95 protein-coding genes, 1 tRNA gene, 1 other RNA gene and 6 pseudogenes (2 of these 103 only partly in view) are annotated in these 115,343 nt (G+C 72.3%); 66 read left to right on the forward strand and 37 right to left on the reverse strand.

All coding sequences use genetic code 11. The features are described from left to right. Positions 1 to 2,223: the start of an SCO7613 C-terminal domain-containing membrane protein gene (locus J7462_RS24915; protein WP_219467289.1), read on the reverse strand. Its footprint begins 2,670 nt before the window's first position; only the first 2,223 of its 4,893 coding nucleotides appear in the window; its start codon is at positions 2,221 to 2,223; the stop codon falls past the left edge of the window. A gap of 155 nt (positions 2,224 to 2,378) precedes the next feature. Next, positions 2,379 to 3,806, reverse strand: coding sequence for a UDP-glucose/GDP-mannose dehydrogenase family protein (locus tag J7462_RS24920; RefSeq protein WP_208568510.1), 1,428 nt, complete (start codon positions 3,804 to 3,806; stop codon positions 2,379 to 2,381). A gap of 247 nt (positions 3,807 to 4,053) precedes the next feature. Here J7462_RS24920 and J7462_RS24925 point away from each other — a divergent pair, with 247 nt between their 5' ends. Then, the gene (locus tag J7462_RS24925; protein ID WP_219467291.1) at positions 4,054 to 5,217 is read left to right on the forward strand and encodes an acyl-CoA dehydrogenase family protein; all 1,164 of its coding nucleotides are present in this window, start codon (positions 4,054 to 4,056) and stop codon (positions 5,215 to 5,217) included. Between the two features lie 118 nt (positions 5,218 to 5,335). Here the strand turns inward: J7462_RS24925 and J7462_RS24930 are convergent, their stop codons facing one another. Together J7462_RS24930 and J7462_RS24935 are read right to left on the reverse strand one after the other, a co-directional pair. Continuing rightward, on the reverse strand, positions 5,336 to 6,487 hold the full coding sequence (locus J7462_RS24930) for a helix-turn-helix domain-containing protein (protein ID WP_308291019.1): 1,152 nt from the start codon (positions 6,485 to 6,487) through the stop codon (positions 5,336 to 5,338). After that, positions 6,484 to 6,636 carry a hypothetical protein gene (locus tag J7462_RS24935; protein ID WP_208570977.1) on the reverse strand — a complete coding sequence of 51 codons (153 nt, stop codon included), beginning with the start codon at positions 6,634 to 6,636 and terminating at the stop codon, positions 6,484 to 6,486. Before J7462_RS24935 ends, J7462_RS24930 begins: the two co-directional genes overlap by 4 nt. 219 nt (positions 6,637 to 6,855) lie before the next feature. On the opposite strand from J7462_RS24935, the gene J7462_RS24940 reads away from it, so the two are divergent. Further along, positions 6,856 to 7,647: a GntR family transcriptional regulator gene (locus tag J7462_RS24940; protein WP_219467293.1), complete on the forward strand. Its 792-nt coding sequence runs from the start codon at positions 6,856 to 6,858 to the stop codon at positions 7,645 to 7,647. A 72-nt stretch (positions 7,648 to 7,719) separates the two neighbouring features. Here the strand turns inward: J7462_RS24940 and J7462_RS24945 are convergent, their stop codons facing one another. After that, positions 7,720 to 8,394, reverse strand: a complete 675-nt coding sequence (locus J7462_RS24945) for a hypothetical protein (RefSeq protein WP_208570975.1) — start codon at positions 8,392 to 8,394, stop codon at positions 7,720 to 7,722. Between the two features lie 23 nt (positions 8,395 to 8,417). Here J7462_RS24945 and J7462_RS24950 point away from each other — a divergent pair, with 23 nt between their 5' ends. Then, entirely contained in the window at positions 8,418 to 8,933 is a 516-nt protein-coding gene (locus J7462_RS24950) for an acyl-CoA thioesterase (protein ID WP_091248315.1), read from the forward strand. A 537-nt stretch (positions 8,934 to 9,470) separates the two neighbouring features. Then, positions 9,471 to 11,561 carry an acetoacetate--CoA ligase gene (locus tag J7462_RS24955; protein ID WP_219467296.1) on the forward strand — a complete coding sequence of 697 codons (2,091 nt, stop codon included), beginning with the start codon at positions 9,471 to 9,473 and terminating at the stop codon, positions 11,559 to 11,561. Positions 11,562 to 11,924: 363 nt separating this feature from the next. Here the strand turns inward: J7462_RS24955 and J7462_RS24960 are convergent, their stop codons facing one another. Next, complete coding sequence (locus J7462_RS24960; protein ID WP_219467299.1) at positions 11,925 to 12,614, reverse strand: TIGR03089 family protein; 690 nt, start codon at positions 12,612 to 12,614, stop codon at positions 11,925 to 11,927. 151 nt (positions 12,615 to 12,765) lie between these two features. On the opposite strand from J7462_RS24960, the gene J7462_RS24965 reads away from it, so the two are divergent. Continuing rightward, entirely contained in the window at positions 12,766 to 13,911 is a 1,146-nt protein-coding gene (locus J7462_RS24965) for a glycosyltransferase family 1 protein (RefSeq protein WP_219467335.1), read from the forward strand. Positions 13,912 to 13,974: 63 nt separating this feature from the next. After that, on the forward strand, positions 13,975 to 15,066 hold the full coding sequence (locus J7462_RS24970; RefSeq protein ID WP_219467337.1) for a mannose-1-phosphate guanylyltransferase: 1,092 nt from the start codon (positions 13,975 to 13,977) through the stop codon (positions 15,064 to 15,066). Positions 15,067 to 15,220: 154 nt separating this feature from the next. Here J7462_RS24970 and J7462_RS24975 read toward each other — a convergent pair whose 3' ends face one another. Beyond that, the gene (locus J7462_RS24975) at positions 15,221 to 15,787 is read right to left on the reverse strand and encodes an NUDIX domain-containing protein (RefSeq protein ID WP_308291129.1); all 567 of its coding nucleotides are present in this window, start codon (positions 15,785 to 15,787) and stop codon (positions 15,221 to 15,223) included. Positions 15,788 to 16,018: 231 nt separating this feature from the next. Here J7462_RS24975 and J7462_RS24980 point away from each other — a divergent pair, with 231 nt between their 5' ends. Together J7462_RS24980 and J7462_RS24985 are read left to right on the forward strand one after the other, a co-directional pair. Further along, entirely contained in the window at positions 16,019 to 17,056 is a 1,038-nt protein-coding gene (locus tag J7462_RS24980; RefSeq protein ID WP_219467340.1) for a DUF4185 domain-containing protein, read from the forward strand. 276 nt (positions 17,057 to 17,332) lie between these two features. Further along, a complete protein-coding gene (locus J7462_RS24985; protein ID WP_219467342.1) occupies positions 17,333 to 18,334 on the forward strand; it encodes a helix-turn-helix transcriptional regulator in 1,002 nt (333 codons plus the stop codon). Between the two features lie 7 nt (positions 18,335 to 18,341). On the opposite strand, the gene J7462_RS24990 is transcribed toward J7462_RS24985, so the two are convergent. Together J7462_RS24990 and cofD are read right to left on the reverse strand one after the other, a co-directional pair. Next, positions 18,342 to 19,505: a coenzyme F420-0:L-glutamate ligase gene (locus tag J7462_RS24990; protein ID WP_219467344.1), complete on the reverse strand. Its 1,164-nt coding sequence runs from the start codon at positions 19,503 to 19,505 to the stop codon at positions 18,342 to 18,344. Then, positions 19,502 to 20,449: a 2-phospho-L-lactate transferase gene (cofD, locus tag J7462_RS24995; protein ID WP_219467346.1), complete on the reverse strand. Its 948-nt coding sequence runs from the start codon at positions 20,447 to 20,449 to the stop codon at positions 19,502 to 19,504. Before cofD ends, J7462_RS24990 begins: the two co-directional genes overlap by 4 nt. A gap of 98 nt (positions 20,450 to 20,547) precedes the next feature. Between cofD and J7462_RS25000 the strand changes: the two genes are divergently transcribed. The 6 genes from J7462_RS25000 (at position 20,548) to J7462_RS25025 (ending at position 27,262) form a co-directional block, all read left to right on the forward strand. Further along, positions 20,548 to 21,453, forward strand: a complete 906-nt coding sequence (locus J7462_RS25000) for a hypothetical protein (protein ID WP_219467348.1) — start codon at positions 20,548 to 20,550, stop codon at positions 21,451 to 21,453. Positions 21,454 to 21,654: 201 nt separating this feature from the next. Next, positions 21,655 to 24,177, forward strand: a complete 2,523-nt coding sequence (locus tag J7462_RS25005) for a bifunctional FO biosynthesis protein CofGH (protein WP_219467350.1) — start codon at positions 21,655 to 21,657, stop codon at positions 24,175 to 24,177. Between the two features lie 126 nt (positions 24,178 to 24,303). Next, entirely contained in the window at positions 24,304 to 24,582 is a 279-nt protein-coding gene (locus tag J7462_RS25010) for a hypothetical protein (RefSeq protein ID WP_208570296.1), read from the forward strand. A 179-nt stretch (positions 24,583 to 24,761) separates the two neighbouring features. After that, positions 24,762 to 26,159 (forward strand): DUF4331 domain-containing protein, encoded by a 1,398-nt coding sequence (locus J7462_RS25015; protein ID WP_208570297.1) that lies wholly within the window; start codon positions 24,762 to 24,764, stop codon positions 26,157 to 26,159. A gap of 76 nt (positions 26,160 to 26,235) precedes the next feature. Beyond that, complete coding sequence (locus tag J7462_RS25020; protein WP_219470688.1) at positions 26,236 to 26,529, forward strand: phospholipase; 294 nt, start codon at positions 26,236 to 26,238, stop codon at positions 26,527 to 26,529. Between the two features lie 475 nt (positions 26,530 to 27,004). Then, entirely contained in the window at positions 27,005 to 27,262 is a 258-nt protein-coding gene (locus J7462_RS25025) for a WhiB family transcriptional regulator (protein WP_007455784.1), read from the forward strand. Between the two features lie 460 nt (positions 27,263 to 27,722). Here the strand turns inward: J7462_RS25025 and J7462_RS25030 are convergent, their stop codons facing one another. Further along, on the reverse strand, positions 27,723 to 28,172 hold the full coding sequence (locus J7462_RS25030; RefSeq protein WP_208570298.1) for a metallopeptidase family protein: 450 nt from the start codon (positions 28,170 to 28,172) through the stop codon (positions 27,723 to 27,725). Positions 28,173 to 28,325: 153 nt separating this feature from the next. Here J7462_RS25030 and J7462_RS33025 point away from each other — a divergent pair. After that, positions 28,326 to 28,696, forward strand: a pseudogene (locus tag J7462_RS33025) (DUF3499 domain-containing protein). 235 nt (positions 28,697 to 28,931) lie between these two features. On the opposite strand, the gene J7462_RS25040 reads toward J7462_RS33025, so the two are convergent. Together J7462_RS25040 and J7462_RS25045 are read right to left on the reverse strand one after the other, a co-directional pair. Next, positions 28,932 to 30,308 carry an FAD-binding oxidoreductase gene (locus J7462_RS25040; RefSeq protein ID WP_219467352.1) on the reverse strand — a complete coding sequence of 459 codons (1,377 nt, stop codon included), beginning with the start codon at positions 30,306 to 30,308 and terminating at the stop codon, positions 28,932 to 28,934. 198 nt (positions 30,309 to 30,506) lie between these two features. Then, complete coding sequence (locus tag J7462_RS25045; RefSeq protein WP_219467353.1) at positions 30,507 to 31,853, reverse strand: aspartate aminotransferase family protein; 1,347 nt, start codon at positions 31,851 to 31,853, stop codon at positions 30,507 to 30,509. A 603-nt stretch (positions 31,854 to 32,456) separates the two neighbouring features. Between J7462_RS25045 and J7462_RS25050 the strand changes: the two genes are divergently transcribed. Genes J7462_RS25050 through J7462_RS25060 form a run of 3 tightly spaced genes read left to right on the forward strand, consistent with a single transcriptional unit; the run spans position 32,457 to position 33,588 of the window. Next, positions 32,457 to 33,224, forward strand: coding sequence for a helix-turn-helix transcriptional regulator (locus tag J7462_RS25050; RefSeq protein WP_308291020.1), 768 nt, complete (start codon positions 32,457 to 32,459; stop codon positions 33,222 to 33,224). Continuing rightward, positions 33,215 to 33,397 carry a DUF397 domain-containing protein gene (locus J7462_RS25055; protein ID WP_219467357.1) on the forward strand — a complete coding sequence of 61 codons (183 nt, stop codon included), beginning with the start codon at positions 33,215 to 33,217 and terminating at the stop codon, positions 33,395 to 33,397. Before J7462_RS25050 ends, J7462_RS25055 begins: the two co-directional genes overlap by 10 nt. A gap of 11 nt (positions 33,398 to 33,408) precedes the next feature. Then, positions 33,409 to 33,588: a DUF397 domain-containing protein gene (locus tag J7462_RS25060; protein ID WP_219467360.1), complete on the forward strand. Its 180-nt coding sequence runs from the start codon at positions 33,409 to 33,411 to the stop codon at positions 33,586 to 33,588. 30 nt (positions 33,589 to 33,618) lie between these two features. Here the strand turns inward: J7462_RS25060 and J7462_RS25065 are convergent, their stop codons facing one another. Then, positions 33,619 to 34,131 carry an Lrp/AsnC family transcriptional regulator gene (locus J7462_RS25065; protein ID WP_219467362.1) on the reverse strand — a complete coding sequence of 171 codons (513 nt, stop codon included), beginning with the start codon at positions 34,129 to 34,131 and terminating at the stop codon, positions 33,619 to 33,621. 207 nt (positions 34,132 to 34,338) lie between these two features. Here J7462_RS25065 and J7462_RS25070 point away from each other — a divergent pair, with 207 nt between their 5' ends. The 9 genes and pseudogenes from J7462_RS25070 (at position 34,339) to J7462_RS25110 (ending at position 41,205) form a co-directional block, all read left to right on the forward strand. Next, a complete protein-coding gene (locus J7462_RS25070) occupies positions 34,339 to 35,523 on the forward strand; it encodes a spermidine/putrescine ABC transporter substrate-binding protein (RefSeq protein ID WP_219467364.1) in 1,185 nt (394 codons plus the stop codon). A gap of 5 nt (positions 35,524 to 35,528) precedes the next feature. Then, on the forward strand, positions 35,529 to 36,680 hold the full coding sequence (locus tag J7462_RS25075) for an ABC transporter ATP-binding protein (RefSeq protein WP_219470692.1): 1,152 nt from the start codon (positions 35,529 to 35,531) through the stop codon (positions 36,678 to 36,680). Between the two features lie 5 nt (positions 36,681 to 36,685). Continuing rightward, positions 36,686 to 37,588, forward strand: coding sequence for an ABC transporter permease (locus tag J7462_RS25080; protein WP_219470694.1), 903 nt, complete (start codon positions 36,686 to 36,688; stop codon positions 37,586 to 37,588). Between the two features lie 174 nt (positions 37,589 to 37,762). Beyond that, complete coding sequence (locus tag J7462_RS25085) at positions 37,763 to 38,695, forward strand: ABC transporter permease (protein ID WP_308291021.1); 933 nt, start codon at positions 37,763 to 37,765, stop codon at positions 38,693 to 38,695. Continuing rightward, positions 38,692 to 38,895, forward strand: a complete 204-nt coding sequence (locus J7462_RS25090) for a hypothetical protein (protein ID WP_219470902.1) — start codon at positions 38,692 to 38,694, stop codon at positions 38,893 to 38,895. The genes J7462_RS25085 and J7462_RS25090 overlap by 4 nt, the downstream gene beginning before the upstream one ends. Then, the gene (locus J7462_RS25095) at positions 38,895 to 40,097 is read left to right on the forward strand and encodes a saccharopine dehydrogenase family protein (protein WP_219467367.1); all 1,203 of its coding nucleotides are present in this window, start codon (positions 38,895 to 38,897) and stop codon (positions 40,095 to 40,097) included. Before J7462_RS25090 ends, J7462_RS25095 begins: the two co-directional genes overlap by 1 nt. Then, a pseudogene (locus tag J7462_RS25100) lies at positions 40,094 to 40,219 on the forward strand (agmatinase); the annotation flags it as partial. The gene J7462_RS25095 and the pseudogene J7462_RS25100, both read left to right, overlap by 4 nt. 23 nt (positions 40,220 to 40,242) lie before the next feature. Beyond that, the gene (locus J7462_RS25105) at positions 40,243 to 40,371 is read left to right on the forward strand and encodes a hypothetical protein (RefSeq protein ID WP_255597893.1); all 129 of its coding nucleotides are present in this window, start codon (positions 40,243 to 40,245) and stop codon (positions 40,369 to 40,371) included. Between the two features lie 105 nt (positions 40,372 to 40,476). Beyond that, entirely contained in the window at positions 40,477 to 41,205 is a 729-nt protein-coding gene (locus tag J7462_RS25110; protein ID WP_255597894.1) for a hypothetical protein, read from the forward strand. A 13-nt stretch (positions 41,206 to 41,218) separates the two neighbouring features. Here the strand turns inward: J7462_RS25110 and gabT are convergent, their stop codons facing one another. Together gabT and J7462_RS25120 are read right to left on the reverse strand one after the other, a co-directional pair. Continuing rightward, entirely contained in the window at positions 41,219 to 42,490 is a 1,272-nt protein-coding gene (gene gabT / locus J7462_RS25115; RefSeq protein ID WP_219467374.1) for a 4-aminobutyrate--2-oxoglutarate transaminase, read from the reverse strand. A gap of 5 nt (positions 42,491 to 42,495) precedes the next feature. Beyond that, the gene (locus tag J7462_RS25120) at positions 42,496 to 43,932 is read right to left on the reverse strand and encodes a gamma-aminobutyraldehyde dehydrogenase (protein ID WP_219467378.1); all 1,437 of its coding nucleotides are present in this window, start codon (positions 43,930 to 43,932) and stop codon (positions 42,496 to 42,498) included. 143 nt (positions 43,933 to 44,075) lie between these two features. On the opposite strand from J7462_RS25120, the gene J7462_RS25125 reads away from it, so the two are divergent. Further along, complete coding sequence (locus J7462_RS25125; protein WP_219467380.1) at positions 44,076 to 45,515, forward strand: aldehyde dehydrogenase family protein; 1,440 nt, start codon at positions 44,076 to 44,078, stop codon at positions 45,513 to 45,515. 16 nt (positions 45,516 to 45,531) lie between these two features. On the opposite strand, the gene J7462_RS25130 is transcribed toward J7462_RS25125, so the two are convergent. Then, complete coding sequence (locus J7462_RS25130) at positions 45,532 to 46,755, reverse strand: SUKH-3 domain-containing protein (protein WP_219467383.1); 1,224 nt, start codon at positions 46,753 to 46,755, stop codon at positions 45,532 to 45,534. 74 nt (positions 46,756 to 46,829) lie between these two features. Between J7462_RS25130 and J7462_RS25135 the strand changes: the two genes are divergently transcribed. The 12 genes and pseudogenes from J7462_RS25135 to ahcY all read left to right on the forward strand — a co-directional run bounded on the left by J7462_RS25135 (position 46,830) and on the right by ahcY (position 61,812). Beyond that, positions 46,830 to 47,261 (forward strand): YbaB/EbfC family nucleoid-associated protein, encoded by a 432-nt coding sequence (locus tag J7462_RS25135; RefSeq protein WP_308291022.1) that lies wholly within the window; start codon positions 46,830 to 46,832, stop codon positions 47,259 to 47,261. Continuing rightward, positions 47,254 to 47,598 (forward strand): hypothetical protein, encoded by a 345-nt coding sequence (locus J7462_RS25140; protein ID WP_219467389.1) that lies wholly within the window; start codon positions 47,254 to 47,256, stop codon positions 47,596 to 47,598. Before J7462_RS25135 ends, J7462_RS25140 begins: the two co-directional genes overlap by 8 nt. 15 nt (positions 47,599 to 47,613) lie before the next feature. Next, entirely contained in the window at positions 47,614 to 51,642 is a 4,029-nt protein-coding gene (locus J7462_RS25145) for a toxin glutamine deamidase domain-containing protein (protein WP_219467392.1), read from the forward strand. Then, complete coding sequence (locus J7462_RS25150) at positions 51,614 to 51,904, forward strand: hypothetical protein (RefSeq protein ID WP_219467394.1); 291 nt, start codon at positions 51,614 to 51,616, stop codon at positions 51,902 to 51,904. Before J7462_RS25145 ends, J7462_RS25150 begins: the two co-directional genes overlap by 29 nt. Positions 51,905 to 52,287: 383 nt before the next feature. After that, positions 52,288 to 52,932, forward strand: a pseudogene (nfi, locus tag J7462_RS25155) (deoxyribonuclease V); the annotation flags it as partial. A 289-nt stretch (positions 52,933 to 53,221) separates the two neighbouring features. Continuing rightward, positions 53,222 to 54,679 (forward strand): hypothetical protein, encoded by a 1,458-nt coding sequence (locus J7462_RS25160; RefSeq protein WP_219467395.1) that lies wholly within the window; start codon positions 53,222 to 53,224, stop codon positions 54,677 to 54,679. Positions 54,680 to 54,748: 69 nt separating this feature from the next. After that, on the forward strand, positions 54,749 to 56,131 hold the full coding sequence (locus J7462_RS25165) for a phosphomannomutase/phosphoglucomutase (RefSeq protein WP_208570322.1): 1,383 nt from the start codon (positions 54,749 to 54,751) through the stop codon (positions 56,129 to 56,131). Positions 56,132 to 56,194: 63 nt separating this feature from the next. Then, entirely contained in the window at positions 56,195 to 56,380 is a 186-nt protein-coding gene (locus tag J7462_RS25170) for a Trm112 family protein (RefSeq protein WP_088642951.1), read from the forward strand. Further along, on the forward strand, positions 56,377 to 57,573 hold the full coding sequence (locus J7462_RS25175) for an SIS domain-containing protein (RefSeq protein ID WP_208570323.1): 1,197 nt from the start codon (positions 56,377 to 56,379) through the stop codon (positions 57,571 to 57,573). The genes J7462_RS25170 and J7462_RS25175 overlap by 4 nt, the downstream gene beginning before the upstream one ends. A gap of 91 nt (positions 57,574 to 57,664) precedes the next feature. Beyond that, positions 57,665 to 58,672, forward strand: coding sequence for a cation diffusion facilitator family transporter (locus J7462_RS25180; RefSeq protein WP_219467397.1), 1,008 nt, complete (start codon positions 57,665 to 57,667; stop codon positions 58,670 to 58,672). A 2-nt stretch (positions 58,673 to 58,674) separates the two neighbouring features. After that, the gene (manA, locus tag J7462_RS25185) at positions 58,675 to 60,015 is read left to right on the forward strand and encodes a mannose-6-phosphate isomerase, class I (RefSeq protein WP_219467399.1); all 1,341 of its coding nucleotides are present in this window, start codon (positions 58,675 to 58,677) and stop codon (positions 60,013 to 60,015) included. A gap of 309 nt (positions 60,016 to 60,324) precedes the next feature. Continuing rightward, positions 60,325 to 61,812, forward strand: coding sequence for an adenosylhomocysteinase (gene ahcY, locus J7462_RS25190; RefSeq protein WP_219467402.1), 1,488 nt, complete (start codon positions 60,325 to 60,327; stop codon positions 61,810 to 61,812). 104 nt (positions 61,813 to 61,916) lie between these two features. Here the strand turns inward: ahcY and J7462_RS25195 are convergent, their stop codons facing one another. Then, positions 61,917 to 62,087, reverse strand: coding sequence for a hypothetical protein (locus J7462_RS25195; RefSeq protein WP_219467404.1), 171 nt, complete (start codon positions 62,085 to 62,087; stop codon positions 61,917 to 61,919). A 300-nt stretch (positions 62,088 to 62,387) separates the two neighbouring features. Here J7462_RS25195 and efeU point away from each other — a divergent pair, with 300 nt between their 5' ends. The 3 genes from efeU to efeB are packed head-to-tail and all read left to right on the forward strand — an operon-like array spanning position 62,388 to position 65,794. Then, positions 62,388 to 63,284 carry an iron uptake transporter permease EfeU gene (gene efeU / locus J7462_RS25200; protein ID WP_255597896.1) on the forward strand — a complete coding sequence of 299 codons (897 nt, stop codon included), beginning with the start codon at positions 62,388 to 62,390 and terminating at the stop codon, positions 63,282 to 63,284. 25 nt (positions 63,285 to 63,309) lie between these two features. Then, a complete protein-coding gene (gene efeO / locus J7462_RS25205) occupies positions 63,310 to 64,443 on the forward strand; it encodes an iron uptake system protein EfeO (RefSeq protein ID WP_219467407.1) in 1,134 nt (377 codons plus the stop codon). A 49-nt stretch (positions 64,444 to 64,492) separates the two neighbouring features. Beyond that, positions 64,493 to 65,794 carry an iron uptake transporter deferrochelatase/peroxidase subunit gene (gene efeB, locus J7462_RS25210; RefSeq protein ID WP_219467409.1) on the forward strand — a complete coding sequence of 434 codons (1,302 nt, stop codon included), beginning with the start codon at positions 64,493 to 64,495 and terminating at the stop codon, positions 65,792 to 65,794. A 531-nt stretch (positions 65,795 to 66,325) separates the two neighbouring features. Here the strand turns inward: efeB and J7462_RS33440 are convergent. Continuing rightward, a pseudogene (locus tag J7462_RS33440) lies at positions 66,326 to 66,844 on the reverse strand (RDD family protein); the annotation flags it as partial. Between the two features lie 26 nt (positions 66,845 to 66,870). On the opposite strand from J7462_RS33440, the gene J7462_RS25220 reads away from it, so the two are divergent. After that, positions 66,871 to 67,920 (forward strand): stage II sporulation protein M, encoded by a 1,050-nt coding sequence (locus tag J7462_RS25220; protein ID WP_219467411.1) that lies wholly within the window; start codon positions 66,871 to 66,873, stop codon positions 67,918 to 67,920. Positions 67,921 to 67,936: 16 nt separating this feature from the next. Here J7462_RS25220 and J7462_RS25225 read toward each other — a convergent pair whose 3' ends face one another. Genes J7462_RS25225 through J7462_RS25245 form a run of 5 tightly spaced genes read right to left on the reverse strand, consistent with a single transcriptional unit; the run spans position 67,937 to position 73,089 of the window. Further along, positions 67,937 to 69,247 carry a DUF58 domain-containing protein gene (locus tag J7462_RS25225; RefSeq protein ID WP_219467413.1) on the reverse strand — a complete coding sequence of 437 codons (1,311 nt, stop codon included), beginning with the start codon at positions 69,245 to 69,247 and terminating at the stop codon, positions 67,937 to 67,939. Then, positions 69,244 to 70,233 carry a MoxR family ATPase gene (locus tag J7462_RS25230; protein WP_219467415.1) on the reverse strand — a complete coding sequence of 330 codons (990 nt, stop codon included), beginning with the start codon at positions 70,231 to 70,233 and terminating at the stop codon, positions 69,244 to 69,246. Before J7462_RS25230 ends, J7462_RS25225 begins: the two co-directional genes overlap by 4 nt. After that, positions 70,230 to 71,645, reverse strand: a complete 1,416-nt coding sequence (locus J7462_RS25235) for a DUF4350 domain-containing protein (protein ID WP_255597897.1) — start codon at positions 71,643 to 71,645, stop codon at positions 70,230 to 70,232. The genes J7462_RS25230 and J7462_RS25235 overlap by 4 nt, the downstream gene beginning before the upstream one ends. Then, a complete protein-coding gene (locus J7462_RS25240; protein ID WP_219467417.1) occupies positions 71,642 to 72,247 on the reverse strand; it encodes a DUF4129 domain-containing protein in 606 nt (201 codons plus the stop codon). Before J7462_RS25240 ends, J7462_RS25235 begins: the two co-directional genes overlap by 4 nt. Then, the gene (locus J7462_RS25245; protein ID WP_208570334.1) at positions 72,244 to 73,089 is read right to left on the reverse strand and encodes a hypothetical protein; all 846 of its coding nucleotides are present in this window, start codon (positions 73,087 to 73,089) and stop codon (positions 72,244 to 72,246) included. Before J7462_RS25245 ends, J7462_RS25240 begins: the two co-directional genes overlap by 4 nt. A gap of 213 nt (positions 73,090 to 73,302) precedes the next feature. Here J7462_RS25245 and mtrA point away from each other — a divergent pair, with 213 nt between their 5' ends. From mtrA to hpf, 5 genes and pseudogenes are all read left to right on the forward strand, one after another. Continuing rightward, positions 73,303 to 73,992 carry an MtrAB system response regulator MtrA gene (gene mtrA, locus J7462_RS25250; RefSeq protein ID WP_208570335.1) on the forward strand — a complete coding sequence of 230 codons (690 nt, stop codon included), beginning with the start codon at positions 73,303 to 73,305 and terminating at the stop codon, positions 73,990 to 73,992. A gap of 13 nt (positions 73,993 to 74,005) precedes the next feature. Next, complete coding sequence (gene mtrB, locus J7462_RS25255) at positions 74,006 to 75,763, forward strand: MtrAB system histidine kinase MtrB (RefSeq protein ID WP_219467419.1); 1,758 nt, start codon at positions 74,006 to 74,008, stop codon at positions 75,761 to 75,763. 26 nt (positions 75,764 to 75,789) lie between these two features. Continuing rightward, positions 75,790 to 77,613: an LpqB family beta-propeller domain-containing protein gene (locus tag J7462_RS25260; RefSeq protein WP_219470699.1), complete on the forward strand. Its 1,824-nt coding sequence runs from the start codon at positions 75,790 to 75,792 to the stop codon at positions 77,611 to 77,613. Positions 77,614 to 77,620: 7 nt separating this feature from the next. After that, positions 77,621 to 78,327, forward strand: a pseudogene (locus J7462_RS25265) (ComF family protein). Positions 78,328 to 78,576: 249 nt separating this feature from the next. After that, on the forward strand, positions 78,577 to 79,203 hold the full coding sequence (gene hpf, locus J7462_RS25270) for a ribosome hibernation-promoting factor, HPF/YfiA family (RefSeq protein ID WP_208570338.1): 627 nt from the start codon (positions 78,577 to 78,579) through the stop codon (positions 79,201 to 79,203). 93 nt (positions 79,204 to 79,296) lie between these two features. On the opposite strand, the gene J7462_RS25275 is transcribed toward hpf, so the two are convergent. Further along, positions 79,297 to 80,448 (reverse strand): GNAT family N-acetyltransferase, encoded by a 1,152-nt coding sequence (locus J7462_RS25275; RefSeq protein WP_219467422.1) that lies wholly within the window; start codon positions 80,446 to 80,448, stop codon positions 79,297 to 79,299. A 104-nt stretch (positions 80,449 to 80,552) separates the two neighbouring features. After that, entirely contained in the window at positions 80,553 to 81,707 is a 1,155-nt protein-coding gene (locus J7462_RS25280) for a GNAT family N-acetyltransferase (RefSeq protein WP_219467461.1), read from the reverse strand. 170 nt (positions 81,708 to 81,877) lie between these two features. Between J7462_RS25280 and secA the strand changes: the two genes are divergently transcribed. Then, entirely contained in the window at positions 81,878 to 84,805 is a 2,928-nt protein-coding gene (gene secA, locus J7462_RS25285; RefSeq protein ID WP_219467464.1) for a preprotein translocase subunit SecA, read from the forward strand. A gap of 309 nt (positions 84,806 to 85,114) precedes the next feature. Here secA and J7462_RS25290 read toward each other — a convergent pair whose 3' ends face one another. Beyond that, positions 85,115 to 85,696, reverse strand: a complete 582-nt coding sequence (locus J7462_RS25290; protein ID WP_219467466.1) for an Rv3235 family protein — start codon at positions 85,694 to 85,696, stop codon at positions 85,115 to 85,117. 102 nt (positions 85,697 to 85,798) lie between these two features. After that, complete coding sequence (locus tag J7462_RS25295; protein WP_067306191.1) at positions 85,799 to 86,026, reverse strand: helix-turn-helix domain-containing protein; 228 nt, start codon at positions 86,024 to 86,026, stop codon at positions 85,799 to 85,801. Between the two features lie 243 nt (positions 86,027 to 86,269). Between J7462_RS25295 and J7462_RS25300 the strand changes: the two genes are divergently transcribed. Further along, on the forward strand, positions 86,270 to 86,782 hold the full coding sequence (locus tag J7462_RS25300; RefSeq protein WP_208570343.1) for a hypothetical protein: 513 nt from the start codon (positions 86,270 to 86,272) through the stop codon (positions 86,780 to 86,782). Positions 86,783 to 86,788: 6 nt separating this feature from the next. On the opposite strand, the gene J7462_RS25305 is transcribed toward J7462_RS25300, so the two are convergent. Beyond that, positions 86,789 to 87,790, reverse strand: a complete 1,002-nt coding sequence (locus J7462_RS25305) for a hypothetical protein (RefSeq protein ID WP_219467468.1) — start codon at positions 87,788 to 87,790, stop codon at positions 86,789 to 86,791. A 500-nt stretch (positions 87,791 to 88,290) separates the two neighbouring features. Between J7462_RS25305 and pruA the strand changes: the two genes are divergently transcribed. The 8 genes and pseudogenes from pruA to J7462_RS25345 all read left to right on the forward strand — a co-directional run bounded on the left by pruA (position 88,291) and on the right by J7462_RS25345 (position 95,943). Continuing rightward, positions 88,291 to 89,919, forward strand: coding sequence for an L-glutamate gamma-semialdehyde dehydrogenase (gene pruA / locus J7462_RS25310; protein WP_219467470.1), 1,629 nt, complete (start codon positions 88,291 to 88,293; stop codon positions 89,917 to 89,919). A gap of 259 nt (positions 89,920 to 90,178) precedes the next feature. Next, entirely contained in the window at positions 90,179 to 90,694 is a 516-nt protein-coding gene (locus J7462_RS25315) for a PadR family transcriptional regulator (protein ID WP_145918036.1), read from the forward strand. Between the two features lie 64 nt (positions 90,695 to 90,758). Then, positions 90,759 to 91,880 (forward strand): peptide chain release factor 2, encoded by a 1,122-nt coding sequence (gene prfB, locus J7462_RS25320; RefSeq protein WP_204927319.1) that lies wholly within the window; start codon positions 90,759 to 90,761, stop codon positions 91,878 to 91,880. Positions 91,881 to 91,998: 118 nt separating this feature from the next. Continuing rightward, complete coding sequence (gene ftsE, locus J7462_RS25325; protein WP_030331491.1) at positions 91,999 to 92,679, forward strand: cell division ATP-binding protein FtsE; 681 nt, start codon at positions 91,999 to 92,001, stop codon at positions 92,677 to 92,679. Between the two features lie 70 nt (positions 92,680 to 92,749). After that, positions 92,750 to 93,625, forward strand: coding sequence for a permease-like cell division protein FtsX (gene ftsX, locus J7462_RS25330; protein WP_208570347.1), 876 nt, complete (start codon positions 92,750 to 92,752; stop codon positions 93,623 to 93,625). A gap of 135 nt (positions 93,626 to 93,760) precedes the next feature. Further along, positions 93,761 to 94,240 (forward strand): SsrA-binding protein SmpB, encoded by a 480-nt coding sequence (gene smpB, locus J7462_RS25335; protein WP_208570348.1) that lies wholly within the window; start codon positions 93,761 to 93,763, stop codon positions 94,238 to 94,240. Between the two features lie 104 nt (positions 94,241 to 94,344). Then, positions 94,345 to 94,720: a transfer-messenger RNA gene (ssrA, locus tag J7462_RS25340) on the forward strand. A 264-nt stretch (positions 94,721 to 94,984) separates the two neighbouring features. Continuing rightward, a pseudogene (locus J7462_RS25345) lies at positions 94,985 to 95,943 on the forward strand (hypothetical protein). A gap of 176 nt (positions 95,944 to 96,119) precedes the next feature. Here J7462_RS25345 and mdlC read toward each other — a convergent pair. Together mdlC and J7462_RS25355 are read right to left on the reverse strand one after the other, a co-directional pair. Next, the gene (gene mdlC / locus J7462_RS25350) at positions 96,120 to 97,715 is read right to left on the reverse strand and encodes a benzoylformate decarboxylase (protein WP_219467473.1); all 1,596 of its coding nucleotides are present in this window, start codon (positions 97,713 to 97,715) and stop codon (positions 96,120 to 96,122) included. 295 nt (positions 97,716 to 98,010) lie between these two features. Beyond that, on the reverse strand, positions 98,011 to 98,814 hold the full coding sequence (locus tag J7462_RS25355) for an S-methyl-5'-thioadenosine phosphorylase (RefSeq protein ID WP_208569671.1): 804 nt from the start codon (positions 98,812 to 98,814) through the stop codon (positions 98,011 to 98,013). A 150-nt stretch (positions 98,815 to 98,964) separates the two neighbouring features. Between J7462_RS25355 and J7462_RS25360 the strand changes: the two genes are divergently transcribed. Beyond that, positions 98,965 to 99,555, forward strand: a complete 591-nt coding sequence (locus J7462_RS25360) for a YqgE/AlgH family protein (RefSeq protein WP_208569670.1) — start codon at positions 98,965 to 98,967, stop codon at positions 99,553 to 99,555. Between the two features lie 108 nt (positions 99,556 to 99,663). Then, positions 99,664 to 99,736: transfer RNA gene (locus J7462_RS25365), tRNA-Ala, on the forward strand. A gap of 180 nt (positions 99,737 to 99,916) precedes the next feature. Here J7462_RS25365 and J7462_RS25370 read toward each other — a convergent pair. Beyond that, the gene (locus tag J7462_RS25370; protein ID WP_219467475.1) at positions 99,917 to 100,819 is read right to left on the reverse strand and encodes a universal stress protein; all 903 of its coding nucleotides are present in this window, start codon (positions 100,817 to 100,819) and stop codon (positions 99,917 to 99,919) included. A gap of 255 nt (positions 100,820 to 101,074) precedes the next feature. Here J7462_RS25370 and ygiD point away from each other — a divergent pair, with 255 nt between their 5' ends. Together ygiD and J7462_RS25380 are read left to right on the forward strand one after the other, a co-directional pair. Further along, complete coding sequence (ygiD, locus tag J7462_RS25375; RefSeq protein ID WP_308291024.1) at positions 101,075 to 101,956, forward strand: 4,5-DOPA dioxygenase extradiol; 882 nt, start codon at positions 101,075 to 101,077, stop codon at positions 101,954 to 101,956. Between the two features lie 142 nt (positions 101,957 to 102,098). Next, positions 102,099 to 102,299 carry a DUF397 domain-containing protein gene (locus J7462_RS25380; protein ID WP_219467478.1) on the forward strand — a complete coding sequence of 67 codons (201 nt, stop codon included), beginning with the start codon at positions 102,099 to 102,101 and terminating at the stop codon, positions 102,297 to 102,299. Positions 102,300 to 102,445: 146 nt separating this feature from the next. On the opposite strand, the gene J7462_RS25385 is transcribed toward J7462_RS25380, so the two are convergent. The 5 genes from J7462_RS25385 to J7462_RS25405 all read right to left on the reverse strand — a co-directional run bounded on the left by J7462_RS25385 (position 102,446) and on the right by J7462_RS25405 (position 111,414). Further along, positions 102,446 to 103,153 carry an EcsC family protein gene (locus J7462_RS25385; protein WP_219467480.1) on the reverse strand — a complete coding sequence of 236 codons (708 nt, stop codon included), beginning with the start codon at positions 103,151 to 103,153 and terminating at the stop codon, positions 102,446 to 102,448. Between the two features lie 218 nt (positions 103,154 to 103,371). Then, positions 103,372 to 107,466 (reverse strand): Ig-like domain-containing protein, encoded by a 4,095-nt coding sequence (locus J7462_RS25390; RefSeq protein WP_219467485.1) that lies wholly within the window; start codon positions 107,464 to 107,466, stop codon positions 103,372 to 103,374. A gap of 244 nt (positions 107,467 to 107,710) precedes the next feature. Continuing rightward, positions 107,711 to 108,484, reverse strand: a complete 774-nt coding sequence (locus J7462_RS25395; RefSeq protein WP_308291131.1) for a hypothetical protein — start codon at positions 108,482 to 108,484, stop codon at positions 107,711 to 107,713. Positions 108,485 to 108,486: 2 nt separating this feature from the next. Continuing rightward, a complete protein-coding gene (locus J7462_RS25400; RefSeq protein WP_255597899.1) occupies positions 108,487 to 108,810 on the reverse strand; it encodes a sigma factor in 324 nt (107 codons plus the stop codon). A gap of 174 nt (positions 108,811 to 108,984) precedes the next feature. Further along, entirely contained in the window at positions 108,985 to 111,414 is a 2,430-nt protein-coding gene (locus J7462_RS25405; protein WP_308291025.1) for a DUF4153 domain-containing protein, read from the reverse strand. A 137-nt stretch (positions 111,415 to 111,551) separates the two neighbouring features. On the opposite strand from J7462_RS25405, the gene J7462_RS25410 reads away from it, so the two are divergent. Beyond that, a complete protein-coding gene (locus J7462_RS25410) occupies positions 111,552 to 112,505 on the forward strand; it encodes a lytic polysaccharide monooxygenase (protein ID WP_219467491.1) in 954 nt (317 codons plus the stop codon). Positions 112,506 to 112,699: 194 nt separating this feature from the next. Here the strand turns inward: J7462_RS25410 and J7462_RS25415 are convergent, their stop codons facing one another. After that, on the reverse strand, positions 112,700 to 113,689 hold the full coding sequence (locus J7462_RS25415; RefSeq protein ID WP_219467494.1) for an aldo/keto reductase: 990 nt from the start codon (positions 113,687 to 113,689) through the stop codon (positions 112,700 to 112,702). A 92-nt stretch (positions 113,690 to 113,781) separates the two neighbouring features. Here J7462_RS25415 and J7462_RS25420 point away from each other — a divergent pair, with 92 nt between their 5' ends. Both J7462_RS25420 and J7462_RS25425 read left to right on the forward strand, forming a co-directional pair. After that, positions 113,782 to 115,278: a magnesium chelatase gene (locus tag J7462_RS25420; RefSeq protein WP_208569658.1), complete on the forward strand. Its 1,497-nt coding sequence runs from the start codon at positions 113,782 to 113,784 to the stop codon at positions 115,276 to 115,278. 2 nt (positions 115,279 to 115,280) lie between these two features. Then, positions 115,281 to 115,343 carry the beginning of a VWA domain-containing protein gene (locus J7462_RS25425; RefSeq protein ID WP_219467496.1) on the forward strand. 1,887 nt of this gene lie beyond the right edge of the window, so 63 of the gene's 1,950 nt are visible here — the first part of the coding sequence; the start codon lies at positions 115,281 to 115,283; its stop codon lies off the right edge, out of view.

Raw genomic sequence — 115,343 nt, forward strand, 5'->3', positions numbered from 1 at the left:
CCCGATCACCGCCAACGCGCCCAGCCCGGTGCCGACGGCGTGCGGCAGGCTCAGGTGCCGCTGCGACACCTGCATCATCGCCGCGTAGCCGAGGGTGACGCAGACGGCCAGGAAGCCCGCCGCGAGGATCGGCACCGTCAGTTCCCGCAGCACCGCCGGGGTGAGCGCCGGCCCGGGCGGCTCGGTGGCCGCCACGAACGCGGTGACCGCGCCGGGCAGCGCGAATGCCGCCCCACCGGCCGCCCAACCGGACAGGACGTCGGCGGCGGCCGGGGCGATGCGTACCCGGGGCGCGAGCGCCACCAGCACGCCCGCCAGCATCAGCACGGCCAGTGCGGCGGCAGCCACCGACGGCCGGCTCAGGGCGGCACCGGCCCCGACGAACCCGACGACGGTGGCGGTGCCGGCGTGCACCACGGCCGCCCGGGTCGTGCCGGCGGAGATCCCGGCGACGCCGATCGCGACCGCCGCCAGCACCATCGGCCAGGGGGCCGCCACCCAACCCAGACCCAGTGAGGCGGGTACGGCCAGCGCGGTCAGGCCCGCGCCGACCACCGCGAACTCGCGGCGGATCTCCGGCGGCAGGGCCAGCACCGCCGCGACGGTGAGCAGCAGGGCGCTGGCGGCGAGCTGCCCGGCGGACGGCCCGGCCGTCGCGGCCACCTCGCCAGTGAACGCGGACAGGTCGGCCCGCCAGGCCGGCAGCGCCGCCTGGACCGGGGCCAGCCCGGCCCGCAGCGCACCGCCGGCCACCACCAGGCCGCTGACGGTCAGCGCCGCGGCGGAGGCGAGCTGCGGCCCCCGTCGGGCTGCTTCCGGTACGGCCCGCACGGCCAGCCCGGTCAACGTGATGACGGCGGCGATCAGCAGCAACGCCCGGTCCGGGAAGGCCACCGAGGCGATCCGCCCGAGCGCGCCGATCACGGCCAGGGTGAGGATGCCGGCGCCCACGTCCGGCAGCGGCGGGCGGCGCAGCAGCAGGGTGCCGGCCAGGGCCACCGCCGCGGCCAGCAGCAGCGCCGCACCCGCCCCGGTGGCCGCCGGTACGGTCTGCACCCGCAGCAGGGCGGTGACCGCGTACGCCAGGGCGAGCGCCACCGCCACCCCGTGCAGCAGCCAGGTCGCCTCGGGCAGCCCTGGCACCGGTCGGGCGGGCCCGGTCGGGGTGGCCGCCGAGCCGTCGAGGATCTCGCCCGTCTCCTCGGGTGCGCCCTCCGGCCGGCCGTCCGGGGTGACCCGCTGCCGGGGCGGGGCGGTGGTGCCGGTGGTCGCGGCTTCCGGTGGGGCCGGTCGTTCCCGCATGATGCCGGAGCGCACCAGTCCGAGGTCGAGCACGGCCACCACGGTGAACACCACCGCCCAGCCGGTCGGGCCGCTGATCCACCCGTACGCCAGCAGCGGCACCACGGGTTGGGCGGCCAGCACCGCCGCGAACCGGGGGGCCCGCAGGCCGGTGCCGACGGCGTAGGCGAGGGCGACCCCGGTGGTCAGCGCGAAGATCATCCCGGAGAAGACCGCGCCGGACGCGCCGATCCGGTCCACCGCCCACAGCGCGTACCCGGCCAGCGGCACCAGCAGCAGGCCGACCGTGGAGATCGTCTCGGCGGTGGAGGTCAGACCCCGTTTGGCCAGCACCGGCGGGGCGAGCAGCAGCAGGACGGTGGCGACCAGCAGGATGCCGAGTCGGGCCAGGGCGTCCATCGAGCTGGTCGCGACGGCGGCGAAGACCACCGCGGCCACCGCCAGCACCAGTGCCCCCAGCCCGAGTGGGATGTTCTGCACCTCCCGGGAGGAGGCCTCGGCCGGGTGTTCCGGGTTGTCCGCGCCCAGCCAGGTGGCGGTCCGGTACGGCGGTGGGAGCGGGGGTTCGTCCGGACCGGCCGGGGTGCCCTGCCGGGGCACCCGGGGCGGCGCTCCGGTGGCGGCGGTCGGCGGTCGACGGCCCGGCTTGCGGCGCAGCACCCGGCGCGGGCGGGTGGCCTGCTTGACGCGTTCGTCACCGGCGTGGGCGAGGATGTCCCGCTGGAAGAGGGCGGCCTGCATCTTCGCGGCGATCTGCCGTTGTTCGCGGGCGATCTCGGCGTCGCGTGCCTTCATCTCCGCGATGGAGCGTTCGATGTCGGCCAGGTGTTCGCGCCACTGCGGTTGCTCGGCCCCGCAGTCGGGGCAGCGGGCCGCCGCCTTCATCTGCCGCCCGCACGAGGAGCACTGGAAGTTCTCCACGACATCCCTCCACCCGGCCGGCCGCACTGTGGACGCCGTCCCCACGCAGCATGCCCTGAGCGGGCGTGGATTTCGACACCTGCCGCTCCGTTAGGGGCACAAAAAACGCGTCGGTGCGGGAGTGTCACCTCCCGCACCGACGCGTTCCGGTGTCGTCAGGGGCGGCCCATGCCCCGGTATTCCCAGCCCGCCTGGGTCCACAGTGCCGCGTCGAGGCAGTTGCGGCCGTCCACGACCTTGCGCCCGGCGGCCAGTTCGCCGAGGGCCACCGGGTCGGCGTTGCGGAAGTCGGCCCACTCGGTGAGTACGCAGACCAGGTCGGCCCCGGAGACCGCGTCGTTCACGCTGTCCTCGAAGACCAGTTCCGGGGCGACCCGGCGGGCGTTCTCGGTGCCCTGCGGGTCGTACACGTGCACGTCGGCGCCGGCCTTGGCGAGCAGCGCGGCGACGGCGAGGGCCGGGGCGTCGCGGACGTCGTCGGTGTTGGGTTTGAAGGTCGCGCCGAGCACGGCGATCCGGGTGCCGGAGAAGTCCGGGCCGGCCGGGCCGGAGCGGCGGCCGAGCAGGTCGGCGGCGAGCTGGAGGACCCGGGTGCGGCGGCGCAGGTTGATCAGGTCGACCTCGTGCAGGAACCGCAGCGCCTCGCCGGCACCCAGCTCCTGGGCGCGGGCCTGGAAGGCGCGGATGTCCTTGGGCAGGCAGGCGCCGCCGAAGCCGAGGCCGGCCTGGAGGAACCGGTTGCCGATCCGGGGGTCGTAGCCGATGGCGCGGGCGAGCTGGGTGACGTCGCCGCCGCTGGCCTCGCAGACCTCGGCCATCGCGTTGATGAAGGAGATCTTGGTGGCCAGGAAGGCGTTCGCGGCGACCTTGACCAGTTCGGCGGTGGCGAAGTCGGTGACCACCAGCGGGACCTCCCGGTCCTCGGTGGCGGCCAGGTCGAAGACGCCCTTGTGGGCGGCGTAGAGCATGGCGTTGGCCCACTCGCTCTTGACCCCGACCACGATCCGGTTGGGGCGCAGCACGTCGTCGACGGCGAAGCCCTCCTGGAGGAACTCGGGGCTCCAGGCCACCTCGACGCCCAGGTCGGTCGGGGTGTGCTTGCCGACGAGCTGCTCCACCCACTCGGCGGTGCCGACCGGGACGGTGGACTTGCCGACGATCAGCGCCTTGCGGGTCAGCTGCTGGGCCAGGGCGGTCACCGACGCCTCGACGTACGACAGGTCGGCGCCCATGCCGTCGGCGCGCTGCGGGGTGCCGACGCAGATGAAGTGCACGTCGCCGAAGTCGGCGGTCTCGGCGATGTCGGTCGAGAACCGCAGCCGGCCGGCGGCCAGGTTACGCCGTAGCAGCTCGTCGAGGCCCGGTTCGTGGATCGGCACCTCGCCCGCGTTCAGCTTGGCGATCTTGTCGGCGTCGACGTCGAAGCCGAGCACCTCGTAGCCCAGTTCGGCATAGCAGATGGCGTACGTCGCGCCGAGGTAGCCGGTGCCCAGGAAGGTCACCCGGGGGCGCGGCGCACCCGAGGGGGGCGTCACCGGGGAGATGGTCGGCGCCGGCTGGATGTTCGGGTACGGGATCGTCACGCCTGTCTTCTCCGCTCGCGCTGGCGGCGCTTCACTGCGTCGCAATCGGCTGCGGCGCCTGGCCGGGCACCGATGGAAAAACCTGTCGTTCGGTCAGCGTAGTTGTGCGCTCTCGGGGGCCGTGCGGCGTGATCCTACCTGTCGGTAACATGACGGAGGTCGCGATGGCTATTCTTCAACCGCGGCAGTCGGCGGCCTGAGGGACGTCACAGACTGCGCATGATAGCCGTGAAATGGGAGGGTCGACATGGCCGCAGAGCAGACGTTCGACGTCTACCGGTTGCCCGAGGAGCACGACGCGGTCCGCGAGGCGGTCCGCGACGTCTGTGCCGCCAAGGTGGCCCCGCACGCGGCCGAGGCCGACGAGACCGGTGAGTTCCCCCAGTCGTCGTACGACGCGCTGCGGGCCGCCGACTTCCACGCCCCGCACATCCCGGTGGAGTACGGCGGTGCCGGCGCGGACGCCCTGGCCACCGCGATCGTCATCGAGGAGGTCGCGCGGGTCTGCGCGTCGTCGTCGTTGATCCCGGCGGTGAACAAGCTCGGCACGATGCCGCTGATCCTGGCCGGGTCCGAGGAGTTGAAGCAGCGGTACCTGACCCGGGTCGCCTCGGGTGAGGGGATGTTCTCGTACTGCCTGTCGGAGCCGGAGGCGGGCAGTGACGCGGCGTCGATGACGACGCGGGCGGTGCGTGATGGTGATCACTGGGTGCTCAACGGGGTGAAGCGGTGGATCACCAACGCCGGCGTGTCGGAGTTCTACACGGTGTTCGCGGTGACCGACCCGGCGGCGCGGTCGCGGGGGATCTCCGCGTTCGTGGTGGAGAAGTCCGACCCGGGGGTGAGCTTCGGTGCTCCGGAGAAGAAGCTCGGCATCAAGGGCTCTCCGACGCGGGAGGTCTACCTCGACAACGTGCGGATCCCGGCGGACCGGATGATCGGCGAGCCGGGGACCGGGTTCGGCACCGCGATGCGGACCCTGGACCACACCCGGGTCACCATCGCCGCGCAGGCCGTCGGGATCGCCCAGGGGGCCCTGGACTACGCCAAGGGCTACGTGCAGGAGCGCAAGCAGTTCGGTAAGGCGGTCGCGGAGTTCCAGGGGGTGCAGTTCATGCTCGCCGACATGGGGATGAAGTTGGAGGCGGCCCGGCAGTTGACGTACGCGGCGGCCGGGAAGTCGGAGCGCGGCGACGCCGACCTGACCTATTTCGGGGCGGCGGCGAAGTGTTTCGCCTCGGACGCGGCGATGGAGATCACCACCGACGCGGTGCAGTTGCTGGGCGGGTACGGCTACACCCGGGACTACCCGGTCGAGCGGATGATGCGCGACGCCAAGATCACCCAGATCTACGAGGGCACCAACCAGGTCCAACGCATCGTCATGGCCCGCCAGTTGCTCAAGGACTGACCGCCGGGTTCGTTGCTCCTCCGTTCCGGACGCCTGCTTCGCACCTGACAGGCAAGGTGCGAAGTGGGTGTCAAGTTCCGTGAGCTGCCGACGATCTCGATGTGCGGCTGCTGGCGGGTCAGCGGGTGAGGCCGACGGTGGTGGCGAGGCGGGCCACGTCGGCGGCTGGCGGGCCGCTGCGGGCGATCTCGGCGACGAGGGTACGCGCGGCGGGGCGGTAGCGGACCTCGGCGGGCGCGATGGTGTCGGCCTCGACCAGCGTACGACCGGCGGCGGCGAGGTCACCGGCGTCGAGGTAGGCGCGGGCGGCGTCGACGAGGTGCGCGGCCCGATGCTCGACGGGAAGCCGACGCCAGTCGTCGCGCCCGATGGCCTTCTCGTGGTGGTGGACCGCCACGGCCGTGTCGCCGAGGCGCAGGGCGGTCAGGAAGCGGGCCAGCAGCACGGCGGCGGGACCGAACGCGGTGTGGTGCGGGTCGTCGCCGCTCGTACACCGGTTGGCGAGGACGGTGGCGTGGTCGATCAGGTTGTCGGCGCGGCGGCCGTCACCACAGCCGGCGGCGGCCAGCGCGGCCTGGAGGAACAGCGTCCCGCGTACCGCGTCGTGGGTGGCGGTGCCGATGGCGGCGACGGCGGCGGTGAGGGCGAGCCGGTCGCGGCCGAGCGCGCGCAGCGCCTGGGCCACGACGATGGTCGCGGTGCCGGCGCGGACGGGGTCCCCCACGGCGGCGGCGACGGCCCGATCGGCGGCGAGCCAACCGAGATCGGCCTCACCGAGCTTGACCAGCACCGATGCGGTGATCCGGTACGCGGCCACCAGCGGTCCCGGGCTGGCACGGGCGGCGTCGAGCAGGCTGGGCAGGGCCCGGAGCAGTTGCGTGTAGTGGGCGTGCTGGTAGGTGAGCCAGGCGTGCGCGACATGCCGCCCCAGTTCGTCGGGCGACACCGTCCTGGTCGGACGCTGGTGGTGGTAGCGGGCCAGGGCGGCGCGGACCGCGTCGACACCGTCGAGGCCGGCGGTCACGGGCGGTAGCGGTCTGCGGGGGTCGAGCAGGGTGGCCGGGTCGAGGCGCAGCACCTCGGCGATCTCCTGGACGGTCGAGTAGCGGTCCAGGCTGCGTACGCCGCGTTCGACCTTGTCCACCCAGCTCTTCGACTTGCCGAGCCGGTCGGCGAGCATCTGCTGGGTCATCCGGCGGCGTACCCGCCAACGGGCCACCCGCCGGCCGATCGGCAGCTCGTCGACGTCGGTCAGCGCCGGCCGGTTCACCGGTCCCGCTCCACCGGCGGGGGTACGGCCACGGTGGTGGACTCCCCGCAGCGCGGACACCACCTCGACTTGACCCGGAACGCCAGCAGCCCGACCAGAAAGCCCGGCACCAGGCCCCCGAACACGATCGATACCACTTCAGACCTCATGATCACTCTTACCTTCGGTAAGCGGGGCTGTGAGCTGCGCAGATAGCTCTGAGTGAGGGCTCCTGCACTGCTACCGAAAGTTAGCGCACTAACTCTGGATCAGTAAAGGATTTAATTGTGCTAACTTTCGGATCATGAACGTTTGACATTGTTTGCTGCGCCTGCGGAGACGTGGTCGACTTGACCGTGAGTAGGTGTGTCCACGTGGAGGGGTCATCCATGACCGGCAGGGAGCCGCCCAACTATCAGCGCGTCGTGGATGACCTGCGACAGCGGATCCTTGGCGGTGAACTGTCCTCTGGGGACAAGCTGCCCACCGAGAGGGAACTCCAGCAGCGCTGGGGCTTCTCCAGCACCGTCATCAAGCACGCCCTCACCATGCTCCGCAGCGAAGGGCTCATCGAAGGCCGACGGGGATCGGGCAACTACGTCCGCAGCCGCACATCGCTCGTGCGTCGCGCCCACTCTCGGGACCTGCGCAACCGCATCGGCAGCACGTCACCGTTCGCCCGGGACAGCGAAGCCGCAGGCAAGCAACCGAGCTGGGAGTCTGACAGCGAGAAGATCCCCGCGACGCCCCGCATCGCCGAACGGCTCGGCATCCGGCCCGGCGACGTCGTCATGCACACCAGGTACCGCTACCTGGCCGACGGAGTCCCGATACAACTTGCCGACTCGTACGAGCCGCTGGCCCTCACCGGCGGTACGCCGATCGAGTACCCCGAGCGAGGTCCGATCATCGGCGTGGTCGCTCGGATGGACTTCATCGGTGTGGCCGTCGACCGGTTTGTGGAAGAGGTGACGACCCGGCAGGCGATGCCCGAGGAAGCTGCCGCCCTCGAACTCGACCGGCGCGGCGGCAGGTGGGTGATCGAAGTCGAGCGCACCTACTTCGCCGGGCGGACCGCAGTGGAAACCGCCGACATCGTGTTTCCTGGTGACCGTTACCGACTCGTCTACGAGTTGCCCGTCGATCCCTGGTCACCGCCCGAGGGGGCCGAGCCGTCCTGACAACGGCTCGGCCGTGAAGAAGCCGTACCGGATGATCGGGTGGGCCAGTCGTGCCGGCCCACCCGTCAGCGGTCAACGGTTGTCGGGGCTGTTCTCCGGCTTGGCCCCGTAGCGCGGCGGGGCGGACCACGGCGACTCGGTGCCGGCCCGCCGGGGCAGCGGCTCGGTGGGGGTGTCCAGGTCGGGGTAGCCGAGGGTGAGCGGCGCGGTGTCCGGCTCGCTGCGGGCGGGCGGACCGGCCGGCGGCCAGTCGCTCGTGGCATAGCTGGGCGGTGGCGGGTCGTCGTAGTCGGCCGGGGCCGATTCCGTCCCGGTCGCCGGCTGCGGCCAGCGCCGCCACCGCTGGGCGCTGAACACGGCCATCAGCAGCAGCACGCCGATCAGGAACAGGGTGCCGTTCTGCACCGGCTGGTGCAGCGGCAGCGGGTCGCCGAGCACCTTCCAGCCGCTCGGGATCCAGTCGAGCACGGTGAACGGGGCGATGAACATCCCGACGTACGGGGTGACCAGCAGCAGCCCGGCGACGAGCGGGCCGAGCGGCGAGGTGCGCAGCGTGCCGACCAGGCCGAGCAGGATACCGGCGACGCCGAGGTAGACGGTCGGCTCGATCAGGTTGGCCGTGTTGTACGTGCCGATCTCCACCCAGCGGTCCACGGTCCGGCCCGACCCGTCCTGCCCGAGGGTGATCAGCACCCACGTGACGGGTGCCACCACCAGCCCGGCGAGGAAGCTCCAGAGATGTCGCATTGGCGCACCGTACCGTTTCTGCCATGACCGAGCACCCCACCACCCCTCCCGGCAAGCCGACGTCGTACTCCCGGGTCACGCTGAGTCGCATCATGACCGCTGTCGATGTCAACCTGTACGGAACCGTGCACGGTGGGGTGTTGATGAAGTTCGTCGACGACGTGGCCGGGGCGGCGGCGGCCCGGCACAGCGGCGGTACGGCGGTGACCGCCTCCATCGACGAGATCGTCTTTTCCGAGCCCGTCCGGGTGGGTGACCTGGTGCACGCCCACGCCCAGGTCAACTGGACCGGCAACACCTCGATGGAGGTCGGGGTGAAGGTGGTCGCCGAGCGCTGGGACTCGGCCGAGGACGAACCCGTCCGGGTGGCCACCGCCTACCTGGTCTTCGTCGGTGTGGACGTGGCCGGCGCCCCCCGCCCGGTCCGCCCCGTCCTCCCGGAGACCCCAGACGATCACCGCCGCTACAAGGAGGCCGAGATCCGCCGCGCCCACCGCCTGGCCAAACGCCGCGCCATCCAAGCCCACCGCGCCTCCTGACCCCCTCCGTCCCCCAAGCTCCCCCTTCCCACCCCTGCCCCCCGGCTCCCCCTCCCGCCCCGGTGATCAAGAGATTTACGTCAGCTCCGCGCCCAGTCCTGCCCCAAACCTCTTGATCACCACCCCCCAGCCCCCGGCTGCACCCGGCGTTGGGCGTCCCAGCCCGGTGATCAAGAGGTATACGTCAGGTATCGGCTCAATGTTGACGCGAACCTCTTGATCACCGGCGCCAGCCCGTCGCTGCGGCCGGGGCGGAATGTGCCGGTCCGGTGATCAAGAGGTATGCGTCAGGTTCGGGCTGGAATTTGACCCGAACCTCTTGATCAACGGGGTCTGGTCGATGGGTCAGCTGGATCAGTGGGAGATGGGTGCTTGATCAGCGGGTTGAGCCGGACTCGGCAGCGGGGGTGGGGACGGATTGTGTGCGCGGGGCACGTTTCCGTGGTGGGCCCCGGTGTGGATGATGGCGCTGCGAGGTAGGCAAGATGGCGGTATGGCCGGGCACAGTGCCGTGTGGGCCTCAGGGAGGGTGGAGCGGTGGGTGACGTGCTGTGGACGCCGCCGGCGGACGTACGCGAGCGGTCCCGGATCGGTGGCTACCTGCGGTGGCTGCGGGAGCACCGGGGGCTGGACTTCGCCGACTACGACGCGCTGTGGCAGTGGTCGGTCACCGACCTGGACGCCTTCTGGCGCTCGATCTGGGACCACTTCGAGGTGGTGGCGCACACCCCGCCGACGGCGACCCTGACCGATGCGGCGATGCCCGGTGCCCGGTGGTTCCCCGGCGCGACGCTCAACTACGCCGAGAACGTGCTGCGGCTGCCCGGCCGCGCCGATGACGACCCGGTGGTGGTCGCCCACTCCCAGACCCGCCCGCCGGTCACCCTGACCGCCGCCGAGCTGCGCGAACAGGTCCGTCGAGTGGCGGCCGGGCTGCGCCGCCTCGGCGTCGTCGCCGGGGACCGGGTGGCCGCGTACGCGCCGAACATCCCCGAGACGTACGTGCTGCTGCTGGCCACCAGCAGCCTCGGGGCGATCTTCTCGTCCTGTGCCCCGGAGTTCGGCACCCGGAGTGTCGTCGACCGCTGGCAGCAGATTGCCCCGAAGGTCCTGGTGGCCGTGGACGGCTACCGGTACGGCGACAAGCCGGTCGACAGGCGGGCCGAGGTGGCCGCGATCCGGGCCGCCCTGCCGTCGCTGACCCACACCGTCCACATCCCCTACCTGCACCCGACCGGCCCCGACGGCTTCGCCCCGGCCGGTTCCGACCGCGCTGCCCCTCCGGCCGGTTCCGACGGCGCTGCCCCGGCATCCGCGCTGCCCGGTGGTGCCGTCGGCGGTGCGGAGGCCGCGCCGGGCGGCGTACCACAGAGCAGCCTGAGCTGGGCCGACCTGGCGGCGGAGACCGACGGGGCGTTGACCTTCACCCCGGTCCCGTTCGACCACCCGCTCTACGTGCTCTACTCCTCGGGCACCACCGGCCTGCCGAAGCCGATCGTGCACGGGCACGGCGGCATCCTGCTCGAACATCTCAAGATGCTCGCCCTGCACCACGATCTCGGCCCGGCCGACCGGTTCTTCTGGTTCACCACCACCGGCTGGATGATGTGGAACTTCCTGGTCTCCGGGCCGGCCGTCGGGGCGACGATCGTGCTGTTCGACGGTAACCCCGGCCACCCCGACCTGGGCGAGCTGTGGCGGCTGGCCGACGAGACCGGCACCACCTATTTCGGCACGTCCGCGCCGTTCCTGTTGGCCTGCCGCAAGGCCGGCTTGGTGCCCAGGGACGTCGCCGACCTGTCCGCGCTGCGCGGGGTCGGCTCCACCGGAGCGCCGCTGCCCGCCGAGGGCTTCACCTGGGTGTACGACACGGTCGGCACCAACCTCCAGCTCCAGTCGTTGTCCGGGGGGACGGACGTCTGCACCGGCTTCGTCGGCGGTGTGCCGCTGCTACCGGTGTACGCCGGTGAGATCACCTGCCGGGCGCTCGGTGCGAAGGTGGAGGCCCGCTCAGCCGACGGCACCCCCGTCCTCGGCGAACTGGGCGAACTGGTGATCACCGCGCCTATGCCGAGCATGCCGGTGGGGTTCTGGAACGACCCGGACGGTCGCCGCTACACGGAGGCGTACTTCGACGTCTATCCCGGGGTGTGGCGGCACGGCGACTGGATCACCATCAACGAGCGGGGCGGCTGCGTGATCACCGGCCGGTCCGACGCCACCCTCAACCGGGGCGGCGTACGCCTCGGCACGGCCGAGTTCTACTCGGTGGTGGAGGGCCTCGACGAGGTGGTCGACTCGGTCGTGGTGCACCTGGAGGACGACGAGGGCGGGGCGGGGGAGCTGCTGCTGTTCGTGGTGCTCGCCGAGGGCCTCGAACTCGACGACGCGTTGCGCCGCAAGATCGCCCGCGAGCTGCGTACCGCCCTGTCGCCCCGGCACATCCCCGACGAGATTCACCAGGTCCGGGCAGTGCCGCGCACGTTGTCGTCCAAGAAACTGGAAGTCCCGGTCAAGAAGATCCTCACCGGCACTCCGGTCGACTCGGCAGCTGCCCAGGGTGCCCTGGCCAACCCGGAGTCCCTCACCGCCTTCGCCGCCTTCGCCCAAACCCGCCCCACCCCCTAACCCCACCCACCCCTGCCCCGGCTCCGCCCTGCCCGTCTCCTGCCCGCCCGCTCTACCCGTGCCCTGCCCGCCCCGCCCGCCCCGTGCCCTGCCCGCCCCGCCTCGCCCGCCCCGCCTCGCCCCGGTGATCAAGAGCTTTACGTCAATCCGCCCCCTGTTTCTGACCCAAACCTCTTGATCACCGAACACCAGCGCCATCGAGGTCGGGTGATCAAGAGGTTTACGTCATTTGTCGGCGGAATTTTGACGTAAAGCTCTTGATCACCGGGGCGAGGCGATGAGGGGCGAGGAGGGCGGGGCGAGGCGGGGAGGGCGGGGAGGAAGCGGCGGGGGTGGGGTGGGAGCAGGGCGGAGGGGTGGGGGTCAGGGGAGGGTGTGGGTGGTGCGTTCGGTGGTGGCGCGGGTGGGGAAGCGGGAGCGGTCGGGGTTGCCGGTCAGCACGACCGTCGCCCCCCGCAGCAGCGGGGCGAGCAGCCAGTCGCGCGGGTCGGGGTGGGTGGTCGCGTCGATGAGCAGCCGGTCGCCGGGGGCGATGCCGAGGGCCGTCGCGCGGGCGTCCGCCTCGGCCAGCAGGGCCGCGTCGGTGGGGCCACCCTGGCCGGACGGGGTGAAGTGGTCACCCTGGGTGCGTACCTCGACGACGTAGTCGGCGAAGCCGGCGGGGACCTCGCGCAGCGGGGCGGCGAACGGGGCGAGCGCCAGCGCGTACCGGTCGCCGGCCGGCCAGGCGTCGACCTCGGCCACCCGGTCGGCGGCGGCGAAGAGCACGTCCACGTCACCCGGTTCGTCACGCACCGTCAACCCGGCCGACCAGCAGCCGAGTAGCACGGCGGCGGTCTGCCAGTGCGGTGGCAGCAGCACCCCGGCCGGGTCGCCGGGGCTCAGGGCCAGCTCGTCGACCAGCAGGTTGGCGGTCTTGGCCACCCAGTTCGCCAGGGTCGCGCCGGAGAGTTCGGTGCGTTCGCCGGTGGCGTCGTCGTACCAGGTCAGCAGGGGGCGGGCGGGGTCGGCCGCGATCGCGGCGGCGAACACCCGGGCAATGTTGTCGGCCATCGGCGCGAACGATACGCCCCTGTCGCCCGTATTCGATGACGATGACAAGTCGGCGTACGGTCGGGTCGGAGTCAGCGTCCGTACCGGGCTCCGGCGTAGGCTTGCCCGGAGTGTTGTTTCCCACAGACCAGTCAGTGCAAGGAGTCGCCCCGTGACCGCCGGTCGCCCGCCCCGCGTGCTCATCGACGCCACGAGTGTCCCCGCCGACCGTGGCGGCGTCGGTAGATACGTCGATGGCCTGCTCGGAGCCCTCGGCACAGTCTGCGGGGAGACGGTCGACCTGGTCGTGGTGAGCCTGCGTACCGACCTGGAGCGTTACACCCGGATGCTGCCCGGGGCCGAGGTGATCCCCGCCCCGGCCGCTGTCGCCCACCGCCCGGCCCGGCTCGCCTGGGAGCAGACCGGCCTGCCGCTGCTCGCCCAGCAGGTCGGTGCCGAGGTGCTGCACTCGCCGTTCTACACCTGCCCGCTGCGGGCCGGCTGCCCGGTCACGGTGACCGTGCACGATGCGACGTTCTTCACCGAGCCGGAGCACTACGACAAGTCCCGGCGGACGTTCTTCCGCAGCGCGATCAAGACGTCGCTGCGCCGGGCCAGCCGGGTGATCGTGCCGAGCAAGGCCACCCGCGACGAGTTGATCCGGCTGCTCGACGCTGACCCGACCCGGATCGACGTGGCCTACCACGGGGTCGACCAGAGTGCCTTCCACGCCCCGGGCGAGGAGGAGAAGGCCCGGGTGCGGGCCCGGCTCGGGCTCGCCGGCAGCAGCTACGTCGCCTTCCTCGGGGCCAAGGAGCCGCGCAAGAACGTACCCAATCTGATCCGGGGGTGGGCGCGGGCGGTGGGCGATCGGGAGAACCCGCCGGCCCTGGTGATCGCCGGTGGCCAGGGCCACGACGAGGACATCGACCGCGCGGTGGCCGAGGTCCCGTCGCACCTGCGGTTGCTGCGTCCCGGCTACCTGCGCTACGCCGACCTGCCCGGCTTCCTTGGCGGGGCGCTGGTCGCCGCCTACCCGTCGTACGGCGAGGGGTTCGGTCTGCCGATCCTGGAGGCGATGGCCTGCGCCGCGCCGGTGCTCACCACGCCCCGGCTCTCACTGCCCGAGGTGGGCGGTGACGCGGTCGCGTACACCAGTGAGGACCCGGACCAGATCGCCACCGACCTGGCCGCCCTGCTCGACGACGAGCAGCGGCGGTTGTCGCTGGCCAAGGCGGGTTTCGACCGGGCCAAGGAGTTCACCTGGGCGTCCAGCGCCGAGGTGCACATCGCCGCCTGGAGCCGGGCGCGTTCCTGAGTGGTCGCTGACCGTACGGCGGACCCGGCATCCGACCTGTGGCGGTTCGGGCATGATGTGCTGATGCTCTACGCCGTCATCCCGGCGGGTGGCAGCGGCACGAGGTTGTGGCCGCTGTCCCGCGCGGGGCACCCCAAGTTCCTCCATCCGCTCACCGGCACCGACGCGTCGCTGCTCCAGGCGACCGTGGGCCGGCTCGCGCCGTTGACCACACCGGAGCACATCCTGGTGGTCACCGGGGCCGCCCACGCGGCGGCGGTGGCCCGGCAGCTGAGCGGGGTGCCGGAGGAGAACATCCTGGTGGAGCCGTCGCCCCGGGACTCCTGCGCGGCGATCGCCCTGGCGGCGGCGGTGATCGCCCGGCGGGACGAGGCGGCGGTGATGGGCTCCTTCGCCGCCGACCACCTGATCCGTGACCCGGCCACCTGGGTGCAGACGGTCCGGGCGGCGATCGGCGGTGCCGAGCAGGGGCTGCTGATGACGGTGGGGATCACCCCGACCCGGGCGGAGACCGGTTACGGCTACCTGGAGACCGGCGAGCCGACCGGCGACGGCCCGCTGCGTCCGGTGACCGAGTTCAAGGAGAAGCCGGCCGCGTCGGTCGCCGAGGCGTACCTGCGTTCGGGTCGGCATCTCTGGAACGCCAGCATGTTCGTCTGGCGGGTGGACGTCTTCCTCGCCGAGCTGGCCCGCCAGCAGCCCGCCCTGCACGCCGGGGTGATCTCGATCGCGGCGGCCTGGGGCACCCCCGAGCAGGACGAGGTCCTCGGCGCGGTCTGGCCGACACTGCCGAAGATCTCCGTCGACTACGCGGTGATGGAGGGCGCGGCCACCGCCGGCCGGGTCGCCACCGTGCCGGGTGACTTCGGCTGGAACGACGTGGGTGACTTCCACACCCTCGGCGAGGTGTTGCCCGCCGACCCGGCCGGCAACGTGGTGCTGGGCACCGACGCCAAGCCCGGGGTCCTGCTGCACGACGCCCACGACCTGGTGGTGGTGCCGCAGTCGGGTCGGCTGGTCGCCGCTCTCGGGGTCCGTGACCTGATCGTGGTGGACACCCCCGACGCGGTGCTGGTCTGCCCGCGCGACCGGGCCCAGGACGTCAAGGCCCTGGTCGACGAGCTGAAGGCCCGGGGCGAGGACGGGCTGGTCTGACTGTCGGGGCGGCCTGACCCCCGCCCGGTGGTATGCCGCTGCGACCGTCGGGCTTTCCGGCCGCCCGGACGGGCCCACCGCCGGGGGCGGGTCGGCTGTCTCCCCGGGTCGGCCGTCTGGCGGGTCGCCCCCGGGCGTGGGTCGGAGCGGGCGGTCAGCGGGCCCGGTGGGCGTGGACGGCCAGGGCCGGCGCGACGAGTTTGGCGGTCCCGCCGGCCAGCGGCTCCGGCAGCCGGTCGGTCGGGAACCAGCCGAGCGCCTCGGATTCGTCGCTGACCTGCTCGACCGCGTCCGGCGGGGCGAAGACCGCGAACCGCACGTCGTGGTGCAGCGAACCACCCTGGCAGGCCACCGGATGGATGTCCACGTCGATCGGTACGGGATCGATGACCAGCCCGGGGATGCCGGACTCCTCGGTGGCCTCGCGCAACGCCGCCCCGGCCAGTGTCTCGTCGCCCGGTTCGCAGTGCCCGCCCAACTGCACCCAGCGGTGCAGCTTGCCGTGCAGGCAGAGCAGCACCCGGGCTCCGGCGGCGTCGAGGATCAGCGCGCTCGCGGTGAGGTGCCCCGGCAGGTGGTGGCGGGTCAGGGCGACCGGGCCGGCGGCGAGGAGCGCGAGGGTGCGGTCCCGCGCCTCGGCGGCGTCCGGCCCGGCCGGCGTCCAACCGGCCAGCACCGCCACCGCGTCCGCGTGCAGCGCCACGTTTCCGTCGCCGGGCACTCCGGGGCGGGCTCCGCTGGTCCCGCCCGGCAGGGTGGCGGTGTCCGCCCGGCTGGCGCAGGTGGACCCGGCAGTCCTGCCCGGGTCGGCAGTCCTGCCCGGGTCGGCAGTCCCGCCCGGCTCGGTGGGGGCGGCTGGCTCGGTGGTGCCGGCCGGGGAGGGGACCGGGGTGGCGGGGAAGGCGTCGGGCATCCCGACACTCTACGAGCGTGCGCTCCGTACCCTGGCGCGGTGAGCCTGAGACTTCTGGAGTTCGTGGTGGCCGGCAACGAGGCCAGCGACCTGTTGCCGGTCCGGTCCCGGTCGCTGCTGCGGGCGTACGACGCCGTCCGTGGTTTCTGGACCGTGCTCGACGAGGGGCCGGTGGAACACTGCCTCGCCCTGCTGCTGGAGCGCACCGACGGCGAGTGGGTCGCCCATCACGTGACGGCCGACGCGAGGACCGAGAACGGCCGTACCGAGGACGGTGAGGCGCTCGCCGCGCACGACGGCTGGGTGTACGTCTTCGGGTCGCACTTCGGTTCCAAGGCCGGCCCGCTGCGGCCCCGCCGTGCGTTCGTGGCCCGGTTCCGGGAGGACGACGCCGCCACCGGGACGCTGCCGGTGCAGGTGGTCCGCAACCGGTTCCGGGTGCACCGGGCGGTCAACGACGCCCTGGTCAAGGCGGCGTTCACCCCGTTGCCGCCGGGTGAGCGGGTCCGCCAGCGGTTCATCGGCGAGACGGTGTCCCGGGGTACGGCGCGGGCCAAGTCCTGGGTACGCCGGCTGGCCGACGGTGACCTGCCGCTGAACGTGGAGGCGGCGACGTTCACCCCGCACGGGACGGTGCTGCTGGGGCTCCGATTCCCGGTGACCGTGGACGGGGAACCGGTCCTGGTCGAGCTGGCCGGCATCCCGGAGATGTTCACCCCCGGTGGCGGCTGGCCGCGCGCCGGTCGGGCGTATGTGGTGACCGGTGTGACGCCGCCCGGTGCACTGGTGGGTTTCCGCGCGATCACCCCGACGCCCGACGGCGGGTACGCGGCGGTGGTCGGGTCGATCGACGCGCTCGGCAAGGGCTCGGTGCTGCTGGACGACCATCCGACCGGTGGCGATGTCACCTCACGGCACGTCCGGTTCCGCTGGGAGCCGACCGACGACGACCGGATCGCGGGTGAGGTGGCGGCCGAGTTGGCGCCGTTCCACAATGTCGAGGGGGTGGCCGAGGTGGACGGACGCAGCTTCTACGTCACCGACGAGGATCATCGGGTGGCGCTCTGGATCGGCTGAGCCGACCACCGCTCGGGTGGTGGGCCCGGGCGACACCTCCACGGAACCAGGGCCGCAGACCCTCGTGGTGCCTCCCGGACCCACGTCTCCCTGGGCCACAGGCCACCAGGTGGACGGTGGGGAGACCCCCACGCGTCGTACCAGGCAGTAGGAGCATGTCAACCGACGGTACGGGCGTCGAGGTCTTTCAGCCCACGCTTAAAAGTGGAGATAAGTGCCGCCCGGTACAGTTCAGTGGGTCGGCGGGCTCCCCCTGCCCCGCCCCAGGAGCGCTCGATGCTGACCATTCATTTCTCCCAGGAGGACATCCTCCGGACCCGGGTCGCCCCTGCCGCCGACCCGGTCTGGGAGTCGGTCCTCAGCCTGCACCTGCTCCAGGGGCGGACCCGCGACCCGTTGATGGCGGGCTGGCGGCGGGGCGTGGCCACCGGGCTGCGTCGGGAGACCGCCGCCGACCAGTTCCGGCTGCTGTTCGCGCTGAACCCGCCCCGCGGCTACTTCCCCGACTTCCTCACCCCGTACCAGAGCCTCGACGGTTTCGAGGCGGGGCTGGACGCCGTCCGGTCCACCCCGACCGGGCTGCTGCGCCGGGACCTGGCCCTGCTGGCGGGGACGAACCCGTTGCCGCCGTCGGCTGCCGCGCTGGCCCGGGGTGAGCCGGAGGTCCTCCGCCACCTGACGGAGTCGATGGCGCAGTACCGGTCGGTGGCGATCGACCCGTACTGGGGGCGGATCAGGGCCGCCGTGGAGGCCGACCGGGCGGTACGCGCCCGCGCCCTGCTCGACGGTGGGGCGGAGGGACTACTGGCGAGCCTGCGGCCGGGGATGCGCTGGGAATCCGGGGTCCTCCAGGTCCTCGACTATCCGAACCGCCGGGAGTTGCACCTGGACGGTCGGGGGCTGCTGCTGGTGCCCTCGTTCTTCTGTGCGCGTACCCCGGTCGCCCTGCTCGACCCGATGCTGCCGCCGGTGCTGGTCTATCCGGCCGACCGGCTCGGCGGGTTGGACCCGCCCCCGGGCGAGGGTGGCCGACCTGCCGGCGACGGCGGTAGGGAGGCGCTGGCGGCGCTGCTGGGCCGTACCCGGGCGGCGGTCCTGGAAGTCAGCGACGACGGTGCGACGACCGGCGAGGTGGCCCGGCGGCTGCACATCTCGGCCGCCGCCGTCAGCCAGCACACCACCGTGTTGCGCAACGCCGGGCTGCTGGTCAGCCGCCGCGACCGCAACACGGTGCTGCACACCCTGACCCCGCTCGGCCGGGCCATGCTCGACGCCTGACGCCTGGTCAGAGGGCCAGGCAGGCGCTGGCGATGCTGCCCGTCGGTGGCGGCAGCAGGGTGGACGGGATCCCCTCGGCGGCCAGCGCGATCCGCAGCCGGTGCAGGTCGACGCCGAAACGCACCAGGTCGGGCTGGTCGACGGGAGTGGGTGCCGCGCCGAGCAGCAGACCGCTCGCCCCGACCGGCCAGCCGTCGACGGTCGCGGCGAGACCGGCGCGTACCTCGTCGTCGGTGACCTGGGTGAACGTGGTGCCGGGGGCGACCACCTCGGCCACCGCGGCGATCGCCCGGTCGACGGCCGCCGGGTCCACCGGTGCCTCACCACGGCCGTCGGCAAGCGTCGCGGCGGCGCGCATCCCGGCCGCCATCGCCTCGGCGGTGCCCAGTGAGAACAGGTCCAACGCGCTCTCCCGCACCAGGGCGGCGGCTCCGGCCCCGTCGTCGACCAGCCGGACCGCCGGCCGGTCGTCCCGGCCGTCGCCCCCGGCCGGCGGGTGCGCCCGGCCACCGTCGGCCGGGGGCGACGACGACGGCAGGTAGCCCCGGACCACCGCCACCGGGACCTGGTCGCACTTGCCCTTGATCAGCTCACCTGCGCCGGCCAGCTCGTCGACCACCGCCATCTGGGTCAGTTGCAGCTCGTTGCCGTAGGGGTCGACCTCGCCCCGGTGGTCCCGGATGGCGGGCATCCCGGCGACGCCGAGCGCCACGTCGGTCAGCCCGTTGCGCCACGGCCGGCCCATCGTGTCGCTGATGATCACCGCGACGTCGACCCGGTAGCGGTCCCGCAGGGCGGCGCGCAGCGCCCGCGCCGACGCGTCCGGGTCCACCGGCAGCAGCACCAGCCGGGTCTTGTCGACGTTCGACGCGTCGATCCCGGCAGAGGCCATCACGAAGCCGTGGTGGGTCTGCACGATCCGGGTCGCCCCCCGGCTGGCCACCACCCGGGCGGTCTCGGCGGCCAGCACCTCGTCCCGGGCGGCGAGCCGTTCCGGACCGTCGGCCGGCACGTCCACCAGCCGGCCCTCCGCCTTCGACACGATCTTGCTGGTGACCACCAGCACGTCGCCGTCGCGCAACCACGGCGCGGCCGTGCCGATCAGCACCGCCAGGTCGTCGCCCTCGGTCACGTCGCCGATGCCCGGCACCGGCAGGATCTCCAGTCTCACACCAGCTCCATCGCGGCCCGGACCATCGCCGTGGTCGCCGCCTCGTCGGTCATCCGCAGCGGGACCGCGCGGACGGTCACCCCGGGCACCGCCACCCCGTCGTCCTCCGGCGCGACCAGCCAACCGTCGAGCAGGCCACCCTCGCTGCGACCGCCGTAGAGCCGACCCACCCCGGCGGCGCTGCACTCGACGTCGAGGACCTCCAGGCACCGGTCGGCCATCCCGCGCACCGGTGCGCCGCCGATGATCGGCGACACCCCGACGACCCGGGCCGGACCGGTGGCGACCGCGTCGCGCAGGCCGGGCACCGCCAGCACCGGGGCGATGCTCACCACCGGGTTGCTCGGCGCGACCAGCACCACGTCGGCGGCGGCCAGCGCCTCGGCCACCCCGGGGGCCGGCTTGGCGGTGTCCGCGCCGACGAAGACGAACCGGTCGGTGGGCACGCCCGCCCGGTACCGGACCCACCACTCCTGGAAATGGATGGCCCGCCGCTCGCCGTCCAGGTCGACCACCGCGTGCGTCTCCAGCCGGTCGTCGGTGGCCGGCAGCAGCCGTACGCCGGGCTGCCAGCGGGCGGCCAGCGCCTCGGTGACCTGCGACAGCGGATACCCGGCATTGATCATGGTGGTGCGCACCAGGTGGGTGGCGACGTCCTTGTCGCCGAGGGAGAACCAGCCCGGCTCGGCACCGTACGCCGCCAGCTCCTGCTTGATGGTCCAGCTCTCGCCGACCCGCCCCCACCCGCGTTCCGGGTCGGCACCCCCGCCGAGGGTGTACAGGACACTGTCCAGGTCGGGGCAGACCTTGAGGCCGTGCAGGTAGAGGTCGTCGCCGACGTTGACCACGGCGGTCACCTCGGCGCCCACCTCGCGGGCGTACGCCCGGACGCCGAGCAGGAATCGGGCACCCCCGATCCCGCCGGTCAGAACCACGATGCGCATGTCGTCCATCCTCCCGTACGGGACGCGAGCCGCCGCCGGGCGGCCCGGGAGACTAGGCTCACGTCGGCATCTGTCCGTTTCGCCCCGAGGGAGAGTTCGTGACCAGCCCCGCCGAGCCCGCGTCGCACGACGCGTCGCAGGCCCGCCAGATCACCGCACCCCTGCGCGAACTCGCCGCGCTCGTCCTGCTCGGCGCGAACGCCGTGCTGCTCTTCGTCGGGTTCGTCCGGCTGCTCGTGCCGATGTCGGACTACAGCACCTTCTCGGGGCGGGCGGGGAGCGAGTTCTTCGCCTTCGTCGGTGTCGAGGCCACGGTGCTGCCGTTGTTGGCCGTGCTGCTGGTCACCCACCTCGCGCCGGTGTCCGGCCGGGCCCGGCAGTTCACCCAGGTCGCCCTCGCCGAGTACGCCTTCGGCGCCCTGTTCGGCGTGTTGACCTTCCTGATCTGGCTGGTCGGCCGGCTGGCCGAGGCCGAGGTGCTGGACGCCCTGCTCGGCATGCTTACCCGGGCGGCCTGGTTGGCGCTGTTCGGGATGGCCGCCTTCGTGGTCTACCGGATCTGGCGCACCCTCTATTACGTCGCGAAGCCGAAGCCCCAGCCCGGCGTCTACGGCCAGCCGCAGCCCGGCTGGCCGCAGCAGCAGGGTGGCTACCCGGGCCAGGGCTACCCGCCCCCGGGTCACCCCGGTGCCGGGCAGTACGGCCAGCCCGGGTTCGCCCCGCCGCAGTCCGCGCCGCCGTTCGGTGCTGCTCCGCAGTCCGCCCCGCCGTTCGGGGCTCCGCAGTCCGCCCCGCCGCAGTCCGGGCCACCGACCGGCATCCCGCCGCAGTCGGCCCCGCCGTTCGGGGCTCCGCAGTCCGCCCCGCCGTTCGGGCAGCCTCCGTCGGCCGACCCGACCCAGGCGATCCCGCGCCAGTCCACGGAGCCGACCACCGGCCCGGCCGACGCGGACGGGGACCGCACCCAGCCCTTCCGGCGGGACGATCCGAACACCCCGCACTGAGCCGCACCCGGCCGGGTCGGTCCGCGCCACGGCGTGAGCCCGACCCGGCCGGCGCGGTGCCACCAACCCGGGCCGGCCGGTCCGCTGTGACGCGAGGTGCCGACCCGGCCGGGACGGTGGTGCGGCAGCACCCGACGGGGAGATGTCACACCCGGCTCGCATGCCTGCCGGATCGTCCCGGCCAGCGCCTAGGCTGGGCGGATGGTTGACCGCACCGATCCCGGCCCGACCTCGGCGAGCGTGCGACGGGCGCTGCGCCGGGCCGCCACCGGGCGCGCGCTCGACGTCGACGAGGCCACCGCGCTGCTGAGCGCCCGGGACGCCGACCTGGACGAATTGCTCCGGATCGCCGGGGAGGTCCGGGATGCCGGGCTGCGCGACGCCGGCCGGCCGGGCGTGGTGACGTACTCGAAGAAGGTTTTCATTCCGCTGACCCGGCTCTGCCGGGACCGGTGCCACTACTGCACCTTCGCGACCGTGCCGCACCGGCTGCCGGCGGCCTTCCTGGAGACCGACGAGGTGCTGGCGATCGCCCGGCAGGGCGCGGCGCTGGGTTGCAAGGAGGCCCTGTTCACCCTGGGTGACCGGCCGGAGGAGCGCTGGCCGGCGGCCCGCGCCTGGCTCGACGAGCGCGGCTACGACTCCACGGTGGACTACCTGCGGGCCTGCGCGGTGGCGGTGCTGGAGGAGACCGGTCTGCTGCCGCACCTCAACCCGGGGGTGCTCTCCTGGTCGGAGTTGCAACGGCTCAAGCCGGTCGCGCCGAGCATGGGGATGATGCTGGAGACCACCGCCACCCGGCTCTGGTCGGAGCCGGGCGGCCCGCACTTCGGCTCCCCCGACAAGGAGCCCGCGGTGCGGCTGCGGGTGCTCGACGACGCCGGCCGGGTGGGGGTGCCGTTCACCACCGGCATCCTGATCGGCATCGGTGAGACCCCGGCCGAACGGGTCGACGCGCTGTTCGCGATCCGCCGGTCGCACCGGGAGTACGGCCACCTCCAGGAGGTGATCGTGCAGAATTTCCGCGCCAAGCCGGACACCGCGATGGGCGGCCTGCCCGACGCCGAGCTGCACGACCTGGCGGCCACCGTGGCGGTGGCCCGGCTGCTGCTCGGCCCGAAGGCCCGGCTCCAGGCCCCGCCCAACCTGATCGAGGACGAGTACGACCTGCTGCTGCGGGCCGGCATCGACGACTGGGGTGGGGTCTCCCCGCTGACCCCGGACCACGTCAACCCGGAGCGGCCGTGGCCGCAGCTCGACGAGCTGGCCCGGCAGACCGAGAAGTCCGGCTTCACCCTGCGCGAGCGGCTGACGATCTACCCGGAGTACGTCCGGGCCGGCGACCCGTGGCTCGATCCCCGGCTGTCGCCGCACGTCACCGCGCTCGCCGATCCGGCGACCGGGCTGGCCGTGGAGGCGGCCCGGCCGGTGGGCCGCCCCTGGCAGGAGCCGGAGGAGGTCTTCGGTGGCGGCCGGACCGACCTGCACGCCACCATCGACACCGCCGGGCGCACCGACGACCGGCGGGGCGACTTCGACAGCGTCTACGGTGACTGGGCGGAGGTCGCCGGCAAGGTGAGCCCCGCCGCGTCGGGCGGGCCGGTGCCGGGTGCCGACGGTGACCTGCGGGCGGGGTTGCGGCTGGCGGCCGACGACCCGGCGGCGCTGTTGGAGCCCCGGCACGCCGACGCGGCCCTGGCGCTGTTCGGCGCGGACGGCCCCGCCCTGGACGAGCTGTGCCGGCTCGCCGACGACGTGCGGCGGGACACCGTCGGCGACGACGTCACCTACGTGGTCAACCGCAACATCAACTTCAGCAACGTCTGCTATGTGGGCTGCCGGTTCTGTGCGTTCGCCCAGCGGGAACGGGACGCCGACGCGTTCCGGTTGTCGGTCGAGCAGGTGGCCGACCGGGCCGAACAGGCGTGGGCGGCCGGCGCCGGTGAGGTCTGCCTCCAGGGCGGCATCGACCCGAAGCTGCCGGTGACCGGTTACGCCGACATCGTCCGGGCGATCAAGGCCCGGGTGCCCGGCATGCACGTGCACGCGTTCTCCCCGATGGAGATCGTCACCGCCGCCGCCAAGGCCGGCGTGCCGGTGCGGGAGTGGCTGTCGATGCTGCGCGAGGCCGGCCTGGACACCATCCCGGGCACCGCCGCCGAGATCCTCGACGACGACGTGCGCTGGGTGCTCACCAAGGGCAAACTGCCGGCCGCCGCCTGGGTCGAGGTGGTCTCGACCGCGCACGAGCTGGGCATCCGCTCCAGCTCCACGATGATGTACGGCCACGTCGACCATCCCGGCCAGTGGCTGGCGCACTTCCGGGTCCTCGCCGGGGTGCAGGACCGCACCGGTGGGTTCACCGAGTTCGTGGCGCTGCCGTTCGTGCACACCAACGCGCCGATCTATCTGGCCGGCATCGCCCGGCCCGGCCCGACCTGGCGGGAGAACCGGGTGGTGCACGCGATGTCCCGGCTGCTGCTGCACGGGCGGATCGACAACATCCAGTGCTCCTGGGTGAAGCTCGGCGACGAGGGCACCGTGGCGATGTTGCAGGGCGGCTGCAACGACCTGGGCGGCACCCTGATGGAGGAGACCATCTCCCGGATGGCCGGCTCGGGCAACGGTTCGGCGCGTACCGAGGAGCAGTTGCGGGCGATCGCCGCCGCCGCGGGACGTCCGGCACGCAAGCGGACGACCGCTTACGGTCATCCGTTGCGATGACATCGAACCTTTCGCGCGTGCGGGCCGTACCAGTGTTCGCCGGCGGCGGTTGAGGCGAGGGCCGCCGCCGGCGACCTCGCGCTCCACACCGCGCGCGCTCACGCGCCGCCGGAGGAAAGGTTCCCCATGACGAGCGAAGTGCGGAAGCGTTCCTGGCCGCGACTGACCCGGCGGCAGACACTGACCGCTGCGGCGAGTGCCACGCTGGGCGCGGCGGCGCTGACGGTGACCGGCGTGTCGGCCGCGCAGAACTCCCCGTCGGCGAGCAGCGCGGAGGGTCCTATCGTGGTCCACCTGCGCGACGCCAAGTCGGGGACGTTGGACGTCTTCGTCGGTACGTCCCGGATCGAGGTACGTGACCGGGGGCTCGCGGACCGGCTCCGCCGGGCTGCCGGGCGCGGCTGACCCCGTCTGCTGTCCGACGGCGGTCTGACCTGCCCGCCGTCACCGGGTGGGGGTGACCCGCCCGCTGTCCCGGGTGGCCCTGAACCGCCCGCCCTCTTCCTCTTCACCGCCAGGCGCAGGCTCCCGCGCCCGGTTCGTCATGCCCTGACTCCTCATGATCCCGCAAAGGTTGGTCCGCCATGTCGTCCCACCGCGAAGCACCGGAAATAAGCAAGGACCCGGTCGCCGACAGTTCCGACCTCTACGCCTTCGTCAGCCCCGAACGGCCCGACTCGGTGACGTTGATCGCCAACTACGTGCCGTTGCAGCTCCCCTCGGGCGGCCCGAACTTCTTCGAGTTCGGCGACGACGTGCGGTACGAGATCCATATCGACAACGACGGTGACGGCCATCCCGACGTGACCTACCGGTTCGAATTCCGTACCGAGATCACGAACGAGAACAGTTTTCTCTACAACACCGGGCCGATCGAGTCGCTGGACAGCAAGAACTGGAACCGGCGGCAGTTCTACAAGCTGACCCGGGTGACCGACGGCAAGGAGCACGTGCTCGCCAACAAGCTGCCCTGCCCGCCGTGCAACGTGGGGCCGCTGTCCATCCCCAAGTACAACGACCTGGTCCGGCAGGCGACGTACAAGCTGTCGACGGGGGAGAAGGTGTTCGCCGGGCAGCGCGCGGACGGCTTCTTCGTCGACCTGGGCGCGATCTTCGACCTGGGTACGCTGCGGCCGTTCCAGCAGTTGCACGTGGCCGGCAAGAAGCTGTTCAAGACCGAGGGTGAGCCGGTCAACTCGGTGGACCGGATGAACGTGCACAGCATCGCGGTGCAGGTGCCGCTGAGCAAGGTCCGCCGCAGGTCCAACCGGTACGGCGTGGGCGACCGCGCCTCGACGATCGGGGTGTGGACGACGGCGTCCCGGCAGCAGGTGCGGGTGCTCGGCGACCGGGTCGCCGCGGACGCCGCGATCGGCCCGTGGACCCAGGTGTCCCGGCTGGGCAACCCGTTGTTCAACGAGGTCATCGTCCCGATGTCCAAGAAGGACCTGTGGAACACGCTGCCGCCGACCGAGGACAAGCGGTTCGCCCGGTTCGTCGAGCAGCCGGAGCTGGCGGCGTTGCTGCCGGTGCTCTACCCGGGGGTCTTTCCCAACCTGGACGCGCTGAACAAATCCAAGAAGCCCCGGGCCGACCTGCTGGCGATCCTGCTCACCGGCATTCCGTCGGGGCTGATCGACGGCTTCACCAACCTCACCGGTGACGTGCAGGCCGACATGCTGCGGTTGAACACCGCGATCAGGCCGAGCAGCAAGCCGAACCAGTTCGGGCTGCTCGGCGGGGACCTGGCCGGTTTCCCCAACGGTCGCCGGGTCGTCGACGACGTGGTGAGCATCGCGTTGCGGGCGGTGGCCGGGGTCACCGTCCCGCTGGTGGACAAGAAGTTCAAGCCGGACGCGGCGGCCGGTGCGGTCACCCCCGGCCTGAGCGCCGCCGACGTGACGGCGCCGTTCCTGCGGGACTTCCCCTTCCTCGGCACGCCGTACGACGGGTTCAACAACCCGGCCGCGGCGAACTCCTGACCGGACGGAGAGCGGCGTGAGCGGACACCACCACCACCATCATCACCAGTACGGGCCGACGGAGAGCGGCACGGTGATGCTCGACGTCGGTGGTGACACCGGTGCCCTGATCATCTACACCGGACGTGACCAGCACGGGCGGGAGATCGAGATCAGCCGGGTCGACCAGGCCGGTGCGGTGCGGACGCACTCCGCCGTACGGGAGCGGATCGTCCGGGACGGGGTGTTCCACAGCGCGGTGTACCCGGACCTGACGGCGGGTGTCTATACCGTCTGGTGGGACGAGGAGACGCCCGCCGGAACGATCTCCGTCAACGGGGGTTCGATCGCCGAATTCGTCTGGCCGACCAGCCCGTCAAGGTCGACCTGAGCACCACGACAACCGTACCGACCCGAGCGCCCCGTCCACAATGTGGACGGGGCGCTGTCGGTATTTCCGGCTCGGTGAGCGATCCGGGCCCAACCGCGTTAACCTGTCCCCCACCATGCTCATGATCTTGATAGGACCGGCCGGCCGGAGCGGTCGACGGCGCTGTGCGGGAGCGTCCGGGGCGGCGACGCCACGGCAGAAATCTGGGGCAACTCGCCGGAGAGGGCGTTACTCGCCCGGGGTCTGAATCGATAGGGCAGGTTGCGAGGGCCGGGTGGTCCGGGTGACCGTCCGGTGGCGTGTCGGGAGGGCGACTCCATTATCAAGTTCGGCTTGACGGCGCACGCATTACACGCGTGTAATTTCGATGGGGTTGTTCGCACGGAACGCACAAATAGGACCGGACGGACAAGCACGCCTTTCGCGTGGGGGGTTGCAGCGGCGGTGACGTCGGTGCGCGACAAGGAGGCATCTGATGGACGGCCAGCTTGAGGTGGCCGACCTGCTCGGAAACGCGCCGGAGTGGCAGGAGCGGGCACTGTGCTCGCAGACCGACCCGGAAGCGTTCTTCCCCGAGAAGGGCGGCTCGACCCGCGAGGCGAAGCGGATCTGTTCGCGGTGCGAGGTCAAGACGGAATGCCTGGAATACGCCCTCGGGCACGACGAGCGGTTCGGGATCTGGGGTGGGCTCTCCGAGCGGGAGCGGCGCAAGCTGAAGCGGCGGGCCGCCTGAATGGAAGGTCGAGTCGGGCGGTGGGGGCCGCCCGGCTCACGCCCACAGCCGGTCGCGGGGGCGGCCGGCGTCGGGCGGCGGTCCGGCCACGACGGTGGCCGACCATGGCGACACAGCACCAGGTCACGACGTGAGCGGCCACCGGGCCCGGGCGACGGGCGAGTCGGTCCCCGGGCCGGGCTGTGCCGGCGGTGGAGGTAGCGGGCCCGGCGGATCGTCGGGCCGGTGACGGCGGCTCGCCGGACCAGTGCCGACGATCCGTCAAAAGCGGGGCGTGGTGCTCGACCCCGGGACCGGGTGCCCGCCGACGCGGTTCGTCTCGTCATTGGGCGGGTGAATGCCCGCCTGGGTGGCGGGTCCGTCCTCCGGTAGATGAGTGCCCGCCCGCGTGGTGGGCCGGCGGAGTGCTGGTCCTGGTCAACCTCGGCCGAAGACCCGGGTCGTCACCGGGCGCGCAGCCTCAGGTCAGCTCGTCCGGGTCGACCCCGAGCAGGTTCGCCACCTGCTCGATGATCACGTCGTGGACCAGGTCGGCCAGGTCCTCACGGTCCATCGCGCGAAACTCCAACGGCCGCCGGTAGAGCACGATCCGGGGTGGCACCTCCTGCCGGCCCGGTCGGCCGGGCAGCAACCGGGCCAGCGGCACCTCGCCGTCCTCCAGCACGTCTGAGTCATAGACGTTCAGATCCGGCGGGACGTCCTCGACGGCGAACTCCACGCCGGCAAGTTCCTTGGCGAACCGGCGCTCCAACGTCTCCACGGTGTCCAGCACCAGGTCGTCAAAGATCTCGGCCTTGGTCCGGGCCAACGGGACGGTCGCCGGCACCAGCCGCCCGCGCAGGCCCCGTCCGTGCCGGTCGCGGTGGTTGCGCCGGCCGGAGCCGGGGCGGCGGCGTTCCGGGCTCGTCATGAACAGAAGGGTAGCCCCCGGTCCGGCCCGCCCGATGGCAGCGCGCGCCGACGGGCGCGGCGGGGCGGCAGGTGCGAATTGTGATCACGGTGACGGGCGTGTCGGAAAGCGAACCGGTGCGCCGGACCCGGTAATGGGGATACCCTGCCGCACGTGAGGTCACCACGGCGCTGCTCCCGTAACGCCTGCCCCCGGCAAGCGGTTGCCACATTGACCTATGTCTACAACGAGTCGACCGCTGTCGTGGGGCCGTTGGCGGCCTTCGCCGAGCCGCACACGTACGACCTGTGTGAGCAGCACGCCCGGAGCCTGACCGCCCCCCGGGGCTGGGACGTCGTCCGGCACGAGGGCGAGTTCGAGCCGCCGCCGCCCACCACCGACGACCTGGTCGCCCTGGCCGAGGCCGTCCGCGAGGCGGCCCGCCCGGTGGCCCCCGCCCACCCCAGGACGACCACGACCCCCACCCCCAGACCCCGCCCACCGGCCGCCGTGGTCACCTCCGCGTAATCCCCCCCAACCACTAACCCCACCCCACCCCCACGGCCCTCCCCACCCCACCCCACCCCACCCCACCCCACCCCAGGCCAACCCCACCCCAGGCCCTCTCCCCGGTGATCAAGAGGTTTGCGTCAAGTTCGATCTTCAACCTGACGCAAACCTCTTGATCACCGGGGCCGGCGGGTCGCGGGGACGGGGGGTCGGCGGGACGGGGGTCGGCGGGTGGGGGAGGGGAAGCAGGGAGGGGGAGCGGGGTGGGGGTTAGTGGCCTAGGAGGGGGGAGAAGAGGGTGGCGCGGCGGGCGGGACGGCCGGTGCGGTGTTCGACGTCGTCGGCGGAGGACATCACCCGGAGGCCGGCGTTGATGGCCAGCCAGCGCAGCGGTTCCGGCTCCCAGCGGGGGGAGCGGTGGCCGACCCACGGGAGTGCGGTCAGGTCCGACTCCACACCCCGGATCAGGTCGGCGAGGGTACGGCCGGCCAGGTTGCTCGTCCCCACCCCGTCGCCAACGTAGCCGCCGGCCCAACCCAGCCCGGACGACCGGTCCAGCCCCACCGACGCGGACCAGTCCCGGGCCACCCCCAGCGGGCCGCCCCAGGAGTGGGCGACCGGTACGTCCGCGCCGAGCACCGGGAAGAGTTCACCCAGCGTCCGGCGTAGCGCGGCGAAGACCCGGGGCTCCCGGTCGTAGCCGGGGGAGACCCGGGACCCGAAGTGGTACGGGGCGCCCCGCCCGCCGAAGGCCAACCTCCCGTCGGCGGTGCGCTGGCCGTACACGATGAGGTGCCGGTAGTCGGCGAAGGTCTCCCGGTCGGCCAGCCCGATCCGCTCCCAGGCCGGCGCGGGCAGCGGCGCGGTGACCACCATCAGCGAGTAGACCGGGGCGACCGTGCGGCGGTGGCCGGGCAGCATCGGGGTGTACGCCTCGGTGGCCCGGACCACCACGTTCGCGCGTACCGTGCCGTGCGGGGTGACCGCCGCGCCGGGCCGGATCGCGGTGACCGGGGACCGTTCGTGCAGCGTCACCCCGTGCCGGCGCACGGCGCGGGCCAGGCCCCGGACCAGCTTCGCCGGGTGCACGGCGGCGCAGTGCGGGGTGAACGTGCCGCCGCGTACCCCGTCGGCGGCGCACCGGGCGGCTGCCCCGGCGGCGTCGAGCAGGACCAGGTCGTCGGGGTCGAGGCCGTGGTCTCGGGCCTCGGCGACCGCGGCGCGTGCCCGGCCGAGCTGGACGTCGGTACGGGCCAGCAGCACCGTGCCGCCGTGGTGCCAGTCGCAGTCGATCCCCTCGGCGGCCACCACCCGGCCCACCTCGGCGACGGTCGCCTGCATGGCCCGTTGCAGCGCCAGTGCCTGCGGCCGGCCGTGCCGACGGGCCAACGCCGGCAGTGAGGTGGGGAACAGCGCCGAGCACCAGCCACCGTTGCGCCCGGACGCGCCGTACCCGGCGATCTCCGCCTCCAGTACGACGATCCGCAGCGTCGGATCGGCCACCGCCAGGTAGTACGCCGTCCACAACCCGGTGTAGCCGGCACCGACGATCACCACGTCGGCGTCGGTGTCACCGGGCAGCGCCGGGAGCGGGGTCAACGGTTCGTCCACCGTGGACAACCAGTGGGACAACTCCGGGTAGCGCATGCGGGCTCCGGGCGGTCAGCGCCGGCCGGGCCGGCGGCGGGAACTTCGCTGGCCGCGAAGTGTCAGTGCCGGCCGGCGGGGACGGGTGGCCGACCGGGGTGCGGAGGTGCCCCTCGGGTGTGGGGTGGCCGGTCCGGTGTGGGCCGGCCGGCGGGACCGCGGGTCGAGCCGCTGTCCGGCTGGTCGGCCCGCAGACGGTTACAGCCGGGACCACGCCTCGGTGAGTACGGCGCGCAGGATCTGCTCCATCTCGTCGAACTGCTCCTGCCCGCTGATCAGCGGCGGGGCGAGCTGCACCACCGGGTCGCCCCGGTCGTCGGCGCGGCAGTAGAGCCCGGCGGAGAAGAGCGCCGTCGACAGGAAACCGCGCAGCAGCCGCTCCGACTCGGCCTCGTCGAAGGTGGCCTTCGTCGACTTGTCCTTGACCAGCTCGATGCCGTAGAAGTAGCCGTCCCCCCGGACGTCACCGACGATCGGCAGGTCGGTGAGCTTCTCCAGGGTGGACCGGAAGGCGTCCTCGTTGGCCCGGACGTGGCCGATCAGGTCCTCCCGGGCGAACACCTCAAGGTTGGCCAGGGCAACCGCGCAGGAGACCGGGTGCCCACCGAAGGTCACCCCGTGGGCGAACATGCCAGTCTCGGTGAGAAACGGTTCCATCAGCCGGTCACTGGCGATCATCGCGCCGAGCGGGGCGTAGCCGGAGGTGATGCCCTTGGCGGTGGTGATGATGTCAGGCTGGTAGCCGTACCGGACGGCACCGAAATACTCGCCGAGCCGACCCCACGAGCAGATCACCTCGTCGGAGACGAGCAGCACGTCGTACGCGTCGCAGATCTCGCGTACCCGCTGGAAGTAACCGGGCGGCGGCGGGAAGCAGCCGCCGGAGTTCTGCAACGGCTCCAGGAACACCGCCGCCACGGTGTCCGGCCCCTCCCGTTCGATGGCCCGGCGGATCTCGTCGGCGGCCCAGACGCCGAACGCCTCGGGTGAGTCGCCGTGCTCGGGGGCCCGGTAGAAGTTGGTGTTCGGCACCTTGATCCCGCCGGGCACCAACGGCTCGAAGTCGCTCTTGATGCCGGGCAGGCCGGTGATCGACAGGGCGCCCATCGAGGTGCCGTGATAGGCGAGGTAGCGGCTGACCACCTTGTGCTTGTTGGGCTTGCCGGTGCGCTTGAAGTAGGCGCGGGCCAGCTTCCACGCCGTCTCGACGGCCTCCGAGCCGCCGGTGGTGAAGAAGACCCGGTTGAGGTCGCCGGGCGTCAGCGAGGCGATCTTCTCGGCCAGCTCGACGGCCTTCGGGTGGGCGTACGACCACAGTGGGAAGTACGCCAGCTCGGCGGCCTGCTTCGCGGCTGCCTCGGCCAGCTCGGTACGCCCGTGCCCGGCGTTGACGACGAACAACCCGGCGAGCCCGTCCAGGTAGCGACGGCCCTGCGAGTCCCAGACGTACGTGCCCTCGCCGCGCACGATGGTGGGCACCTCGCCGGCCGAGTAGCTGGCCATCCGGGTGAAGTGCATCCAGAGGTGGTCGGTGGCGTTGGCCATGTCAGCCCCATCGGGTCTCTGGGCCGGGCAGGGGTGACACCGGCCGCTCTGCCCACGGTTATCCCACAGTCCGGCCGCGAAATGCAAGCCTAGTTCGCGTCAGGGGCGACGGATTCAGCGTGAGTGAGGGCGTAAGGCAACGGAATCCGTACGCTCCAGGGCGGTGGCGGTCCGGCGGGATGCCCGCCCTGTCGGCCCCGCGCCGGCCCGCCTCGGTGGGGCGAGTCGCATGATCGACCCAATTGCGGCCAGCTTGCGGTATCCGGGCACGGGGGAGACCGCTATATCGGCTCCCGAGAGTGGATCAAGGATGTCGACGGGCAGCGGGCCGGGCCTCCGGGAGGCGGGACACCCCTGTTTCGGCCCGGGGGTGGGGATCCCTGGGGGAGCCGACCGGAGTGGACCGGAGTGGCCCGGAGTGGCCCGGAGTGGCCCGGGGCTGGGTGTTTCCAGGTGCACTTCCGGGGCGTTTCGCGGACCTTCCGGGGCATCTTGCGGACCCTGTGAGAGGTCTCGCGCCGACACGCCGTTGACCTGCGGACATCGACACACACTGTCGTTATGGTGCGCCGGAGCGTGCCGGTCGGGCGGAAGGGGCTGCCGGTGAACGAGGTGCTTCGGGTGGCGATGGCGGAGCGCGGGGAGACGGTCGAGTCACTGGCGCATCAGGTCGGGGTGGATCCGAAGACGGCGGGGCGGTGGCTCAGCTCGGGGCGGGTGCCCCATCCGCGTACCCGGGTGGCGGTGGCCGGCGTCCTCGGCCGGGAGCCGGCCGAACTCTGGCCCGAGCCCTACCGTCGCCGCGACCTGCCCTGGTTCCGCCCGTGGGCAGAACTGGAACAGGACCCCACCTCGATCCGGTCGTACCAGTCATTGCTCGTGCCGGGCCTGCTCCAGACCGAGGAGTACGCCCGAGCGGTGCTGGGGACCGGCGGTCTACTCCCGCCCGACGAAGTCGGGCAACTGGTGAACGGACGTTTGGAGCGACAGGTTCTGCTCGACCGCGACCCTTCAGCCCAGTTGGTCTTCGTCATCGACGAGGTGGTGCTCCACCGGATGGTCGGCGATCGCATGACTATGGCCCACCAGGTTGGTCACCTGGTGGCTGTCGCCGAGCGGGAATACGTGCAGGTGCGGGTGATCCCGCTCGGTGGACCCTGGCACACCGGTCTGGCCGGGCCGTTCATGCTGGCTCGGCTGCCCGACGGCAGTGAGGTTGCCTATCTGGACAATCAGCTCCGTGGTGAGCTGGTGACCGAGAGCGCTGACGTTGCTAGCCTGGGCAGGAGATGGGAGAGCGTGGCCGGCGAGGCGCTGCCTGCTCGTCGATCGCACGAGCTGATCCGGGAAGCGGTGGAGAGATGGACGTGATCGAGCCCCGCTGGCGTACCGCCAGCCGCAGCAGCAACAACGGCGGTGACTGTGTCGAGGTGGCCGACAACCTGCCCGGCCGGGTGCTGGTGCGGGACAGCAAGGACCGGACGGGCGGCACGTTGAGCTTCATCCCAGACGCCTGGCGTGCCTTCGTCGCCGCCCAGAAGTGAGTGGTGGAGAGATGGACCTGATGGAGCCGTGCTGGCGTACCGCCACTCGGAGCAGCAGTAACGGCGGTGACTGTGTCGAGGTGGCCGACAACTTGCCGGGTCGGGTGCTGGTGCGGGACAGCAAGGACCGGACGGGCGGCACGTTGAGCTTCACTCCCGACGCCTGGCGTGCGTTCGTCGCCTCCCGCTGAGCCCCGGGGAGCAGGCCACGGTGGGTGGGCTCAGGCCGTACCCCAGGTGTAGGTCTGTTTGCGGAGCTTGAGATAGACGAACGCCTCGGTGGCGAGCACCCCGGGCACCGACCGCAGCCGTTGCAGGATCTCCAGCAGGTGGGCGTCGTTGCGGCAGACCACCTCGGCGAGCAGGTCAAACGAGCCAGCGGTGATCACCACGTAGTCGATCTCGTCGAACTCGGCCAGCCGGTCGGCGACGGCCTCCAGATCGCCGTCGGTGCGCAGGCCGATCATGGCCTGCCGGGGGAAGCCGAGCTGGAGCGGGTCGGTCACCGCGACGATCTGCATCACCCCGGCGTCGAGCAGCCGCTGCACCCGCTGGCGGACCGCCGCCTCGGAGAGCCCCACCGCCTTGCCGATGGTCGCGTACGGCCGGCGGCCGTCCTGCTGTAGCTGCTCGATGATCTGTTTCGCCACGTCGTCCAACAGCGCGTGGCTGGCACCTTCGCGCACCGTGACGCGTCGCCCCCCGCTGCCGTTCTCGTGCTGTCGGATCGTCATCGACCGCTCCCCATGTCCGTTCCCCCAGCTGAGCCTAGTGCCATCGCGCGGTTTGGCGTAATTCGTCGTCAGAGGCTATTGCGGCAACGGAATCCCTTGTGAGGCTGGTTACCTCATGCCAGGATCAGTCGTCTCAGGCACCCGACCCCTCCCGCCGGCGCCGCACCCCGTCCCCGCCGCCGTCGGACGACCCCTAGGAGTCGTCACATGCGTATTCCCCTGCGGCCCCTCACCCGGCGTGGACTGCTCACCGGCACCCTCGGATCGGCCGCCCTGCTCGCTGCGGGCGGCAGCCTCGCCGGTTGCGGCACCAAGGCCGCTACCCAGACCGAGGCGGGCTGCAAGAGCGACGACCTGTCGGCCACGGAGAAGACCCTCGCCTTCTCCAACTGGCCGCAGTACATGGACGTGGACGACAAGGACGCCGCGAAGCGGCCCAGCCTCGACGCGTTCGTCGCCGCCAGCGGCATCACGGTGACCTACACCGAGGACATCAACGACAACAACGAGTTCTTCGGCAAGGTGCAGAACCAGTTGGCCGGCTGTCAGAGCACCGGGCGGGACATCATCGTCCTGACCGACTGGATGGCCGCCCGGATGATCCGGCTCGGCTGGATCCAGAAGCTCGACCCGGCCAAGGTGCCGAACGTGGCGGCCAATCTGCTGCCGTCGCTGCGCGGGCGCTCCTTCGACCCGGAGGACCGGGTCGCGATCCCGTGGCAGTCCGGCCTCGCCGGGCTGGCCTACAACGGCAGCGTCACCGGGGAGATCCGCACCGTCGACGAGCTGCTCACCCGGCCCGATCTCAAGGGCAAGGTGACCGCCCTGTCGGAGATGCGGGACACCATGGGTCTGCTGCTCTCCTCCAACGGGCACGACCCGTCGAAGTTCACCGCCGCGCAGTTCGACGACGCGCTCAACAAGCTGCGCAAGGCCGTCGAATCCAAGCAGATCCGTCGCTTCACCGGCAACGACTACGCCCCCGACCTGGCCAAGGGGGACATCGCCGCGTGTGTCGGCTGGTCCGGGGACGTGATCCAACTGGCCGGCGACAACCCCAAGATCAAGTTCGTCGCGCCGGACTCGGGGGTGATGCTGTTCAGCGACAACATGCTGGTGCCCAACGAGGCCACCCACCGGGGCAACGCCGAAGCGCTGATCGACTACTACTACCAGCCGGCGGTCGCCGCGAAGCTCGCCGCGTTCGTCAACTACATCTGCCCGGTCAAGGGCGCCCAGGCCGAGATGGAGAAGATCGACCCGGAGTTGGCCGCCAACCCGCTGATCTTCCCGGACGACACCCTGCTGGCGAAGTCGAAGGTCTTCATGGCCCTCGACGAAAAACAGGAAAAGGAATACGAGTCGAAGTTCCAGCAGGTCATCGGGGCGTGAGCGGAATGGCGAACGAGGCACCCGCCGGTGACCTGCGGCTGGCCCACCTGAGCAAGCGGTTCGGCGTCTTCACCGCCGTCGACGACCTCAGCCTGACCGTCCCGCAGGGCTCCTTCTTCGCCCTGCTCGGGGCGTCCGGCTGCGGCAAGACGACCACCCTGCGGATGATCGCCGGGCTGGAGGAGCCCACCAGCGGGCAGGTGCTCCTCGGCGGCCGGGACATCGCCCGGCTGCGGCCGTACCAGCGGCCGGTCAACACCGTCTTCCAGAGCTACGCGCTCTTTCCGCACCTGGACATCGCCGAGAACGTCGCCTTCGGGTTGCGGCGGCGGGGCATCCGCAAGGTCGGCGACCAGGTCCGCCGGATGCTGGCCCTGGTCCAGCTCGACGGCTACGAGCGGCGTCGCCCCGCGCAGCTCTCCGGCGGCCAGCAGCAACGGGTCGCACTGGCCCGCGCTTTGATCAACCACCCGCAGGTGCTGCTGCTCGACGAGCCGCTCGGCGCGCTCGACCTGAAGCTGCGCCGGCAGATGCAGATCGAGCTGAAACGCATCCAGACCGAGGTCGGCATCACCTTCGTGCACGTCACCCACGACCAGGAGGAGGCCATGACGATGGCCGACACGGTCGCGGTGATGAACGCCGGCCGGATCGAGCAGCTCGGCGCACCCGCCGAACTCTATGAATACCCGGCGACCGCGTTCGTGGCGAACTTCCTCGGCCAGTCCAACCTGCTCGCCGCCGACGCCGCCGGCCCGGCCGGGTCCGAGGTGCCCGTCACCGCGCACGGCGCGCGCTTCTCGGTGCCCGTCGACCGCGCCCGCACCGACCAGGGCCCGGTCTACCTGGGGGTACGTCCCGAGAAGCTGCACCTGGTCGAGACCGTCGACCAGGTGCCCACCGGCCACCAACAGGTCGAAGGGGTGATCACCGACGCGTCGTACGTGGGGGTGAGCACCCAGTACCTGGTGCGCACCGGGTGGGGCAGCGAACTGTCCGCGTTCACCGCGAACAGCGGCGTCGGCCGGCAGTACCCGGTCGGCGCGACCGTGGTGGCGCACTGGGACCCCCGGCACGCCTTCCTGCTGCCCCGCGAGCCGGGGCAGGACGACCGCACCACCCCGCTGCTCGACGAGCCCGTCGGGGCACCGTCGTGACCGCACTGGCCCAGTTGGGCGGCGGGACACCGGCGACCGGGGCACCGCCACCGGCCCGGCCCGGCCGGCACCGGCTGCTGCCGTACCTGCTGCTGCTGCCGGGGGCGGCCTGGCTGCTGGTCTTCTTCGTCGTGCCGCTGCTGCAGTTGGCTGCCGCCAGCCTCTACGACCCGACCGGTTCGCTGTCCACCGGGTACGCGCTGACCTGGGCGTTCGGCAACTATCCGGAGGCGGTGCAGGCGTACTGGCCGCAGTTCGCCAGGTCGTTCGGCTATGCCGGGGCGGCGCTGGTGCTGGCCCTGCTGCTGGGCTACCCGCTGGCGTACGCGATCGCGCAGAAGGCCGGCCGGTGGAAGAACCTGCTGCTGGTCTGCGTGGTCGCCCCGATGTTCACCAGCTTTCTGGTGCGCACCCTGGCCTGGAAGACCATCCTGTCGGACAACGGCGTGCTGGTCGGGCTGCTGCGCGACGTGCACCTGCTCGGCCCCGACGGGCGACTGCTCGCCACCCCGGTCGCGGTGGTGCTCGGGTTGACGTACAACTTCCTGCCGTTCCTGGTCCTGCCGTTGTACGCGAGCCTGGAGCGGCTCGACTACCGGCTGCTGGAAGCGGCCAGCGACCTGTACGCCGGCCCGCTGCACGCCTTCCGCACGGTCACCCTGCCGCTGTCGATGCCCGGCCTGATCGCCGGCACCCTGCTCTTCTTCATCCCGGCCACCGGCGACTACATCAACGCCGAACTGCTCGGCACCCCCAACGAGTACATGATCGGCAACGTCATCGACTCGGCGTTCCTGGTCCGGCTGGACTACCCGCAGGGTGCCGCCCTGTCGTTCCTGCTGATGGCGGCGATCCTCGCGGTCGTCTTCGTCTACCTGCGCCGCGCCGGCACGGAGGATGTCCTGTGAGCGCGAGGAGTGCAGCGCAGCGGAGCCCCGCAGTCGCGAGCGGAAGGGTGGCCCTGGTGAGCGCGAGGAGTGCAGCGCAGCGGAGCCCCGCAGTCGCGAGCGGAAGGTCGGTCCGGTGAGCGCGAGGAGTGCAGCGCAGCGGAGCCCCGCAGTCGCGAGCGGAGGTGGATTCCGGTGAGGGTGTCGCGGTGGTTGGCCGACCGGTGGGTGATGATCGTCGCGCTGCTGGTGCTCGGCTACCTGTTCCTGCCGATCGCCGTGGTCGCCGGCCTCTCCCTCAACCGCCCGTCCAGCCGGCTGTCGTACGACTTCAACGAGTTCACCCTGGACAACTGGCGGCAGCCCTGCGCCACCCCCGAGATGTGCGACGCGGTCGTCCGCAGCGTGCAGATCGGGTTCCTCGCCACCGTCGGGTCCACGGTGATCGGCACGCTGATGGCGTTCGCCCTGGTGCGGCACCGGTTCCGGGGGCGCGGCGGGATCAACCTGCTGATCTTCCTGCCGATGGCGACGCCGGAGCTGGTGCTCGGCACCTCGCTGCTCGCGCTGTTCGTCTCCGCCGGGGTGCCGCAGGGTTTCTGGACCGTCGTCATCGCGCACGTGATGTTCTGCGTGTCGTTCGTGGTGGTGACGGTCAAGGCCCGGCTCGCCGGGATGGACCGGCGGCTGGAGGAGGCCGCGATGGACCTCTACGCCAGCGAGTGGCAGACGTTCCGGCGGATCACCCTGCCGTTGGTGCTGCCCGGCATCGTCGCCGCCGCCCTGCTCGCCTTCTCGCTCAGCTTCGACGACTTCATCGTGACGAACTTCAACGCCGGCACCACCGTCACCTTCCCGATGTACGTCTGGGGTGCCGCCCAGCGGGGCATCCCCCCACAGGTCAACGTGATCGGCACGGCGATGTTCGGCATCGCCCTGCTGCTCGTCGGGCTGAGCATGCTGCGCGGTCGACGGTCCCGACGGGCCGCGCTCCCGGTCGCTCACGCGCCCGGCCGACGGGCGGCAGGCTCGGCGCTCCCGGTCGCCGACGTGACCGGCCGACGGGCGGCAGGCTCGGCGCTCCCGGTCGCCGACGTGACCGGCCGACGGGCGGCAGACCCGTCGTGATCCTTCCGCATACCGACCGGGCGTTCGCCGAGGTGACGCCCGGCCGGTATGCGCACCACCGCCCCGATTCTCCCCGTCCGGCCGCCGACATCCACCTCACCCGCTGGTCGCCGGCCCGCGCCGACGCGTACGCGCACGACGACCGGCACCAGCACTGGCTCCGTACGCCCGATCGTCTTGGTTTGGGGTTCGATTCCTGATGCGTATCCTGCTCGTCGGCGCCGGCGGGGTCGGCTCCGCCGCCGTCGCCATCGCCGCCCGCCGTTCCTTCTTCGCCACCGTCGTCGTCGCCGACTACGACCTGACCCGGGCCGAGCGGGCCGTCGCCGGGTACGGCGACCGGTTCGTCGCCGTACGGCTCGACGCCTCCTCGGCGGACGCCGTCGCCGCGCTCTGCCGGGAACACCGGATCACCCACGTGCTCAACGCCGTCGACCCGCGCTTCGTCATGCCGATCTTCGAGGGGGCGTTCGCCGCCGGGGCGGACTACCTGGACATGGCGATGTCACTGTCGCACCCGCACCCGGCGCGGCCCTACACCCAGACCGGGGTGAAGCTCGGTGACGAGCAGTTCGCCGCCGCCGCGACCTGGGCGGACGCCGGTCGGCTGGCGCTGTGCGGCATCGGCATCGAACCGGGCCTGTCCGACGTGTTCGCCCGGTACGCCGCCGACGAGCTGTTCACCGACATCGACGAGATCGGCATCCGCGACGGCGCGAACCTCACCGTCGACGGCTACGACTTCGCCCCCTCGTTCTCCATCTGGACCACCATCGAGGAATGCCTCAACCCGCCGGTGATCTGGGAGAAGGACCGGGGCTGGTACACCACCGAACCGTTCAGCGAACCGGAGGTCTTCGACTTCCCGGCCGGCATCGGCCCGGTCGAATGCGTCAACGTCGAACACGAGGAGGTGCTGCTGATCCCACGCTGGGTCAAGGCCAGGCGGGTCACCTTCAAGTACGGCCTCGGCGACGAGTTCATCGAGGTGCTCAGGGCCCTGCACAAGGTCGGTCTCGACTCCACCACCCCGGTGTCGGTGCGCGGCATGCAGGTCTCACCCCGCGACGTGGTCGCCGCCAGCCTGCCCGACCCGGCCACCCTCGGCGACCGGATGCGCGGCAAGACCTGCGCCGGCACGTACGTCACCGGCACCGGCGTCGACGGCCGGCCCCGGAAGGTCTACCTCTACCACGTCGTCGACAACGAGTGGTCCATGCGGGAGTACGGCCACCAGGCGGTGGTCTGGCAAACCGCGGTCAACCCGGTGGTGGCGCTGGAACTGCTCGCCACCGGCGGCTGGTCCGGCGTCGGGGTGCTCGGCCCGGAGGCGCTGCCCCCGCGCCCCTTCCTCGACCTGCTCACCGACTACGGCTCCCCCTGGGCGCTGGAGGAACGATGACCCGCTACGGCCCGATGTACGGCCCCGACGTCACCTTCCTCGGGGTGCCACCCTGCACGGTCACCGAGCCGGTGACCTACGCCGACGCCGACGTGGTCATCATCGGGGCGCCCTTCGACGGCTGATGGGGGTCACGCCGGGCCGGGTGAGTCAGATCGAGAACGGTGATCTGGACGTCAACGAGGTGGCGACGCTGAGCAGGTATGCCGCCGCACTCGGCGCACGCCTGCGGATCATCTTCGACTACGGCAACGATCTGCGGCAGATCGCCTGAGCGGAGCCGTCACACTCCGTCGACATCGACGGCACTCTCGCCTGGTGTCCGAAACTTTCCTGACAGTGGAACTGAACGGGGAGCGCTCCCGGGCCGTATCAGCCGATGCAGGCAACGGCGACGACGGGAGACGTGGTGAAGGTGCAGCGCAAGCACGTACTGGCGGCGGGGGTGGCGGTGGTCGCCACGGCGGTGGTGGCGGTGGGGACCGGGTTCGGGTTCGCCGACACCACGTCCGCCCGTCCGAGCCTCTGCTCCGGGTCGGTCACCTTCTCCGCCGAGGGCGGGGACCCCGCCGCGACAAGTGACCGGTTCCCCGTGGGCACACGGTTGCGGGTGACGAACCTGGACAACGGCAAGGTGGCGACGGTGTCGGTGAGTGGGCCGTCGGGCAGTTGTGTGCTGCTCAACGCCGCCGCGATGGACCTCGTCCGGGAGCCCGGCAAGAACGTGATCCGGCGCAACGTGGTCGAGCGGGTCGGCGTCGACGCGCCGGCGGCCCCCGCCCCCGGCGAGACCCGGCCCGGTGCCGCCCAGCCGCCGGCCTCCCAGCGGCCGACGACGCCACCGGCGACCGGCGTGGCTGCCGGGCGCAGCGCGTGCAGTGGCCCGGTCACCTTCTCCGCCGAGGCCGGCGCAGCCGCCGCGACGAGCGACCGGTTTCCGGTGGGCACACGGTTGCGGGTGACGAATCTGGACAACGGCAAGGTGGCGACGGTGTCGGTGAGTGGGCCGTCGGGCAGTTGTGTGCTGCTCAACGCCGCCGCGATGGAGCTGCTCCGGGAGCCGGGCAAGAACGTGATCCGGCGCAACCTGGTGGAGCTGGTGCGCTGACGGCCGTGGACGGTCAGCCGAAGGCGGCGTCCAGGATGTCCAACCCACGGGCCAACTCGCCGTCGGAGATCACCAGCGGCGGCAGGAACCGCAGCACGTTGCCGTAGGTGCCGCAGGTCAGGGTGAGCAGGCCGGCAGCGTGACAGGCCGCCGAGACGGCACTGGCGGCGGCCGGGTCGGGAACCAGGGTGCCCGGCCGGACCAGCTCCACCGCCAGCATCGCGCCCCGCCCGCGTACCTCGGCGATCCGGGGGTCGCGGGCGGCGACGGCGCGCAACCGGTCGGCGAGCACCGACCCGATCCGCCGGGCGGCGGCGGCCAGGTCCAGCTCCCGCATCGTCTCGATGCTGGCCAGGGCCGCCGCGCAGGCGATCGGGTTGCCGCCGTAGGTGCCGCCGAGGCCGCCGACGTGCACCGCGTCCATCAGCTCCGCCCGGCCGGTCACCGCCGCCAACGGCAACCCGCCGGCGATGCCCTTGGCCAGGGTGACCAGGTCCGGCACCACGCCCTCGTGGTCGCAGGCGAACCAGTCGCCGGTACGGCAGAAGCCGGTCTGGATCTCGTCGGCGACGAACACCACCCCGGCCGCCGTCGCCCACTCCCGCAGCGCCGGCAGGAAACCCGTCGCCGGTACGACGAAACCGCCCTCCCCCTGGATCGGCTCGATCAGCAGCGCGGCCACGTTCTCCGCCCCGACCTGCTTGTCCACCAACTCGATCGCCCGCGCCGCCGCCTGCGCCCCGGACAACCCGCCGTCGCGCAGCGGGTACGACATCGGCACCCGGTGGATCTCCCCGGCGAACGGCCCGAACCGGTGCTTGTACGGCATGTTCTTCGCGGTCAACGCCATGGTCAGGTTGGTCCGGCCGTGGTAGGCGTGCTCGAAGACCACCACCGCCTGCCGTCCGGTGGCGTGCCGGGCGATCTTCACCGCGTTCTCCACCGCCTCGGCACCCGAGTTGAACAGCGCCGACCGCTTCTCGAAGGTGCCCGGGGTCAACGCGTTGAGCTGCTCGCAGACCGCCACATACGACTCGTACGGCGCGACCATGAAGCAGGTGTGGGTGAACCGTTCGACCTGGGCGCGTACCGCCTCCACGACGCGTGGGGCCGAGTTGCCGACGCTGGTGACCGCGATGCCGGCGGCGAAGTCGATCCACTCCCGCCCCTCGACGTCGACGACCGTGCCGCCGCTGGCGGTGTCCACGTACGAGTCGATGACGCTGCCGACCCCCCGGGCCACGGCGGCACCCCGCCGCCGGTGCAGCTCCGCGCTGGAAACCATGGGGATCAGCCCTCGATGTGGTGCATGACGTGCTTGATCCGGGTGTAGTCCTCCAGGCTGTAGACCGACAGGTCCTTGCCGTGCCCGGAGTGCTTGAAGCCGCCGTGCGGCATCTCCGACACGAACGGGATGTGGGTGTTCACCCAGACACAGCCGAAGTCGAGCCGGCGGGTCATCCGCATCGCCCGGCCGTGGTCACGGGTCCAGACCGAGGCGGACAGGCCGTAGTCGACGCCGTTGGCCCAGCGCACCGCCTCGTCCTCGTCGGTGAACCGCTGCACGGTGATGACCGGGCCGAACACCTCCTGCTGGATGATCTCGTCGGCCTGGCGTACCCCGGAGACCACGGTGGGGGAGTAGAAGTAGCCGCGCCCGCCCACCCGCGCGCCACCGGTGTGCAGGTCGGCATGATCGGGGAGCCGGTCGACGAAGCCGCTGACCCGGGCGAGCTGGTTGGCGTTGTTCAGCGGGCCGTAGAGCACGTCGGCGTCGTCCGGGGCACCGGTGCGCGTGTTGCGGGCCTGCTCGGTGAGGGCCGCCACGAAGTCGTCGTGCACACCGGGACCGGCCAGCACCCGGGTCGCCGCGGTGCAGTCCTGGCCGGCGTTGAAGTAGCCGCCCGTCGCGATCGCCTCGGCCGCCGCCGCCACGTCCGCGTCGTCGAAGACCACCACCGGGGCCTTGCCGCCCAGCTCCAGGTGGGTCCGCTTGAGGTCCGGCGCGGCGGCCGACGCGACCTCCATGCCCGCCCGGGTCGAGCCGGTGATCGACACCAGCTGCGGCGTCGGATGCGCCACCAGGGTACGACCGGTGTCCCGGTCGCCGCAGACCACGTTGAACACCCCCGGCGGGAAGAACTCGGCGGCGATCTCGGCCAGCAGCAGCGTCGACACCGGCGTGGTGTCCGACGGTTTCAACACCACCGTGTTGCCGGCCGCCAACGCCGGGGCGATCTTCCACACCGCCATCATCAGCGGGTAGTTCCACGGGGTGACCTGCGCACAGACCCCGATCGGCTCCCGCCGCACGTACGATGTGTGCCCGGCCAGGTACTCCCCGGCCGAGCGGCCCTCCAACATGCGGGCCGCCCCGGCGAAGAACCGGAACTGGTCCACCGCCGGCGGCAACTCCTCCTCGGCGGTGAGCTGCCGCGGCTTGCCGGTGTTGCGCACCTCCGCGTCGACCAGCTCGGCGGCCCGCGACTCCACCGCGTCGGCGAGCTTCAGCATCGCCCGCTGCCGCTCGGCCGGGGTGGTCTCCCGCCAGGTCTCGAAGGCGGTGGCGGCGGCCCGCATCGCCGCGTCCACGTCCGCCGCGCCGGAGACGGGAGCCTGGGCGAAGACGTCACCGGTGCAGGGGTCGATCAGATCGGCGTGACCGCCGTCCACCGGGTCGACGTACGCGCCGTCGACGAAGTTGCGCAACTGCTGCTGGTCGCTCATGGTGAGGTCTCTCCAGGGGTGGCTGGGAGTCGGAGTCAGCGGAGGTAATCGCAATCTGACTGCCATCTTGGCTACCGAATTCGCGGCAGACAAGGGCTTGAGCGACTGTTTCCGTGCGGCTGCGTGTCGTCTACGCTGCCGACGTGGAGCCGAGAGCGTTCTGGGTCGCCGGTCGTGCCGTCCACGGCGACGACGAGTTGACCGTCACCCACCCGTACGACGGCCGGGCGGTGGGGCGTACCAGCTGGGCCACGCCCGACCAGGTCGAAACCGCCGTCGCCGCGGCGGCCAGGGTGGCGACGGAGGCCGCGGCCCTGCCCGCACACGTCCGGGCGGCGGCCCTCGACCACGTCTCCCGGGAACTCGCCGCGCGGGCGGCCGAGGTGGCCGACCTGATCACCGCCGAGAACGGCAAGCCCGTCACCTGGGCGCGAGCCGAGGTGGGCCGGGCGGTGTCGACGTTCCGCTGGGCGGCCGAGGAGGCCCGACGGTTCTCCGGCGAGATGCAGCGCCTCGACACCGACCCCACCGCGACCGGCCGGATCGCCCTGGTCAGGCGGGTGCCCCGGGGGCCGGTGCTGGGCATCACCCCGTTCAACTTCCCGCTCAACCTCGTGGCGCACAAGGTCGCCCCGGCCCTCGCGGTCGGTGCGCCGATCATCGTGAAGCCCGCCCCGGCGACACCGCTGTCCGCGCTGCTGCTCGGCGAGATCCTCGCCGGCGCCGACCTGCCGGCCGGGATGTTCTCGGTGCTGCCGTTGCCCAACGACCGCACCGCCGACCTGGTCGACGACCCCCGGCTGCCGGTGGTGTCGTTCACCGGCTCCGGGCCGGTCGGCGCGCAGATCCGCCGTCAGGTGCCGGACAAGCACGTCACCCTGGAACTCGGCGGCAACGCGGCGGCGGTGATCTGCGCCGACTGGTCGTCCGACGCGGACCTGGACTTCGCCGCCCGGCGGATCGCCACCTTCGGCAACTACCAGGCCGGGCAGTCCTGCATCGCCGTGCAGCGGGTCCTCGTGCACGAACACCACCACGACGCCTTCCTGCCCCGGCTGGTCGCCGCCGTGCGGGCACTGCGCACCGGCGACCCCACCGCCGAGTCGACCGACGTCGGGCCGCTGGTCTCCGTCGAGGCCGCCCAACGGGTCGAGGCGTGGGTCGACGAGGCCGTCGCCGCCGGGGCCACCGTCGAGACCGGGGGCCGCCGCGACGGCGCCAGCTATCCACCCACCGTGCTGACCGGGGTGCCGCCGTCGGCCAAGGTCTGCGCCGAAGAGGTCTTCGGGCCGGTGCTGGTGGTGGCGTCGGTCGACAACGACGACGCCGCCTTCGCCGCCGTCAACGACTCGGCGTACGGGCTGCAGGCCGGCGTGTTCACCCACCGGCTCGACGTGGCGTTCACCGCCGCGCGGGTGCTGGAGGTGGGCGGGGTGATCGTCGGCGACGTGCCGTCGTACCGGGCCGACCAGATGCCGTACGGGGGCGTCAAGGGCAGCGGCGTCGGCCGGGAGGGCGTGCGGTCGGCGATGGACGACTACACCGAGCCGAGGGTGCTGGTGCTGACCGGGATGCCGCTGTAACCCCGGCACACCCCTCTCACCAGCTGCCGTCGTCCCGGACCCGGGGCGGGGCGAGACCCAGGAGCAGGGTGGTCAGCGCCGTGTCGACGTCGTCGCCGAGGAACCACTCGCCCGCCTGGTCCAGTGCGAAGACCCGGCCGTGCTCGTCCACCGCCAGGATCGTGTCCGGATGCCCCGCGCCGATCGGGAAGAGCCGTACGCCGAGCACGGCACCGAAGTCCGCCAGGGTGGCGGCGGTGTAGGCGGCGTGCACGGGGTCGATGGAGAACCGCGAGATCCAGACCTGCCGCCCGGGACCGCGCCGACCGGAGGCAAGCCCCGGAAACCTGGTGAGGGCGTTCAGCGCGGACGTGAGATCAGGATGTCGGGGGGAGATCTCCCTCGTTTCCGCGATCGCCTCCTCGGCAAGGCCATCGTCACCGAACCCCGGACGCCAGCCGGCGCTCACCAGCGCGTCGGCCACCTCCGGCGCGAACCGCCCCGGCTCCGGCGCGGCCTGCCTGTCCGGCTGCCACTGCCGGGTGAACGCGAGTTCGGACCAGCCGAGGACCGCGAAGTGCACCAGGAAGTTGAGGCAGGAGTCGCACGGGCGTTCCGCCGGGCCGGCCTGCGGATCACCCGGCTCGCGGGCCAGGAACACGTCCATCCCGGTCGCCAGCAGCAGCGACTCCGCCTCGCGCATGGTCAGCGGGGGCTGGCCGGCGGCGGCGCGGCGGTGGTCGTACTCGTGCAGGACGTCCGACACGACGACCATCTCGGCGTGCCGGTCGCCTCCGCGTACCAGGTGCCCCGGGGGCAGCTCGTCCAGGTAGGCCCGGACCAGTGGGTGGTGCCGCACCGCCACGTCGCCCTTGACGCCGTGACCGAGGTAGGTGCGGCCCTCGACGGTCAGGTGCGCCACGGTGGCGGGCGTCGGCAGCCGACGGATCTCGCGGAGCAGCAGGCTGGCCGGGTCGACGGTGCGCGGGGCGGGGGTGCCGGTGGGGCGGCTGCGGCGGTACATCTGCTGCACCACGGCCGCCGGCACCCGGGGCCAGGTGGTGACCTCGCCGGTCTCCTTGTCGACGACGGTGGTGGGCAGGTCGCCGGGGTCCGTGTCGACCGCGCGGTCGACGGTCGACCTGATCACGTAGCCCAGGTCGAACTCGTCCAGGGTGGCCCGGCACTCGTGGCCCAGGCGCTGCGAGTCCCGCCGGGCCCACACGTCGGCGAGTTGCTCGGCCTGTTGGCGATCGATCACGGCCCGAAACTACCGGACCCCACGGAATCGTGGCACCCGGTATGGTTCGCCTGACTGACGGTGACCGGGGGAGGGTGGCCTTGGCCGAGAGGGTGGACCGCGACGCGAACCAGGCGCTCCGGGCGCGGTTCGACGAGGTGTACGGCCAATACCGGCGGTTGCGGTCCGGTGTGGACGAACTGGGGTCCGAACTGGCCGCACTGCGTGTCACGGAGCGGTCGGACGACGGCCAGGTCACCGCCACGGTGGGTGCCCGTGGCGAGCTGATCTCGGTGGAGCTCACCGGCGAGGTCTACCACGACCGCGATCACCACGCGCTCAGTCGCAAGATCACCATGACGGTGCACCGGGCCTGCGCCCGGGCGGCCACGGCCACCCAGGAGTTGGTCGCCGCCCATCTGCCGGCCGGCTCGGGGTCGGTGGAGTTCCTGCGTACGGGCGACTTCGGCGCACTGTTCGGGCGGGCCGACGCGGTGCTCCGGCGGGAGGACGAACGGCATGGGTGAGGGGCAACTCTGGCTCGATCCGGCCCGGGCCCGGTGGGGCGGCACCGACCTGCACCTGGCCGGTGAATCGGTGTCGGCCCGCCGCGTCACCCTCGGTGGGGAGATCACGGCGGCCAGCGCACCCCGCCCATGGGGCCGGGACGACATCGGCGCGGCCTTCGAGAAGAGCTACCGGTCCCACGAGGAGACCCTGCTGCGTGCCTGGGCCGGGCTCGGCCGAGCGTTGCAGGGGCTCGGCACCGACGTGGTCACCTCGGTCGACGCCAACCTACGGACCGACGCGGCCAGCGGCCGGCGCTTCGACCGGGTGGCCGACCCTCGTGACCGTCGGCACTGACCTGCGGGGGAAGCCGTGACCGTGCTGCCGAGCCCGATCCCGCACCCCCTCGACTACAGCCCCTGGGACCTGCCGGGCTGGGCCTACGAGGCGCTCGACTGGGTGGTCGGCGTGGAGTGGCCGGAGGGAAACGAACGCGCCGTCTGGGATCTCGCCGACCAGTGGTACGCCGTGGCGGGCGCGTTGGCCGGCCCTCGTGCCGACGCGATCGCCGCCGCCACCGAGGTACGCGGCGGCTACGGCGGGACCGGCGCGGTCCCGGAGGCGTTCGAGGCGGCCTGGCGACGGCTCGCCGACGGCGACGAGGCTCCATTGTCGGTGCTGCTCGCGGTCAGTACCGACCTGGGTCGCCTGGTCGAGGAGTGCGGCTGCGACATCGAGGCCGCCAAGCTCGAGGTGTGGATCGAACTCGGCATCCTGGTCGTGGAGCTGCTCGCGCTCGCCGTCGCCGCCGCACTCACCGCCGGGGCCGCCTCACCGGCGGCCGGCGCGGCGGTCACCGCCAGTCGGCTGGTAATCCAGCAGATTTTCCGCCGGCTGATGGCGCAACTGGCCAAGAAGGCGCTCCGACAGGGCCTCAAGGAGGCGGGCGAGCGGGCCGCCAAAGAAGTGGCCCGGGACGGGATGCGTGGGCTCGGCAAGCGGGCGGTCAAGGGGGGCCTGTTCGAGGCGGGACAGGAGGGCGGCGTCAACCTCGCGACGCAGGCGTACCAGAACTCCACCGGTCGCCGGCACGGCCTCGACCTCGCCGATCTCGGTGCGTCGGCGCTCGGTGGGCTGGCCGGTGGTGCGGTCGCACCACTGGCCGGGCTGGGGCGGCACGCCACCGGGCGGGGGGCCCGGGTCGGTGAGCACCTGGGCCGGGAGATGACCGGCGAGGTGCTCGCGGAGGGCGCGGCGGGGCTGGCCACCGGCCAGGGAGCGTTGTCGCCGGAGGACGCGGCCCGGGCGGCCGTCTCCGGGGTCGGCGGTTCGGCGACCGCGCAGGCGGACGCCGCGCTGCACGCCCGCCTCGACGGCCGGCTGCACTCGTTGGCCGACGCCACCCAGGTCCCGGCGGCCTTCCCCGTCCCACCGTCGCCGGTGCCGGCCGGTACCGACCAGGCATCCCCGGCCGGCGATGCTCCTGCGCGGCCGGCCGCCGACGCTTCCGTGCCGGGACCGGCGACATCCTTCGGCCCCACCGTCGTGGCCGGTGACGGCTCAGGCGCTGCCGTCGAGACGCCGTCGCCCCGCGATCCGCAGGTGCCGCCCGATCCCAGCCGGGCCGCCGCTGCCGTCGGGCCGGTGGACGGGCCGGCGGGAGCGGGCGCAGTGACGCCCCCGGCCCCACCGGCACCCGAGGTCGACCACGTCACGGGCGCGGCTCCGGCGTCGATCGTGGCCGAGTCGACGCCGTCCAGCCCCACCCTGTCCTCGGTCGCTGCCGATCAGGTGACCTCCCCGCTGACGGCAGGTCGAGCCGCTGAGGTGGCGCCGACGAACGCGGCGGTCACCGCACCACCCGGGCCCGACTCCGGGCAGGGCACCCCGCCCGCGAGCGTGACGACAGCGGGCGGAGCACCGACGGCAACCGCTGCGGCGTCACCTACCGCAGACCCCTCTCCTGGACGCACGACGTCGGCCGCTTCCACAGCCGGCGTTCCGCTGGGGCCGGCACCCGCTGGGTCGGTGGGGCCGGCACCGACGCCGGGGCTCCCGACCCACGGCAGCGCACCGGACACTCCGCAGGCTGCCCGGGAGAGGCCGCCCGGCGTAGCCGACCGCGATGGCCGGCGGCAGGGCGACAGGCGTTTCCCGCTCCTGGAGGCACTGGCCCCCGGGCCCGTGGACCCGCCGGCCACCGACCCGACCCCTCCGACACCAGATCCGGACGACGAGCCACCGCGCCCGAGAACTCCCCGGTGGTACGCCGCGACATGGGCAGCCGAACGGGAGGCGCTTGACCGTCGCCGCTATCAGGGCTACTTCGAGGCACAGCGACACTGGTTCGAGGACCGGCGACGTAGGGATGACGCCGGCTTCCGGCGAGAGGTCGCCCGCGAGCACGAAGCGAGGGCACAGCGTGCTGCTCGCCGGGCGAACCACCTACAGCGCGAAGGCCGTCTCGAACTGGCCAACTGGTATCAGCAGATCGCGAGTACCGAGCAGGCGGACAGCTATCGAGAATTGGATCTGGCCTCGGCGATCATCGACGGCCGGGTCTTTCCCACGGATGTCGTCATCGGAGATCCTGCTGACTTCTCCCGCATCAACGACGACGTGGCCGAGTTGGCCACCGGTGGGGTCGAGACGGGCGACAGGTCGGCGCTCACCGGCGACGACGATCCGCCGCCCATCGACCGCTCCCGCCGGTACGGGCAGTTCGGTGGGTTGCGGCCACCGCTGGCCCTGCACCAGACCGACCTCGAACGGCAGATGCCCCGGCAGCCGGACGGCAGCGTGGTGCGTACCCCTGATCCCCGGCGGGGCGGGTGGTTCGCGCTGGCCAACGACGGTGGCCCGCAGGCCGACCCGACCCGGGGCATCAACTGCCTGGACTGCACCTTGTCCCTGTTCGAGACGTGGGTGCACGGTCGACCCAGGGTGGCCGCGCCCCGTACCTTCGACGGCTACCTGCAAGGCGACATCCGGCGTCCGGTCAACGGTGAGGCCGGCGGACCCGGCCGGGTCGAGGAGGTCACCGGCGGACGGTTCCAGAAGCTGTTCGCCGTCGCCGACGGTGTCCCGCCGGGGCCGGCAGACCTGCGCCAGTCCGTCGAACGGGGCTACCGCAACCTGCACGACCAACTGGTCCTGGGAGGTCACGGCAGTTACGCCTTCCTGATCACCGAGTGGGAGAACGGCGGCTCGCACGCCTGGGTGGCGCTCAACCAGAACGGGACGGTGCTCTATCTCGACCCGCAGGCGGGAACGGTCCACGAGCGCCCCCTCTACGCCCACGCCGGCCGGCGGCACCCCGACAACGTCGTTGGTATCGACGCGCTGATCCTCGGCGGAGACGGCCACCCGATGCCGTTGGCCGGGTTGGCGCGGGGGCGGTTCAGCGCCCTGCCCGACCTGCCCGAGCACCCGCCGGCACCCGACGACGAGCAGGGGTACGGCGACCCGTACCTCAACCGCCTGCACCTGCTCGACGGGCCCGGTGGCTCGGACCGCACGGCGGACGCCCAAGATGACGCGTCGGAAACGAGTGGTCAGGGCGTACAGCCGGCGGACGTGTTCGCCGAACTCTCCGCGCATGAGCGGAGGGTGCTTGACAGGCTTCATGAGCAGGCGGCGGTGGTGGCCGACGATGTGGAGAGCGCGCTCTCCCGGGTAGGCAGGGCACTGGGATCAGATGGTGCGGTCGAACTGCGTGACCAGGAGTTCCGGTTGAAGAGTCCGCTGTCTCTGGCCCGTAAGTTCCTCGACGAGGCACGTGCAGTCGGCGTCTCGGTGGAGGAATTCAGCGGTGAGGTCAACGACGTTCTCAGATTCTGTTTCGTAGTGTCACAGGTAGTGTCTTACGAGCAGGCGGTGCATGGGACCGTGGCGGAGTTGAGTCGTGCCGGATTCACGGTTGACGAGCGCTCCTGTAAGAACTTCTGGCGGTCCGGCAATCGGTTCTACGGCTTCAACTGCACCGTCCGCTCCCCGCAGGGGCAGCTCTTCGAGTTGCAGGTGCACAGCCAAGCTTCCCGCGCCGCGTGGTTGGCGACACACCGCGCGTACGAGGTGCTGCGTCGCACGACCCAGTCGCCGGCACAACGGGTCGAAGCATTCTTGGAGATGTTGTCGATCAACCGTCGCCACGGAATGCCCGCCGAAGTGCCCACCCAGCTTGCGGAGTTCTTCGCTGCGAAGGATGCCACCTTTGCGAAGTGGATACACCTCAACAGGGGCGTCTGGTGGTCCTACATCGAGGCGCTCCGAACTGATGGGCGAGACTTTGCGGGTGTCGCTGCGCAGTTCGGGCTGACGGCGCAGGACTTCCCCGTATCTCCCGAACTGGAACATCACATGGAGCGTCAGAGTGTTGACCTACTACGTTCTGTCCCGTAACGCCCAGACGGCTGAGCCGGCAGGTGTGTTCGTGATCGACCCGGCCCGGGGGCATGCCCTGATGTGGGACCACCGCCGCCGCTCATGGGTGTACAACCCTGGGCTCGTTACCCGATTTCTTGACGACTATCGAAATCTCGACCGTTACCGCGAGGTCGACCGGGCTGCTGCCGATCAGGTCGCGTTGGCAGTGACGGGAGGACAGCTCCTCCCGGACGCCGAAACCATCGAAGGCATTTTCGAGCAGGCGGCAGGCGAGTAGATCCCGCCAAGCCGCACTGCCCGGCGGGTATGGAGCGGTGAGGGTGGATGGGTCTGACGCCTCGTAGAAGCAGCCTGCCTGAAGGCGGGACGCCGCCGGCAGCCTCCGGTGAAACGGGTGCTTTGCGGTAGCTGAATAGGATGAGGTGATGTACCCCTCCGCCAACAAGCGCCAGCTCACCGCCTGGGTGTCGGGCCTGCTCATCGGCATCGTCATCGGGTAGACCATGTTCGAGGACGCCGTCGGTGTGGTGTTCGGGATCTCCATCGGCACCATCTTCGCGATCGCCTTCGGGGCCTTCGGCAACAAGAAGGAAGAGGGCGGGCGCGACGGTGAGCCGAGCTGAGTCGGCTCGGCGGCCCGAGCAGCACCGCAGCACCGAGCTGACGGTCGCCGAGGCGGTGGCCGTACAGGACCGGTTGCGGCCCCAGGCGGACCTGATCGGGCCGGGGCCATGCCGGCCTGCGACGGTGGCCGGCCTGGACGTGGCGTACGCCGAGAGTGGTGACCTGCTCGCCGCAGCCGTGACCGTGCTCGACGCCACGACCCTGGAGGTGGTGGACCGGGCGGTCCACGTCGGCCGGCCCGCCTTCGGGTACGTGCCGGGGCTGTTCGCCTTCCGGGAGCTGCCGGCGTTGCTGGCCGCCCTGGACCGGTTGACGACCCGCCCGGAGCTGCTGGTCTGTGACGGGCACGGGTTGGCCCACCCGCGTCGCTTCGGGTTGGCCTGTCATCTGGGCGTGGTGACCGGGCTGCCGGCGATCGGGGTGGGTAAGACCCCGCTGGTGGGCGGGTGGACCGGGCCGGGTCCGCGCCGGGGGGACGCCGCCCCGCTGGTCGATGCCGGTGCGGTCGTCGGCCGGGTGCTGCGTACCCGGGACGGGGTGAAGCCGGTGTTCGTCAGCGTCGGGCACCGGATGAGCCTGGACAACGCGGTCGACCAGGTGCTCGCGTTGACTCCCCGGTACCGGCTGCCGGAGACCACCCGGACCGCCGACCGGCTCTGCCGTGACACCCTCGCCGCCGCGACGGGGCTGGTCGGGGAGGAGTTCGTGGGCAGGGAGCCGGCCGGTGTCGAGCCGGCGGCCACGGCGCCGGCCGGCACGGGTGGCGGGTCGCCGAACGGCAGCCGTGCGTCGGCGGGGTGGGCGGCCGGCACCGGCCCGCCCATCCTGAGCCCTGCCGCCGAAGGGTCCGGTGCCGGCCGCCCCGGGAACGAGTAATACGGCCCACATGCGGGACGCTCTGTCACCGGGTGGGTCGCTGACCGGGTTGTAACCTGACCCGCGGCCCCGCCGGGGCGGGAGGGGAGGGGAGATGTCCGTGTGTCGGCAGGCGACGCGGGTGGTGGCCGTCGGTGCGCTGCTCGGTGGCCTGGTGGCGGTCGGCGCGCTCCCCGCGTATGCGGACTCGGACCGGGTGCGGGTCCGGGCCTCGGGTGCCTTCTCCGCCGGTGGTTCCCCGGGCGCGGTCTCGATCGAGGTGCGTAAACGTAGCGCCGGATGCGTGTCGCTGCGCACCGCGCTGGGGCTGAGCCTCACCGGGGTTGGCGCGGACCAGGTGCGGGTAGAGGTGCAGACCGGGGGCCGCTGGTCCAGCGTGCCCGTTTCCGGAGACGGTGGCGTGGTGCGGGTCTCCCGTACCTCGTCGGCGGCTCCACCGTTGTGCAGGGGGAAGAGCAGCACCGTCCGCTACCGGGTGGCGTTCCTGGCCGGGGCACCGGCGGGTCGGTTGGCCGTGGTCGGTGAGGCGACCACGGCGGTCGGCCGGCTGATCGGCCGGGGCACCGACACGTCCAGGGTCGGCGGGAGGGCTGCCGGTACCCCGACCCCGAGTCCCACCCCGACCAGGAAGCCCACGCCCACCCCCGTCGCGTCCACCCCCGTGCCCGCGACGGAACCGGTGGCCACCCAGGCCGTGCTCGCCGCCTCGCCCGCCGGTCGGGCCGCCGCCGCAGAGACCTCCGGAGGATCCATGATCATGTACGCCGGTATCGCCCTGGTGGTCCTGGGTGCCGGGCTCATCGCCCTGTTGATCTTCCGGTCCCGGGCCGATCGGGCCCGCGCCAGGGCGGCCGGTGCCGACCACGCCCCGGCCGCCGGCCCGGCTGACTTCCCGGCCGTCCCGCAGCCCCGCAACCCGGGTCCGACCACCTACCGCTCCGGGGTCGCGGTGCCGGGTCCGCCCCCGCCACCCGCCGGCCAGGTGTACGGGGGCCAGCAGCCGCCCGCCGGTGGCCAGGTGTACGGGCAGCCGCAGCCCCAGCCGTCCGCGCCGGCTCGCCCCGGCAGCCTGTACGGGGCACCCGGCACCTACCCGGCGGTGACACCCGCCCCCGCCCCGCGCCCGGCAGGCGGGGTGTACGGTGCCCGCCCGGCCTCCGCCCCGGACCACCCCACTTCCACCCCACCCTCGGCTGCCCCACCGGTGTCGGCCCGGGCCGTCCCCGTCCCGCCGGTCGCCGCTCCGCCTGCCCCGCCCGTCTCGGCCCAGGCCGTCTCGGTCCCGCCTGTTCCGGCTCCGCCCGTCTCGGCTCCGTCGGTCTCGGCTCCGCCCGTCTCGGCCCCGCCTGTTCCGGCTCCGGGTGTCCCCGTGCCGCCGGCTCCGGACGGCTCCACCGCAGGCCCGTCGGCTGCCGCCCCGCAGGCCCCGTCGGCCGCTGTGCCGCCGGCCCCGGCACGGCCCGTCTCCGTCCCGCCCGACCAGGGGCGGTCCGCTCCGACGCCCACCGCCGGCGGTGGGTCGACAACGATCATGCCCCAGCTCCCCGGCTAGCACGGGACGGACGCCACCGCTCCGATACGCTCAGGGTCGTTGACGACCCCTGTCGAGGAGCTGAAACCGGTGTCTGACCTGTCCCAGATCGTGAAGGCGTACGACGTCCGTGGGACGGTGCCCGACCAGTGGGACGAGCGGGCGGCCGAGGCACTGGGGTCCGCCCTCACCCAGGTGCTCAACTCCTCCGGTGAGCCGGGCGACGCCGTGCTGGTCGCGCACGACATGCGGGCCACCGGCCCGGGGCTGGCCGCCGCCTTCGCCACCGGGGTCCGGGCCGAGGGGCGGGCCGTGATCGAGCTGGGGCTGGCCTCCACCGACATGCTCTACTACGCTTCGGGCGCGCTGGGCCTGCCCGGGGCGATGTTCACCGCCAGCCACAACCCGGCGCAGTACAACGGCATCAAGATGTGCCGCTCCGGTGCCCGCCCGATCGGCCAGGACAGCGGCCTGGCCGACATCCGGGTCCGGGCCCAGGCGCTGCTGGACTCCGGCACCCGCCCCACCGCCGCGCCGACGGCCCCCGTCGACCGGCGTGACCTGCTCCCCGACTATGCGGCCCACCTGCGCAAGTTGGTGGACCTGTCGACCATCCGCCCGCTCAAGGTGGTGGTGGACGCGGGCAACGGGATGGGTGGCTACACGGTGCCGAGTGTGCTCGGCGACGCGGCGCTGCCGGCCCTGCCGTTGGAGATCGTCCCGCTCTACTTCGAGCTGGACGGCACCTTCCCCAACCACGAGGCCAACCCGCTCGACCCGAAGAACCTGGTCGACCTGCAGCGGGCGGTGGTGACCCACTCCGCCGACCTGGGCCTGGCCTTCGACGGTGACGCCGACCGTTGCTTCGTCATCGACGAGCGGGGCGAACCGGTCTCCCCGTCGGCGATCACCGCCCTGGTCGCCGCCCGCGAGCTGGCCAAACACCCCGGCTCCACGGTGATCCACAACCTGATCACCTCCCGCGCGGTCCCGGAGATCATCCAGGAACACGGGGGGGTGCCGGTGGTGGCCCGGGTCGGCCACTCCTTCATCAAGGCCGAGATGGCACGCACCAACGCGATCTTCGGGGGCGAGCACTCGGCGCACTACTACTTCCGGGATTTCTGGTTCGCCGACACCGGGATGCTCGCGGCCATGCACACCCTGGCCGCGTTGGGCGAGCAGTCCCAGCCGCTGTCCCTGCTGGCCAGCGTCTACGAACGGTACGTCGCCTCCGGCGAGATCAACTCCACGGTGACCGACCAGGCCGCCCGGGTGGCGGAGGTGCGGGCCGCCTACCCGCAGGCGGAGGCGGACGAGTTGGACGGGCTCACCCTGCGGTTCCCCGACGGCGCGTGGTTCAACCTGCGCGCGTCCAACACCGAGCCGCTGCTGCGGCTCAACGTGGAGGGCCCGACCCAGGAGCGGATGACCTCGCTGCGTGACGAGGTGCTGGAGCGGGTTCGCCGATAAGATCCCTCGCGCCGGTCGGCACCGTCGACCGGCACAGACCACACACGTGGAAGGAGCCGCGCCGTGGCCCTGGACCCGCAGTTGCTCGAAATCCTCGCCTGCCCGGACACACACCACGCACCGCTGGACTACGACGCTCAGGCCCAGACCCTCACCTGCACGCAGTGCGGTCGCATCTTCGAGGTGCGCGACGACGTGCCGGTGTTGCTGCTGGACGAGGCACGCGGTGGGCCGGAGGCGCAGCGGTGATGGAGGGGACGGCCGGCGTGAGTGGCCGGCGGGTGGCCGACGAATCGATGCTGGACGACCCGGAGGCGGTCGCCAGCCACGACCCGGGTGGAATGTTGCGCTTCACCGCCTCCGCCGGGGCCCAGGTGCGGGAGTCCGCCGCGCTGGCCGCCGAGGCCAACCTGGCGCTGCTGGAGGACGAGGGCCGCCCCCGGGCGGTCGTCATCGCGGGCATCGGCACCGCCGGGCGTACCGGGGACGTGCTCGCCACGGTCGCCGGGCCGCGCTGCCCGGTGCCCGTCATCCCGCACCGCAGCGCCGGGGTGCCCGGCTGGGTCGGCGCGGCCGACGTGGTGATCGCGGTCAGCGCGTCGGGTCGCAGCCCGGAGGCGCTGGGTGCCGCCGAGGCCGCGCACCGCCGGGGTGCCCGGTTGGTCGCGGTCGGCGCCCCCGACTCGCAGTTGCAGTCGGTGGCCGAGCGGGCCCGTGCCCCGTTCATCCCGGTGCCCCGCCGAGCCCCGGCCCGCGCCAGCCTCTGGGCGCTCACCGTGCCGGTCCTGCTCGCCGCCCGTACGCTCGGCCTGGTGAAGGTCAACGAGGCGGATCTGGCCGAGACGGCGGCCCGGCTGGACGCCGACGCCGACCGGTGCCGGTCGACCGCCGAGTCCTTCGTCAACCCGGCGAAGTCGCTGGCCCTCGGGCTGGCCGGGTCGATTCCGATCGTCTGGGGGTCGTCCCCGCTGGCGACCGTGGCGGCCCGCCGGTTCGGCGACACGCTGTCGGCCAACGCCCGTTACCCGGTGGTCGCCGGGGCGCTGGGCGAGGCCGGCCGGGGCCGGGTCGGCCTGCTCGACGGCGTCTTCGGCGGCCTGGTGGAGTCGACCCGGGACATCTTCGCCGACGCGGACGAGGCCGAGCCCGACCCGACCCGGTTGCGGCTGGTGTTGCTGCGTGACGGCGGGCTCAACGCCGACGACGACACCGACGAACCGCTCGCCGTCGAGGAGCGCCGCGCCGACGCGGTGCAGACCCTCGCCGAGCGGCGGGGCGTGCGTTGCGACGTGGTCACCGCCGAGGGTGGTTCCGCGCTGGAACGGCTCGCCTCCCTCGTCGCGGTGCCCGACTTCGCGTCGATCTATCTGGCCCTGGCCCATGGGCTGGACCCGATGGCCGTACCGGCCGTCACCGAGATGAAGGAGCTGTCGAACCAGTGAACGCATGCAGGGACCGCGCTGTGGGCGAGCGGGCCGTCGGACCGGGTAGCGCGGCGTCTCACGTCGCCGCGTCGCGGAGCGGAGCGACAGCGTGAGCGCGAACGGTGGGACCAAGGCGATCATCGCCGCCCTGCTGGCTAACGTCGGCATCGCGATCACCAAGTTCATCGCGTTCCTGCTGACCAGCTCGTCGTCGATGCTGGCCGAGTCGATCCACTCGGTGGCGGACTCGGGCAACCAGGCGCTGCTGCTGCTGGGCGGTAAGCGGGCCAAACGGGCGGCCACCCCGGAGCACCCCTTCGGGTACGGCCGGGAGCGCTACATCTACGCGTTCATCGTGTCGATCGTGCTGTTCAGCCTCGGTGGCCTCTTCGCGCTCTACGAGGCGTGGCACAAGGCGGCCGACCCGCACCCGATCACCGCGTGGCAGTGGGTGCCGGTGACGGTCCTGTTGGCGGCCATCGTGATGGAGGGCTTCTCCTTCCGTACCGCGATCAAGGAGTCGAACCACACCCGGGGCAGCCAGTCCTGGGTGAACTTCATCCGTCGGGCCAAGGCGCCGGAGCTGCCGGTGGTGCTGCTGGAGGACTTCGGCGCGCTGGTCGGTCTGGTGCTCGCGCTGTTCGGTGTGGGGTTGACGCTGATCACCGGCAACGGCATGTGGGACGCTGCGGGCACCGCGATGATCGGCGTACTGCTGGTGATCATCGCGATCGTGCTGGCGATCGAGACGAAGAGCCTGCTGCTCGGTGAGGGTGCCGACCCGGCCGACCTGGCGACCATCGAGCGGGCCGTCACCGCCGGCCCCGAGGTCGAGCGGATCATCCACATGAAGACGCTCTACCTCGGTCCGGAGGAGCTGATGGTGGCCGCGAAGATCGGCGTGCCGGCCTGGGAGAGCGCCGAGGAACTCGCCCGGGGGATCAACGCGGTCGAGGCGCGGATCCGTACGGCCGTGCCGATCGCCCGGGTCATCTACCTGGAACCGGACATCTACAGCGTGGCCGCCGAGCGGGCCGGCACCGGCACGGCCGCGCCGACCGCCGTCGTGCCGTCGCCGAGCGAGTCGGGTGAGGTGGCCGGGCGGGCCGGGGGCTGAGCGTGGAGCTGCTCTACGGGTCGATCCGCGACTACGCCTGGGGGTCCCGCTCGGCGATCGCCGAGTTGCAGGGGCGACCGGTGCCCAGCGCCGGCCCGGAGGCGGAGTTGTGGCTGGGCGCCCACCCGGGCGGCCCGGCCACGGTCGACCGGGGCGGCGAGCGGATGAGCCTGACCGATCTGCTGGTCGCCGAGCCGGATCACTGGCTCGGCGACCAGGTGGTCGGCCGGTTCGGCGCCCGGCTGCCGTTCCTGCTGAAGGTGCTCGCGGCGGAGGCCCCGTTGAGTCTCCAGGCCCACCCGGACGCCGAGCAGGCCCGCGCCGGGTACGCGGCCGAGCAGGCCCGCGCCGGGTACGCGGCCGAGCAGGCTTGCGCCGGGTCGCCGGCCGGGCAGGCTGAAGCAGGGCAGCCGGAAGCAGGGCAGGCTGAGGCCGGGCGGGCAGGGGTGGGCGGTGGCACCGGGGCGGGCCACGCCGGAACCGCTGCCGGGGCGGGCCACGCCGGAACCGTCGTCGGGGCGGGTCGGGGTGGGCGGCCGCGTAACTACGTCGATCCCTACCACAAGCCGGAGTTGCTGGTCGCGTTGACGCCGTTCGACGCGCTCTGCGGGTTCCGTGACCCGGCGGTGTCGGCGACGGCGTTGGCCGGTTTCGGCGTACCGGAGCTGTCGCCGGTGGTGGCCGCGTTGCGGGCCGGTCCGGCGGGGCTGCGCGAGGCCGTACGGACGCTGCTGACCTGGCCGGACGCGGACCGTGCCCGGCTGATCGGGGCGGTGCGCACGGCGGACGTGGCCGGGCCGGACGCCGACCTGGCCCGGGAGTTGGCCGACCGCTACCCGGCCGACCCGGGGGTGCTGGTGGCGTTGCTGCTGCACCACGTCCGGCTGACGCCGGGGGAGGCGATCTGGATGCCGGCCGGCAACCTGCACGCCTACCTGCGGGGCTGCGGTGTGGAGATCATGGCGGCCAGTGACAACGTGTTACGCGGTGGGCTGACCCCCAAGCACGTGGACGTCGACGAGTTGCTGCGGGTGCTGTGCTTCGAGGTGCTGGACGATCCGGTGATCGCCGCCCGTCCGGTGGCGTCCGGGGTGGTCCGGTGGCCGGTGCCGGTGGACGATTTCGCGTTGCACCGGGTGACGGTGGAGGCGTCCGGGCCGGAGGTCCGGCTGCCGTTGCCCGGCCCCCGGGTGGTGTTCTGCCACAGCGGCAAGGTCGCGGTGGACGACGGGGTCGGCACGGTGATGCTCGGTCCGGGGCAGGCCGCCGTGGGCACGGCCGCCGCGACGGCACTTGTCGTCTCCGGTACGGGCGCGGCGTTCGTCGCCAGTTGCGGCATCTGAACGATCTCACCCCTTTTCCGCAGCAGAGTTGGCGGCAGACGCGGCACGCCGCAAGTCCGACTTTCCCGAATTGCTTGACTATGCCGTGGCGCAGTGTAACTATATGTGTACGCAGCGTTGTCGCGACGAAGGTCCGGCGGCGCGCGGGGGAAACCAAACCGGGGGGATGCACGGGGCGGCCGGCAGGTGGGCGGAGGTTTCGTCCGGTGCCGACCGCCCCGTGTGCTGTCCCGAGGCGGCCCGCCGTGCGCCGCGAGAAGGCGAGCGTAAGGTGGATGGTCGCGCAGCCATCGTTCGACAGGAGCCTTCATGACCAGCACCCTCCCGGCGTCATCCAGCGACGCCCGGCCGGCCACCCTCGCCGAGGGCGACTACAAGGTGGCGGATCTGTCGCTCGCCGAGTTCGGGCGCAAGGAGATCCGCCTCGCCGAGCACGAGATGCCCGGCCTGATGGCGATCCGCCGTGAATTCGCCGACGCCCAGCCGCTCGCCGGCGCCCGGATCACCGGTTCGCTGCACATGACCATCCAGACCGCCGTCCTGATCGAGACGCTGGTCGCCCTCGGCGCGCAGGTCCGGTGGGCGTCCTGCAACATCTTCTCCACCCAGGACCACGCCGCCGCGGCGATCGTGGTGGGCCCCGAGGGCACCCCGGAGGCGCCGGGTGGCGTCCCGGTCTACGCCTGGAAGGGCGAGAGCCTGGAGGAGTACTGGTGGTGCACCGAGCAGGTGCTCGCCTGGCCGGACGGGCAGGGCCCGAACATGATCCTCGACGACGGCGGTGACGCCACCCTGCTGGTCCACAAGGGCGTCGAGTTCGAGAAGGCCGGGGTCGTCCCGCCGGTCGAGTCCGCCGACTCCGAGGAGTACGCGGTCATCCTCCAGGTGCTGCACCGCAGCCTCGGGGAGGACAACCAGCGCTGGACCCGGATCGCCGCCGGCATCAAGGGCGTCACCGAGGAGACCACCACCGGCGTGCACCGGCTCTACGAGATGCACCGGGCCGGCACCCTGCTCTTCCCGGCGATCAACGTCAACGACTCGGTGACCAAGAGCAAGTTCGACAACAAGTACGGCTGCCGGCACTCCCTGATCGACGGCATCAACCGGGCCACCGACGTGCTGATCGGCGGCAAGATGGCCGTCGTGCTCGGCTACGGCGACGTGGGCAAGGGCTGCGCCGAGTCGCTGCGCGGCCAGGGCGCCCGGGTCGTGGTGACCGAGGTCGACCCGATCTGCGCCCTCCAGGCGGCGATGGACGGCTACCAGGTCGCCACCCTGGAGGACGTGGTCGAGCAGGCCGACATCTTCATCACCGCGACCGGCTGCTTCGACGTCATCACCAACGAGCACATGGCCCGGATGAAGCACCAGGCCATCGTCGGCAACATCGGCCACTTCGACAACGAGATCGACATGGCCGGCCTGATGAAGCGCTCCGACGTCACCCGGGAGAACATCAAGCCGCAGGTCGACGTGTGGCGCTTCGACGACGGCCACGCCATCATCGTGCTCTCCGAGGGCCGCCTGCTGAACCTGGGCAACGCCACCGGTCACCCGAGCTTCGTGATGTCGAACTCGTTCGCCAACCAGACGATCGCCCAGATCGAGCTGTTCACCAAGACCGACGAGTACCCGATCGGCGTCTACGTGCTCCCCAAGCACCTGGACGAGAAGGTCGCCCGGCTGCACCTGGGCGCGCTCGGTGCCCGGCTGACCGAGCTGACGAAGGAGCAGGCCGCCTACCTCGGCGTCTCTCCGGAGGGCCCGTTCAAGCCCGAGCACTACCGCTACTGAGCACACCCGCGCAGGGCCGGCCGCCGAGCGGCCGGCCCTGCGCGCGTCCGGGGGTCTCGCGGCGCGGTGGGGCGGTCCGGCGGGGTCGTGGCCGGTGGATGCCGCTACCGTCGCCCGGCAGAGCGGATCTTGTCGCGGCGGGCCGGGCGGACCCAGGTCCACACGCACCAGGCGAGCCAGGCGAGGGACACGACCAGGGCCAGCGGGCGCAGTCGGAGTGCGTTGAGGACGATCACCAGCGCGAGCACGCCCAGCCACGGGCCGAAGCCCCTCACCGGTGCCGTCCCGGCTGGCGGTGGCGAAGCGCGCCGGGGGCGGAACTCGCCGGTGGCGGGGCGTACGCGGGGCGGAGGGTGGGGGTGCGGGGCGTGTCGGGCACGGGCCGTCCTGTCCTGGGGTACGTCGGATTTTGCCACGTCGGGCGGCTGGCTGGCACCCCCCGGCCAGCGGGTCCGCCCGACCATCCCGGCCAGGGTGAACCCTGTCATGAACGACTTGACGGGACCCCGGATCAGGAGGAAGGTATGGCTGCCCTAAGTAAACTGAGGCATGCCTGACCACGACACGGAGTACCGATGTTCGCCACGTACCTGATCGGCCTGCGGGAGGGCCTGGAGGCGACGCTGGTCGTCAGCATCCTGGTCGCCTTCCTGGTCAAGTCGCAGCGCCGCGACCGGCTGCCCCAGGTGTGGGCCGGTGTCGGGCTCGCCGTGGCCCTGTCGGTGCTGTTCGGCTGGCTCATCGAGTACACCTCGACCTCACTGCTGGCCCGCTCCGAGGACCGGGAACTGTTCGAGGCGGTCACCTCGGTCGCCGCCGTCGTCTTCGTGACCTGGATGATCTTCTGGATGCGTCGGGCCGCCCGGACGATCGCCGGTGAGCTGCGCGGCAGACTGAGCGAGGCGTTGGCCGTCGGCTCGTTCGCGGTGGCCGGGATGGCGTTCCTCGCGGTGGTCCGGGAGGGCCTGGAGACCGCCCTGATCTTCTACTCGGCGGCGCAGAGCGCGACCGGCGGCACCGGCTCCGGACCGCTGCTGGCGCTGATCGGCGGCATCGCCACCGCCGTCGGGATCGGCGTCCTGCTCTACCGCAGCGCCCTGCGGATCAACCTGTCGACGTTCTTCACCTGGACCGGCGCGCTGCTGATCCTGGTCGCCGCCGGCATCCTCAAGTACGGCGTGCACGACTTCCAGGAGGCCGGGGTGCTCCCCGGCCTCAACGACCTGGCCTTCGACATCACCGGCGTGCTCGACCCCAACACCTGGTACGCCGCCCTGCTCGCCGGCATGTTCAACATCACCGCCGCGCCGAGCGTGCTGGAGATGGTCGCCTGGGTCGCCTACGCCGTACCGGTGCTGGTGTTGTTCCTGCGGCGGCCGGCGGCCCCCGCGAAGCCCGCACCGGCCGGCGACCCGGCCCCCACCGGCGACGGTAACCCCACCACCCAGCCGGCCGTGTCGCGGCGAGCCTGAACCTTCCCGAGGAGACAAGCAAACGATGCGTACCACCCGTTTCCTGGCGCTCGCCGCCGTCGGCGCGCTTGCCGTCACCGGTGTCACCGCCTGCGGCGGCAAGGACGAGCAGCAGGATGGCACGGCCGCCAACACGGTCAAGGTCAAGGCCACCGACAGCGTGTGCGAGGTCGACGTCACCGAGTTGGACGCCGGTCAGGCGACCTTCACCGTGACCAACTCCGGCAGCAAGGTCAACGAGTTCTACGTCTACGCCGCCGGTGACCGGGTGATGGGCGAGGTGGAGAACATCGCCCCGGGGCTGAGCCGCGAGTTGCGGGTGGAACTGCCCGCCGGCACGTACGAGACGGCCTGCAAGCCGGGGATGAGCGGCCGGGGCATCCGGGGCGCGCTGAAGGTCAGCGGCACCGCCGCGACCGTGGCCCCGGACGCCGCGCTGACCCAGGCCACCGCCAGCTACCAGCGGTACGTGACCAGCCAGACCGCCGCCCTGCTCACCAAGACCGAGGAGTTCGTCGGCGCGGTCAAGGCCGGCGACGTGCCGAAGGCCAAGGCGCTGTACCCGGTGGCCCGCACCTACTGGGAGCGGATCGAGCCGGTCGCGGAGAGCTTCGGCGACCTCGACCCCAAGATCGACGGTCGGGAGGAGGTCATCGAGGAGGGCATGGAGTTCACCGGCTTCCACCGGATCGAGAAGGACCTCTGGACCACCGGCGACATCAGTAAGGACGGCCCGATCGCCGACCGGCTGCTGGTCGACGTCAAGGAGATCGTGGCCCGGGCCAACGCCGAGAAGCTCACCCCGCTCCAGCTCGCCAACGGGGCCAAGGCCCTGCTCGACGAGGTGGCCAGCGGCAAGATCACCGGCGAGGAGGAGCGGTACTCGCACACCGACCTCTGGGACTTCAACGCCAACCTGGAGGGCTCCAAGGCCGCCGTCGCCGCGCTGCGACCCGCGCTGGAGCAGCGCGCCCCCGAGCTGGTCGCCCAGCTCGACAAGGAGTTCGCCAACGTGGAGGCGGCGCTCGGCAAGCACCGCGACGGCGACGGCTGGAAGCTGCACACCCAGCTGAGCAAGACCGACCTCAAGGAGTTGTCGGACAGCATCAACGCCCTCGCCGAACCGGTCAGCAAGGTCGCCGCCGCCGTCGCCCGGTGACGACGGGTCAGCACGGCCGTCGTACGGCCGGTCCCTCCCAGGAGAGTCGATGAGCGAGCAGAGCAGCACCACCGGCCGGGGTCGCCGCCGGCTGACCCGACGGCGGGCGATCACCCTGGCCGGGGTCGGGGTCGCCGGGGTGGCCGGGGTGGCCGCCGGAGCGGGCGCGTTGACCCGCGACGGCGACCGGGCCGCCGCCTACGACGGGGCCGCCGGGGCGGTGCCGTTCCACGGTGAACACCAGGCCGGGATCACCACCCCGGCCCAGGACCGGCTGCACTTCGTCGCCTTCGACGTGATCACCAAGGACCGGGACCGGCTGGTCGCGATGCTCCAGGAGTGGACGGCCGCCGCCGCTCGGATGACCGGCGGAAAGGACGCCGGGGTGATCGGTGCCGTCGGCGGTGTCCCGGAGGCCCCGCCGGACGACACCGGCGAGGCGCTGGGCCTGCCCCCGTCGCAGCTCACCCTGACCGTCGGTTTCGGCGCGACCCTGTTCCGCGACGCGCAGGGCCGGGACCGGTTCGGCCTCGCCGGCCGCCGCCCCGCCGCGCTGGCCGACCTGCCGCACTTCGCCGGGGACGCGTTGCGCCCGGAGATCTCCGGCGGCGACCTGTGCGTGCAGGCGTGCGCCAACGACCCGCAGGTGGCGGTGCACGCCATCCGTAACCTGGCCCGGATCGGGATGGGTGTGGTCAGCGTCCGCTGGTCGCAGCTCGGCTTCGGGCGTACCTCGTCGACGTCGCGGGACCAGGCGACCCCGCGTAACCTCTTCGGCTTCAAGGACGGCACCGCCAACCTCAAGGCCGAGGACGCCGGGCTGCTGCGTGAGCAGCTCTGGGCCCAGCCGGAGGACGGCGCGGACTGGATGACCGGCGGGTCCTACCTGGTCACCCGCAAGATCCGGATGCAGATCGAGACCTGGGACCGCAGTTCGCTGACCGAGCAGGAGCAGATCGTCGGCCGGACCAAGGGCAGCGGTGCGCCGCTGGGCCGCCGCGACGAGTTCGACGAGCCGGACTTCGCCGCGAAGGGCGACGACGGCCAGCCGGTGATCGCCGTCGACTCGCACGTGCGCCTCGCCCACCCCACCCTGAACAACGGTGCCCGGCTGCTGCGCCGGGGCTACAACTACGTCGACGGCTCGGACGGGCTGGGCCGGCTCGACGCCGGGCTGTTCTTCATGGCCTACCAGCGGGACCCGCGCCGGCAGTTCGTGCCGATCCAGACCCAGCTGGCCCGCAACGACGCGATGAACGAATACCTGCGGCACGTCTCCAGCGGCCTGTTCGCCTGCCCGCCCGGGGTCCGGGACGCCGCCGACTGGTGGGGTCGCGCCCTGTTCAGCTGAGCGGCGACCCGGAATCCTCCGGCGACGCCGACCGCAGTGCCGGCACAGCCGGGCGCACCCCGGCCGGGGCCGGGGCGGCGGCAGGGCCCGGGCCGGCGGTTCGACGGCGGCGGGGGTGGCCGGGTGCAGGTCGGGCCAGAGGGTGGCGGTGAGCGCCCGGTTGCGGCGTAGCCGCAGCGTGCCGCGCCGGTTCCGTTCCGCCAGCACCGCCGCCAGCAGCAACGGCTCCGGTACGCCGGGCGGTGACTTCGGGGTGGTCACCGCCGCCACCTCGCACCACAACTCCCGGGCCAACCTCGACCGGTACGGCTCGACGATCTGCCCGGCCCGGGTCAGGTACTGCCGGACCGCCAGGGCCAGCGCGTCGTCGAGCCTGGTCAGGTCCAGGGTGGCCGCCCAGCCGGCCAGCGGCGGAATGATCCGTGGGGCCGGTCGCCAGCCCTGCGTCGTGCGGGTGTGCACCACCATGGTGCCGGCGACCAGGTCGCCCAGCCGTCGCCCGCGCGGATCGGTCAGCATCACGGTGACGCCGGCCACCCAACTCAGCAGCGGCAGCACCAGCCCCGGCCACTCCACGGCCACCCCCACCAGCGCCCGGGTCAGCGACTGGCGCAGCTCCACCGGGCCGCCGTCGGCGCTGACCACCCGCAGGCCCACCGCGAGCTTGCCGGGCGTCCGGCCGTGGTTGAGGCGTTCCCAGGCGACCGGATAGCCGACCAGCACCAGCACCAGGCCGAGCGTCTCCAACGCCCCGGTGAAGGCCCGGTCCACCACCGGGTCGGGCAGCAGGATCAGCACCACCGGGGTCAGCGTCAGCGCCAGCAGCGCCGCGCAGAGCAGTTGACCGACGACGTCGATCAGGAGCGCCAGGACCCGGGAGCCGAGCCGGGCCGCCCGCACGTCCAGCTCGACGGCCTCGCCGCTGATCAGCCCGGCGTCCGCCCAGCGTCCGCCGGCCGGGGTGTCCGCCGGGCCGACGCGGGTCGGGGTGTCCGCCGGGCCGACGCGGGTCGGCACCGGTGGTTGCGCTCTCACCCGGACAGTGAACACTATGGGCGCGGGACGGGGGAGGACCAGTGGATCTCGACGCGTACGTCGCCGAGCACAGCCACGAGTGGCGGCGGCTGGAGCTGTTCTGCGACCGGCGTCGACTCGACGTCGACGAGATCGACGAGATGATCGTCCTCTACCAGCGCACCGCCACCCACCTGTCGGCGCTGCGCAGCCGGGCACCCGATCCGGCCCTGGTCAGCCGGTTGTCCCACCTGGTGCTGCGGGCGCGGGCCCGGATCACCGGCCGCCGACGGCCGTCCTGGGGGGCGTTGGGGCGGTTCCTGGTCGTCGGGTTCCCCGGCGCGGTCTACCGGGCCTGGCCGTGGTGGTGCGCGGTGGCCACCGGGTTCAGCCTGCTCAGCGGCTTCCTCATCTGGTACGTCGCGGGCAACCCGGGCACCGCCGCCGCGTTCATCGGCCCCGACGCCGCCGCCGACCTGGTCGACTCCGGCTTCGCCGGCTACTACACCGAGTTCTCCGCGCCCACGTTCGCCTTCCACCTGTGGACCCACAACGCCTGGATCGCCGCCCAGTGTCTCGCCTCGGGGGTGCTCGTCGTCCCGGTGTTCTACCTGCTGTGGCAGAACGCGCTGAACGTCGGGGTGGTGGGCGGGGTGATGGTCTCCTATGGCCGGGCCGACGTGTTCTTCGGCCTGATCACCCCGCACGGGCTGTTGGAGCTGACCGGGGTCTTCGTCGCGGCCGGGGTGGGGCTGCGGACCGCCTGGGCGTGGATCTCGCCACCGGAGCACCTGGGCCGGGGGCGGGCGGTGGCCGAGGCGGGCCGCTCGGCGATCCTGGTCGCGGTGGGTCTGGTCGGGCTCTTTGCGGTCTCCGCACTGTTGGAGGCGTTCGTCACCCCGTCGCCGGTGCCGGTGGCGCTTCGGGTCGGCGTCGGTGCGACGGTGTGGCTGGGCTTCCTGGCGTACGTGGTGCTGCTCGGTCGCCGGGCGGTCGCCGTCGAGCGCGTACCGGCCGAGCGTGCCGACCCGTGGCTGGCCGAACTGTGGCCCTCCACGGACCCGGCCCGCGCCTGGCACCCCACCCACCGCCCGCACCGACCCGTGCCGTGAACGGACCGGACCCGGGTCAGAGCTGCCCGAGGGCCTTGAGGCGCAGGTAGGTGTCGGCCAGGGCGGGGGCGAGGCGGTCCGCCGGGGCGTCCACCACGGTCACCCCGTACCGGCCGAGGGCGGCGCGGACCCGGTCCCGCTCGGCGAGCGCCCGCCAGCCGGCCGCGGCGGCGTAGGCGTCCCCGGTGCGGACCGGCGGGGTGGTGGTCAACGCGGTGAGCACCGGGTCGTGCGCGGCCGCCACGATCACCCGGTGCCGGGCGGCCAGCCGGGGCAGCACCGGCAGCAGCCCCTCGGCGAGCGCGCCCGCCTCCAGGGCGGTGAGGAGCACCACCAGGCTGCGCCGCCGGTGCCGGCGCAGGATCTCCGCGACGATCAGGTCGAAGTCGGTTTCCACCAGCGCCGGGTGCAGGGGCGCGAGCGCGTTCACCAACCGGTGGAGCAGGGCCGGCTGGCTGCCACCGGTGACCGTGGTCCGGATCTGCGCGTCGGCGGCGAGCAGGTCGACCCGGTCGCCGGCCCGGGAGGCCAACGCGGTCAGCAGCAGCGCGGCGTCGATGGCGGTGTCCAGCCGGGGCTCGTCCCTGACGCGTACCGCCGAGGTACGGCCGGTGTCCAGCACACACACCAGTCGTCTGTCGCGCTCCGGACGCCAGGTGCGGACCAGCACGTCCGCGCGGCGGGCGCTGGCCCGCCAGTCGATCGACCGGACGTCGTCGCCGACCACGTACTCGCGCAGGGTGTCGAACTCGGTGCCCTGGCCCCGCCCCCGGGCGACCTGGGTGCCGTCGATGACCCGCAGCCGGGACAGCTTCTCCGGCAGGTGCCGACGGGAGTCGAACCGGGGCAGCACCCGCAGCGTCCAGCCGGGGGTGGCCGGCCGGCCCGCCCGCTGCCGCAACGCCAACCCGAGCGGCCCGAGCGAGCGCACCGTCACCGTCACCGCCGGCCGGTCGCCGCGCCGGGTGGGGGTGAGCCGGTTGGGCAGCACCAGCACCCCGCCCGGTCCGACCCGGGACACCCGGTCCGGCGGTACGTCCGGACGGGCCCCCGCCGACGGCACCCACCCGTCGCGCACCTGGGCACGCAGCGTACGGCCGGAGGTGTTGGTCAGGCGCAGGGTGACCGTCGCGGACCGGCCCAGCCGGACGGCCCGGTCACCCTCACGGTCGACGGTGATCGTGTGCAGCGGGGCGGCGAGCGCCCAGTCCACGGCGGTCAGCAGCAGCACCGCGCCGGTCATCACGGCCACCCCGCGCACCGGGTCCGGCCAGAACGCCAGGGTGGGCACCCCCACCAGCAGCAGCACGGCCGCCCGCCAGGTCATCGCGGGGTCGGCACGGTGGCCAGCACCGTGTCCAGCACCATGTCGACCCCGACCCCCTCCAACTCCACCTCGGGGCGCAACCGCAGCCGGTGCCGCAACGTCGGGCGGGCGGTGGCCTTCACGTCGTCGGGGGTGACGTGGTCCCGGCCGGCCAGCCAGGCCCACGCCTTCGCGGTGCTGAGCAGGCCGGTGGCGCCCCGGGGCGACGCACCCAGCTCCAGCGCCGGGGCGGTCCGGGTGGCCCGGCACAGGTCCACGATGTAGCCGAGCACCGGCTCGGCCACGTGCACCCGGCCCACCGCCTCCCGGGCGGCGGCCAGGTCGGCGACGCCGGCCACCGGGCGTACGCCGGCCGCGCCGAGGTCACGGGGGTCGAAGCCGGCGTGGTGGGCGCGCAGCACCCCCAGCTCCTCGTCCCGGTTGGGCAGCGGCACGGTCAGCTTGAGCAGGAACCGGTCGAGCTGCGCCTCGGGTAACGGGTAGGTGCCCTCGTACTCGACGGGGTTCTGGGTGGCGGCCACGATGAACGGCTCGGGCAGCGGCCGGCGGGCGCCCTCGACGGACACCTGGCGCTCCTCCATCACCTCCAGCAGCGCCGACTGGGTCTTCGGCGGCGTCCGGTTGATCTCGTCGGCGAGCAGCAGGTTGGTGAAGACCGGCCCCTCCCGGAAGGTGAACGCGGCGGTACGCGGGTCGAAGATCAGCGAACCGGTGACGTCACCGGGCATCAGGTCGGGGGTGAACTGGACCCGCTTGGAGTCCAGCTCGAGGGCGGTGGCGACGGTGCGGATCAGCAACGTCTTGGCCACCCCGGGCACGCCTTCCAGCAGGACGTGGCCCCGGCAGAGCAGGGCGATGACCAGGCCGGTGACCACGGCGTCCTGGCCGACGACCGCCTTGGCCACCTCGGTGCGCAGCCGGTGCAGGGCGGCCCGGGCGTCGTCCGGGCCGGCCGTGGGCTCGGCGGTGGTGGCGGGTCGGGTCACCGGGGGTCTCCTTCGGTCGGACGGCCGGGCGCTGCCGCCACGGTACGGGTCAGCCGGTCCAGCGACCGGGCCAGCTCCAGCAGTTCGGCGTCGGTCCCGGGCGCCGCGCCGAAGAGCAGCTCGTGGATCTGCTCCGGGGTGCCGCCGGCCGGCCCGGCCACCCGGGCCGCCAACTCCGCCGGTGCGAGGGTCGCGGGCAGGTCGAGCCGGCCGCGCAACCGTCCCAGCGTGGCGGTGCGCAGGATCTCGGCGGCCGGGCCCCGGGCGCGGGCCCGTTGGTAGAGCCGGGCCCGGCCGAGGGCGGTCTCGGCGGCGCGGACCTCGACCGGCAGCGGCTCGGTGACCGGTGGGCCGAGCCGGCGGGCCCGCCACAGCACGGTCAGCAGGGCGGCCAGGGCGAGTTGGAGCAGTAGCGCCCAGAACCAGGGCGGGAAGGCGTCCAGCAGCGGGTGGTCGTCGGGTGGTGGCGGACCGGCCGAGTCGGGGGCGTCACCCCGTCCGTCGCCTCCGCCGGTGGCGGGTCCGGGGCCACCCGGGCCCTGCTCGCCGGTGCCGTCGCCGTAACCGGTGGACCCGCCGGGGGCGGGTGACCAGGCGGGCTCGCCGGTGCCGTCGGGACGGCCGACCGTGGGGGCCGGTGCCGGCCCGTCCAGGTCCAACCAGACCACCCGACCGTGGACGCCGAGCAGGCCGGTGCCGAGCGTCTCGTTGCCGTGTTCGGCGATCCGTTCGTTGCGGAACGGGTCGCTGGCACCGATCACCACCACCTCGGCCCGGCCGGGCAGCCGGACCAGGCCGTCGCCGTAGCAGCGGTCGAGGGTGGCTGCGGTACCGGGCGCGGCGGCGTACCGCTGGAGCCGGGCGGCGGCCACCCCGGCCCGGCTCGCCTCGGGTAGTGGACAGGGCCGACCGTCGGTGTCGGGTCCGACGGCCCGGGCGGCCCACCGGCGGTCGGTGGGCACCACCGGCAGGCCGGCGGATTCGAGCACCCGGCGGGACGGGTCGACGAGGACCAGTCGCCGGCCGGCCGGCAGCTCGCCCAGCGTGTCGAGGGTGTCGGGGTGCAGCAGTTCCGCCGCCGGCACGAAGAGGGTGGCCGGGCCACGGTCGAGGCCGAGCAGGGCGGGCAGCAGGTCGGTCTCCCGGTCCACGGTGACGCCCCGGGCGCGCAGCGCGTCGGCGAGGCGGCTGCCACCGTCGTCGTCGGTGGCGACCGGGGAGAGGAAACCGGGTTCGGTCGGGTCGGGCTGGTCCAGCGCGTGGGCACCGACGGTGCCGGCGAGCAGCGCGGCGGCCAACGCCAGCGGCACGATCACCCGGTGCCGGCGGCGCCGCCGTACCGGCCCGGCCGGTGGCGGGCGGACGGGGGCCGGTGGCGGGCTGTCGACCGTCGGTGTGGCGGGGCGGGTCACCGGGGCCCTCCGTCCGGCCGTGGGTGGGTGAGGGCCCGGTCCAGCTCGTCGGCGAGTTCCCGCATCCGCTGGTCGTGTCCGGCGGCGGCGGGGCGTTGGGCGTACCACAGCTCGGCGAAGATCGCTCCGGCGGCGCGCAACGGCGGGTCGACCGGGGGACGGGCGTGGGCTGCCGCGTCGGTCAGTTCGGTGACGGTCATCCCGGGTCGGGGTGCGACCGCACCGACGGCGACCAGCCGGCGGATCATGTCGCGCAGCCGTTCCCGGACGGCTTCGGCGTACCGGCCCTCGGCGGCCAGCCGGTCGGCCAGGGAGCGCCCGGGGCCGGCGGCGGGGGTGTCGTCTCCGGTGCGGGGGCGGGGCAGGGTGACGCCGGGCGGGTCGTCGGCCGACCGCTGCCGTCGCCGCCAGCGGGGCAGCCGCCAGCGGGGCAGCCGCCAGCGGGGCAGTCGCCAGCGGGGCAGTCGGCGGGACACCCAGGCCGGGAAGTGGTACCAGGCGAGCGCGGTCAGCCCGGCGACCAGCACCAGCAGCAGCGCGGCCAGCGGCAGCGGCAGCACGTCGCCGAGCGCGGCGACGGCCTCCGTCCACCACCGGCTCACCGATCGACCGCCGGCAGGCCGGCCGCGACGGACCCCGCGGGGGTACGGGCGAGCCGGATGTCCAGCCCTTCGGCGCGCATCCGGGTGTCCAGGTGGTTCACCGCGTCGAGACAGGCCAGCGCGGGGTAGGCGACGCTGTTCACCGCCGCCCAGGCGAGCATCGCGGCGACGACCCGCACGTCGGGGTCGGCCAGGTCGACCAGGTGCAGCGACTCGACGCCGAAGAAGAGACCGAGGGCGAGACCGACCCGCAGCACCCACCAGCCGAGGTAGCCGAGCAGCCGGACGGCGGCGGCCCGACCGCGCAGCGCGACGCGGACCGACCGGGGCACCGCCGACGGTCCGGGCACCCGGTCCACCACCACGGCTGCGGCGACCGAGCCGAGCAGTCCCCAGCCGACGAGCCAGGCCGGGCCGAGCAGCGCCGCGACCAGCATCAGCAGGCCGACCGCCGGGGCGAGCAGCAGGGTGACCCCCCAGTGGGCTCCGGCCGGGCGGAGCAGGTCCCCCACGCCGGTGTGGCGGCCGAGCAGGGCCGCGCCGGCCGCCCGCGCGGCCGGGTTGCCGAGCAGCAGGACGATCACCGCCTCACCGGCGGCGCCCACCGCGAGCAGTTGCCACCAGAGCGGAAACGACCCGCTCTCGCTCCACCACACCGGGGGTACGGCGTCGGCGAGCCGGCGCAGCGGGTACAACAGCACCTGTTCACCGGCGGCGAGCAGGACGCCCAGGGGGACCAGCACCCGCCCCTGGGCCCGCAGCAGCAGCACGGCGGAGTCGAGCAGTTCACCGACGGTGAGTGGACGGCGGGGGAGCACGGCGGTCGGGCCGACATCGGGCACGCGTACTCCTGCGGATGGTGGCTGGCGGGGGGCGACCTGCCCGGGGATCATGGTGACACGGTCCGACCGGCCGGGTGGATCCGCCGTGCGGGCCACCGATACGGCCATCGGGGGAGATATCGCGCGTGGGGCGTGCGGTGGCACCTCTCCCGGCAGTACCGTGCCATCCAGACGCGATCCCACCGACTGAACGGGGATGGAAACATAAACCCCATGAGAGCCCGGGTGCTGGTGGTCGACGACGACCCCGCGCTCGCCGAGATGCTCGGCATCGTCCTGCGCAGTGAGGGTTTCCTGCCTTCCTTCGTCGCCGACGGGGAACGGGCGTTGGCTGCGTTCCGGGACAGTCGACCCGACATCGTGCTGCTCGACCTGATGTTGCCCGGGATGAGTGGTATCGACGTGGCGCGGGCGATCCGTGGCGAGTCGGGTGTGCCGATCGTCATGCTGACCGCCAAGAGCGACACCGTCGACGTGGTGCTCGGCCTGGAGTCGGGTGCCGACGACTACGTGGTCAAGCCGTTCAAGCCGAAGGAGCTGGTGGCCCGGATGCGGGCCCGGCTGCGGCGGGGCGAGGACGTCGCCCCGGAGATGCTGACCATCGGCCCGCCCGGTAACCAGATCACCATCGACGTGCCGGCGCACACCGTCAGCCGGGACGGCGACGAGGTGAAGCTGACGCCGCTGGAGTTCGACCTGCTGGTCGCGCTGGCCCGCAAGCCGCGTCAGGTCTTCACCCGGGAGGTCCTGCTGGAGCAGGTCTGGGGTTACCGGCACGCGGCGGACACCCGGCTGGTCAACGTGCACGTGCAGCGGTTGCGCGCCAAGATCGAGCCGGACCCGGAGCGGCCGGAAATCATCCTGACCGTGCGGGGCGTGGGATACAAGGCGGGTACCGGATAGCCTGGTCTGCACCGTGACCAGTGCCCCCGACCCCACCCCCGAGCACACCGCCGGCTGGCGTCCCGCCGCGCGGGCGGTGTGGCGTGCCCTGCTGGGCCGTTGCCTGCGGGTGACCGCCGGCCTGCGGCAGACCTGGCGGCGGTCGTTGCAGGTCCGGGTGGTGACCATCACGCTGGTGGTGTCCAGCCTGCTGGTCGGCGGCTTCGCCTACCTGATCGCCGACAAGATCACCAGCATCCTGCTCGAGAACGCCGAGACCGACGTGCTGCTGCGGCTGCGCAACGGCAGTGACTACTCGGCCAAGCAGTTCAACCTCTACAGCCAGCCCCAGGAGGCGCAGCTCCAGGACACCGTCGAGGGCACGGTCAACTATCTGGCCGGGGGCGACCCGCAGCAGACCAGCGGGGTGGTGGTGGCGATCACCGCGGACAACTACGCCGGCATCATCGAGACCCGCACCTCCCCGGCGATGGACGTCCGGCCGCTGGTCAGCCGGGAGCTACGGGCCGCCGTCGCCGACGGTAAGGTGGCCCACCAGATCCGCACCGGCCAGCTCACCGGGGAGCGGACGAAATACCTGGTCTACGGCTCCCCGGTGCCCACCCGCTTCGGCCAGCTGGAGCTCTACTACCTCGTCCCGCTCAACCGGCAGGACGCCACCGCCGCCGACGCCCGGGCCACCGTCCTGGCCACCGGGGTGGCCCTGGTGCTGCTGCTCGGCCTGCTCGCCGCCCTGGTCACCCGGTTGGTGGTGACCCCGGTCCGGGTCGCCGCGCGCACCGCCCAGCGGCTCTCCGCGGGCCTGCTCGACCAGCGGATGGTGGTCAACGGCGAGGACGACCTCGCCCTGCTCGCCGCCTCGTTCAACCAGATGGCCACCAACCTGCAACGGCAGATCCTCCGCCTGGAGGAGATGTCCCGCCTCCAGCGCCGGTTCACCTCCGACGTCTCGCACGAGCTGCGGACCCCGCTGACCACCGTCCGGATGGCCGCCGACCTGATCTTCGCCGAGCGCGACGAGTTCGACCCGGCGGTGGCCCGCAGCGCCGAGCTGCTCCAGGCGGAGCTGGACCGGTTCGAGGAGTTGCTCACCGACCTGCTGGAGATCAGCCGCTTCGACGCCGGCTTCGCCATGCTCGACTCCGAGCCGACCGACCTGGTGCCGGTGGTGCACCGGGTCGCCGACCGCCTCGCCGGACTGGCCGAACGGGTCGGCGTCACCATCGAGCTGGCGGTGCCGACCAGCCCGGTGATCGCCGAGGTGGACCCGCGTCGGGTCGAGCGGGTGCTGCGCAACCTGGTCGGCAACGCCGTGGAGCACGGCGAGGCCAAACCGGTGGTGATCACCCTGGGCGTCGACCAGACCGCCGTCGCGGTCACCGTCCGCGACCACGGCGTCGGGCTCAAGCCGGGCGAGGAGAAGCTGGTCTTCAACCGGTTCTGGCGGGCCGACCCGTCCCGGGCCCGGCAGACCGGCGGGACCGGGCTGGGGTTGTCGATCAGCCTGGAGGACGCCCGGCTGCACGGCGGCTGGCTGGAGGCGTGGGGGGCGCCGGGGCAGGGCGCCCAGTTCCGACTCACCCTGCCGGTCCGCTCCGGCGACCGGCTCACCACCTCACCGCTGCGGCTGGTGCCGGCGGACGCCACCCTGCCCTTCGGTGGCCCGCGAGACGGCGACCTGTTGGCGATCGGGCCCGCCGACGGTGGTGTCCTGGCCATCGGCCCCGGTCCGGCCGCCGTGCCCGACGAGCGGGCGGAGGTCCGGTCGTGAGTCGTCGCACGGGCCCGGGCCCGGCCGTGGGGCGCCGGGCGCTGGCCGGGCTGCTCTGCGTCGTACTGCTGGCGCTCGCCACCGGCTGCGGCATCCCCGACCGCACCGACGTGCAGGTGGACGGGTCCGGGCCGGCCGTCTCGGCGGGCGCGTCCAGCTCCGGCCGGGGCGAACCCCCCACCCGCACGTCCAGCGGCGCCGACCGGGAGACCTTCGTCCGCAACTTCCTGGCCGCCGCGGCCGGTGAGCCCGAGCGGGCGTACGCCCGGGTCAAGCAGTTCATCGCCCGCGAGGACCGCAACCGGCTCGCGGAGAAACAGGGCAGTGAGGTCGCGATCAACGTGGTCCGGCTGACCGAGAAGCCGGTGATCACCGAGAACGTCAACGGTCTGCTCACCGTTCGGGTGCCGGTGCAGCAGGTGGGGCTGCTGCGGGCCAACGGGGTGCTCGGCCCGCCGGTGGTGACGGACACCGAATACCAGTTCTCGCTGCGCGGCTCCGCCGAGCCGGGCCAGGAGAGCACGCAGGACGGCGGCTACTACGTCACCGATCCGCCGAGCGTGCTGCTGCTGGACACGTTGAGCCTGCGGCTGTACTACCAGATCCGTACGGTCTACTTCTGGAACTCCGACGCCACCCGGCTGGTCGCCGACCAGCGTTACCTGCCCCTCGCCGTGCCCAACGAGCGGCTGGTCAGCGAGGCGGTCAAGTGGCTGATCGCCGGCCCGTCGGACTGGCTCCGCCAGGGGGCGAGCGGCCTGCCGGACCGGACCGCCCTGATCAACAACGCGGTCAAGACCGACGGCCGGTGGGAGGTCAACCTCGACCTGCCCGGGGACGACCGTCGCAAACTGGAGAAACTCGGCATCCAGCTGTCCTGGTCGCTGTCCGACCTGGACGGCCCGCTCCAGCTCACCACCCGCAACCAGTCCCGGGTGACCATCGACGACCTGGCCGCCCACCGGCTCGCCAACCCGGTCTATCCGCTCACCGAGGCGCCGCAGCGGTTCACCGTCTATGACGGGGCGATCCATCCGCTCGTCTTCGAGGCCGAGCCCATCGGCCCCGTGCCGATCCGCGTGGAGGACAACCACACCATCGTCTCGGCGGCCCTGCGGCGGGCCGTCGAGGACAAGACCCTCGCCGCCCTGGTGACCACCGCCCCGGGCGGCCGGCACCGGCTGGTCGCCGGTTCCGGTGCCGCGCCGGTGCAGGTGATGACCCCGGGGACGCAGACCTTCACCGCGCTCGGCCGGCCGGTCTGGTTGCGCCCGCTCGGCGGGGCCCAGCCGTACGGGCTGGTGGTGGCCGACGGGCGGCTCTACCGGTTCGACGACCGGGCCCGGATGGTCCAGGTGCCGGTGGGCGCGACGGGTCAGGTCAGCGCGGTGGCCGCCGCCCTGGACGGGCACCGGATCGCACTGATCGTCGGTGGGCGGCTCTACCTCAGCACGGCGAGTCTCGACGGCGGAGTGGTCTCCCTCGGCCCGGTACGACAGGTCGCCACCACACTCACCGACCTGTCGGCGGTGGACTGGGCGCAGGAGAACACCCTGGCCGTGGCCGGCTCCACCAACCGTTCGGCGGTCTACGAGGTGGGCGTGGACGGGGTGTTGCAGGCCGGGCTGGTCACCGACGTCGGTGCCCGGGTGACCCACCTCGCGGTGTACCCGGGCAACCCGACCTACGTGCTGCCCACCCTCATGATGATGTACGAGGCCAACGGGGTCGCCTACCGCTACCGTTCACCGTCGGCGGAGACGATCCGGGGCGAGCAGGTGCTGGACGTGCCGTCCCCGCCCGCCGGTGGCCGGGCGGGCAGTCCGACCGCGCCGTTCTTCCTGTTCTGAGCCGCTCGTGCGGGACATCGGCGGACTCTGGGCGGACCTGACCGATCTGGTCTTCCCGACCGGTTGTGCCGGCTGCGGTCGGCGGGACGACACCCTGCGGCAGGGCTGCTGCCCGCGCTGCGTACGCCAGCTCGCCGCGCTGCGGCCGGTGCCGGCCCGTCCCACCCCGCCTCCGCCGGACCTGCCGCCCTGCCACGCCCTCGGCCCGTACGCGGGTCCGCTGCGGGAGGTGCTGCTGTCGTACAAGGAGCGGGGTCGGCACGGGTTGGCCCGGCCGCTGGGCGGGTTGCTGGCGGAGGTGGTGGCGGCGGCGGTGGGTCCGGCCCGGCCGGTGCTGCTGGTGCCGGTGCCGGACCGGGCGGCGGCGGCCCGGGCCCGCTACGGCGACCACCTGACCCGGTTGGCCCGGCACGCGGCGGTCCGGTTGCGGGGGCCGGCTGGGACGTGCGGACGGCGGTGCCGGTGCGGGCCCTGCCCCGGCCGGATTCGGTGGAGCTGGACCAGGCGGGGCGGGCCGAGGCGGCGGCGTCGGCGTTCCGGCTGCGGGCGGGGTGGGCCGGGCGTGGTGCGGGTGGCCGGACGGTGGTGGTGCTGGACGACATCCTCACCACCGGGGCCACCCTGGCGGCGCTGAGTCGGACCTTGCGTGCGGCGGGAATGACGCCATATGGCGCGGCCGTGTTGGGTGCAACGCAAAAGCGGCGGCATTGGTGACGCAACGTGTTTCCGTTTCACCCCATGGTGTTGGTTGCTGTTAATTCTCTGAGGGTTTCCCACAACCGGGGGTGACTGTCGGCCGAACAGGAGTTAGCGTTTTCGTGTCGGGGTAGGAAGGGTTCCCCACCCGTCCCGACGGTGGAAGGAGGCGTAGCCGTACCTGACCGGTCGACGCTCCCAGGGGCCCTCCCGAGGTTGCTCGACCGGATTCGAAGATCAGCCGACCATCCGGAAAAGGGAGGTCACGTGGACATCGTGGTCAAGGGTCGAAACGTCGAAGTGCCGGACCATTACCGGGTACACGTAGCCGAGAAACTCGCGAAAATCGAACGCTACGATCACAAGCTCATCCGGGTCGATGTGGAGCTGTTCCACGAGCGCAATCCCCGGCAGTCCGACACCTGCCAGCGAGTGGAGATCACCTGTGTCTCCCGTGGGCCGGTGATCAGGGCAGAGGCCTGCACGAACGACTTCTACAGCGCGCTGGACGCGGCCATCGCCAAGCTGGACACCCGACTGCGCCGGGCGGCCGACCGCCGCCGCGTACACCGGGGCCGGCATGCGCCGATCTCCGTCGCCGCCGCCACCGCCGGTCTGCCGGTGGCCGGCCTGGACGACGTCGCCGCCCCCGCCGGCGGCACCGCCACCGCGACCGCCGTCGAGGAGCGCCCGGAGGAGCACGACGACCAGCCCTGGCACATCGCCCGGGCCAAGGTGCACCCCGCCGACCCGATGACGGTCGACGACGCCCTGTTCCAGATGGAACTCGTCGGCCATGACTTCTACCTGTTCCACGACAAGGAGTCCGGCCGCCCCAGCGTCGTCTACCGCCGCCACGCCTACGACTACGGCATCATCTCCCTAGACACCTAACCCACCCCCCCCGGCCCCCGGCCCCCACCCCCGCTCGCGGTGATCAAGAAGTTTGCGTCAGCTACGAAGATCGAATGGACGTAAACCTCTTGATCACCCGGGAGGTGGGGGTGGGGTCGGGGGAGAGGGAGGGGGGTCGGTGGGGAGGTGGGACCAGAGGAGGGTGTCGGGGCGGGGGGTTTCGGGGGTCGGGGCGGGGAGGCGGGCACGCATGAGGCCCTCCCGGTGGAAGCCGGCCCGGGTCAGGACGCGCTGGGAGGCGGTGTTCCACGGAGCGGTGCCGGCCCAGAGGCGGGCCAGACCCACCGGGCCGAACGCCCAGTCGGCCACCAGCCGGACCGCACGGGTGGCCAGGCCCCGGCCGCGCGCCTCGGGCAGCAGGCTGTAGCCGATCATCGCCTGGCCGGTGGCCGGCTCGTCGTGGATCAGAGCGCAACCGCCGACCATCGTGCCGGTCACCGCGTCGCACAGCGCGAAGTCGGCCGCCCGGCCGGTCAGCCAGTCGCTCTCGGCGACGGCGCAGCGCCGGTCGATGTCCGCCCGGGTCGGTGGGACCGGACGGACCCGGGTCGCCACCACCTCGGGGCGGGTGTGCAACCGGTGCAGCACCTCGGCGTCGGCAGGGGCGAGCCGGCGCAGGGTCACCACCGCGTCGGTGAGCCGGCCGTCAGGCAGGTCCGGCAGCAGGCGCGGGACCGGGCCGGGCGGGTCGCCGGCGAGGCGTACCCAGGCGAGCAGGTCGTACCGGTCGCCGTCACGGCCCGGGCCGGCAGCCCGGCGTACCCCCTCGGGGTGGAAGCCGGCGGCCAGCGCGACCCGCTGGCTGGCCGGGTTCTCGGCCCTGATCAGCAGCTCCAGCCGGGCCAGGCCGGCCTGGAACGCGGCCGTCGCCAGGGCCCGGGTGGTGGCGGTGGCGATCCCGCGCCGCCGGGCCCGCGGTGCCACCCAGTAGCCCAGCTCAGCCTGCCCCCGGCCCGGCGCCACCTGGCTGAGCCCGGCCCCGCCGACCAGCCGGTCGGTCCCGGCATCGACGATCGCGTACGCCGCGCCGCCGCTGCGCCACGCCGCCGGGGCGCCCTCGGAGATCCACCAGTGCGCGTCGGCGACCGTGTAGGGATGCGGCATCCCCACCGGGTTGAACCGCAGGTTCACCGGATCGTCGCGGCCGGCTGCGAGGTCCTCGGCGTCGTCCGGCCGGAACGGCCGCAGCCGCACCGGTCCGGCCTCGATGACCTCCGGGGTCACGTCAGGTCCTCGCCAGGCTCGATGGTCCGTGGGTTCACGTCAGGCCGCCGTCGTCGTTGGTCTGCGGGGTCACGTCAGGTCCCCGGCTTCGTTGGTCTGCGGGGTCACGTCAGGTCCTCGGCGAGCAGCGCGCCGACCCAGGCGTCGACCCGGTCCCCCCGCTGCGGCACCCCGCCCCGCAGGGTGCCCTCGACGGTGAAGCCGGCCTTCTCGGCGGCCCGCCGGGAGGCGGTGTTGCCGACGTGGGCCTTCCACTCGATCCGGACCAGGTCGAGGCCGGTGATGCCCCAGGCGGCGAGCGCGCCCAGCGCGGCCGGCATCCAGCCCCGGCCCCGGGCGTGCGGCGCGGTCATGAAGCCGACCTCGGCCCGCAGCGGGTCGACGGGGTTCAACCGCAGGTCGACGGTGCCGGCGAAGGCGTCGTCCGGGTCGGCCAGGACGAAACACGCGCTGCTGCCCCGCGCCCAGGCCAGCCCGCCGTAGGTCAGGTAGCCCTCGGCGTCGGTGTGCTGGTAGGGGTGCGGCACGCTGGTCCACCGGACGGTGTCCGGGTCCCGGCAGGTGGCGACGACCCCGTCCAGGTCGCGTTCCTCCATCGGTCGCAACCGCAGCTCGGTGTCCCCGGCGGTGGCGAACAGGACGGGCTGCGGCCGACCGAACACGGCGGCCCGCCGGGCTTCCAGGGTGCCCGGTCCGGCCGGTCCGGGCGCACCGGCGGCGGGCACCTCCCCGGGCAGCAGCGAGCCGATCCAGCCCTCGACCCGGCCGTCCCCGGCGGGTCGGGCGAGCCGCAGCTCACCGGAGACCTGGAAGCCGGCCCGCAACGCGACCAGCCGGGAGAAGTGGTTGCCGACCTCGGCCTGCCAGATCAGCCGACGCAGCGCCAGAGCGTCGAAGGCCCAGCGGGCGACCGCCCGGGTGGCCCGCACGGTGACCCCCCGGCCCCGGGCCCAGGGGGCGGTCCAGTAGCCGATCTCACCGGTCTCGACCTCCCGGTCGATCGCGACCAGGCCGCAGGAGCCGAGCAGCTCGCCGGTGGCGGCGTCGCAGACCGCGAGCGGTGCCCCGCTGCCCTCGGCCCAGGCGCGGGGGCTCAGCTCGGTGACGAAGCCGTGGGCGTGTTCAGGCCGGTACGGACGCGGTACGGTGGTCCAGCGCTGGATGTCCGGGTCCTGGCAAGCCCGGTGCACGTCTTCCGCGTCCGAGGCGAGCCACGGACGCAGCAGCAGGCCGTCCTCGATGATCTCCACAGGCTCCATGCGGGTCATCGTGCCGGATCGTTCGCGGTGGGCGTAACCGGATAACCGCCGGGCGGCGGGTCGAGCCGAGCATTATGTCGGTTTGGTCGGGTCGGACCGCCGCCACCAGTGACCATCGCGCCGACGGAGCGCCTACGATGGTTCGAGACTGTCTAGGGGAGCGTTGATCCGTGTCGATTCTGGAAAGGGTCCTCCGCGCGGGCGAGGGCCGTATGGTGCGCCGGCTGAAGGCCATCGCCGCCGCCGTCAACTCGATCGAGGACGACTACGTCAACCTCACCGACGACGAGCTGAGATCACTGACCGACCAGTACCGGGAGCGGCTCGCCGATGGTGAGACCCTCGACGACCTGTTGCCCGAGGCGTTCGCCACGGTGCGCGAGGCGGCTGCCCGGGTGCTCGGCCAGCGGCCGTACGACGTCCAGGTGATGGGTGGCGCGGCACTGCACTTCGGCAACATCGCCGAGATGAAGACCGGTGAGGGCAAGACGCTGACCTCGGTCATGGCGGTCTACCTCAACGCGCTCTCCGGCAAGGGTGTGCACGTGGTCACCGTCAACGACTACCTGGCCCAGCGCGACGCCGCCTGGATGGGTCAGGTGCACGAGTTCCTCGGCCTGACCGTCGGCGTGGTGCTGCCCAACCGGCCGGCCGCCGAGCACAAGGCCGCCTACGAGTGCGACATCACCTACGGGACCAACAACGAGTTCGGCTTCGACTACCTGCGCGACAACATGGCCTGGTCCCACGATGAGCTGGTCCAGCGCGGGCACAACTTCGCCGTGGTCGACGAGGTCGACTCGATCCTGATCGACGAGGCCCGGACCCCGCTGATCATCTCCGGTCCGGCCGAGCACTCCGCCCGCTGGTACGGCGAGTTCGCCGGTGTGGTGGCCCGCCTCCAGTCCGGCAAGGACGGCGAGGGCGACTACGAGGTCGACTACGCCAAGCGCACCATCGCGGTCACCGAGCGCGGCGTGGCCAAGGTCGAGGACCGGCTCGGCATCGACAACCTCTACGAGTCGGTCAACACTCCGCTGGTCGGCTACCTCAACAACGCGATCAAGGCCAAGGAGCTCTACAAGCGCGACAAGGACTACATCGTCAGCGACGGCGAGGTCCTGATCGTCGACGAGTTCACCGGGCGCATCCTGCACGGCCGCCGCTACAACGAGGGCATGCACCAGGCGATCGAGGCCAAGGAGGGGGTGGAGATCAAGCAGGAGAACCAGACCCTGGCCACCATCACCCTCCAGAACTACTTCCGCCTCTACGAGAAGCTCTCCGGCATGACCGGTACCGCCCAGACCGAGGCGGGCGAGTTCAACAAGGTCTACAAGGTCGGCGTGGTGACCATCCCCACCCACCGGCCGATGGTCCGGATGGACAAGGCCGACGTCATCTACAAGACCGAGAAGGCCAAGTTCAACGCGGTCATCGAGGACATCGCCGAGCGGCACCAGGCCGGCCAGCCGGTGCTGGTCGGCACCGTCTCGGTGGAAAACTCCGAGATCCTCTCCACGCTACTGCGCCGCCGGGGCATCCCGCACTCGGTGCTGAACGCGAAGTTCCACGCCCGCGAGGCCGAGATCGTCGCTCAGGCCGGGCGTAAGGGCGCGGTCACCGTCGCCACCAACATGGCCGGCCGGGGCACCGACATCCTGCTCGGCGGTAACGCCGAGTTCCTCGCCGCCAGCGAGCTGCGCCAGCGCGGCCTCGACCCGGTCGAGCAGGAGGACGAGTACGCCAAGGCGATGGAGGAGGCCCTGCCCACCTGGAAGCAGGCGTGCGAGACCGAGGCCGAGGAGGTGGCCGCCGCCGGTGGCCTCTACGTGCTCGGCACCGAGCGGCACGAGTCCCGCCGGATCGACAACCAGCTGCGCGGTCGGGCCGGCCGGCAGGGTGACCCGGGCGAGTCCCGGTTCTACCTGTCGCTCCAGGACGAGCTGATGAAGCGGTTCCGGGCCGGTGCCGTCGAGGCGGTGATGGAGCGGTTCAACATCCCGGAGGACGTGCCCATCGAGTCGAAGATGGTCACCCGGCAGATCAAGAACGCCCAGGCCCAGATCGAGGGCCAGAACGCCGAGATCCGCAAGAACGTCCTGAAGTACGACGAGGTGCTCAACAAGCAGCGCCAGGTGATCTACGCCGAGCGGCTGCGCGTGCTCAACGGTGAGGACCTCTCCGACCAGGTCCGCAACATGATCGACGACACCATCGGCGCGTACGTGGTGGGGGCCACCAGCGACGGCTACGCCGAGGATTGGGACCTCGACCAGCTCTGGGCGAGCCTCAAGCAGCTCTACCCGGTGGGCGTCACCGTCGACGAGCTGGAGGAGGAGGTCGGTTCCCGCTCCGGCCTGGACCAGGACTTCCTGCTGGCCCGGCTCAAGGAGGACGCGAACGCCGCGTACGACCGGCGTGAGGAGAGCCTCGGCGAGGAGGCCACCCGCCAGCTCGAGCGGATGGTGCTGCTCCAGGTCATCGACCGCAAGTGGCGCGAGCACCTCTACGAGATGGACTACCTCCAGGAGGGCATCAGCCTCCGGGCGTACGCCCAGCGCGACCCGGTCATCGAGTACCAGCGCGAGGGCTTCGACATGTTCGCCACCATGATGGAAGGCATCAAGGAGGAGACGGTCGGCTTCCTCTACAACCTGGAGGTGCAGGTCCAGGAGCCGGAGCCGGAGGCCGAGGAGGTGCAGCTGCTGGACAAGCCGGTCGAGATCCGGGCCAAGGGCCTCAACCGCGCGCCCCAGCAGCAGGGCCTGCAATACTCCGCCCCCACCATCGACGGTGAGGCCGGCGCGGGCGCGGTGGCCGTGGAGCGGCCCGAGCCCGCGCCGTCGGCGCCGGCACTCGGCATCGGCGGTGGGCAGCCGCAGGCTCCGTCGCAGGCCCGACCCGCCGCCGGTACGCCCCGTCGTCCGGCTGCCGCCGGGGCGAGCGGTCAGGCTGCCGCAGCCAGCACCGCCCGGCGTAACACCGGTCCGGTCGACCGGTCGGCCGAGGGTGGTCCGTCCCGCAACGCGCCCTGCCCGTGCGGCTCCGGTCGCAAGTACAAGCGCTGCCACGGTGCGCCCAACGGCGGCGCCTGATCCGAACCGCCAGGACGCCCGCCTACTCACCAGAGCAGGCGGGCGTCCTGCCGTTCCGGGCGGTCCTGCCGTTCCGGGCGGTCCTGTTATCCAGACCGCAGAACCCCTTGCCCGACTTCACCCCCACCCAGCCCCGCCCCTCACCCGGATCAGCCCTCCGGGTTCCGCTTCCCGCGCTGATCAAGAGGAATACGTCAGTTGGATCTCTAGGAATGACCTGAACCTCTTGATCAACACGGCGGGCTGGCTGCGGGGGGCGCGGGGTGGGGGAGGGGGGTGGGGGTCTGGGGTGGGTGGGTGGGTGGGGGGTCAGATGACCTGGAGGGTGGTGCAGAGCCAGCTGCCTCGGCGGTGTTCCAGGCGGAGCGCCATCGCCCAGGTCCGACCACCTGCGGCGACCACCACAGCCACCTCGACAGCTGCCGCGTGCGGCTCGAACACCCGCAGCCGGCGCAGGTGGACGGCGGGACGGGTGGAGCGCCGCCGCACCGGCGGGGTACGCGATGAGGCGCGGGCGAGTTGTTCGCTCACCTCGGCGGTGTGCCCCGGCTCGACCAGTGCCCGGATCTGGCCGGGCGGCCGGTAACCGTTGAGGATTTCCAGGCAGGTGCCGACGAACCGGTGGGCCGCACGGGTCGCCTCGGGGGTGGCGGTGGCGGGCGGGGGCAGTGCCGGGGTGGCCGGATGCCCGGGGTGGGGTCGGGGGTCGGGCCGTCGGCCGGCCGGGCGACCGACGGGCGGCTGCCCGGTGCCGAACAGGTCGAGGGCGAGTTGGCCGGGCGGTCGGGGCCACAGATCCGGCACCTCGTCAACGTAGGGCGGGTCGGCGATGGGGGCGGGGCGCAACCGGATCGGTGGTCGGGTCGGCCCCGGACGGCGGGAGTCGGCCATCGCTGCACCCTCAATCCCTGCGTTTGCCTTCGTTTGCTTCCGACAGCGTCGATTGTCGACCACGGCAACGCCCAGGGTCAATGGCTCAGGGGGACGGGGCGATCACTCCGGGTCGCGGTCGGTGAGCGGGTTGCCGCGTACCCACTCGGCGGTCTCGGCGTACTTGAGCTGGATGTACTCCTCCAGCCGGGCGCGCTCCACCCGCCACTGACCCCGCCCGCCGATCTTGATGGCGGGCAGTTCGCCGCTGCGTACCATGTGATAGACCTGCGAATCTGAGACGTTCAGCTCGGCGGCCACGTCGGAGAGCAGGAGAAACCTCGGCTCCACGGAAACCCCTCGGCTTGACGTCGTTCGGATCAGTTTGCCACCGACAGCCTTCCCCGCCCAGCACCGGACCGCCCGCCCGGTGCGGCGTCTTCCACCGCAGCGGTGTGCGGTGTATGACGGTCTCGGCCGTCGGGTCCGCGCCCGTACCGCCCGTACGGCATGATCGGCGTTCGGGCGGGCGGTGCGGCCACGGTCCCGGGGGACGCGGCGAAACAGCCGGCACGGCAACGAGCGGGGGAGACGATGGCGGGCGACGAGCTGGTCCGGGTGTACGTGCCGGCGACCGTGCCGATGCTGGCCCTGCTGCGCGAGCGGGGACTGCCGGTCAGCGACGGGCACGCGGTCACCCCCACCCTGCGCGAGTGGTACGCCGAGGGCGACGAGGAGGAGTTGGAGTACGTCGCCTTCACCCGGGCCGCCCAGGACGCCCTGCAACTGTTGCGGGAGGACCCGGCCGCACCCCGACGGCGGGTGGTGGTCTCGGTCGACCTGCCCGGTGCCGCCGTCGGCCGGGGTGACGGCGAGCTGGGCTCCAGCGTGGTGGAGCTGGACGGACCGGTGCCGGCGTCGGCCGTGGCCGCGCTGCACGTGGACGGGGACGAAGCGGTCGAGGACGTCACCGCCGCCGTCGACGTGGTGCACGAAGCGCTCGCCGGCGACCCGGACGCCCAGTTCACCGTCGACGGGGCCGAGGACCACGAGTTGGAGTGGTACGCCCCCTCCGAGTGGGAGTTGCTGCTGCGTACCGCCTCCTGACCCGGGTCAGTCCTCGACGGTCTCGGGGTCGTCGTCGCGGTGGGTCGGGCCGAGGGTGCGGCCGAAGAGAACCACCGAGGTCAACGCGCCCACGAAGAGCACCCAGATGCCGTTGTCGATCCGGGAGGTGCCCATGCTGGTCTGGGCCACCGCGTCCGCCTCGCTGAGCGCGCCGGCCAGATCCAGCAGGGTCCGGCCGCCGATCCGGATGATCACCTCGGTGAGCAGCAGGAGCAGACCCGGACCGGCTCCGGCGAGCAGGTAGGCGGGCCAGCGTGGAGCAGGGGCGTCGGGGGCGCGGCGGACGGCCCGGCGGCGGGCCCAGCTGAGGTAGCCGAAGGCGAGCAGCCCGGCCAACAGTCCGCCGAGCAGCGACTCGGTGCGGGAGACCCACTTCGCGGCGCCGACCAGGGACGCCTGCGAGTCGTCCGCACCGAACAGGTCGAACAGCGGGTCGCGGGCCTGGCTGAACAGCACGACGAAGAGCAGGGTGCCGAGGGCGGCGGCGACCACCGCGCCGACCGGTGCCGGGGTACGCGCCCCGGCGATCGCCCCGCCGATGATGGCCGCCGCCGCGCTGGTGCCGGCGATGGTGTTGGTGGTGGCGTTGTCGGCGTAGGTCAGGTTGACGGCCAGGGCGGTGCCCAGCCCGACCAGCATGCCGGCCCCGAGCGCCGCCGCGAAGCGCAGTGCGGCGCGGTCGCCGAGCCGGCGGGCGGCCAGTTCGCTCGCGGCCAGCGCGACGGCCGTCCCGGCGACCAGCGCGGCGGAGATCACCCCGGGTAGGGCGAAGGCGGAGAGGGTGATCGCGGTGAGGCCGACCGCCGCCGAGTGGATCGCTTCCCGGGTGGACCACAGCATCGCGGCCAGCCATCCGAGCGCGAGCACCGCCAGCAGGGGCGTGCCCGGGGCGTACCCCGCCGGTGCGGTGTGGGTCTCCCCGCCGCCCTGCCCGGTGTCGACCGTCCGTGTGGACGCCGCCGTGGAGCTGCCGGGCTGCTTGCTCATCGTCTCCCCTTCGACACCGCGCCACCCCGGCACCGGGAGGGCCTCTGATCGCTCGAACCAGCGTACGCGGGCTGACGGTGCGGTCCCTGGCTGGGCGCGGACCGTCCCCGCGCCCGGCCGGGCAGCCGGAGGGGGCGGGTGGCATGGGCGGTGCGGCTGCGGTCTGCCCGTAGCGCCGCTGGCCCGCGCCGGTCCGCCCGGCCGGGCCCGCGTCGGTCCGACGGCGGCTGCCCTCCCGGTGCCGCCGCCGTCGGACCGCCCTGTCTTTCTGCTGATCGACAGGGGCTGTTTGATACGAATCGTCGCCCTGAAGGTGTCGTGGCCTCGCGATCATCGGTGCGGGGCGGGCGGGGCGTGGTTCCGTCGGGGTCGGCGTGGGAGAATCCCCGGAGGTCCCGCCACCGCGCCAGGCACGCCGCGCGGTGTCCGGTGTCCGGCCGTCCGGTCGGTGCCCGCGGGGCCGATTTCGCCGCCGCTGTCGAGATCGCCCAGGAGCTGTGATGGACGCCGTGTTCTCCGTACCCGAGCCGCACAACGAGCCGGTACGCACCTACGAGCCGGGCAGCGCCGACCGGGAGCGGCTGCAACGGCGGCTGACCGAGCTGGCCGCCGAGCGGATCGACCTGCCGATGACCATCGCCGGTGAGCAGCGGATGGCCGGTGGCGACCCGATCGACGTGGTGCAGCCGCACCGGCACGCGCACGTGCTCGGGGTCACCGGTCACGCCACCCACGACGACGCCCGCGCCGCCGTACGGGCCGCCAAGGACGCCGCGCCGATGTGGCGGGCGTTGCCGTTCGAGGAGCGGGCCGCGGTCTTCCTGCGCGCCGCCGAGCTGCTGGCCGGCCCGTGGCGGGACACCCTCAACGCGGCCACCATGCTCGGCCAGTCCAAGACCGCCGTGCAGGCGGAGATCGATGCGGCCTGCGAGTTCATCGACTTCCTCCGGTTCAACGTGCACTTCGCCCGGGAGTTGCTGGCGGCCCAGCCGAACTCGTCGCCGGGGGTGTGGAACCGGTTCGACCACCGCCCGCTGGAGGGCTTCGTCTACGCGGTGACCCCGTTCAACTTCACCGCGATCGCCGGCAACCTGCCGTCCGCGCCGGCTCTGCTCGGCAACACCGTGGTCTGGAAGCCGGGCCCCACCCAGCAGTTCGCGGCGCACTTCACCATGCGGCTGTTCGAGGCGGCCGGCCTGCCCCCCGGCGTGATCAACATGGTCACCGGGCGGGGCGAGGAGGTCTCCGACGTGGTGCTCGCCGACCCGGACCTGGCCGGCATCCACTTCACCGGCTCCACCAGGGTTTTCCAGCAGCTGTGGCGCACGGTCGGCGAGAACATCGCCGCCTACCGGGGCTACCCCCGGCTGGTCGGCGAGACCGGCGGCAAGGACTTCGTCGTCGCGCACCCCAGCGCCGACGTCGACGCCCTGCACACCGCGCTGATCCGGGGCGCCTACGAATACCAGGGCCAGAAGTGCTCGGCCGCCTCGCGGGCGTACGTCCCCCGGTCGCTGTGGTCCGGTGGGCTGCGGGACCGGCTGGCCGCCACCGCCGACGCGTTGACCTACGGCGACGTGACCGACTTCGCCAACTTCGGCGGCGCGGTGATCGACGCCCGCGCGTTCGCCAGGCACACCGCCGCGCTGGACCTGATCGCCGGGGACGACAGCTGCCGGGTGCTGGCCGGGGGCACCGCCGACGACTCGGTCGGGTGGTTCGTCCGCCCGACGCTGTTCGAGTGCACCGACCTGGCCCACGAGACGTTCACCACCGAATACTTCGGGCCGATCCTCGGCGTGCACGTCTTCGACGACGCCAACTTCGACGACGTGGTCACCCAGGCCGAGTCCATCGCCCCGTACGCCCTGACCGGGTCGATCTTCGCCACCGACCGTCGGGTGGTCGACGCCGTGGCCGAGAAGATGCGGTACGCGGCCGGCAACTTCTACATCAACGACAAGCCGACCGGGGCGGTGGTCGGGCAGCAGCCCTTCGGCGGGGCCCGGGCCAGCGGCACCAACGACAAGGCCGGGTCGTGGCACAACCTGGTGCGCTGGATGTCGCCCCGGACGATCAAGGAGACGTTCGTGGCGCCGACCGACCACACGTACCCGCACATGGGGTGAACCGGCGACGACCGGCGGTGGCGGGTGATCCGACCGCCGCCGGTCGGGGTCGTCCCGGGCGCGGGCGGCGCGGGACGGCCACCGCGCCGGCCACCACGGTCGGTGCACCCCAGGTCACCGCCGATGGCGCGGGCCGGTGGGCGGTCGGGGGCGGTCCTGGGAGCACTGTCGTCCGCCGACAGTGCACATTGGAAATCCTCCCGGGTGGCAAATCCGGAAATCCTGGACGCCGGGACGGCAAAGTGGCAGCTTAGAGGGCATGGCGGATTCCGGAGTCAACCCCACTGCGGCGGCCCTGCTGGGGTTGTTGCATGAGGGCCCGATGACAGGCGGCCAGCTGATGGCCGCCGCTGAGCGCCGACTGGCGCCGTACTGGTCGATGACACGCAGTCAGGTCTACCGTGAGTTGCCGGTCCTGGCAGAGCGTGGTTTCGTGCGGCTGGGCAAGCCCGGGCCGCGGATGAGTCAACCCTACGCGATCACGGCGGCGGGGAAGCGGACCTTCTCCCGATGGCTGGCGGAGAATCCCGGTCGGGACACCATCCGCAACCCGATCGCCCTGCGGATCGCGTTCGGCAACCTGCACTCGGCCAGCCAGCTCAAGAACCTCTACACCTCGGCCAACGAATACCACACCGAGGCCCTCGCGTACGTCCGGGAGCAGGTCAAGACCGCCAAGAAGGAGGGCGACGAGTACGACGCCAGTGCGCTGGAGTTCGCCGTCGCCTACCACAAGGCGGCGCTGTCCTGGCTCAAGACCGCCCCGGTCGGCTGATCATCGGCCCTGGTAGGTGGTGTGACGTGAGCGGACCGCCGCACGCACAGTACCCTTGTCTGTCGTGACCGCTGCCGATTACGCCGAACAGCTCAAGGAACTCGACGCGACCCTGCGCAACATCGAGGCGGTGCTCGACCTCGACCGCCTGCGGGAGGAGAAGGCCCGGCTGGAGGAGCAGGCGTCCGCGCCGGATCTCTGGGACGACCAGGCCAAGGCGCAGCAGGTGACCTCGCAGTTGTCGTACGTCAACGGCGAGATCAGCAAGCTGGGCAGCCTGCGGTCCGGCCTCGACGACGCGCGGGTGCTGCTGGAGTTGGCCGAGGACGAGGCCGACTCCGGGGTGCTGGGCGAGGTCGAGTCGGAGATCGCCACGCTGACCAAGGCCATCCAGGAGATGGAGGTCCGCACCCTGCTCTCCGGCGAGTACGACTCCCGGGAGGCGCTGGTCGCCATCCGGGCGGGCGCCGGTGGGGTGGACGCGGCCGACTTCGCCGAGATGCTGCTGCGGATGTACCTGCGGTGGGCGGAGCGGCACGGCTACCCGACGGAGGTCTACGAGACCTCGTACGCGGAAGAGGCCGGCCTGAAGTCCGCCACGTTCACCGTCAAGGTGCCGTACGCCTACGGCACGCTCAGCGTCGAGTCGGGCACCCACCGGCTGGTCCGGATCAGCCCGTTCGACAACCAGGGCCGCCGGCAGACCAGCTTCGCCGGGGTCGAGGTGCTGCCGGTCACCGAGCAGACCGACCACATCGACATCCCGGAGAACGAGATCCGGGTGGACGTCTACCGGTCGTCCGGGCCGGGTGGGCAGAGCGTCAACACCACCGACTCGGCGGTGCGGTTGACCCACATCCCCACCGGCATCGTGGTGACCTGCCAGAACGAGAAGTCCCAGCTGCAGAACAAGGCCTCCGCGATGCGGGTGCTCCAGTCCCGGCTGCTGGAGCGCAAGCGGCAGGAGGAGGAGGCGAAGCTGGCCGGCCTGAAGTCCGGCAGCACCAGCTCCTGGGGCGACCAGATGCGCTCGTACGTGCTGCACCCCTATCAGATGGTGAAGGATCTCCGAACCGAGCAGGAGACCGGCAATCCGTCGTCGGTCTTCGACGGGGAGTTGGACAGCTTCCTCGAGGCGGGTATCCGCTGGCGCAAGCAGCAGCAGCTCGCCAACGACGCTGCGTGATCGATCGTGAACGGGGCGCGTCGTCGATTCCGGGTTGACCGGGCGAATCGATGACGCGCCCCGCTTCGGCGGGGCGTGCCACTTGGCTCTGCGGTTACACCGCGTAGACTCACGACCCGTGATTCAGCTTGAGCAAGTGACGAAGACGTACCCGAAGGCGTCCCGGCCTTCGCTCGACAACGTGTCCGTCTCGATCGAGAAGGGCGAGTTCGTCTTCTTCATCGGGCCATCAGGCTCCGGCAAGTCCACGATCATCAAGATGCTGCTGCACGAGGTCGCCCCCAACAAGGGCCGGGTCGTCGTCAACGGCAAGGACGTCACCTCGATGCGGTCCTGGAAGCGACCCCACTTCCGGCGCTCCATCGGCTGCGTCTTCCAGGACTTCCGGCTGCTGCCGAACCGCACCGCCTACGAGAACGTGGCGTTCGCCCTGGAGGTGATCGGCAAGACCAAGGCGGTGGCCCGCCGGGTCGTGCCCGAGGTGCTGGAGTTGGTCGGGCTCGGTGGCAAGGAGCACCGGTACCCGCACGAACTCTCCGGCGGTGAGCAGCAGCGGGTCGCGGTCGCCAGGGCGTTCGTGAACCGTCCGCTGATCCTGCTGGCGGACGAGCCGACCGGAAACCTGGACCCGGACACCTCGATCGAGATCATGCGTTTGCTGGACCGGATCAACCGCACCGGCACGACCGTCGTGATGGTCACGCACGACTCCAACATCGTGAACCAGATGCGCCGTCGCGTCGTCGAGATCGAGAGTGGCCGCATCGTGCGCGACCAGGCCCGCGGCGTCTACGGGTGAGCCGGCGCTCCACCCCTGCCGTACGACCTGACGACGAACACCTCACGCCGGAGAGCCGGAGGAACACCCGATGCGGATAAAGTACGTCCTGTCCGAGGTACTGGTCGGACTGTGGCGCAACGTCACGATGACGATCGCGATGATCATCACGATGGCGGTCTCGCTGACCATGCTCGGCGCCAGCGGCCTGATGTACAAACAGGTCGGCGACATGAAGGACCTCTACTACAAGAACGTCGAAGTCTCGATCTTCCTGAAGACCGACGTCACCGAGCAGCAGCGCACCGACCTCGACGCCAAGTTGAAGGGCGACCCCCTGGTCAAGGAGGTCCTCTACGTCAACAAGGACGAGGCGTACAAGACGTTCAAGGAGATGTACCAGGACGCGCCCGACCTGGTGAACGTCGTGAAGCCCGACCTGCTCCCCGAGTCGTTCCGGCTGAAGCTGGTCAACCCGGAGCAGTACAAGAACATCTACGACCAGTACCAGGGCACCGAGGGTGTCGACGTGATCGTCGACCAGAGCCGGCTGCTGGACAAGATCTTCAACGTGCTCACCGCCATCCAGAACATCGCGCTGGCCGCCGCAGTGGTGATGGCCATCGCCGCGTTGCTGCTGGTGGCGAACACCATCCAGGTGGCCGCGTACAGCAAGCGGCGTGAGGTCGCGGTCATGAAGCTGGTCGGTGCGTCGAACTGGTTCATCCAGGCGCCGTTCGTGCTGGAGGCGGTGGTCGCCGGCCTGATCGGCTCGCTGCTGGGCCTGATCGCGCTGATCGGCGCCAAACAGCTGCTGTTCAGCGGTTCGTTGAAGGCGCTCGAGGGGCTGCTCTCGCCGATCCAGTGGTCGGACATCTTCCTGATGTTCCCGCTGATGGCCGGCGTCGGTGGCCTGATCAGCGCCGCCACCGCCTGGGTCACGCTCCGCTTCTACCTGCGGGTCTAATCGCGGCAGGGGTCGACGTGCGGGCCCTCCCGCGCCGGGAAGAAACGGCGCGGGAGGGCCCTTGTCATTCGGGTAGCATGATCCCCGCTCACCGACCGGCCGGTCGGTGAGCGCACACGGAAGGGGGTGCGCCGGATGCCACGGGAAAAGGGCCGCAAGGTGGTCGCCTCCAACAAGAAGGCCCGCCACGACTACGCCATCCTCGACACGTACGAGGCGGGCATGGCGCTGACCGGCACCGAGGTCAAGTCGCTGCGCGCCGGGCGGGCCTCGCTGGTCGACGCCTTCGCCCAGGAACGCGACGGCGAGCTGTTCCTGCACGGCATGCACATCCCGGAGTACACCCAGGGCACCTGGACCAACCACGAGCCCCGGCGTACCCGCAAGCTGCTGCTCAAGCGGTTGGAGATCGACAAGTTGATCGGCAAGACCCGTGAGGGTGGCCTGACCATGGTCCCGTTGCAGGTCTACTTCTCCGACGGCTGGGCCAAGGTCGAGATCGCCCTGGCCAAGGGCAAGAAGTCGTACGACAAGCGGCAGGACCTCGCCAAGCGGGACGCCGACCGGGAGATCGCCCGGGTGTCGGGCCGGCGCGGCAAGGGAATGGACGACTGATTCATCCTGTTTGCCCGGCTCGGCACGCTGGGCCGGGCCTCGGGATGAAACCCGTTGCGGTAGGCGTTAGTCTGGACAGTGCCGCCACATCGGTGGCCCGTCGAGGGGGTGACTGGTTTCGACTTCGTACGCAGCGACAGGGGAAGCGAGCCGAGGAAGCCGACGTCGTCTCGAGAATCGGTCGTCGGAAACTTATAAGCGCCAAGCAAAATCGCGCTGACTTCGCTCTCGCCGCCTGAGGCGAGTAGTGAGTCTGTCGGCCTGGGAACGCCTTCGTCCCAGTTAGCCGGCATCAGTTAGGAGGCTGGCCAACCGGACCCGGTCGCGGGGTCCGTGCGGCGAGATCAATCAGCGACTGGGCCCGTCACACCAACTTGCTCGCGTGAGCGGTGGGGCCGAGTAGAGGCATAGCGAGCTGCGCTCGGAGAAGCCCTGACAAACCGGCGAAGGACCCGGGTTCGATTCCCGGCACCTCCACCACACGATGCGCCCCGGTCCCCAGGACCGGGGCGCATCGCCCTTCCCACCCGGCCCTCCCCCTCCCCCCTCCCGCGCTCCCCGCGCGTCCCGCGCTCTCCCCCGCGCGTCCCGGTCGCGTTGATCAAGAAGTTTGCGTCATTTTTGGAGATCAACTTGACCTGAACCTCTTGATCAACGGGGGGCAGGGCGGGGTGGGGGAGAGGGCGGAGGGAGGGGGAGGGGGAGGGTGGGAACCGGGGGAGGGGGAGGAGCGTCACAGGTGGTATGCGGCGACTTGTTGTGGTGGGGTGGGGGCTCGTGGTGGCGGTGGCGGGCGGGTGTGCGCCGGTGGGGTCGGTGCCGGGTGGGGCCGGTAGGGCGGTCGGGGGTGATCCGGGGCGGCACCGGGAGGCGTTCGACGAGCGGGCCACCGAGGTCGCGGGGGCGTGGCGGCCCGGGTCCGACTGGTCGAGTGGATACCTGCCGTTGCAGGACGCCACGGTGCTCACCGGTCAACCCGGCTTCACCGCCGACACCGAGATGGCCTTCCGTTCCGGTTGGTACCGCGACCAGATCCCGATGCCGACCGAGGTGCCCGCCGACGCGGCGATCCGCTTCCCGGACGGCGCACTGACCGTCCCGCTGATCAGCGCGGCCGAGGCGTACCGGCAACTGGACCAGGGGGACCCGCCACCGTGCGACGGGCGGCCCGGGTGCCCCGGGCCGCCGCCCCGACGGCGGGCACCAGGCCGGACGATTCGGTCTCCATGCAGGCGGCCACAGCCTGCATCCCACTCACCGTCACCGGCGTGACGCTCGGCGAGGCCGAGGTACGCACCAGTCGGGGCGTCGCCGCCGTGCCAGCCTGGTTGTTCACCGTGGCCGAGTTGACCGCCCCGGTTGCCCGCCTCGCGGTAACGGCCCGGGCGGTCGGCGCCGTGCCCGAGCCGGCTGCCCCGACCCGGCCCCTTCCGGGCGGCGTGGCCGGTGCCGATCGACTCCAACGCGTCGATCACGCCCGGTTGACGTACACGGTGAGCATGGGCGCCTGCGACACCGGGCCCACCGCGCTGGTGTGGGAGAGCGACGGCGTGGTGGTGGTCGGCGGCGGAGTGGTCCAAGGCACCGGGGAGTGCGTCGACCTCGCGGTGCTCAAACCGGTCACCGTGACCTTGACGGCCCCCCTCGGCACCCGCCCGGTCCTCGACGTGGCAACCGGCCGCCTCCTCACCCTCACCCCCTAACCCCTCCTCTCCCCGTCCACCCCCACCCAGCTGGGTTGATCAAGAGGTTTGGGTCAAGTTGATCTCTAGAAATGACGCAAACCTCTTGATCAACGCGGGCGGGAGCGGGGTGCGGGTGGGGGCGGGGTGCGGGTGGGGGCGGGGTGTGGGTGGGTGGGAAGGCGGGCGGGCGGGGGTCAGAGGAGTTTGGGAGGGGTGGGGTCGATCGGGGTGGACAGGAGGGTGGGGGTGTCGGCGTGGAGGGCTTCGGTCAGGGCGGGCGCGAGGTCGGGCAGGGCGTCGATGACGCGGGTGGCGCAGCCGTAACCGCGGGCGATGGCGGTGAGGTCCAGGCCCGGCAGGTCCAGCCCGGGCACGCCGGGAGTGGACTTCAACTCGGCGAACGCCTTGAGGATCGCGTACTGCTGGTTCACCGGGACCAGCACGACCACCGGCAGCCGTAGTCGCGCGGCGGTCCACAGTGCCTGCACCGAGTAGTGGAAGGAGCCGTCCCCGATCACCGCGACCACCGGCCGGCCCCGCCCGGTGTCCCGTTCGGCGAGGGCGATGCCGACGGCGGCCGGCAGCCCGTAGCCGAGCCCGCCGCTGGCCATGGTGAAGTACGACGCCGGGCGGGTCACCGGGAGCCGGCGTCGCAGCGCCGCCAGGTTGGACGGTGACTCCTGCACCAGTACCCCGTCCGTGGGCCAGCAGGCGGCCAGGGCGGCGAAGAGCGCGTCCGCGTCGGGCGGGTCACCGGGTTGTGGTGGTGACGGGGCGGGGCGGGGCTCGGGTGGGGGACGGTCGGCCGCCGGCAGCAGGTCCAGCAGCGCGGCCAGGGTCAGCCCGGCGTCACCGAGCAGGCTGTCGCCGACGGGGGCGCGGGCCGCCTCGTCCGCGTCGTCGGTGACGTGCAGCAGCCGCGCCCCGGGCGGCAGGTGGTCACCGGGCAGGTGCGGGTAGTAGCGGAACACCGGCGCACCGACCACCAGCACCACGTCGTGCCCGGTGAGTTTCTCGGCCAGCGGGGCGATCGCGTACGGCAGCACCCCCCGGTAGTGCGGGTGGTGCTCCGGGAAGGCGGCCCGCTCCGGTGCCGGCGCGGACCAGACCGGCGCGGCGAGCCGCTCCGCCACCGCCACCGCCACCGGCCAGCCGGCGGCCCGGTCCACCGCCGCACCGAGCACCAACACCGGGTTGCGGCTGGCCGCCAGCAACGCGGCGAACTCCCGCAGCCGACGCGGGTCGGGGGCGAACCGGGTGGCCACCGTGCGCACCGGCGGCGGCGGGTCCGCCGGCTGCTGCCAGTCGTCCAGCGGCAGGGAGAGGTAGACCGGGCCGGCCGGGGGTTGGGCCGCCGTGGCGTACGCCCGCATGAACGCCGCCGGTACGTCCTGCGCCCGCGTCGGCTCGTGGCTCCACTTCACGTACGGCTGGGGCAGTTCGGTGGGGCGTCGGCTGGCCAGCCGGGGCTCCAGCAGCAGCATCTCCCGGCTCTGCTGCCCGGCGGTGACGATCAGCGGGGTCCGGTTGTGCCACGCGGTGACGAGATTGCCCATGGCGTTGCCGGTGCCCGGGGCGGTGTGCAGGTTGACGTGCGCCGGTCGGCCGGTGGCCTGGGCGTACCCGTCGGCCATCGCCACCGCCGACGCCTCGTGCAGGGCGTGCACGTAGTGGAAGTCGGCTGGGAAGTCCTGGAGGAAGGGCTCCTCGGTCGAGCCGGGGTTGCCGAAGACCGTGGTTAGGTCGAGGGCCCGGAGCAGGTCGTAGGTGGTCTCCCGGACGGTCGCCATCGCCCCCGCCTCCGTGTCCCCGGCCCGTGCCGCTGCCCGCCGGGGCCGATGGTCTGCCGCCGACCTGCCGAATCTATCGGGTGGCAGGCGGTGGTTCGGGTGCTTTGCCGGCTATCGCCCCTGTGGCTGTGCCGCCATGGTGGCGGCACAGCCACAGGGGGGCAGCGCGTCGTCGCGTCGGCGGGTGCCCGAGCGCCCGGCCGGCCGGGGTGGCGGCGCGGCGTGGTGGGGGCGCGGTTGCGGTGCGGTCGCGGGAAGCGGTGGGGGCGGGAAGCGGTGGGGGTGCGGGAACGGCTCAGGGGAGGGGGAACGGGGTGCTGATGCCGTCCAGCGCGTGCCCGCAGGGGCAGTCGCGGTCGGCGGGCAGGGCGGCCACCGCGTCCAGCAGTACGCCCCGCAACCGGTCGGTGTTCTCCCCGAAGACCCGGAAGACCTCCTCCTGGGTGACCGAGTCGCCCGCCTCCACCCCGGCGTCCAGGTCGGTGACCAGCGCGATGGAGGTGTAGCAGAGGGCGAGTTCGCGGGCGAGCACGGCCTCCGGGTGGCCGGTCATGTTGACCACCGTGCCACCCATCGAGGCGTACCAGCGGGATTCCGCACGGGTGGAGAAGCGGGGCCCCTCGACCACCACCACCGTGCCGCCGTCCACCGCCGGCACGTCCCGCCCGGCCGCCGCGCCGAGCAGGGTACGCCGCCCCACCGGGCAGTACGGGTCACCGAACGCGACGTGCACCGCGCCCTGGTCGTAGTAGGTCTGCACCCGGCCGCTGGTGCGGTCGATCAGCTGGTCGGGCACCACGAAGGTGCCGGGGCCCAGCTCGGGGCGGAGCCCGCCGACGGCACACGGGGCGAGGACCTGGCGGACCCCGAGGGACCGCAGCGCCCACAGGTTCGCCCGGTACGGGATCAGGTGCGGTGGGTGGCGGTGGTCACGCCCGTGCCGGGGCAGGAAGGCCACCGGTCGACCGCCCACCGACGCGATCGTGACCACGTCCGAAGGGGCGCCGTACGGGGTCTCCACCTGGTGTTCTGTCGCGTCGTCGAGCAGCGCGTACAGCCCTGAACCACCGATCACCGCGATGTCCGCCGTCGGACCCATCGATCCTCCCTCGACCGCCTTCGATCACCTGTCGGTCAGACCTTAGCCACCGCACCGGGTGCAGGCTATGGTGCCAGACATGGCGGTGACAGCACGGATGGTCGGTGGTGCCCGGTTGTCGGACCCGGTGCGCGGCTGACGATGTCCGAGATGCAGGGGGAGGGACCGGCGATCAGCGGTCGTGCCGTGGAGTCGATGACCGGGCGGCTGCTGGTCGCGACACCGGCGCTCAAGGACCCGAACTTCGATCGTACGGTGGTGCTGTTGGTCGCCCACGAGGCCAACGGCGCGCTCGGGGTGGTGCTCAACCGGGCCACCGAGGTCGCCGTCGCGGACGTCCTCGGTGAGTGGAGCGACCTCGCCCGCCACCCGGCGGTGCTCTTCGAGGGCGGCCCGGTGCAGCCGGAGTCGGCGATCTGCCTGGCCCGGATGCGGCACCCGATGCGGCGGTTGAAGGGTTTCCAGCCGATCTCCGGCGCGGTGGGCACCGTCGACCTGTCGGCCGACCCGGAGCGGATGCGGGACAGCATCGGCGGCATCCGGGTCTTCGCCGGCTACTCCGGTTGGGGCTCCGGGCAGTTGGAGCAGGAGATCGAGGATGGGTCCTGGTTCGTGCTCGACGCGCTGCCCGGCGACGCCTTCGTCGACCGTCCGGACGACCTCTGGCCGATGGTGCTGCGCAGGCAGGGCGGCATGATGGCGGCGGTCGCGCACTTCCCGCCGGACGTGGCGTTGAACTGATCCGTCGGGCGCTCCCGGGGCCGGTCCGGGGGGTACCCCCGTGAGATGACCATGCCGGGCGTCGTGTGTATAGTTCTCTCCGTGCCCGGGCGACCGGGACGACCGCAAGGGGCCGTGGCGCAGCTGGTAGCGCACCACACTGGCAGTGTGGGGGTCAGGGGTTCGAGTCCCCTCGGCTCCACCCTTGAAGTGTCAGGTCAGCGACCTGGTCGAGTGATCATCGACCGGGTCGCTGATTCGTTTCCGCCCGCCGTCCGGCGGGTTCTCACCTCAGCCTCGCACGGCACACCCTGCCGGGCGCGTGGACACCGGGCAGCCGGGTCGTCGGCGATCGGTCACCGTTCCCGACCGGGGCCGGTCGCTACGTGTCGTCCTCGTCCGCATGGCTACGGATCACGGCTACCGGACAGGGGGAGCTGACCACGCACCGGGTCGACACCGAACCCATCAGAAGTCCCTTCCACCCCCCGTACCCGCGCGATCCGACGACCACCAGATCCGCGTCGTCGGCGGCCTCCAGCAGCGCCGGGGCGGGGGAACCTTCGACCAGCCGGATCTCGACGTCGGTACGCATGGCATCGACTGCGCCGCGTCGCATGCTGTCCTGCAGCGTCTCCGCCGCCTGGACGGCGATCTCGTCGACAGCCTCCTCCCGGAGGCCCCCCGGACCTCCGGCGAATCCGAGGTAGGGCCGGGACCAGGCATGTACGACCTGCAACGAAGCATGACGCCGGCGGGCCTCGTCATCGGCGAACCGCAGTGCACGTACCGACTGGGGTGATCCGTCGACCCCGACGACCACGCGTCCCGCTTCGGGCCTCGGCTCCGGCGCGGGGACGACGATCACCGTGCCGGTCGCGTACTGGACGCAGCCCTGGCTGACGGAGCCGAACAGCGAACCGGTGGTGCTGCCGTGTCCGCGTGAACCCACGACAAGGACGGAATCGCCGCCCGCCGCCCGGGTCAGTTCCCTGACGGGGTGGCCGTAGACGACATGCGAGGTCGTCGCGACGTCCGCCGCGCCTTCTCGTGCGATCACCGCATCCACGCTGGACGTGACGTCCCGAAGGAGACCGGCCCGGAGGTCGGCCACGGAGTGCAGGGCCGCGATCCGCTCGACCTCCAGGGGTGCGCCGCTCGGTTGCCAGACGTTGATCGCCCGTACGGGCAGATCCCGTATGCGGCCTTCCGCGAGCGCCCAGACCAGTGCGCGGTCGGATCCCATCGAACCGTCGACGCCAACCACCACGCTGGTAAGAGGCACGCGTACCGCCTTCGATCGGTAGTCGACTTCGGGGGAGAGGCTGGTCGTGGCCGGGCCCGGACAGGTGACCGTCTGCGGCTCCCTCGGCAGCCGCGCTTGAGGGACAGTATCTCGATCCGCAGCCCTCGACGTAACCCGATCTGTGATCCGCGAGGAGCGTGCTTCGGGCCGGAGCTGACGCGCGGTGGCACTATCGTGAGATTCAGGGCCGGCAGCCCGCGCCGTACGAACCGGTCCGCCCGGAGGGAAGCTCACGTGTCTTCAGACGTACCACCCGCCCCGGAGGTCGTGATGCCCGCGGCGTTCCTGGGCCACGGCAACCCGATGAACGCTCTCGAGGTCAACCGGTACACCTCGGCGTGGAAAGCCTTCGGCGCTGCGGTGCCGCGTCCACGCGCGATCCTGGTGGTGAGTGCTCACTGGTACATCAATGCCACGGCCGTCACCGCGATGCCCCGGCCGAGGACCATTCACGACTTCTACGGGTTCCCCCGGGAGTTGTTCGAGGTGCAGTACCCGGCTCCAGGGCTGCCCGAACTGGCCGAGGAGGTCAGTGACGTCGTCCATCCGACCTGGGTCGGGGCCGACGTCGACAGCTGGGGCATCGACCATGGCACCTGGTCGGTGCTGATGCACGCCTTTCCTGAGGCGACGATTCCCGTCGTCCAGCTCAGCATCAACGCGGACAAGTCGTTTGACTACCACCTTCAACTGGGTGCCCGGCTCGCTCCACTGCGCCGGCGTGGTGTGCTGATCGTGGCGAGCGGCAACGTGGTGCACAACCTGGGTGGCATGGACTGGGCGCTGACTGACGACGGGTTCGACTGGGCGCGGCGCTTCGACGAGGACGCCACCTCCCGGATGCTGACCGACCCGGGCGAGTACGCGACTCTCGACGCCCACGGGGACTTCCGCCGGGCGGTGCCGACGCCTGATCACTTCATTCCCGCGTTGTACCTCGCGGGTCTCGCCGCTGCCACGGACGCGCCTGACACCGGAATTCTTGTGGACGGTTACGCCTACGGCTCGTTGTCGATGACCGCGTACACCCTGGGGATGTCCTGCCCGCAGTTCGACGGCCGGGGCGGATCGCCCCAGCCGCCGTCCGGCCTGCCGCCGGACGGGTCCAACATCTGAGGGAGTGCCGGCTGTACCCGGCGGCAGGCTCAGTCCAGCCGGGTCGCGGACTACGTCGTCACCTTCGCCGAGGCACGCGAGCGGGCGTTAAACTCGGCGGAATCGCTGGAGTTGATCCGGCGGATCGCCAGGAGATGACGTGATGACCGCTCTCCCCACCCCCGATCGTGGCTGGTTCAAGTCCTCCCGCAGCGCGAACAACGCGGCCTGCGTCGAGGTGCGGTTCGTCGATGGCGCGGTGGACGTCCGCGACACCAAGGACCGCACCGGCCCGGTGCTCGCCTTTGACGGCCGCTCCTGGGCCAGCTTCCTGACCGGCCTCAAGGCCGACACCACGAGCTGACCTGCACCCTGAACCCGGAAGTTACCCCTGCGGCGTTGGCGGCCAGATCCGTTCTGGCCGCAGCCCCGCTCCGGCGGATCGACCGTTCTGGGCGGTAGGGCAGGCGCGCTCTTCTCGTCGGCCTGGTCGCGCTGTAACCCTGCGGCTCAGATGGATGCCGGGAAGTTGGCCTTGGCCGCGCGGCCCACCAGAGCGGTGAGGGCGGCATCCATCCCGGCTCCGACGAGGCCCCCCGCGATCGGGATGCCCTTGGCCAGCGTGATGGCCGAACGCTGCGTCCCGTACTTGGCGAGAAGCATGAAGCCGACCTGTGCGTTGATCTTCCGAATGACGGCGATCGGGATCGCCCTGATCATGTGGGCGGTCAACTTCGCCCCGATCTGGACTCCCGCCGCCTGGAGCGAGCCCGCCAACGTTCCGCCTGCCGTGGTGAGAACGATGAAGGTCTGGAATTGCGGGTCCGAGATGTCGTAACCCCGCAGGTACGCGATCGACCCGACGAGTCGCGCGTTGATCACCAGTGACCCGGCGATGTTCGCGGGGAGGGTGACGGGCATGGCCACGAAACCGCCCAGACCGGTGACGAACCCGTTCGTCGACGCCGCAGCCACCGACTCCTTGATCAGTCGATCGATCACCCGCTCGATCGCCGCTTCGCTCGCGTTGTCACGCAGGGGCGCCCCGTCGGAGTCGACGATCGAGCAGGCCGGGAGGGCCTTGCCGAGGCGGGCCTCCGCGTAGGGGATCGACCCGGTGATCGGGCCGACGCCATCCTGGATGACCTTCACGGTCAGGTTCTGGAAGTGGCGGGCTATCGCGTTGGAAGGACCCTCGCTGTGCTCGTCCGCGTCCATCGTTGCTCCGTTCCTGGCCCTACAGATCAGCCGGCCGGTGACCAGGTGCGGGGTCGCACCGGTGCAGGCGTCGACCGCCGGACGTACGTATGATCCAGATAGGAGATACCAGATCGTCGGTTCGATCGGCTAACTGACAGACCCGGTGCGACGCGGCCTGCCGGTACACGTGCCGAGGGGAGGGATCCTCCGGGATCCCTCCCCTCAGTGCTGGGCCGTCACGACCTGATCAGGGTCACCTGCACCGTCTCACCCGGGCTCTGCCCGGCCGCGTTGGCGAACCCGACGGTGAACGCCACGTCCAGCCGACCGGTCCTGACCAGCGTCTGCCGGTACGCGGGCGCGACCGTCACGGTCACCGTCACCGTGTTGGCCTTGGCCACCTGCCGGCTGACCGCGTTGACCTTCTCACCGGTGAGGGTGAGGGTGCCGGCCGTGTTGACCGTCGCGGTGAGCGTCGCCGTACCCGAGGTGGGGTCGGCCTGCACCGACCCGATCCGTACGGTCGGTGCCGGGGTCGCCGGATCCACCGTGCCGACGACCGGCTTGGACAGCGTCGACTGCCCGGACGAGTCGACGACCATCGCCTGGAACCTGACCTGCTTGCCGGCGTCCTTCGCCGCCGGTGTCCAGTCGAACAGGTAGGGGGCGGTGGTGCTGGTGCCGACCAGGGTGCCGTTGACGAACAGGCTCGTCGAGGCGATGGCGAAGTCGTCGGTGCCCCGGATCAGCGGGTGCACCGTCGACCCGACCTGGAACACCGCCCCGCGTCCCGGGTCGGCCAGCTCGGCTGAGGGTGCGGCGTCGGCGACCCGACCCACCGTGGTCGGCACCGCCGGTGGCGGGGTCGGTCGGCGCTTGGTGACGGTGACCGTGGCGCTGCCGGTGCCGTCCACGCCGGAGATCGCCTCGATGCCGGTGGCCGGGACCGCCGGACCGCCCGGCACCGGCTGCCCGCTGCCGAGGTAGCTGCCGGTCAGCGCGAACGGTGCGCCCTCGCGTACCGCGGTGTTGTCGGCGTTGGCGTTGTAGACGGCGAAGCCGTTGCCGGTGAGGACGTTGCGGGTGCCGGTGAGCGCCCCGGCCGTCTCGGTGCCGGCGTCGGTGAGCAGGATGCCGTACGACCGCGACGGCGCGGGCGCGAAGTAGTTCCCGGTGATCCGGCTGGTGTTGACGAAACCGTCAGTCCCGCTGGTGTACGCGATGCCGGTCTGCGGGAACCGGCTGTTCGGCTCGCCGGTGACCACGGTGTCGGTCACGTACCCGTGCTGGCGGATGCCGGAGCGGACGGTGGTCTCGGGGGTGCCGTCGCGGCCCCGCGCGCCGTCGAAGAGGATGCCCCCGGACTGGTAGCCGCTGACCACGCTGCCGGTGACGGTCAGCTCGCTCTCGACGGTGCCGGTGCCCGCCCCCCGGATGATGCCGGTCTTGACGATGCCCCAGCCGTGCGGGTGTGCGGCGAGTTCCTCGTCGGTGGTCGCGACCCGCAGCGGGCCGACGACGCTGTCGGCGACCCGGCCGGCCGCGCCGAAGAACGTGATACCCGCCTCGGCCCAGACGTCGCCGGAGGTGACCGTCACGCCGGAGAGGTCGAGGAACATCTCGTTGGTGTCGGTCGAGCCGAGCGACTGCCGGGACACGGTGATCACGTTGCCGCCGCCGTCACGCAGGTACGGCTGGTCGCCGGCCAGGTTGCCCAGCGACGGGTCCGGCTTGATGGTGACCTTGTCCGCGCCGGCCCCCTTGATCTTCAGGGGCTTGGTGATGGTCAGGCCGTTGCGGGCACCGGTCTGCACCGGGTTGGACGCGTGGTTCACCGGTGTCGACGACTCCTGGTAGACACCCGCGCAGACCACGATGGTGTCCCACGGCGACGCGAAGTCGACGGCCCGCTGGATCGAGGTGAAGTCCGCCGTCGGGCACTGCTTGCGGTCGTCGTCGACAGTCCAGGTGGTGTTGCCCTGCGGGTTGGCCACCGGGTCGACGAGCGCGACGGTGCCCGGGGTGTTGTCGTAACCGGCGAGGTAGGTCGCCGGGTCGGGGCCGCCGAGGGCGGACGGGCCGTGACCCGCGCCGTCGGCCCGGTCGCCGTCCGACAGGAGCCGCGCCCCCGCGTCGGATTCCTGGAAGCGTACGTCGGCCAGCTCGATCGAGCCGGACTTCGGCAGGTCGCCCACCCCGAACCGGAGTTCCAGCTTCGCCAGCGCGCCGACGTCGACGCCCTGCGCCGCGAACTCGGCCAGCGGGACCCGGATCTGGTCCAGGACGATGTGGGTGTTCGGGGTGTTCGTGCCGGTCGACATGTGCAGGGCGTTGCCCCAGCGGGGGTCACCGGCGTCTACGGTCCCCTCGTGACCGGCGGCGTCGCGCAGCGCGATCTGGAACCGTTGGGTCGTCGAGGCCGGGTCGTACGACGTGGGTTTCTCGTTGGGCCACACCGGGTTCGTCGGGGTGCCGACGACGGTGGTGTCCCGGGTATTGTCGCCCCGGTTGTCGGCCCCCGGGTTGCGGGTGTCGAAGAAGTTGACGGCGGCGCTCATGGCCAGCGCCTTCAGGTGCCGTACGTCGGCGGACGCGGCCGGGATCGCGGCGGTCAGCGACGCGGCCGAGCCCGGCTCCCAGGCGAGGGTGAGCTGTCGGCCGTAGGAGTGGTTGATCGGGCTGTTCTCCCGGGTGCCGTTCTGCCCGCCGAGCGCGCCCGCCGTCGGCAGCGGGCAGGGCTTGGCGGCGGTCGGCAACCCGGTCTTCCCGAGCTGCGCCGGGGCGAAGTCCTGCGGCTCCGGGTTGCACCAGTCGTACCCGCCGAGGGTGCTCGCCGGTTTCGGGGTGACCCCGGCGGCCTGCGCGTACGGGTCGGCGAAGCCGGTGCCGGTCAGGGTGCCGCCGAGGGCGTTGCGGGTGAGCGGGTTGTTCACCTCGGGCCGGATCACGTCCACCCGTTCCTGCGGTGCGGCGAAGTAGCTGGTGTTGACCCGCTCGTTGCATCCGATCGCCGTGCCGGACGGGCTGGTCGGGCAGGCCGACGCGGGGACCTGCAACCCGCCGGGGGTGTTCGCCAGCTCACCGGTCAGGTAGGGCTGGAACGCGCCCTCGCCGCCGACGTACCGCCTGAAGAACGCCGCCATCGTCGCCAGCCCCAGCTTCTCCTGGTCGCCCATCCGGGCCGGATCGCCGGAGAACTTGGTGTTCACGGCCGGGTTCAGCGGGTCGGAGTTGTCGATGGCGTAGTTCAGGTCGGGGTCGGTGTAGCTGGCCGCGCCGCTGAGCCGCAGGTTGTGCGGGTGGATGTTGTTCGTCGCGAACGGCGCCGAGTTGCCGCAGGCCGCGTCGTTGTTGGCCTGGCCGTCCGCGCCGCCGTCGGCGTACCAGACGGTGTTGTACCAGTTGTGGATCGCCCCGAGGTGCTCCACCTGGATGCGGGGGAACGGGTCGCCCGGGTTGACGTACTGGCTGCGTTCGAACAGCCGCGCGCCCTGCAGGTTGGACACGTCACCGTCGCACATCGGCAGGATCGACAGGTACGGCATCCCGTACGGGGCCTTGCGCTCGTAGTCCACCGGGGCGAGCGAGATCACCCCACGCAGCGGGTAACGCGGCCCGTCGGTGCGGATGCGGTTGTAGTCGATGAAGCTGGACACCGCGTCACCACCGCGCGAGTGGCCCATCAGGCCGATGCGGGTCAGGTCGAGGCGGCCGGCGAGGGTGGTGCCGACGGTGGTGTGCGCGTCGACCGGCAGCCCACCGTGGCGGTTCGCCGCGCTCAGCGCGTCCAGGGTGGCGGCGATGAGCATCCGGCGGCTGTGCATGCCCTTGCCCTTGTTGCCGTCCTGCCGCATCATCAGCTGGTCCTGGGACACCGAGAACGTGGTGTAACCCCAGGTGGCGAGGTTCTCCGCGAGGTAGGCGTAGCCGTTCTCGTTGTGCTTGAACTGGGCGCAGGTGAGCTGGGCGGTGTCCTGGCCCGAGTCGCACGAACCGTGGTTGCCGTGCACCAGCACGAGCACCGGCGACGGCGCGGTGCGTCGGGTGAAGTCCGGTGTGTAAAGCTGGCCCCGGATCTCGATCCGCTCCGGGGCCTGCGCGGTCCCGGCCGTCGGGTCGGCGCCTGAGGAGTTCGGTTCCTGGATGCTGGCGAGGCCGAACTTGGCCTCCTGGACGGCCTGGTGGCCGAAAGGGCCACGGGCCGTCGGGTCGGGCAGGTCGGTCGTGGACGCCGGGGGCGGTGCGACCACGGTGGGTGACGCCGCGGCGGCCGGTGCCGCCAGTGCCAGCGGGGCGGTCATCGCGACGATCACCGGGAGGAGTACGCGCATGCTCCTCGATGTTCGTACCGTCAAAGGATTCTCCTCGGAGCGAGTTGAGCGTTCAACGATCGCGAACGCTAACCAGCCCCCGTTTCTCCGAGGTTTCCGTTGACAGCCGTTTTCCGGCTGATCGAATACTGTCCTACCAGGGGAAATGCGCCATCGGCGGTGATCGGGCGGATGATCGGACGGATGCTGGAATTGCGGATGGCCGCCGCCAATCAGGCCACCCGCTCATCCCGGTCACGTCGGGTCAGCGCACCTGGAACCGGTCGTCGGCGGCGAGGGCCGCGAGTCGATCCACCGTGAACGGCAGCGCGGCCAGTTCCGGTTGCCCGTCGCCGAGCCGCCGCGACTGCGCCACGAAGACCACCACCCCGTCCGGATGCCGGTACGCCGCCCACTGGTCGAACCGGTCGTCGTCACCGGGGCGGACCACCACGCCGACCTGCGCCGCCCCGACGGTTACCACCTCGCAGTCGCCCGGCATGCCCCAGAACTGCCGGGCCAGCGGGCACGGCTCGGTCGGCAGTTGGTTACCGGCACTGTGCACCTCGACGAGCAACCGACCCATCCGTTGCCCCTGCTGCAGGGTGAGCGAGGACGTGTAGCTCCACACCTCGACGCCGTCCACCCTGTCGTCGAACTGTGCCTGGTGGTCGCGCAGCAGTGGCTGGCCGGCCGGGGGGTTCGCCGGGTCCGCCGGCACGGTGTAGCCGGCCGGCACCACCGCGACGAGGTCGTCGAGCAGCCGGGCCGCCTGGTCGTACCGGGTGCCGGCCCGGGCCGTCCGGTCCTCCTGGGGCCGACCGTCCGGCCCGGTCGGCCAGGCCGGTTTGGTGTCGTGCACCGACGGCGGCGGGACGGGGCCGACGCCCGGGGTGAACCCGTCGGAGCCGGGTGCGCCGACGGCCCCGATGGCCCCGACCCCGACCACCGCCAGCAGCGCCGCCGTCAACCCGACGCCGGCCCAGGTGGCACGACGGCGTACCCGGGCCCGGCGGCCGGAACGCAGCGCAGCGTCCACACTCAACGACGGCGGCCGGGTGGCGACCGGGTCTCCGGTGACTCGGGGGGCGTCGGCCGGTCGGTCTGCTCGTCGCCCACCCGTTCCCGCCGCCACCAGCCGCGCCGCCGTTCGTCGAGGAACGTCCGGACCAGGATCTGGCGTACGTAGGCGTCCAGCACCTCGTGCCGGGACACCCGGTTCCAGACCAGGTAGAGCTTCGTGAACGCGGTCTGCACCAGGTCCTCCGCCCGGTGCCAGTCGCCGCAGAGCAGGTACGCGGTGCCGCGCATCGCCTCCGACCGCGCTGCGAAGTACGCCGCGAACGCCGTGTCGCGATCACCCATCCAGGCCTCCGATCACCGATTCGAGATAGTCACGCGGGGTCCGGGGCCGGGGGTTGCCTGGGCGGGCGGAAAACGTGTGCCGGCAGTCCGGTGGTGGCCCGCCCGCGCCGTCGCCGGGCCTACCTGACGCCGCTGCCCGGCCGGTGCGTCACCGGGCCGGGCAGCGGGTGGGGGTCAGCGCGGGGTGCGTCGGGTCTTCGGCAGGTCGAACTGGTCGGCGGCCTTGCAGTCCTTCTGCCCGCCGATCGCGCGGGGGCCCAGCCGGTCCAGCTCCGCACGGGCCCGACTGCGGCCCAGGTTCCAGGCGTACCACGGGTCGGGCTCGGCGAGGTCGTCGTCGATCCAGCTCAGCGTGCAGCGGCGGACCCGGTCCGGCAGGTTGGCCAGGGCGGGGGTGGCGTCGGCGGAGAGCGCCCGCAGGTACCAGGCGTCGATCTTGCCGGTCTGTTCGTAGCGGGCGATGTTGCGGCGGGCCGCGTAGTCCTCCGGGTTGAGCACGGCCAGGCTGAGCAGCATCACCACGGCCAGCCCGACGGTGACGCCGGGGATCCACCGGCCCCGCCACCGCACCCCCGCCACCAGGATCATCAGGAAGACCGCGCCGAGCAGCAGCTCGAAGGCCATCACGAAGATCCGCTCACCGGTGAAGCTGTAGACCTTCTGGTAGGTGTACATCCGGGACAGTGCCGACACCACGATCACCACGCTGAGCGCGCTGATCAGTCCGAGCAGGACCCGCAGCAGGACCCGTTCGACCCTGGTCTCCCGGCGGGCCCACCGGCTGACCCCGCCCAGCACCGCCACGGTCAGCAGCGTGACCACGGTCAGCTGCCAGAACCCGCTGCGGGCGTACTCGGCGTAGCTCAGGCCGGCGGTGCGCAGGACGTGCCGCTGCCCGCCGAAGAGCACGGTGAACTGCACCGCGACGAAGCCGACGAAGAGCAGGGTCAGGGCGGCGATGGCCGGCGCCCACTCCAGGGTCCCCCAGTGACGTCGACCCTCCCGGTCGACCGTCGACAGGTCCGGCGGGGCGGCCAGGGTGTAGGTGGCGGCGACCGCGATCAGCCCACCCACCACGGCCAGGAAGAGCCAGCGGAACACCGTACCGGCGTTGATCTCGGGCACGATCGCGCCGAGCACCTGGTCGAAGGCGGCGTCGGCGGAGGAGAGCAGCAGCCCGAAGACGAGCAGCACCACGGCGGTGGCGGCGACCGATCCGACGACCCGGGGCACCAGCTGGCCCGAGCCGGTGGTGCTCACGTGCCGGCGTACCCAGGGCAGCCCGCGCAGCGCCGCGAACGGAGCCGCGACCAGGCTGAACAGGATCGAACGGACCTGTCTTCCGCCCACGATGGCCAACGTCGCACAGCCCAGCGCCCCGAGCACGCAGAAGGTCACCAACCACCAGGCGTTGCGGAAGGCCAGTACGGCCAGCAACGCCAACGCGCCCGCCGCCCAGCCACCCCGGATCAGACGATCGGTGCGGGTCAGCGTCCCGGTGCTGCGGCGGACAGCGGCGACCACCCCGACGGTCAGGATCAACCAGCCGAGGAACCAGCCGATGCCGGTGCGGCTCAGGGGCACGAAGAACGCCACGCCCAACGCCCCGGCCAGAACCCCCGCCGGCACCGCCCACCCGGTGGCGGGCCGGGGGCCGGGCCACCGGGTGCTGAGGAACGACGGCGGGGGTGAGGTCGGGTGCCAGCCCGTCGGTGGGCCACCCCAGTGCGGAGCCGGCCGCCCACCGGCCGCCGGCCCGGGCGTCCCGGGCCAACCGGGCCCCGCCGTCGCCGTCCCGCCGGTGCCGGGTGTCGCAGGCTGCCCGACCCCGGGTCGGTCGGGCCCGGGGGTCGCCGTCCCGCCGGTGCGGGGCGTCGCGGGCTGGCCGGCCGCGCCCGGCGTCGCCGTGCCGCCGCCGGCCGTCGCGGGTTGGCCGGCCCCGGACGGCGTGGGCCCGCTGGTGGCGGGTGTCGCGGGTTGGCCGGTGCCGGACGGCGTGGGCCCGCTGGTGGCGGGCGTCGCGGGTTGGCCGGTGCCGGGCTGCGGGTCGCCCACCGTCGAGGTCGGTGGGGTCGGAGCGCCATCGGCCGTGGTGCCATCGGCCGTGGTGCCATCGGCCGTGGTGGCGGCGGTTGGAGTGCTGCCGGTCGGGGTGGCGGCGGTGCGTGGTGCCGGGACGGTCACCGACCTGGCCTGCTCGCCGACCACCGACCCACCGGACGCAGTCGCCGCCGACACACCGGGAGCCGACACACCGGGAGCCGACGCACCGGGAGCCGGCCCACCGGCCGGTTGGTCGCCGGGTGGCGCGGTGGCGTTGCCGTCTGCGTGGTCGGCCGGCGCGACGGCGGGCGGGACCGCGACCGGAGTGACGTCGCCTGCCGGCACCAGCGGCAGGAAGATGGCGTACCCGAGGGTGCCGTCCGGGATCTGGACGGGGATGGCCCACCCGGGCTCACCCTCCCGACCGGGCCACCTGATGGCCGGGGGCATCCCCGCCACGGTGGGCATGGTCAGCAGATGGGGCACCCCGTCGGCGGGCGGGGACCCGGGCGGCGGTGGGCTGCCCCCCGGGGAGTCTTTCGTCGGCTCCGGCTCGGACACGGTGTGCTCCTTGATGCGGGAAGTGCGGTCACTGTAGAGCGAACCGGTCTCCGTCGCGGCCCCGCCGCCGGCACGACGCGTCGGATCGTCGAACCTTTGCCCGCCCGCATCCGTACCAAGGGCGGGAGGTCGACCAGATGACCGTACGCCGAACGTTCGCCGCGCTCGCGGTCGTGGCGGTGACCGTGCTGCTCCCGGCGGCTCCCGCCGCCGCGCACGGCGCTCCGACCAGCCCGCTGAGCCGTTCGGCGGCCTGTGGCCCGGAAGGGCCGCACGTCTCCACGCCGGCCTGCCTGGCCGCGGTGTCGGCGGGCGCGGCGCTGCGCGAGTGGGACAACATCCGGGTGTACGGCGTGGCCGGCCGGGACCGGGAACGCATCCCGGACGGTGAGCTGTGCAGCGGCGGGCTCTCCGCCTACCGGGGGTTGGACCTGGCCCGGGCCGACTGGCCGGCGACGGAGCTGACCGCCGGGGCGAGGTACACGTTCCGTTACCGGGGCACGATCCCGCACAAGGGCACCTTCCGGCTCTACACCACCCGCTCCGGGTACGACCCGCGGACGCCGCTGCGCTGGGCCGACCTCGACACGATCCCGTTCCTGTCGGTGACCGACCCGCCGTTGCGGGACGGGTCGTACCAGATTCCGGGGCGGTTGCCCGCCGGGTTGACCGGCCGGCACCTGATCTACACGGTGTGGCAGAACTCCGACACCCCGGACACCTACTATTCCTGCTCGGACGTGCTGTTCCGATCGGCGGGCAGGGTGCTCGCGGCCACCCCGACGGACACCGCCCCGACCCCGTCGTCGACCGCTGCGGCGACCGGTGCCGACCCTGACCCGGTGGCCCCCACCGACGCCACGTCGGACGTCGACGGGTCCGGCGGCGCGGGGGAGGAGGCCGGCGTGCCGGTGGCGTCGGTGACCCAGGTCGGGGGCGGCAACCTGCGGCTGGTCGTGGGCGCGGCGGTGGTGGTGACCGTACTGCTGGTGGCGGCGGTGGCGACCCGGCTGCGCCGACCGGCTCCCGTGCCGCCCGGCCGGCCGTGTGGCGTCCGCAACCACCGTGCCGGCCGCCGCCGCATCTGGTGAGCCCGCCGTGCGGGCCACCCGGGCCCGCATGATCCACGCAACGTCGCCCAGGTAGCGGTATCCCCAGGCAGGGATACCGCTACTTCAGCCGACGCGCCTCGTCCGGGCATCCGCGGCGGTCCCGCCGCGACGTCCGTCTCTGCCCCGTCACCACGGTCGCCCCCGGCCTCGCCCGGCGGTCATCCCCCGGCGGGTCAGGGGAGGAGATGATCGATTTCGGTCAGCTCGTCGGGGGTGAGGTCGAGATGGCGTACGGCGGCGATGTTGCCCTCCAGTTGGGCCACGCTGCTCGCCCCGATGATCACGCTGGTCATCCGGGGGTCACGCAGCGCCCAGGCGAGCGCGAGCTGGGCCAACGTCTGCCCCCGCCGCCCGGCGATCCCGGCGAGGCCCCGGATCGTGGCCAGCTTCTCCTCGGTCACGTCGTTCTCGTCGAGGAAGACGCTGGTGCGCACCCGGGAGTCGGCGGGGATGCCGTCGAGGTAGCGGTCGGTGAGCAGCCCCTGGGCCAGCGGACTGTAGGCGATGCAGCCCGCACCGACCTCGGCCAGCGTGTCGAGCAACCCGTCGGCCTCGGTCCACCGGTTGAACATCGAGTACGACGGTTGGTTGATCAGCAGGGGCGTACCCAGGTCACGCAGGATCGCGGCGGCCCGCGTGGTCTGCTCCGAGTCGTAGTTGGAGACGCCGACGTAGCGCGCCCGACCGGACCGGACGATGGCGTCCAACGCGCCCATCGTCTCCTCCAGCGGGGTGTCCGGGTCGAAACGGTGGGAGTAGAAGATGTCGACGTGGTCCAGGCCCATCCGCCGCAGCGACTGGTCCAGCGAGGAGATCAGGTACTTGCGGGAGCCCCACTCGCCGTACGGGCCGGGCCACATCAGGTAGCCGGCCTTGCTGGACACCACCAGCTCGTCGCGGTACGGCTTCAGATCGGTGGCGAGCAGCCGTCCGAACGCCTCCTCCGCCGCGCCGGGCGGTGGGCCGTAGTTGTTGGCCAGGTCGAAGTGGGTGACACCGAGGTCGAACGCCCGGCAGACGATGTCCCGCTGGCGGGCGAAGGGGCGGTCGGGCCCGAAGTTGTGCCACAACCCGAGCGAGATGGCGGGCAGTCGCAGGCCACTGCGCCCACTGCGGCGGTAGGTCAGCTGGTCGTAGCGGTCGTCAGCGGCGAGGTAGGTCACGCCGTCGACCCTAGCCCCGCCGCCCGGGCCCGGGCCGGCATGTCGGAAGAGCGATCCCGGTCCGGCGGCACAGGGGGCCCGACCGCGCTAGCGTGGGTCGGGTGACTGCGCCCAACCAGGCTCTCCCGGTCCCGCCCGCCGACCTGCCGGGCACCCTCGGCGCACTGCGCGCCGCCGGACACCGGTACCAGACCGTCAAGCAGGAACTCCGCCACAACCTCCTGGCCCGGATGCGCTCCGGCGAGGACCGTTTCCCCGGCATCGTCGGCTACGACGACAGCGTGCTTCCCGAGGTCGAGCGGGCGTTGCTCGCCGGCCACGACATGGTGCTGCTCGGCGAACGCGGCCAGGGCAAGACCCGACTGATCCGCGCGCTGGTGGCGCTGCTCGACGAGTGGACCCCGGTGCTGCCCGGCTCGGTGCTCAACGAGCACCCGTTGCACCCGCTCACCCCGGCCTCCCGCGCGTCGGTCGCCGAGGCCGGCGACGACCTGCCGATCGGCTGGCTGCACCGTTCGATGCGGTACGGCGAGAAGCTGGCCACCCCGGACACCAGCGTGGGTGACCTGATCGGTGACGTCGACCCGATCCGGATCGCCCAGGGTCGTACCCTCGGTGACCCGGAGACCATCCACTTCGGTTTGGTGCCGCGCACCAACCGGGGCATCTTCGCCGTCAACGAGCTGCCCGACCTGGCCGAGCGGATCCAGGTGGCGCTGCTCAACGTGCTGGAGGAGCGGGACATCCAGGTCCGCGGCTACCAGCTGCGGCTGCCGCTGGACCTGTTCCTGGTGGCCAGCGCCAACCCGGAGGACTACACCAACCGGGGCCGGATCATCACCCCGCTCAAGGACCGGTTCGGTGCGGAGGTCCGCACCCACTACCCGGTCGACCTGGAGCTGGAGCTGGCCCTGATCCGCCAGGAGGCCGACCTGGTCGCCGAGGTGCCGGAGCACGTGCTGGAGGTGCTGGCCCGGTTCGCCCGCGCGGTGCGCGAGTCGCCGTCGGTGGACCCGCGCTCCGGCGTCTCCGCCCGGTTCGCCATCGCCGCCGCCGAGACGGTCGCCGCCGCTGCGTTGCGCCGCGCCGGCCTGCTCGCCGGCCCCGCCGGCGCGTCGGCCGCCGGCTCCGCGTCGGGTGCCGGCGACGCCACGGTACGGCCCGAGCAGCCGGTCGCCCGGGTCGGCGACGCGGTGTCGGTGACCTCGACGTTGCGCGGCAAGGTGGAGTTCGAAAGTGGCGAGGAGGGGCGGGAGATCGAGGTCCTGGCCCACCTGCTGCGGGCCGCCACCGCCGAGACGTTCCTGGCCCGGCTGGCCGGGTTGGACCTCTCCGGTTTCACCGCGCTGGTCGCCGAGGGGGCGGTCATCGAGACCGGTGAGCTGGTCTCCTCGGCGGAGCTGCTGCGCCAGGTCGGCACCGTGCCGGGGCTGGCCAAGGCGCTGGACCGGTTGGGGCTGGGCGACGCGCCCACCCCGGAGCAGGCCGCCGCCGGGGTCGAGTTCGTGCTGGAGGGGTTGCACCTGACCCGCCGGCTCGGCAAGGACGTCACCGATTCCGGTCGTACCGTCTACGGCGGTCGGAGCTGAGGATGGCCGGCAACCGGTTCCGGTACGGCCAGTGGCAGGGCGGCCCCGATCCGCTCGCCCCGCCG

This window comes from Micromonospora sp. RL09-050-HVF-A (genome assembly GCF_019374995.1).
Lineage (GTDB): Bacteria > Actinomycetota > Actinomycetes > Mycobacteriales > Micromonosporaceae > Micromonospora > Micromonospora antibiotica.

Coding starts and splice junctions, on each gene's coding strand:
- J7462_RS24925 (WP_219467291.1), top strand. CDS start 4,054: ATGGCCGCAGAGCAGACGTTCGACGTCTACCGGTTGCCCGAGGAGCAC.
- J7462_RS24950 (WP_091248315.1), top strand. CDS start 8,418: ATGACCGAGCACCCCACCACCCCTCCCGGCAAGCCGACGTCGTACTCC.
- J7462_RS25120 (WP_219467378.1), bottom strand. CDS start 43,932: ATGAGCGACCAGCAGCAGTTGCGCAACTTCGTCGACGGCGCGTACGTC.
- J7462_RS25280 (WP_219467461.1), bottom strand. CDS start 81,707: ATGGAGCCTGTGGAGATCATCGAGGACGGCCTGCTGCTGCGTCCGTGG.
- J7462_RS25025 (WP_007455784.1), top strand. CDS start 27,005: ATGGACGGCCAGCTTGAGGTGGCCGACCTGCTCGGAAACGCGCCGGAG.
- J7462_RS25390 (WP_219467485.1), bottom strand. CDS start 107,466: ATGCGCGTACTCCTCCCGGTGATCGTCGCGATGACCGCCCCGCTGGCA.
- J7462_RS25355 (WP_208569671.1), bottom strand. CDS start 98,814: ATGGGTCCGACGGCGGACATCGCGGTGATCGGTGGTTCAGGGCTGTAC.
- J7462_RS25095 (WP_219467367.1), top strand. CDS start 38,895: ATGCGTATCCTGCTCGTCGGCGCCGGCGGGGTCGGCTCCGCCGCCGTC.
- J7462_RS25005 (WP_219467350.1), top strand. CDS start 21,655: ATGGTTGACCGCACCGATCCCGGCCCGACCTCGGCGAGCGTGCGACGG.
- J7462_RS25075 (WP_219470692.1), top strand. CDS start 35,529: ATGGCGAACGAGGCACCCGCCGGTGACCTGCGGCTGGCCCACCTGAGC.
- J7462_RS25030 (WP_208570298.1), bottom strand. CDS start 28,172: ATGACGAGCCCGGAACGCCGCCGCCCCGGCTCCGGCCGGCGCAACCAC.
- J7462_RS25020 (WP_219470688.1), top strand. CDS start 26,236: ATGCTCGACGTCGGTGGTGACACCGGTGCCCTGATCATCTACACCGGA.
- gabT (WP_219467374.1), bottom strand. CDS start 42,490: ATGGTTTCCAGCGCGGAGCTGCACCGGCGGCGGGGTGCCGCCGTGGCC.
- J7462_RS25010 (WP_208570296.1), top strand. CDS start 24,304: ATGACGAGCGAAGTGCGGAAGCGTTCCTGGCCGCGACTGACCCGGCGG.
- ahcY (WP_219467402.1), top strand. CDS start 60,325: ATGACCAGCACCCTCCCGGCGTCATCCAGCGACGCCCGGCCGGCCACC.
- J7462_RS24970 (WP_219467337.1), top strand. CDS start 13,975: ATGCTCTACGCCGTCATCCCGGCGGGTGGCAGCGGCACGAGGTTGTGG.
- J7462_RS24945 (WP_208570975.1), bottom strand. CDS start 8,394: ATGCGACATCTCTGGAGCTTCCTCGCCGGGCTGGTGGTGGCACCCGTC.
- smpB (WP_208570348.1), top strand. CDS start 93,761: ATGCCACGGGAAAAGGGCCGCAAGGTGGTCGCCTCCAACAAGAAGGCC.
- J7462_RS25400 (WP_255597899.1), bottom strand. CDS start 108,810: ATGGGTGATCGCGACACGGCGTTCGCGGCGTACTTCGCAGCGCGGTCG.
- J7462_RS25055 (WP_219467357.1), top strand. CDS start 33,215: ATGGACGTGATCGAGCCCCGCTGGCGTACCGCCAGCCGCAGCAGCAAC.
- J7462_RS24960 (WP_219467299.1), bottom strand. CDS start 12,614: ATGGCCGACAACATTGCCCGGGTGTTCGCCGCCGCGATCGCGGCCGAC.
- J7462_RS25015 (WP_208570297.1), top strand. CDS start 24,762: ATGTCGTCCCACCGCGAAGCACCGGAAATAAGCAAGGACCCGGTCGCC.
- J7462_RS24935 (WP_208570977.1), bottom strand. CDS start 6,636: ATGAGGTCTGAAGTGGTATCGATCGTGTTCGGGGGCCTGGTGCCGGGC.
- J7462_RS24940 (WP_219467293.1), top strand. CDS start 6,856: ATGACCGGCAGGGAGCCGCCCAACTATCAGCGCGTCGTGGATGACCTG.
- J7462_RS24985 (WP_219467342.1), top strand. CDS start 17,333: ATGCTGACCATTCATTTCTCCCAGGAGGACATCCTCCGGACCCGGGTC.
- J7462_RS25065 (WP_219467362.1), bottom strand. CDS start 34,131: ATGACGATCCGACAGCACGAGAACGGCAGCGGGGGGCGACGCGTCACG.
- efeU (WP_255597896.1), top strand. CDS start 62,388: ATGTTCGCCACGTACCTGATCGGCCTGCGGGAGGGCCTGGAGGCGACG.
- J7462_RS25305 (WP_219467468.1), bottom strand. CDS start 87,790: ATGAGCAAGCAGCCCGGCAGCTCCACGGCGGCGTCCACACGGACGGTC.
- J7462_RS25070 (WP_219467364.1), top strand. CDS start 34,339: ATGCGTATTCCCCTGCGGCCCCTCACCCGGCGTGGACTGCTCACCGGC.
- J7462_RS25315 (WP_145918036.1), top strand. CDS start 90,179: ATGGCGGATTCCGGAGTCAACCCCACTGCGGCGGCCCTGCTGGGGTTG.
- J7462_RS25110 (WP_255597894.1), top strand. CDS start 40,477: ATGCAGGCAACGGCGACGACGGGAGACGTGGTGAAGGTGCAGCGCAAG.
- mtrA (WP_208570335.1), top strand. CDS start 73,303: ATGAGAGCCCGGGTGCTGGTGGTCGACGACGACCCCGCGCTCGCCGAG.
- efeB (WP_219467409.1), top strand. CDS start 64,493: ATGAGCGAGCAGAGCAGCACCACCGGCCGGGGTCGCCGCCGGCTGACC.
- J7462_RS25290 (WP_219467466.1), bottom strand. CDS start 85,696: ATGGCCGACTCCCGCCGTCCGGGGCCGACCCGACCACCGATCCGGTTG.
- pruA (WP_219467470.1), top strand. CDS start 88,291: ATGGACGCCGTGTTCTCCGTACCCGAGCCGCACAACGAGCCGGTACGC.
- J7462_RS25160 (WP_219467395.1), top strand. CDS start 53,222: ATGTCCGTGTGTCGGCAGGCGACGCGGGTGGTGGCCGTCGGTGCGCTG.
- efeO (WP_219467407.1), top strand. CDS start 63,310: ATGCGTACCACCCGTTTCCTGGCGCTCGCCGCCGTCGGCGCGCTTGCC.
- J7462_RS25225 (WP_219467413.1), bottom strand. CDS start 69,247: ATGACCTGGCGGGCGGCCGTGCTGCTGCTGGTGGGGGTGCCCACCCTG.
- mdlC (WP_219467473.1), bottom strand. CDS start 97,715: ATGGCGACCGTCCGGGAGACCACCTACGACCTGCTCCGGGCCCTCGAC.
- J7462_RS25060 (WP_219467360.1), top strand. CDS start 33,409: ATGGACCTGATGGAGCCGTGCTGGCGTACCGCCACTCGGAGCAGCAGT.
- J7462_RS25380 (WP_219467478.1), top strand. CDS start 102,099: ATGACCGCTCTCCCCACCCCCGATCGTGGCTGGTTCAAGTCCTCCCGC.
- J7462_RS25040 (WP_219467352.1), bottom strand. CDS start 30,308: ATGCGCTACCCGGAGTTGTCCCACTGGTTGTCCACGGTGGACGAACCG.
- J7462_RS25360 (WP_208569670.1), top strand. CDS start 98,965: ATGCAGGGGGAGGGACCGGCGATCAGCGGTCGTGCCGTGGAGTCGATG.
- J7462_RS25045 (WP_219467353.1), bottom strand. CDS start 31,853: ATGGCCAACGCCACCGACCACCTCTGGATGCACTTCACCCGGATGGCC.
- J7462_RS25300 (WP_208570343.1), top strand. CDS start 86,270: ATGGCGGGCGACGAGCTGGTCCGGGTGTACGTGCCGGCGACCGTGCCG.
- ftsX (WP_208570347.1), top strand. CDS start 92,750: ATGCGGATAAAGTACGTCCTGTCCGAGGTACTGGTCGGACTGTGGCGC.
- J7462_RS25140 (WP_219467389.1), top strand. CDS start 47,254: ATGGGTGAGGGGCAACTCTGGCTCGATCCGGCCCGGGCCCGGTGGGGC.
- cofD (WP_219467346.1), bottom strand. CDS start 20,449: ATGCGCATCGTGGTTCTGACCGGCGGGATCGGGGGTGCCCGATTCCTG.
- J7462_RS25385 (WP_219467480.1), bottom strand. CDS start 103,153: ATGGACGCGGACGAGCACAGCGAGGGTCCTTCCAACGCGATAGCCCGC.
- J7462_RS25410 (WP_219467491.1), top strand. CDS start 111,552: ATGACCGTACGCCGAACGTTCGCCGCGCTCGCGGTCGTGGCGGTGACC.